The organism is Flavobacterium sp. NRK F10, assembly GCF_024054235.1.
GTDB classification, from domain to species: domain Bacteria; phylum Bacteroidota; class Bacteroidia; order Flavobacteriales; family Flavobacteriaceae; genus Flavobacterium; species Flavobacterium sediminis.
The window spans coordinates 948,374-1,063,716 of record NZ_JAMXLC010000001.1 but is presented as its reverse complement, the minus strand read 5'-3'; the positions used below and the strand labels follow the sequence as shown (position 1 = coordinate 1,063,716).

Annotated in this window: 95 protein-coding genes, 1 tRNA gene, 1 pseudogene and 1 riboswitch (1 of these 98 cut by a window edge); of the genes and pseudogenes, 66 read left to right on the top strand and 31 right to left on the bottom strand. The window is 34.8% G+C overall.

Features of this window, described 5'->3' with window-relative positions; genetic code table 11:
• From thrA to NHF50_RS04925, 6 genes are all read left to right on the top strand, one after another.
• Positions 1-636 carry the end of a bifunctional aspartate kinase/homoserine dehydrogenase I gene (gene thrA / locus NHF50_RS04950; RefSeq protein ID WP_252775246.1) on the top strand. Its footprint begins 1,776 nt before the window's first position, so the window shows 636 of its 2,412 coding nt (coding positions 1,777-2,412); its start codon lies off the left edge, out of view; its stop codon occupies positions 634-636.
• A gap of 5 nt (positions 637-641) precedes the next feature.
• Positions 642-1,823 (top strand): PLP-dependent aspartate aminotransferase family protein, encoded by a 1,182-nt coding sequence (locus NHF50_RS04945; RefSeq protein ID WP_252775245.1) that lies wholly within the window; start codon positions 642-644, stop codon positions 1,821-1,823.
• A gap of 145 nt (positions 1,824-1,968) precedes the next feature.
• Positions 1,969-2,075: riboswitch (SAM riboswitch) on the top strand.
• A gap of 63 nt (positions 2,076-2,138) precedes the next feature.
• Positions 2,139-3,128, top strand: a complete 990-nt coding sequence (locus NHF50_RS04940) for a homocysteine S-methyltransferase family protein (protein ID WP_252775244.1) — start codon at positions 2,139-2,141, stop codon at positions 3,126-3,128.
• Positions 3,128-6,271, top strand: a complete 3,144-nt coding sequence (locus tag NHF50_RS04935) for a vitamin B12 dependent-methionine synthase activation domain-containing protein (protein WP_252775243.1) — start codon at positions 3,128-3,130, stop codon at positions 6,269-6,271. Before NHF50_RS04940 ends, NHF50_RS04935 begins: the two co-directional genes overlap by 1 nt.
• Before the next feature lie 64 nt (positions 6,272-6,335).
• On the top strand, positions 6,336-7,292 hold the full coding sequence (gene metF, locus NHF50_RS04930; protein ID WP_252775242.1) for a methylenetetrahydrofolate reductase [NAD(P)H]: 957 nt from the start codon (positions 6,336-6,338) through the stop codon (positions 7,290-7,292).
• A gap of 75 nt (positions 7,293-7,367) precedes the next feature.
• Positions 7,368-7,757: a tol-pal system YbgF family protein gene (locus NHF50_RS04925; protein ID WP_170108170.1), complete on the top strand. Its 390-nt coding sequence runs from the start codon at positions 7,368-7,370 to the stop codon at positions 7,755-7,757.
• 43 nt (positions 7,758-7,800) lie between these two features.
• On the opposite strand, the gene gldA is transcribed toward NHF50_RS04925, so the two are convergent.
• On the bottom strand, positions 7,801-8,706 hold the full coding sequence (gene gldA / locus NHF50_RS04920) for a gliding motility-associated ABC transporter ATP-binding subunit GldA (RefSeq protein ID WP_109570604.1): 906 nt from the start codon (positions 8,704-8,706) through the stop codon (positions 7,801-7,803).
• Between the two features lie 365 nt (positions 8,707-9,071).
• Between gldA and NHF50_RS04915 the strand changes: the two genes are divergently transcribed.
• The 14 genes from NHF50_RS04915 (at position 9,072) to NHF50_RS04850 (ending at position 24,062) form a co-directional block, all read left to right on the top strand.
• On the top strand, positions 9,072-9,899 hold the full coding sequence (locus tag NHF50_RS04915; RefSeq protein WP_109568611.1) for a prephenate dehydratase: 828 nt from the start codon (positions 9,072-9,074) through the stop codon (positions 9,897-9,899).
• Complete coding sequence (locus NHF50_RS04910; protein ID WP_252775241.1) at positions 9,896-11,068, top strand: pyridoxal phosphate-dependent aminotransferase; 1,173 nt, start codon at positions 9,896-9,898, stop codon at positions 11,066-11,068. The genes NHF50_RS04915 and NHF50_RS04910 overlap by 4 nt, the downstream gene beginning before the upstream one ends.
• Positions 11,069-11,071: 3 nt before the next feature.
• Positions 11,072-11,929, top strand: a complete 858-nt coding sequence (locus NHF50_RS04905; protein WP_252775240.1) for a prephenate dehydrogenase — start codon at positions 11,072-11,074, stop codon at positions 11,927-11,929.
• 5 nt (positions 11,930-11,934) lie between these two features.
• On the top strand, positions 11,935-13,017 hold the full coding sequence (locus tag NHF50_RS04900; RefSeq protein WP_109568608.1) for a bifunctional 3-deoxy-7-phosphoheptulonate synthase/chorismate mutase type II: 1,083 nt from the start codon (positions 11,935-11,937) through the stop codon (positions 13,015-13,017).
• Positions 13,018-13,125: 108 nt separating this feature from the next.
• Entirely contained in the window at positions 13,126-14,778 is a 1,653-nt protein-coding gene (locus NHF50_RS04895; RefSeq protein WP_109568607.1) for a hypothetical protein, read from the top strand.
• Positions 14,779-14,849: 71 nt separating this feature from the next.
• Positions 14,850-15,803 (top strand): ribosome small subunit-dependent GTPase A, encoded by a 954-nt coding sequence (gene rsgA, locus NHF50_RS04890; protein WP_252775239.1) that lies wholly within the window; start codon positions 14,850-14,852, stop codon positions 15,801-15,803.
• A gap of 30 nt (positions 15,804-15,833) precedes the next feature.
• The gene (dtd, locus tag NHF50_RS04885; protein WP_252775238.1) at positions 15,834-16,286 is read left to right on the top strand and encodes a D-aminoacyl-tRNA deacylase; all 453 of its coding nucleotides are present in this window, start codon (positions 15,834-15,836) and stop codon (positions 16,284-16,286) included.
• Between the two features lie 8 nt (positions 16,287-16,294).
• Positions 16,295-18,202, top strand: coding sequence for a transglutaminase family protein (locus NHF50_RS04880; protein ID WP_252775237.1), 1,908 nt, complete (start codon positions 16,295-16,297; stop codon positions 18,200-18,202).
• The gene (locus tag NHF50_RS04875; protein WP_252775236.1) at positions 18,199-20,118 is read left to right on the top strand and encodes a DUF3857 domain-containing protein; all 1,920 of its coding nucleotides are present in this window, start codon (positions 18,199-18,201) and stop codon (positions 20,116-20,118) included. The genes NHF50_RS04880 and NHF50_RS04875 overlap by 4 nt, the downstream gene beginning before the upstream one ends.
• Entirely contained in the window at positions 20,118-20,444 is a 327-nt protein-coding gene (locus NHF50_RS04870; protein ID WP_109568602.1) for a nucleotide pyrophosphohydrolase, read from the top strand. Before NHF50_RS04875 ends, NHF50_RS04870 begins: the two co-directional genes overlap by 1 nt.
• Before the next feature lie 54 nt (positions 20,445-20,498).
• A complete protein-coding gene (gene aroA, locus NHF50_RS04865; protein WP_252775235.1) occupies positions 20,499-21,740 on the top strand; it encodes a 3-phosphoshikimate 1-carboxyvinyltransferase in 1,242 nt (413 codons plus the stop codon).
• Between the two features lie 132 nt (positions 21,741-21,872).
• Positions 21,873-22,922 carry a tRNA preQ1(34) S-adenosylmethionine ribosyltransferase-isomerase QueA gene (queA, locus tag NHF50_RS04860; protein WP_252775234.1) on the top strand — a complete coding sequence of 350 codons (1,050 nt, stop codon included), beginning with the start codon at positions 21,873-21,875 and terminating at the stop codon, positions 22,920-22,922.
• A 56-nt stretch (positions 22,923-22,978) separates the two neighbouring features.
• Entirely contained in the window at positions 22,979-23,611 is a 633-nt protein-coding gene (locus NHF50_RS04855) for a 7-carboxy-7-deazaguanine synthase QueE (protein WP_109568600.1), read from the top strand.
• Between the two features lie 49 nt (positions 23,612-23,660).
• The gene (locus NHF50_RS04850; RefSeq protein ID WP_109568599.1) at positions 23,661-24,062 is read left to right on the top strand and encodes a DUF2059 domain-containing protein; all 402 of its coding nucleotides are present in this window, start codon (positions 23,661-23,663) and stop codon (positions 24,060-24,062) included.
• Positions 24,063-24,117: 55 nt separating this feature from the next.
• Here NHF50_RS04850 and NHF50_RS04845 read toward each other — a convergent pair whose 3' ends face one another.
• Together NHF50_RS04845 and NHF50_RS04840 are read right to left on the bottom strand one after the other, a co-directional pair.
• Positions 24,118-25,008, bottom strand: coding sequence for a T9SS-dependent choice-of-anchor J family protein (locus NHF50_RS04845; protein WP_252775233.1), 891 nt, complete (start codon positions 25,006-25,008; stop codon positions 24,118-24,120).
• Positions 25,009-25,072: 64 nt separating this feature from the next.
• Positions 25,073-25,777, bottom strand: a complete 705-nt coding sequence (locus tag NHF50_RS04840; protein ID WP_109568597.1) for a bifunctional 2-polyprenyl-6-hydroxyphenol methylase/3-demethylubiquinol 3-O-methyltransferase UbiG — start codon at positions 25,775-25,777, stop codon at positions 25,073-25,075.
• A gap of 70 nt (positions 25,778-25,847) precedes the next feature.
• Between NHF50_RS04840 and NHF50_RS04835 the strand changes: the two genes are divergently transcribed.
• On the top strand, positions 25,848-26,345 hold the full coding sequence (locus NHF50_RS04835; RefSeq protein WP_170108169.1) for a YkgJ family cysteine cluster protein: 498 nt from the start codon (positions 25,848-25,850) through the stop codon (positions 26,343-26,345).
• A gap of 36 nt (positions 26,346-26,381) precedes the next feature.
• Here the strand turns inward: NHF50_RS04835 and NHF50_RS04830 are convergent, their stop codons facing one another.
• The 3 genes from NHF50_RS04830 to NHF50_RS04820 all read right to left on the bottom strand — a co-directional run bounded on the left by NHF50_RS04830 (position 26,382) and on the right by NHF50_RS04820 (position 29,446).
• Positions 26,382-27,143 carry an SDR family NAD(P)-dependent oxidoreductase gene (locus tag NHF50_RS04830; protein ID WP_252775232.1) on the bottom strand — a complete coding sequence of 254 codons (762 nt, stop codon included), beginning with the start codon at positions 27,141-27,143 and terminating at the stop codon, positions 26,382-26,384.
• Positions 27,144-27,232: 89 nt separating this feature from the next.
• Entirely contained in the window at positions 27,233-28,177 is a 945-nt protein-coding gene (locus NHF50_RS04825) for an AraC family transcriptional regulator (RefSeq protein WP_252775231.1), read from the bottom strand.
• 42 nt (positions 28,178-28,219) lie between these two features.
• Positions 28,220-29,446 (bottom strand): exo-beta-N-acetylmuramidase NamZ domain-containing protein, encoded by a 1,227-nt coding sequence (locus NHF50_RS04820; protein ID WP_252775230.1) that lies wholly within the window; start codon positions 29,444-29,446, stop codon positions 28,220-28,222.
• Between the two features lie 6 nt (positions 29,447-29,452).
• Between NHF50_RS04820 and NHF50_RS04815 the strand changes: the two genes are divergently transcribed.
• Positions 29,453-30,685 (top strand): ABC transporter permease, encoded by a 1,233-nt coding sequence (locus NHF50_RS04815; RefSeq protein ID WP_252775229.1) that lies wholly within the window; start codon positions 29,453-29,455, stop codon positions 30,683-30,685.
• 385 nt (positions 30,686-31,070) lie between these two features.
• Here NHF50_RS04815 and NHF50_RS04810 read toward each other — a convergent pair whose 3' ends face one another.
• From NHF50_RS04810 to NHF50_RS04800, 3 genes are all read right to left on the bottom strand, one after another.
• Complete coding sequence (locus NHF50_RS04810) at positions 31,071-32,468, bottom strand: glutamate synthase subunit beta (protein ID WP_252775228.1); 1,398 nt, start codon at positions 32,466-32,468, stop codon at positions 31,071-31,073.
• An 11-nt stretch (positions 32,469-32,479) separates the two neighbouring features.
• Positions 32,480-36,961, bottom strand: coding sequence for a glutamate synthase large subunit (gene gltB / locus NHF50_RS04805; protein WP_252775227.1), 4,482 nt, complete (start codon positions 36,959-36,961; stop codon positions 32,480-32,482).
• Between the two features lie 231 nt (positions 36,962-37,192).
• Entirely contained in the window at positions 37,193-38,332 is a 1,140-nt protein-coding gene (locus NHF50_RS04800; RefSeq protein ID WP_109570602.1) for an acyl-CoA dehydrogenase, read from the bottom strand.
• Positions 38,333-38,428: 96 nt separating this feature from the next.
• On the opposite strand from NHF50_RS04800, the gene NHF50_RS04795 reads away from it, so the two are divergent.
• From NHF50_RS04795 to NHF50_RS04750, 10 genes and pseudogenes are all read left to right on the top strand, one after another.
• Positions 38,429-39,496: an anhydro-N-acetylmuramic acid kinase gene (locus NHF50_RS04795; RefSeq protein WP_252775226.1), complete on the top strand. Its 1,068-nt coding sequence runs from the start codon at positions 38,429-38,431 to the stop codon at positions 39,494-39,496.
• Between the two features lie 101 nt (positions 39,497-39,597).
• Entirely contained in the window at positions 39,598-40,824 is a 1,227-nt protein-coding gene (locus NHF50_RS04790) for a Glu/Leu/Phe/Val dehydrogenase dimerization domain-containing protein (RefSeq protein ID WP_252775225.1), read from the top strand.
• A gap of 10 nt (positions 40,825-40,834) precedes the next feature.
• On the top strand, positions 40,835-42,202 hold the full coding sequence (gene nhaD, locus NHF50_RS04785; RefSeq protein ID WP_109568590.1) for a sodium:proton antiporter NhaD: 1,368 nt from the start codon (positions 40,835-40,837) through the stop codon (positions 42,200-42,202).
• 43 nt (positions 42,203-42,245) lie between these two features.
• Positions 42,246-42,953 (top strand): MotA/TolQ/ExbB proton channel family protein, encoded by a 708-nt coding sequence (locus NHF50_RS04780; protein ID WP_109568589.1) that lies wholly within the window; start codon positions 42,246-42,248, stop codon positions 42,951-42,953.
• A gap of 24 nt (positions 42,954-42,977) precedes the next feature.
• Entirely contained in the window at positions 42,978-43,379 is a 402-nt protein-coding gene (locus tag NHF50_RS04775; protein WP_109568588.1) for a biopolymer transporter ExbD, read from the top strand.
• A 35-nt stretch (positions 43,380-43,414) separates the two neighbouring features.
• Positions 43,415-44,218, top strand: a complete 804-nt coding sequence (locus NHF50_RS04770) for an energy transducer TonB (RefSeq protein ID WP_252775224.1) — start codon at positions 43,415-43,417, stop codon at positions 44,216-44,218.
• 184 nt (positions 44,219-44,402) lie between these two features.
• Positions 44,403-45,617 (top strand): folylpolyglutamate synthase/dihydrofolate synthase family protein, encoded by a 1,215-nt coding sequence (locus tag NHF50_RS04765; RefSeq protein ID WP_252775223.1) that lies wholly within the window; start codon positions 44,403-44,405, stop codon positions 45,615-45,617.
• Between the two features lie 95 nt (positions 45,618-45,712).
• A tRNA-Val gene (locus tag NHF50_RS04760) sits at positions 45,713-45,787 on the top strand.
• A gap of 107 nt (positions 45,788-45,894) precedes the next feature.
• Positions 45,895-46,839 (top strand): annotated as a pseudogene (locus NHF50_RS04755) (2-hydroxyacid dehydrogenase); the annotation flags it as partial.
• 450 nt (positions 46,840-47,289) lie between these two features.
• Positions 47,290-47,553: a TM2 domain-containing protein gene (locus tag NHF50_RS04750; protein WP_109568585.1), complete on the top strand. Its 264-nt coding sequence runs from the start codon at positions 47,290-47,292 to the stop codon at positions 47,551-47,553.
• Between the two features lie 53 nt (positions 47,554-47,606).
• On the opposite strand, the gene NHF50_RS04745 is transcribed toward NHF50_RS04750, so the two are convergent.
• On the bottom strand, positions 47,607-49,400 hold the full coding sequence (locus NHF50_RS04745) for a lysophospholipid acyltransferase family protein (RefSeq protein WP_252775222.1): 1,794 nt from the start codon (positions 49,398-49,400) through the stop codon (positions 47,607-47,609).
• 234 nt (positions 49,401-49,634) lie between these two features.
• Between NHF50_RS04745 and NHF50_RS04740 the strand changes: the two genes are divergently transcribed.
• From NHF50_RS04740 to NHF50_RS04730, 3 genes are all read left to right on the top strand, one after another.
• On the top strand, positions 49,635-50,396 hold the full coding sequence (locus NHF50_RS04740; protein WP_109568583.1) for an exodeoxyribonuclease III: 762 nt from the start codon (positions 49,635-49,637) through the stop codon (positions 50,394-50,396).
• Between the two features lie 28 nt (positions 50,397-50,424).
• Positions 50,425-51,390 (top strand): OmpA family protein, encoded by a 966-nt coding sequence (locus NHF50_RS04735; protein ID WP_252775221.1) that lies wholly within the window; start codon positions 50,425-50,427, stop codon positions 51,388-51,390.
• Between the two features lie 102 nt (positions 51,391-51,492).
• Positions 51,493-52,527, top strand: coding sequence for an NADP(H)-dependent aldo-keto reductase (locus tag NHF50_RS04730; RefSeq protein WP_252775220.1), 1,035 nt, complete (start codon positions 51,493-51,495; stop codon positions 52,525-52,527).
• A gap of 60 nt (positions 52,528-52,587) precedes the next feature.
• On the opposite strand, the gene NHF50_RS04725 is transcribed toward NHF50_RS04730, so the two are convergent.
• From NHF50_RS04725 to gldJ, 3 genes are all read right to left on the bottom strand, one after another.
• The gene (locus tag NHF50_RS04725) at positions 52,588-54,582 is read right to left on the bottom strand and encodes a transglycosylase domain-containing protein (RefSeq protein WP_252775219.1); all 1,995 of its coding nucleotides are present in this window, start codon (positions 54,580-54,582) and stop codon (positions 52,588-52,590) included.
• 17 nt (positions 54,583-54,599) lie between these two features.
• Positions 54,600-55,883: a UDP-N-acetylmuramoyl-tripeptide--D-alanyl-D-alanine ligase gene (murF, locus tag NHF50_RS04720; protein ID WP_252775218.1), complete on the bottom strand. Its 1,284-nt coding sequence runs from the start codon at positions 55,881-55,883 to the stop codon at positions 54,600-54,602.
• A gap of 63 nt (positions 55,884-55,946) precedes the next feature.
• Complete coding sequence (gldJ, locus tag NHF50_RS04715; protein WP_109568580.1) at positions 55,947-57,650, bottom strand: gliding motility lipoprotein GldJ; 1,704 nt, start codon at positions 57,648-57,650, stop codon at positions 55,947-55,949.
• A gap of 269 nt (positions 57,651-57,919) precedes the next feature.
• Here gldJ and porU point away from each other — a divergent pair, with 269 nt between their 5' ends.
• From porU to NHF50_RS04670, 9 genes are all read left to right on the top strand, one after another.
• Positions 57,920-61,729 carry a type IX secretion system sortase PorU gene (gene porU / locus NHF50_RS04710; protein WP_308219302.1) on the top strand — a complete coding sequence of 1,270 codons (3,810 nt, stop codon included), beginning with the start codon at positions 57,920-57,922 and terminating at the stop codon, positions 61,727-61,729.
• 38 nt (positions 61,730-61,767) lie between these two features.
• Positions 61,768-62,970 (top strand): type IX secretion system outer membrane channel protein PorV, encoded by a 1,203-nt coding sequence (porV, locus tag NHF50_RS04705; protein WP_109568578.1) that lies wholly within the window; start codon positions 61,768-61,770, stop codon positions 62,968-62,970.
• Between the two features lie 64 nt (positions 62,971-63,034).
• The gene (locus NHF50_RS04700) at positions 63,035-63,517 is read left to right on the top strand and encodes a cytidine deaminase (protein ID WP_252775216.1); all 483 of its coding nucleotides are present in this window, start codon (positions 63,035-63,037) and stop codon (positions 63,515-63,517) included.
• 156 nt (positions 63,518-63,673) lie between these two features.
• Positions 63,674-64,672: a pyruvate dehydrogenase (acetyl-transferring) E1 component subunit alpha gene (pdhA, locus tag NHF50_RS04695; protein WP_109568576.1), complete on the top strand. Its 999-nt coding sequence runs from the start codon at positions 63,674-63,676 to the stop codon at positions 64,670-64,672.
• 5 nt (positions 64,673-64,677) lie between these two features.
• Complete coding sequence (locus NHF50_RS04690; RefSeq protein WP_252775215.1) at positions 64,678-66,303, top strand: pyruvate dehydrogenase complex dihydrolipoamide acetyltransferase; 1,626 nt, start codon at positions 64,678-64,680, stop codon at positions 66,301-66,303.
• An 81-nt stretch (positions 66,304-66,384) separates the two neighbouring features.
• Positions 66,385-67,065 carry an SDR family oxidoreductase gene (locus NHF50_RS04685; protein WP_252775214.1) on the top strand — a complete coding sequence of 227 codons (681 nt, stop codon included), beginning with the start codon at positions 66,385-66,387 and terminating at the stop codon, positions 67,063-67,065.
• A 20-nt stretch (positions 67,066-67,085) separates the two neighbouring features.
• Positions 67,086-67,691: a SprT-like domain-containing protein gene (locus tag NHF50_RS04680; RefSeq protein ID WP_109568574.1), complete on the top strand. Its 606-nt coding sequence runs from the start codon at positions 67,086-67,088 to the stop codon at positions 67,689-67,691.
• Positions 67,692-67,787: 96 nt separating this feature from the next.
• Complete coding sequence (locus NHF50_RS04675; RefSeq protein ID WP_252775213.1) at positions 67,788-68,846, top strand: mannose-1-phosphate guanylyltransferase; 1,059 nt, start codon at positions 67,788-67,790, stop codon at positions 68,844-68,846.
• A complete protein-coding gene (locus tag NHF50_RS04670) occupies positions 68,846-70,234 on the top strand; it encodes a DUF389 domain-containing protein (RefSeq protein WP_252775212.1) in 1,389 nt (462 codons plus the stop codon). The genes NHF50_RS04675 and NHF50_RS04670 overlap by 1 nt, the downstream gene beginning before the upstream one ends.
• A gap of 2 nt (positions 70,235-70,236) precedes the next feature.
• Here NHF50_RS04670 and NHF50_RS04665 read toward each other — a convergent pair whose 3' ends face one another.
• The 3 genes from NHF50_RS04665 to NHF50_RS04655 form a co-directional block, all read right to left on the bottom strand.
• Positions 70,237-71,013, bottom strand: coding sequence for an ABC transporter ATP-binding protein (locus tag NHF50_RS04665; protein WP_109568572.1), 777 nt, complete (start codon positions 71,011-71,013; stop codon positions 70,237-70,239).
• Positions 71,013-71,759, bottom strand: coding sequence for an ABC transporter permease (locus tag NHF50_RS04660; protein WP_109568571.1), 747 nt, complete (start codon positions 71,757-71,759; stop codon positions 71,013-71,015). Before NHF50_RS04660 ends, NHF50_RS04665 begins: the two co-directional genes overlap by 1 nt.
• 109 nt (positions 71,760-71,868) lie before the next feature.
• A complete protein-coding gene (locus NHF50_RS04655) occupies positions 71,869-72,720 on the bottom strand; it encodes a glycosyltransferase family 2 protein (protein WP_109568570.1) in 852 nt (283 codons plus the stop codon).
• A gap of 86 nt (positions 72,721-72,806) precedes the next feature.
• On the opposite strand from NHF50_RS04655, the gene NHF50_RS04650 reads away from it, so the two are divergent.
• Together NHF50_RS04650 and NHF50_RS04645 are read left to right on the top strand one after the other, a co-directional pair.
• The gene (locus NHF50_RS04650) at positions 72,807-73,679 is read left to right on the top strand and encodes a glycosyltransferase family 2 protein (protein WP_252775211.1); all 873 of its coding nucleotides are present in this window, start codon (positions 72,807-72,809) and stop codon (positions 73,677-73,679) included.
• A complete protein-coding gene (locus tag NHF50_RS04645) occupies positions 73,679-75,133 on the top strand; it encodes a lipopolysaccharide biosynthesis protein (protein WP_252775210.1) in 1,455 nt (484 codons plus the stop codon). Before NHF50_RS04650 ends, NHF50_RS04645 begins: the two co-directional genes overlap by 1 nt.
• 6 nt (positions 75,134-75,139) lie before the next feature.
• Here the strand turns inward: NHF50_RS04645 and NHF50_RS04640 are convergent, their stop codons facing one another.
• The 3 genes from NHF50_RS04640 to gcvP form a co-directional block, all read right to left on the bottom strand.
• Positions 75,140-76,198 carry a 3-oxoacyl-ACP synthase III family protein gene (locus NHF50_RS04640; RefSeq protein WP_252775209.1) on the bottom strand — a complete coding sequence of 353 codons (1,059 nt, stop codon included), beginning with the start codon at positions 76,196-76,198 and terminating at the stop codon, positions 75,140-75,142.
• A gap of 135 nt (positions 76,199-76,333) precedes the next feature.
• Positions 76,334-76,705, bottom strand: a complete 372-nt coding sequence (locus NHF50_RS04635; RefSeq protein WP_252775208.1) for a group III truncated hemoglobin — start codon at positions 76,703-76,705, stop codon at positions 76,334-76,336.
• Positions 76,706-76,829: 124 nt separating this feature from the next.
• The gene (gcvP, locus tag NHF50_RS04630; RefSeq protein ID WP_252775207.1) at positions 76,830-79,673 is read right to left on the bottom strand and encodes an aminomethyl-transferring glycine dehydrogenase; all 2,844 of its coding nucleotides are present in this window, start codon (positions 79,671-79,673) and stop codon (positions 76,830-76,832) included.
• Positions 79,674-80,142: 469 nt separating this feature from the next.
• Between gcvP and NHF50_RS04625 the strand changes: the two genes are divergently transcribed.
• The 5 genes from NHF50_RS04625 (at position 80,143) to NHF50_RS04605 (ending at position 83,141) form a co-directional block, all read left to right on the top strand.
• Positions 80,143-80,490, top strand: coding sequence for a hypothetical protein (locus NHF50_RS04625; protein ID WP_146193363.1), 348 nt, complete (start codon positions 80,143-80,145; stop codon positions 80,488-80,490).
• Position 80,491: 1 nt separating this feature from the next.
• The gene (locus NHF50_RS04620) at positions 80,492-81,001 is read left to right on the top strand and encodes a hypothetical protein (protein ID WP_252775206.1); all 510 of its coding nucleotides are present in this window, start codon (positions 80,492-80,494) and stop codon (positions 80,999-81,001) included.
• A gap of 5 nt (positions 81,002-81,006) precedes the next feature.
• On the top strand, positions 81,007-81,798 hold the full coding sequence (locus tag NHF50_RS04615) for a hypothetical protein (protein ID WP_109568563.1): 792 nt from the start codon (positions 81,007-81,009) through the stop codon (positions 81,796-81,798).
• Positions 81,795-82,199, top strand: a complete 405-nt coding sequence (locus NHF50_RS04610) for a thiol-disulfide oxidoreductase DCC family protein (protein WP_109568562.1) — start codon at positions 81,795-81,797, stop codon at positions 82,197-82,199. Before NHF50_RS04615 ends, NHF50_RS04610 begins: the two co-directional genes overlap by 4 nt.
• Before the next feature lie 123 nt (positions 82,200-82,322).
• Entirely contained in the window at positions 82,323-83,141 is an 819-nt protein-coding gene (locus NHF50_RS04605) for a hypothetical protein (protein WP_252775205.1), read from the top strand.
• A 1-nt stretch (position 83,142) separates the two neighbouring features.
• Here NHF50_RS04605 and NHF50_RS04600 read toward each other — a convergent pair whose 3' ends face one another.
• The 7 genes from NHF50_RS04600 to NHF50_RS04570 form a co-directional block, all read right to left on the bottom strand.
• Positions 83,143-83,664 (bottom strand): hypothetical protein, encoded by a 522-nt coding sequence (locus NHF50_RS04600; protein WP_252775204.1) that lies wholly within the window; start codon positions 83,662-83,664, stop codon positions 83,143-83,145.
• Entirely contained in the window at positions 83,657-84,235 is a 579-nt protein-coding gene (locus NHF50_RS04595; RefSeq protein WP_252775203.1) for a hypothetical protein, read from the bottom strand. The genes NHF50_RS04600 and NHF50_RS04595 overlap by 8 nt, the downstream gene beginning before the upstream one ends.
• A gap of 19 nt (positions 84,236-84,254) precedes the next feature.
• Positions 84,255-84,968 (bottom strand): hypothetical protein, encoded by a 714-nt coding sequence (locus NHF50_RS04590; protein WP_109568559.1) that lies wholly within the window; start codon positions 84,966-84,968, stop codon positions 84,255-84,257.
• Positions 84,969-85,123: 155 nt separating this feature from the next.
• Positions 85,124-87,148, bottom strand: coding sequence for a M3 family metallopeptidase (locus NHF50_RS04585; RefSeq protein ID WP_252775202.1), 2,025 nt, complete (start codon positions 87,146-87,148; stop codon positions 85,124-85,126).
• A gap of 154 nt (positions 87,149-87,302) precedes the next feature.
• On the bottom strand, positions 87,303-87,785 hold the full coding sequence (gene purE, locus NHF50_RS04580; protein ID WP_109568557.1) for a 5-(carboxyamino)imidazole ribonucleotide mutase: 483 nt from the start codon (positions 87,783-87,785) through the stop codon (positions 87,303-87,305).
• A 320-nt stretch (positions 87,786-88,105) separates the two neighbouring features.
• A complete protein-coding gene (locus NHF50_RS04575; RefSeq protein ID WP_252775201.1) occupies positions 88,106-89,260 on the bottom strand; it encodes a 5-(carboxyamino)imidazole ribonucleotide synthase in 1,155 nt (384 codons plus the stop codon).
• Between the two features lie 70 nt (positions 89,261-89,330).
• Complete coding sequence (locus tag NHF50_RS04570; protein WP_252775200.1) at positions 89,331-89,876, bottom strand: hypothetical protein; 546 nt, start codon at positions 89,874-89,876, stop codon at positions 89,331-89,333.
• 99 nt (positions 89,877-89,975) lie between these two features.
• Here NHF50_RS04570 and NHF50_RS04565 point away from each other — a divergent pair, with 99 nt between their 5' ends.
• From NHF50_RS04565 to NHF50_RS04555, 3 genes are all read left to right on the top strand, one after another.
• Complete coding sequence (locus NHF50_RS04565; RefSeq protein ID WP_109568554.1) at positions 89,976-91,088, top strand: adenylate kinase; 1,113 nt, start codon at positions 89,976-89,978, stop codon at positions 91,086-91,088.
• A 174-nt stretch (positions 91,089-91,262) separates the two neighbouring features.
• Positions 91,263-92,264, top strand: a complete 1,002-nt coding sequence (obgE, locus tag NHF50_RS04560; RefSeq protein ID WP_109568553.1) for a GTPase ObgE — start codon at positions 91,263-91,265, stop codon at positions 92,262-92,264.
• Between the two features lie 135 nt (positions 92,265-92,399).
• The gene (locus NHF50_RS04555) at positions 92,400-94,547 is read left to right on the top strand and encodes a S46 family peptidase (protein ID WP_252775199.1); all 2,148 of its coding nucleotides are present in this window, start codon (positions 92,400-92,402) and stop codon (positions 94,545-94,547) included.
• 42 nt (positions 94,548-94,589) lie between these two features.
• On the opposite strand, the gene NHF50_RS04550 is transcribed toward NHF50_RS04555, so the two are convergent.
• Both NHF50_RS04550 and NHF50_RS04545 read right to left on the bottom strand, forming a co-directional pair.
• On the bottom strand, positions 94,590-95,741 hold the full coding sequence (locus tag NHF50_RS04550) for a carboxypeptidase-like regulatory domain-containing protein (RefSeq protein ID WP_252775198.1): 1,152 nt from the start codon (positions 95,739-95,741) through the stop codon (positions 94,590-94,592).
• A 1-nt stretch (position 95,742) separates the two neighbouring features.
• A complete protein-coding gene (locus NHF50_RS04545) occupies positions 95,743-102,240 on the bottom strand; it encodes an MG2 domain-containing protein (RefSeq protein ID WP_252775197.1) in 6,498 nt (2,165 codons plus the stop codon).
• A gap of 110 nt (positions 102,241-102,350) precedes the next feature.
• On the opposite strand from NHF50_RS04545, the gene NHF50_RS04540 reads away from it, so the two are divergent.
• Together NHF50_RS04540 and murC are read left to right on the top strand one after the other, a co-directional pair.
• Positions 102,351-103,037 carry a lipopolysaccharide assembly protein LapB gene (locus NHF50_RS04540; RefSeq protein WP_109568550.1) on the top strand — a complete coding sequence of 229 codons (687 nt, stop codon included), beginning with the start codon at positions 102,351-102,353 and terminating at the stop codon, positions 103,035-103,037.
• A gap of 37 nt (positions 103,038-103,074) precedes the next feature.
• Positions 103,075-104,430 carry a UDP-N-acetylmuramate--L-alanine ligase gene (gene murC, locus NHF50_RS04535; protein WP_252775196.1) on the top strand — a complete coding sequence of 452 codons (1,356 nt, stop codon included), beginning with the start codon at positions 103,075-103,077 and terminating at the stop codon, positions 104,428-104,430.
• 584 nt (positions 104,431-105,014) lie between these two features.
• On the opposite strand, the gene NHF50_RS04530 is transcribed toward murC, so the two are convergent.
• On the bottom strand, positions 105,015-105,665 hold the full coding sequence (locus NHF50_RS04530) for a DUF1287 domain-containing protein (protein WP_252775195.1): 651 nt from the start codon (positions 105,663-105,665) through the stop codon (positions 105,015-105,017).
• A gap of 183 nt (positions 105,666-105,848) precedes the next feature.
• On the opposite strand from NHF50_RS04530, the gene radC reads away from it, so the two are divergent.
• The 6 genes from radC to NHF50_RS04500 all read left to right on the top strand — a co-directional run bounded on the left by radC (position 105,849) and on the right by NHF50_RS04500 (position 110,530).
• Entirely contained in the window at positions 105,849-106,532 is a 684-nt protein-coding gene (radC, locus tag NHF50_RS04525) for a DNA repair protein RadC (RefSeq protein WP_109568547.1), read from the top strand.
• A gap of 176 nt (positions 106,533-106,708) precedes the next feature.
• The gene (locus NHF50_RS04520; protein ID WP_109568546.1) at positions 106,709-107,338 is read left to right on the top strand and encodes an ABC transporter ATP-binding protein; all 630 of its coding nucleotides are present in this window, start codon (positions 106,709-106,711) and stop codon (positions 107,336-107,338) included.
• Between the two features lies 1 nt (position 107,339).
• Positions 107,340-108,626 (top strand): FtsX-like permease family protein, encoded by a 1,287-nt coding sequence (locus NHF50_RS04515; RefSeq protein ID WP_252775194.1) that lies wholly within the window; start codon positions 107,340-107,342, stop codon positions 108,624-108,626.
• On the top strand, positions 108,619-109,104 hold the full coding sequence (locus NHF50_RS04510; protein ID WP_109568545.1) for a hypothetical protein: 486 nt from the start codon (positions 108,619-108,621) through the stop codon (positions 109,102-109,104). The genes NHF50_RS04515 and NHF50_RS04510 overlap by 8 nt, the downstream gene beginning before the upstream one ends.
• A 14-nt stretch (positions 109,105-109,118) precedes the next feature.
• Positions 109,119-109,808, top strand: coding sequence for a YjjG family noncanonical pyrimidine nucleotidase (locus NHF50_RS04505; protein WP_252775193.1), 690 nt, complete (start codon positions 109,119-109,121; stop codon positions 109,806-109,808).
• On the top strand, positions 109,805-110,530 hold the full coding sequence (locus NHF50_RS04500) for a hypothetical protein (protein ID WP_252775192.1): 726 nt from the start codon (positions 109,805-109,807) through the stop codon (positions 110,528-110,530). Before NHF50_RS04505 ends, NHF50_RS04500 begins: the two co-directional genes overlap by 4 nt.
• 17 nt (positions 110,531-110,547) lie before the next feature.
• Here the strand turns inward: NHF50_RS04500 and NHF50_RS04495 are convergent, their stop codons facing one another.
• Entirely contained in the window at positions 110,548-111,825 is a 1,278-nt protein-coding gene (locus NHF50_RS04495) for a replication-associated recombination protein A (protein ID WP_252775191.1), read from the bottom strand.
• Positions 111,826-112,071: 246 nt separating this feature from the next.
• Here NHF50_RS04495 and NHF50_RS04490 point away from each other — a divergent pair, with 246 nt between their 5' ends.
• Positions 112,072-112,512: an Hsp20/alpha crystallin family protein gene (locus NHF50_RS04490; RefSeq protein ID WP_109568541.1), complete on the top strand. Its 441-nt coding sequence runs from the start codon at positions 112,072-112,074 to the stop codon at positions 112,510-112,512.
• Positions 112,513-112,607: 95 nt separating this feature from the next.
• Positions 112,608-113,378: a rhomboid family intramembrane serine protease gene (locus NHF50_RS04485; protein ID WP_252775190.1), complete on the top strand. Its 771-nt coding sequence runs from the start codon at positions 112,608-112,610 to the stop codon at positions 113,376-113,378.
• On the opposite strand, the gene NHF50_RS04480 is transcribed toward NHF50_RS04485, so the two are convergent.
• Positions 113,375-113,761, bottom strand: a complete 387-nt coding sequence (locus NHF50_RS04480) for a helix-turn-helix domain-containing protein (protein WP_252775189.1) — start codon at positions 113,759-113,761, stop codon at positions 113,375-113,377. The two genes, NHF50_RS04485 and NHF50_RS04480, sit on opposite strands and share 4 nt — an antisense overlap.
• A 151-nt stretch (positions 113,762-113,912) precedes the next feature.
• On the opposite strand from NHF50_RS04480, the gene NHF50_RS04475 reads away from it, so the two are divergent.
• Both NHF50_RS04475 and NHF50_RS04470 read left to right on the top strand, forming a co-directional pair.
• Positions 113,913-114,593 (top strand): hypothetical protein, encoded by a 681-nt coding sequence (locus tag NHF50_RS04475; RefSeq protein ID WP_252775188.1) that lies wholly within the window; start codon positions 113,913-113,915, stop codon positions 114,591-114,593.
• Between the two features lie 4 nt (positions 114,594-114,597).
• Positions 114,598-115,343: TlpA disulfide reductase family protein (locus NHF50_RS04470; RefSeq protein ID WP_252775187.1), on the top strand; the 746-nt coding region annotated here is incomplete at its 3' end.

The window sequence follows — 115,343 nt, the reverse complement described above, 5'->3', positions numbered from 1 at the left end:
GCCGGATTACCATTAATTGATACCATAAAATTATTGCATCTTTCGGGTGAAAATATCACTAAAATTAGAGGTGTTTTTTCAGGAACTTTAAGCTATTTATTCAATCATTTCTCAGCAGAAGATCGTAACTTTTCAGAAGTATTGCAAGAAGCGATTGATAAAGGTTTTACCGAACCTGATCCGCGTGAAGATTTATGCGGAAATGACGTAGGTCGAAAATTATTGATTTTAGCACGCGAACTGGAATTACAAAATGAGTTCGACGAAATCAAAATTCAAAATTTAATTCCGGAATTTTTACGTGAAGGTTCAGCTCAAGACTTTTTACAACGTTTAAACGAACTGAATCCGGTGTACCAAGAAGTAAAAGAACAACAAGAATCGAATCATGTCTTGCGTTACATCGGTGAATTATCGGGCGATTTACAACAAGAAAAAGGAAATTTAGAAGTGAAATTAGTTTCCGTTCCGGTAAGTTCAGCTTTAGGTTCACTTAAAGGTTCCGATTCTATTTTCGAAATTTATACTGAATCTTACGGAGAGCAACCTATCGTCATTCAAGGAGCCGGAGCCGGAGCTTCGGTAACAGCAAGAGGCGTTTTCGGTGATATTTTAAGACTTTCCGAAAAAAAATAAAACAAATGAACACACAAAACAAACTAGGATTAGAAACACAAATTATTCGCACGCAGGTAGAACGAACAGAATTTCAAGAGCATTCCGTTCCGTTGTACTTAACGTCAAGTTTTATATTTGAAGACGCAGAAGACATGCGCGCTTCATTTGCTGAAGAGAAGGAACGAAATTTATACAGCCGATTTTCAAATCCAAATACTTCTGAATTTGTAGAGAAAATTTGTATTATGGAAGGTGCAGAAGATGGTTTTGCTTTTGCAACCGGAATGGCAGCCGTTTATGGAACGTTGGCTACTTTGTTGAATGCGGGCGATCATATAGTTTCTGTGGGAAGTGTATTTGGTTCAACACACACGTTGTTTACCAAATATTTTCCAAAATGGAATATTCAAACCACGTATTTTGATGTAAATCATGCGGAAGAAGTAACGTCTAAAATTCAAGAAAATACTAAAATTCTTTATGTAGAATCGCCAACTAATCCGGCGGTGGATATTTTGGATTTAGAATATTTAGGCAAAATTGCTAAAAAACACAACTTGATTTTTGTGGTGGACAATTGTTTTGCAACGCCTTATTTACAAAATCCAATACAATTTGGTGCAGATATTGTTATTCATTCGGCTACCAAATTAATCGACGGTCAAGGTCGTGTTTTAGGAGGAATTGCTGTTGGTAGAGCCGATTTGATCAGAGAAATTTATCTGTTTTCAAGAAATACCGGTCCGGCTTTGTCGCCATTTAACGCTTGGGTTTTGTCAAAAAGTTTAGAAACATTACCACTTCGTGTAACCAAACAATCGGAAAATGCGTTAGAAGTTGCACAATTTTTAGAAAAACATCCGAATGTAAAATCGGTAAAATATCCGTTTTTGCCATCGCATCCGCAATATGAGGTTGCTAAAAAGCAAATGAAATTGGGCGGAACTATTGTCGCAATCGAAATTGAAGGTGGAGTAGAAGCCGGAAGAAGATTTTTAGACAGTATCAAATTATGTTCTTTGTCAGCCAATTTGGGAGACACCCGAACAATTGTGACGCATCCAGCTTCAACAACGCATAGCAAACTATCTGTAGAAGAGCGTTTAGCAGTTAGTATTACTGACGGTTTAGTCCGAATTTCCGTTGGATTAGAGACAGTTAGTGATGTAATTGCTGATTTGGATCAGGCTTTAAATCAGGTTTAGGCTATTTTTATTGTAAAAAAGTTTAATTTTTTGAATTAAAACAGAAATATATTCTAAGAAAATGAGTTTGTATTTGTTTTTTTAGAATATGTTTCGAAAATAAAATAATAGTATTACTTTTGCATTGTTCATAAAAATAGTGTTTTTGTTATCACGAAAGCGGGAGGGAATAGACCCAACGAACGCTTAGCAACCCTACTCTTGTAGAAGGTGCTACATTCTATTCTGATGCAAATCGGAAACAGATAACGTTTAGTTTTTTCCTAACTACTGATAACAAACACCAAAAAGAAATAAGAATAAAGTTATCAGGTTATGCCAACCATACAAGACGAATTACAAAAAAGAATTTTAGTGCTAGACGGCGCCATGGGAACCATGTTGCAGCGCTTTAAATTTGAAGAAGAAGATTTTAGAGGCGAACGCTTTAAAGATTTTCCATACCCTTTAAAAGGAAATAACGATTTACTTTCTATAACACAACCAGAAGCTGTAAAATCAGTGCATCGTGCGTATTTTGAAGCGGGTGCTGATATTGTGGAAACCAATACCTTTTCGGGGACAACCATTGGTATGGCTGATTATCACATGGAAGATTTAGTTTACGAACTTAATTTTCAATCGGCTAAAATTGCTCGTGAAGTTGCCGATGAGTTTACAGATAAGCCAAGATTTGTCGCAGGGTCTATTGGTCCTACAAACCGTACGGCTTCGATGTCGCCCGATGTTAATGATCCGGGATTTCGTGCAGTTACTTTTGACGATTTAAAGATTGCTTATCGACAACAAGTTGAAGCGTTGTTAGACGGTGGTGCCGATTTACTTTTGGTGGAAACTATTTTTGATACGTTGAATGCCAAAGCGGCGTTGTTCGCTATTGAAGAAGTAAAAGAAGAACGAAAAATTGATGTCCCTGTTATGGTTTCGGGAACAATTACAGATGCTTCCGGACGAACACTTTCCGGGCAAACAGTAGAAGCATTCTTGATTTCTATTCAACATATCCCTTTGTTAAGTGTTGGCTTCAATTGTGCTTTAGGAGCCGATCAGTTGAAACCGTATTTAAAAAGATTAGGTCAAAATACCAGTCTTAATATTTCGGCACATCCTAATGCAGGTTTACCGAATGCCTTTGGACAATATGACCAAACACCGGAAGAAATGCAGCAATTGATTCGCGATTATTTACAAGAAAATTTAGTAAATATCGTTGGCGGATGCTGCGGAACGACACCCGAGCACATTAAATTGATTGCTGAGGTGGCAAAAGAATTTAAACCAAGAACTACTCAAGTTGAAGCATAATGGCAGAGTCAGACTGTACAAAATATTTAAAACTTTCAGGATTAGAACCGCTAATTGTTACTTCGGAATCTAATTTTATTAATGTTGGGGAACGAACAAACGTTACGGGTTCACGAAAATTTCTTCGATTAATTAAAGAAGAAAAATACGATGAAGCATTGGATATTGCCAGAGCTCAAGTAGAAGGTGGTGCCCAAATCATCGATATCAATATGGATGAAGGAATGTTAGATGGCGTTTACGCTATGACAAAATTCCTGAATTTAATTGCTGCCGAACCCGATATTGCTCGTGTTCCGGTGATGATTGATAGTTCGAAATGGGAAATCATCGAAGCTGGTTTAAAAGTAGTTCAAGGTAAAGGTGTTGTAAATTCAATTTCCTTAAAAGAAGGAGAAGAAAAATTTATTCATCATGCCAAATTAATTCATCGTTATGGTGCGGCTGTAATTGTTATGGCTTTTGACGAAGTAGGTCAAGCCGATACTTATGAAAGACGAATTGAAATTTGTAAACGCTCTTATGATATCTTGGTACAAAAAGTAGGTTTTCCTGCCGAAGATATCATTTTTGATCCCAATATTTTTCCGGTAGCAACCGGAATGGAAGAACATCGTAAAAATGCAATTGATTTTTTCAAAGCAACAAAATGGATTCGTGAAAACTTGCCATGTGCTCATGTTTCGGGCGGTGTAAGTAACGTTTCGTTTTCTTTTCGTGGAAACGATAAAGTTCGCGAAGCCATGCATTCGGTATTTCTATTTCACGCCATTCAACATGGAATGACTATGGGAATCGTAAATCCGGAAATGTTGGAAATCTACGATGAAATTGACAAAGAACTTCTGGAATATGTTGAAGATGTATTGTTGGACAGAAAAGACGATGCAACCGAACGTTTATTGGAGTATGCCGAAAAAATTAAAGGCGATACCAAAGTTTCAGAAAAGGCAATTCAAGGCTCGAGCGAAGCGAACAGGCGTCAGCAATGGAGAAGCGGTACGATTCAGGAACGATTGACGCATTCGTTAGTAAAAGGTGTTGACGAATTCATTGAGCAAGATGTAGAAGAAGCTCGACTTTCGGTTACCAAGCCTATTGAAGTTATCGAAAATCACTTAATGAACGGAATGAATGTAGTGGGTGATTTGTTTGGTTCCGGAAAAATGTTTTTGCCTCAGGTAGTAAAATCGGCTCGAGTGATGAAAAAAGCAGTGGCCTATTTGCTGCCTTATATAAGCCCCCCAACCCCCGAAGGGGGAGTTTCAAATGATAAGGAAAAACAATCATGGGAAACTGCAAACCCTGCTTTATACGAAGTTTTGAAAGAAAAAGCCAAAGAAATGCGGAATAAGCCGACAGAAGCGGAGAAAATGTTATGGAATGTTTTATCGAATAAAGGATTGGATGGCTTTAAATTTAGGAGACAGCATATAATCGGAGAATACATTGTTGATTTTGTATGTTTAGAAAAGCGATTGGTTATAGAAGTAGATGGTTTGGTTCATACTACAGTAGAACAGAAAGAGCACGATCAATTAAGAACGGAATGGCTTGAATCCAAAAGTTTTAAAGTGATAAGATTTACCAATAGACAAGTGTTAAATGATTTGTTTAATACTATTGAATTTATTCGTAAAGAAATAACCGCAAACAGTGTAGCTTCCCCTTCGGGGACGGGAGGGGCTGGTCGTATTTTGATGGCAACTGTAAAAGGCGATGTTCACGATATCGGTAAAAATATTGTTTCGGTAGTTTTGGCGTGTAATAATTTCGAAATTATCGATTTGGGAGTTATGGTTCCGCCCGAAAAAATTATTGAAACAGCAATTAAAGAAAAAGTGGACATCATCGGGTTAAGCGGATTAATTACGCCTTCGTTAGACGAAATGGTGTATTTAGCCAAAGAATTGGATAAACTAAATATCAATATTCCAATGATGATTGGTGGCGCAACGACTTCCCGAGCGCATACAGCTGTAAAAATTGCACCTGAATATAAAGATACGGTGGTTCACGTAAACGATGCATCGCGAGCGGTAACTGTAGCTTCTAATTTGTTGCAAACCGAAACCAAAGGAAATTACGCCAAAAACATTCGTGAAGAATACGATAAGTTGAGAGAAGGTTATTTGAATCGTGGTCGCGAGAAAAATTACTTGTCCATTGAAGAAGCGCGTAAAAATAAATTCAAGGTGGATTGGGAAACGTACCAACCGGTAAAACCAAATAAGATTGGAACACAAACGTTAGAAGTTGCTCTTTCAGAATTGGTTGATTTTATCGATTGGACACCATTTTTTCAATCTTGGGAATTGTACGGAAAATATCCGGCAATTTTAACAGACGAAGTTGTTGGCGAACAAGCCACTTCTTTATTTGCCGATGCTCAAAAAATGTTACAGCAAATTGTTGACGAAAAATGGTTTGTTGCCAAAGCGGTTTTCGGAATTTTTCCAGCCAATACAGTGAATGACGATGATATAGAAGTTCTGACTTTAGATTTGTCACTTCCAGCGGAGTCGAGAAGCGAGAAATTTTTAACGCTTCGTCAACAATCACAAAAAACGGTTGGTGCGCCCAATATTGCTCTTTCCGATTTTATTGCACCAAAAGAAAGTGGAAAACAAGATTACATTGGAACCTTTTGTGTAACTACAGGTTTTGGTGTAGACGAAAAAGCAGCCGAGTTCGAAAAGAATTTAGACGATTACAATTCTATTTTAGTTAAAGCTCTTGCTGATCGTTTGGCGGAAGCTTTCGCTGAATATTTGCATTTAAAAGTTCGAAAAGAATTTTGGGGTTATGCTCAAGAAGAAAATTTCAGTAATAACGAATTAATTAAAGAAAGTTATGTTGGAATTCGTCCGGCTCCCGGTTATCCGGCTTGTCCTGATCATTTGGAAAAACCAACGATTTGGAAACTGTTAGATGTTGAAAATCAAATAGGAGTTACACTAACCGAAAGCATGGCGATGTGGCCGGCAGCTTCAGTTTCGGGCTATTATTTTGCCAATCCGGAAAGTAAATATTTTGGTTTAGGAAAAATTAAAAAGGACCAAGTGGAAGATTACGCCAAAAGAAGAAATATTACCATTGAAGAAGCTCAAAAATGGTTAGCACCAAATATAAGTGATAACTAAAAAATAATTAAAAACTGATTACCCACTTCAGTCACCCCTCTTTGGGAGGGAACGGGGGAAGCTCATGAAAGTAACTGAACATATAAAAAACGCAAACGGAAAGACGTTGTTCTCTTTCGAAATTTTACCGCCTTTAAAAGGGCAAAATATCCAGTCGATATTTGACGGTATCGATCCGTTAATGGAGTTCAATCCTCCTTTTATTGATGTTACCTATCATCGGGAGGAATATGAATATAAAGAACTTCCGAATGGATTGTTGCAGAAAAAAATTGTAAAAAAGCGACCGGGAACCGTTGGCATTTGTGCTGCTATCCAGAATAAGTATCAGGTAGATGCTATTCCGCATATTTTATGCGGTGGATTTACTAAAGAAGATACTGAAAACTTCCTGATCGATTTAGATTTCTTAGGAATTGACAATGTAGTGGCACTTCGCGGAGATGCTGTAAAAAGCGAGATCTATTTTAAGCCTGAAAAAGAAGGACATCGGTATGCTTCTGAACTAGTGGAACAAATAGCTAACTTAAATAAGTCAGTTTATTTAGATGAAGATCTGAAGAATACCACTGCAACTGATTTTTGTATAGGTGTTGCCGGTTATCCGGAAAAACATATGGAAGCACCAAGTATGGATAGTGATATTCATTTCCTGAAACAAAAGATCAAAAACGGAGCTGATTATATCATTACCCAAATGTTTTTTGACAACCAGAAGTTTTTTGACTTTGCAAGTAAATGCAGAGCCGAAGGCATAACAGTACCTATTATTCCGGGATTAAAGCCTATTGCTACCAAAAAGCAATTGAACCTTATTCCGCATCGTTTTAAGGTGGATCTGCCCGATTGTTTGATTATGGAAGTAGTAAAGGCTAAAGATGATGAGGGCGTAAAACAAATAGGAATAGAGTGGTGTATTGAACAAAGCAAACAATTGATTGCAGCAGGAACACCGGTTTTACATTATTATTCTATGGGGAAAGCCGAAAATATTAAAAGAATAGCTTCAGCAGTCTTCTAAAATTTACTGTTTTTTTATTGAAGTTAGATAATTTTTTTCGTACCTTTAAAGGGATAATTCTAAATGATCCTACCTATGAAAAAGATTATCTTACTTCTATTCGTTGTATTTTCTTTACAATTTAGTTTTGCAAATCTTAATGATGCAGTTTTAAAACAAGCAAGAGATTATTACAAAAACGGAAATTACGAAAAAGCTTTAGAATTGTATAAAAGCTATAGTAAAGACGCTGATTTCTCAGATAAAAAAGATATTTATCTGGAAATGGCTAATTGTTATTATAAATTAGACGATACAAAAAAAGCAATAAAATGCCTGAAAACTGCTATTGCTAAATATGGATTAACAGAAGATGTATTTATTTACAGTGATCTTATTGATCCGGAATTTTCTAAATACGCTTTAGCTAAGGTATACGATGATTTAGATAAGTTGCAGCAAGAGTATATTGCAGCAAATAACTAAATCAATGTTGTTTTTTAGGTTGAAGAGGCATCCGGAATTTAATTTATTTTTTTCCGGATGTTTTTTCTCTGAAAATTTGTTCCAGATTTTTATTCTTAAGAGACAATTGTAAGATCTTAAAACCGTTTTGCTGAGCAAAATCAAATACGTTACCACGCATATCGCTGGTCGCTTCAAAAGTTAACTCCCAAACAGTATCCGATAAAGGTTTTTTGCGGATTAAAAAATCAAAAACCAATTGTTCAGCAGAAATAGCCAGATCAAACTCTACTTCTATAACTTGTTGCTGTGTTTGTTCTTTTACTAAAGAATTCAAGGTTTTGTCTTCAACTAAATTTCCTTTATTGATGATAATGATACGGTCGCAAATAGCTTCAACCTCTTGCATGATGTGTGTAGAAAGAAAAACCGTTTTATCTTTTCCGATGTTTTTAATCAATTCGCGAATCTCAACTAATTGATTCGGATCCAAACCTGTAGTAGGTTCGTCTAAAATCAAAACTTCCGGATCGTGTAATAAAGCACAGGCTAAACCTACACGCTGGCGATATCCTTTGGAAAGTTGGCCAATTTTTTTATGACTTTCAGGAGTTAGTCCGGTTAAGGCAATTACCTCGTCAATTCGTGATTTGTTTACCTTGTAAACGTCAGCATTAAAAGCCAAATATTCCCTGATATATAAATCCAGATACAACGGATTGTGTTCCGGTAAATAACCTACTGATTTCTGAACATCTTTAGCCTGAGTAATCACGTCAAAGCCATTTACTTCGGCTTTACCGCTATCTGCCGTTAAATAAGTAGTTAAAATTTTCATCAAAGTTGATTTTCCGGCTCCATTCGGTCCTAAAAAACCAACGATCTCTCCTTTTTTGACTGAAAAACTTATTGCATCAAGGGCTTTTTGTTCACCATAAGTTTTAGAAATATTCTCAACTACTATTGACATACGTGATCTTTCTTGTTTTAAACTGTAAAGATATTTAAAATTTTGTCGTAAAGATAAACAAAAACCCAAACCGGAACGAATCACATTATACAATGAATTTGTATTGAACAAAATTTAAAACTAAAACGATTTCGTAAAAAAATATTAAAAAATGTTTGGTGTTTAACAATTTTCATTAAATTAGCTGCATCAAACAAGACAAAATGTTGAATAATTTCTTTACATATTTTAACAGCTTTTATTATTTCTTTTTCTGGAGAGAAAAGGGATTGTTGTTATGTTATGTAAAAAAATGAACAGGTTAGTAAAAACATAAAAAAATATACAACAATCCCGGAGAGTTTCTTCGGGATTTTTTTTGATATATGGAAAACAAGATAGCAATACAGGGAATCAAAGGTTCTTTTCATCATCAGGTGGTTTTGGAATATTACAAGCAGGATTTGGCTATTGATGAATGTTTATCTTTTGAGGATTTAGTTGGGAGTTTGCTGAAAGAGAAAAGTACGCAGGCAGTTATGGCTATTGAAAATTCAATTGCCGGGTCGATCATTCCTAATTATGCTTTAATTGATAAGTATGATCTTCAGGTTATAGGCGAATATCATATTCCTATTCAGCAGAACCTGCTGGCTTTGTACGGGCAAGATTTAGAAGATATAAGAGAGGTGCATTCACACCCAATGGCGCTATTACAGTGTATGGATTTTTTACAGAAATATCCGCATATTAAATTAGTAGAAGATAAAGATACAGCCGAAACGGCACAAAGGATATCTAATCAAAAAATAACCGGAATTGCTGCGATAGGAAGTGAAGTGGCTGCTGAAATGTATCAGTTGGAAATACTGGCGCCTTCAATTCAAACGATAAAAAATAATATGACGCGTTTTGTGATCCTGTCTAAACAGAAAGTAGAAATTCCGCAAGCTGATATTAGTAAAGCATCTTTGAAATTTGAACTGGATCATAAAAGAGGAAGTCTGGCTGCCATATTGAACGTAATGAGTGATTGCAAGCTGAATTTAACAAAAATACAGTCAATGCCTATTATTGAGACACCTTTTAAGTATTCTTTTTTTGTGGATGTGACTTTTGAAGTATATAAAGACTATGAAAAGGCCAAATCAATTATTAAGATCATGGCTGAAAAATTTAAAATTTTAGGAGAATATAAAAATAACCCGATATGATAACTACAGCAAATAGATTGCAAACGGTACAGGAATACTACTTTTCCCGTAAGCTAAAAGAGGTCGCTCAGATGCTACAGGAAGGTAAACCTGTTATCAATTTAGGAATCGGGAGTCCGGATCTGGCTCCTGATGCATCTATCGTAGATGCAATAGTAGAGAGTATGACACATGAAAAGGCGCATCAGTATCAGAGTTATCAAGGCTTGCCGGAATTACGTCAGGGAATGAAAGCTTTTTATCAGAAATGGTATGAAGTAGCATTAGATCCGTCAACGGAGATTCTGCCGTTAATGGGCTCAAAAGAAGGGATTATGCATATTTCTATGGCTTTTTTAAATCCGGGAGATGAGGTTCTAGTACCTAATCCGGGATATCCGACCTATGCTTCGGTAACGCATTTAGTGGAAGCAAAATCTGTTTTTTACGATTTGTTACCAGAGAATAATTGGGAACCTGATTTTGAACGTTTAGAAAGATCAGATCTTTCAAAAGTAAAATTGATGTGGATTGGTTATCCGCACATGCCAACGGGTGCTAAAGGTAGTAAAGCACTTTTTGAGAAATTGGTCGCTTTTGCCCGAAAGCATCATATTATTTTGGTGAACGACAACCCTTATAGTTTTGTGTTAAACGACAGCCCGCAATCAATTTTAAGTGTTCCGGGAGCCAAAGAAGTGGCATTAGAATTAAATTCGTTGAGTAAAACCTTTAATATGGCCGGTTGGCGAATAGGAATGGTTTGTGGTAATGCAAAATTTATTGAAGCCATTCTGAAAGTAAAAAGCAATATGGATAGCGGAATGTTTTATGGGATTCAAAAAGGAGCCGTTGTCGCATTGGCATTGCCGGATAAATGGTTCATACAATTGAATAAGATTTATGAGAACCGGCGAAAATTAGTTTTCAAACTGGCAGATAAATTAGGATGTACCTATGATAAAAAAGCTGTAGGAATGTTTGTTTGGGCAAAACTGCCGGAAGGGCAGGATTCTGAAGTTTTTATAGATAAGGTATTGCATGAGAAGAACATTTTTATTACTCCGGGAACAATATTCGGAAGCAATGGTTCGGGGTTCATTCGTTTTTCTTTGTGTTCTAATGAACAGCAACTTGAAGAAGCTATCGACAGAATAAAATTATCATTAGATCTTAAAATAGCATTATAGTAGATGAAAATATATGTTATAGGAATCGGGTTGATTGGAGGATCGTTAGCCAAAGATTTTAAAAAACAGTTGGATAATGTAACGGTTTTTGGTGTTGATTTGAATGAAGCTCATCTGAATACAGCTTTGGAATTAGGAGTTGTAGATCAAAAAGCAACACTAAAAGACGTGGTGCATGCTGATTGTGTGATTGTTTCGGTTCCGGTAGATGTAAGTGCTGTTATATTGGAACAAGTTTTGGACCTGGTTAAAGGAGATACCTTGGTTTTTGATGTAGGTTCTACTAAATATACTATTTGTGAAAAAGTCAAGAACCATCCTAACAGGCGTAACTTTTTAGCAGCACACCCTATTGCCGGAACAGAGTTCTCTGGACCAGAAGCAGCATTGGAAGGGTTGTTTGAAGGTAAAACCAATATTATTTGTGAAGTCGAAAAAACAGCATTTAAGTTGCAAGAACGAGCTTTGGACATGTTCAAGAAAATAGGGATGCGTATCCGATACATGGATCCGGTGGCACATGACAAGCACATCGCTTATGTTTCACATTTGTCGCATATCAGTTCCTTTATGTTAGGGAAAACGGTGATTGAAAAAGAACAGAATGAACGCGATATTTTTGATTTGGCAGGAAGTGGATTTGAAAGTACCGTTCGTTTAGCGAAAAGTTCGCCTGCCATGTGGACGCCTATTTTTAAACAAAATAAACAATTTGTTTTAGAATCCTTAAAAGAGTACATAGATAATTTAAGTAATTTCAAAGCTTTGTTAGAGGATGATTCTTTTGAGAAAGTTTATGACGAAATGCAAAATACCAATAGAATAAAAGAAATATTAAACGGAATAAGTATTAAAAAATAAGAGTTATGGAAAATAAAAAAGAAATGAGAACCTGGTTAGACGAATTCAAATTAGATCATCCGTTAGTGATCGCCGGACCATGTAGTGCTGAAACAGAAGATCAGGTGTTAAAAATTGCACATGAATTGAAAGACTCAGATGTTTCAGTTTTCAGAGCCGGAATATGGAAACCGAGAACGCGTCCGGGTGGATTTGAAGGTGTTGGGGCTATCGGATTAAAGTGGTTGCAAAAAGCAAAAGCAGAAACCGGACTTTTAATGGCGACTGAAGTAGCAACGGCAGCTCACGTTCAGTTAGCACTGGAGCATGATATTGATGTGTTGTGGATTGGTGCTCGTACAACGGTAAACCCATTTGCCGTTCAGGAAGTTGCAGATGCTTTGCGCGGAACCGATAAAATTGTATTGGTAAAGAATCCGGTAAATCCTGATTTAGCCTTATGGATTGGTGGATTAGAACGTTTGTATAATGCTGATATTAAAAAGTTGGGTGTAATTCACCGTGGTTTTTCAACATACGAAAAAACAAAATACCGCAACAATCCGGAATGGCAGATTGCCATTGAATTGCAAAATCGTTTTCCTGATTTGCCGTTAATCTGTGATCCTTCACATATTACAGGAAAAAGAGATATGATTCAGGATGTTTCACAACAAGCGTTAGATCTGAATTTCGACGGATTGATTATTGAAACACATATTGATCCCGATAACGCATGGAGTGATGCTGCTCAGCAAGTGACACCAACTGCTTTAAAACAAATTTTTAAAGATTTAAAAGTTCGTAAGGAAACCGACGAAGCAGACGATTACAATTCAAGATTAGCTAAATTAAGAGCCCAAATCGACGAGTATGACGAAAAAATATTAGAAATTTTGGGAGGGCGAATGAAAATTGCAGATCAGATCGGTGGACTGAAAAAGGAAAAGAATGTGGCTATTTTGCAAAATAAACGTTGGAATGAAGTTTTAGGGAAAATGATCTTAGATGGAGAAAATAAAGGTTTAAGCGAAGAATTCGTATTGCGAATATTTAAGGCAATTCATCAGGAAAGTATTAATCATCAAGAAAAAGTTTATAAAAAATAAAGATTTCGTAATAAATGATTTTCAATGAAAAACGATGAAAAAAACGCTCTTAATAATTTGTTAAATATATCCATTTTTTTGTAATATCGCGGCTTAAAAATTTATAAGATGAGAAAAATCTACCAGTTTTTACTGCTGCTTATTTTGACTGTTCCTGCGATAGGTCAAAATAAAATTGACAAAATTAACCTTACGTACGGTGAAGAATTACCGGATGACGGGAAAAAAATTGTTAAGATTGTTGGTGAAACAGCCAATAAAATTTACGCATTAGCTATTAAAGGAAAAGATCAATTCTTTATTAAAACCTTTGATTCGGCATCGATGAAAATCCTTTCTTCTAATGAGATTGTTATTCCTACAATGTCTGATAAAGATGTAGATTTTGAAGAGATCTTCATGTTAAATGGGAAGTTATATGTTATTGGAAGTGTTTACAATAGAAAAGAGAAGATCTTTAATTTAACAGCGACACAAGTTTCTGAAAAAGGGATATTAGATAAAAATTCAACTGTTTTATTTGATGCAGAAGTTGCAAAAAAATCAAAAAGGGGAGATTTTTATTTTAAATTATCTCCGGATGACAGTACCTTGTTAATTATGCACACTTCAGAATTCCCTAAAGAAGATGCAATAAAATATGACGTTAAGCTCTTTGATGAAAATTTAAAAATGCTTTTCTCTAATGTAGAAAAAGTAAACTTTGATGACTCTAAAAAAGATTATGAGTTTACTATTTCTGATTTTGAAGTGAATTTTCAAAATGATGCCTTTTTAGTAATTAATGAGAGTTACAGAGATTCAAAAAAGAAAGAGCAAATAGAAAAATTTGAAATACATACTTTTAAGGCACAGGATAACTATGCTAAAGAAGTAGTGAAAATAGATATTAAAGACAAAGAAATTATAAACTGTTCTTTACTATCTACCAATAAAAATACATTAAAAGTTGTTGGTTTTTATTCAAGCGTTAGAGATAACGGAAAGGCAAATAAAGAGTTGAAAGGAGTTTATAACGGAACGATCAACCTGGCTACAAATCAAGTAGAAAGTGTGAAATTTAATGAGTTTGATTATGAAACTAAAGTAAAATTGATCGGAGAGCGAAGAGCAAAGAAAGGAAAAGATGTAAAACCATTATACAATATTACTACGATAATAGAGAAAAACGATGGTGGCTTAATTGTTCTTTCTGAATACCAGTTAGTAGTGGTTGGAAGATCTTCAGGAATAGGACCTTTGGCACTTACTCCTATAACATATACTAAAAATGAGATTATCGTAACATCTTTAAAGCCGGATGGTTCTCTTGACTGGAGTAATGTAATACCGAAAGAACAACAAGCTTCTGTTAGTGTAATGTCAATAGGATTAGGAGTTAGTAGTTCTAGTGGTTCGTTTACAGTTGGGGGCTCTATTCAGATCCCGATTGCACAAATGGGTAAAGGTCCGGAATATTTAGGAGCAATTCCTATTTATAAAAATGGTGTTCTGAATGTTTTGATCAATGATAATGTAAAAAACAAAGGTATTACAGATATTGAAGAGATTAAATCATTAGGAAATTATAACAAAGCTGTTCCGGCTCTATTTGTTTTTGATGACAACGGAAATATTTCCCGTAAAGATCCTGAAGAAGTAATTAAAAACGAATTAGTTTTAAGACCAGGAGTGTATTACAGAAAATCAGCTAAAGAATTCATTGTTTACTCATCCAGAAAGAAAAAAGATAAGTTAGGAAGAATGATTCTTGAAGACTAAAAGTAAAAAGGAGAAGTAATTATAAACTTCTCCTTTTTTATAAATTCAAAATTCAATAGTATATTTGTTTCATGACAGGAACCGTGTATAAATCTACTGGTAGTTGGTATGTAGTAAAAACCGAAGAGGGAGAGACGTATAATTGCCGTATAAAAGGGAAATTCAGAATTAAAGGTATTAAAAGTACCAATCCTATTGCGGTAGGAGACAGGGTAGATTTTGATGCGGATACTTCAGCAGATGAAGTTTCCGGAGTGATTCATCATATCCATGACCGAAAAAATTACATTATCCGTAAATCGGTTAATCTTTCCAAACAGACTCACATCATAGCATCAAATATTGATATTGCTTTTTTACTGGTTACCATAAACAATCCTGTAACTACAACCAGTTTTATAGATCGTTTTCTAGTAGCTGCCGAAGCTTACGGAATTGAAACGGTCCTTGTTTTTAATAAGATTGATACGCTGGATGAAACAGCGTTAGAGGAACAACTTTATTTGCAGGCTGTTTATTCAGATATCGGATACCAATGTTTGCGAGTTTCAGCAAGAGAAGGAAAAGGAATAACAGAATTAAAGGAATTAATGAAAGGAAGGGTGTCTATGTTTTCAGGACACTCAGGTGTGGGGAAATCTACATTAGTTAATGCAATAGAACCTGAGTTGAACTTAAAAACGGCTGAAATATCAGAACAACACCAACAAGGGCAGCATACCACAACATTTGCTGAAATGTATGATTTGAGTTTCGGAGCTAAAATTATTGATACACCCGGAATTCGCGGTTTTGGAATGGTAGATATGGAACCGGAAGAAATAGGAGATTATTTTCCGGAGTTCTTTGCCTTAAAAGAACATTGTAAGTTCAACAATTGCCTGCATAAAGAAGAACCTAAATGCGCGGTGAAAGAAGCTTTAGAAAAAGACGAAATTGCATGGTCTCGTTACCAAAGCTATTTACAAATATTAGAAGGAGATGATGAAACATATCGCAATGATATTTATGGGAATGAAAAATAATAATACAAACGCAAACGTTCTGAATAAAAAATGAGAGTAGTCATTCAAAGAACCTTAGAAGCATCTGTAACAATAGAAGGGGAGCAAGTAGCCAAGATCAATAAAGGCTTACTGGTTCTGGTAGGAATAGAGGATTCGGATAATCAGGAAGACATAGACTGGCTGGCGTCAAAAATAGTGAACTTAAGGATATTTGCAGATGAAAACGGAGTGATGAATAATTCCGTTAAAGATGCTGAAGGTGATCTTATCATTGTGAGCCAGTTTACTTTGCATGCATTAACAAAAAAGGGGAATCGCCCGAGTTATAGTAAAGCAGCCAAACCGGATTTTGCGATCCCGATGTATGAAGAATTTGTAGCAAAGGTGACGAAAGAATTGGGCAAGGAAGTACAAACCGGTCGTTTCGGTGCTGATATGAAAGTTGCTTTAGTGAATGACGGTCCGGTCACTATTTTAATGGATAGTAAAAACAGAGAGTAAATTTAACCATGAAAAAATATTTAAGATTACTACTTTTTTTATGCTACTCAGCAATAGCATTTTCTCAAGAAAGTTTTATAGCATTTTACCCTAAAGATGTATATGAAAAAGCAAATGCAGTAATCAAAGACTACAAACTCAATCTGGAAATTACAGATTATAATAAGTTTAAATTAAATAAGTACAGAGTCATTACAGTATTTAATAAACAAGGACTAAATTGCTTGGATACTTACGAGTTCTTTAGTAAGTCAACAGTTGTCAGAGATGTTGAAATTACCGTTTTTAATGCTTTGGGTAAAGAAATAAAAAAAATCCGTAAAAAAGATTTTGAAGAGAATTCAGTGAGTCAAGGATCTGTAATAACGGATAACAGGGTGCTTTATTTTGACTATGTACCCACGGAATATCCTTTTACAATAGTTTATAAAAGTGAAATAGTTTCCGATAATACCGCTTTCTTACCTTCGTGGATGCCAATAAGTGATTATAACATGAGTTTAATACATTCTGAGTTTGAAATAAAATACAACAAAGAATTGAATCTGAACTACAAAATATTAGATCCTGAAACCAAAATAACAGATCATTCAATAAAAGTAGAAGACGAACAAGAGCTGTTGAGATTTAGTTTGGATAGTGTTAACGCAGTTCAGAAAGAGCGATATGCACCAAGCATGTATAAAGTTTTTCCCAAAGTGATGATTGGTTTGGAAGAATTTGAACTGGAAGGAATAAAAGGAACGGCTAAAAGCTGGGAAGAATTCGGGAATTGGATGTATACCTATTTATTGGCAGATACGGAAGAAATTCCGGAAGAGACAATTCAGAAAATTGCAAATCTGATTAAAGACGAAAAAGACAATTTAAAGAAAGCGAAGATCATTTACAACTATGTCCAGAATAACACTCGTTATGTAAGTATTCAATTAGGAATAGGAGGCTGGAAACCGATGAAAGCTGCTGAGGTTGATAAATTAGGATATGGTGATTGTAAAGCATTGACAAATTATACTAGAAGTTTATTAAAAGCATTTGATATTCCGTCATATTATACGATTGTTTACGGCGATCGGGCGAAAAGAGATTTAGTTGAAGACTTTGTGTCTGTTCAAGGAAACCATGTGATTCTCGGAATACCAGACAAAGAGAATATAATATGGCTGGAATGTACAAGTCAGGATATTCCGTTTGGCTTTCAAGGAAATTTTACAGATGACAGAAAAGTTTTGATTGTTGATAAGGACAAATCAAAGATTGTAAGAACTAAAACATACGAAGCCGAAACAAACAGGCAGATAACTACCGGGTCTTATAAAATAACAGAAAGCGGAACTATGACTTCAAAGATCACCATAGAATCTTCGGGGTTAGATTATTTAGTGTATAGAGAGCTTTATACTGCTCCTGAAAGAGATAAAAAAGACCATTACTTAAATACGTATAGCTATCTTAAAAACCTGAATATTCAATCATTAAATCTGATAAATGATAAGGAGGCCGTTCTTTTTAAAGAAGAGATAGCTATGGAGTCTGTGAATTATGTCGAAAAATACGGTAACGATTTGATATTTCACTATAATGCATTTAACAGAATGCAGAAAAACTCCCGAAAGGATCCCGACCGCTTATTACCATTTGAGATAGAAAGAGGTTACTATGAAGAAGACCGTATCGATATTCTTTTACCTGAAGGTTATACAATAAGTGAATTGCCATCAGAGATCAGTATTCATTCTGAGTTCGGAGAATACGATTTAAGCTTTCAGTTAAAGTCTGAAAATACAGTAAGTTATATCAGAAAACTGACCCTTAAGAAAGGGATGTATCAAAATGATCGGTTTGATGAATACCAAAAATTTATAGGAAAGATTATAAAAGGAGACAACATAAAGATTCTAATTAATAAAAAATGATAAAATATCTATTCATTCTAATCGGATTAATGGGCTATTCTCAGGATTACGAGCTAGGAGAAGTTACCGTTGAAGAATTAAGCCGGAAAAATCACCTTACAGATTCTACCGCATCGGCATCTTATATGTTTAAAAAAGGATTGACAGAGTTTATCCTATATCGGGAAGGAAATTGGGAAATAGTAACAAAAGTAGAGGTTAAGATAAAAATTTATAAAAAAGAAGGTCTGGACTTTGCTAATCAGGAAATTCTTTATTTTTCAGGACATAACAGTGAAAGGATAAATATCACGGAAGCTAACACTTATAATTTAGTAGATGGCAAAGTTGTAAAGACTAAAGTTAGGTCAGATAGTGAATTTAAAGAAGAGATTAACGATAGATGGAGTAAAAAAAAGTTGGCTTTTCCGGATGTTAAAGTAGGCTCAATCATAGAATATAGTTATAAGATCACCTCACCTTATATAAGCAATTTTGATGATTGGTATTTTCAATATGATATTCCGGTCGATTTTGTAGAGTATATGGTTTACATTCCGGAGTTCTTTAGTTACAGAACGTTAATGACAGGATATGAAAATATTGCATTAGAAGAAAAGACGGTTAGGTCGACAGATTTTAATAAGCTAAAGCATACATATACAGGAAAAAATATTCCGGCAATAAAAGAAGAAAAATTCGTTAGAAATATTGATAATTATACGTCAAAGATCAGTTTTGAGTTGGCCAGAATCAGTTACCCGAATCAGGCACCGAAAGAAGTGGCAACAACCTGGAAGTCTGTTGTAAAAACTATTTACGATGAAATCAGGTTCGGAAAAGAGATCAAACAGAAAAGATATTTTGAAGAAGATTTAGAAGCCATAATAAAAGGCTTGAGTGAAGATGAAAAATTAGAAGCAATATTTAAGTTTGTTCAAAATAGAATGAACTGGAATGAAAAGAACGGATACCTTGTAGACAACGGAGTCAAAAAAGCATATAAAGAAAAAATAGGAAATGTAGCAGATATTAATTTAATGTTAGTAGCCATGCTTCAGTATGCAGGATTTGATGCTAATCCGGTACTTTTAAGTACCAGAAGTAACGGAATTGCATTATTTCCCAGTAGATTTGCTTTTAACTATGTCATTGCAGGAGTTCAAAAGGGAGATGAGGTGATTCTACTGGATGCTACCAATAAAAACACGGAACAAAACATCATCCCGATCAAAGCAATTAACTGGTTCGGAAGACTCATAAGAGCAAACGGAACGATGGAAGATATCGTTTTAGAAAGTAATATGAGGTCAATTCAGGCGAGTACCCTCATGGTAGAGATGGACGAAGAAGGAACCATAAAAGGAAAATACAGAGAACAATTAACAAATTATGAAGCATTTGTTTTTGCCGAAAGATTTGCGGATAAAGCTGAAGATGTAGTTCGGAAAAATACCGAAAATGAGTATGATAATATCGAAATATCTGAATTTGAAGTTAATGATGACAAACCAAAGAATGTAATTGTTAATTTTGAATTAGAAAGTTCAAACCTCGTAGATCAAATAGGAAATAAAATGTATTTATCACCTATGATGTTCCTGAAAATGGATGAAAACCCATTTAAGGATAGTGAAAGAAAATTTCCGATAGAGGTCAATTACCCATTTAAGGAAAATTATAATATAGTGATTAAGTTACCGGAAGGATTTGAAATAGAATATTTGCCGGAGGCCGTAAGTTATGTGACTGAAGGGGGAGAAATTTTATTTACCTATCAAATAGCAAACCCAACCCCCAATAGTATCCAAATGGTATCAACATTAGAATTCAGGTCTTCTATTGTTCCGGTACATAATTACCAGTCTTTGAAAACATTTTTTGATGAATTGTTAAAAAAGACCGATGAGAAAATAGTTTTAAAACAAAAAATATAATGGATATAAAAAACGCACAGCAAGAAGTTGATAATTGGATCAAAGAACATGGTGTACGCTATTTTAATGAATTGACCAATATGGCTCAATTAACAGAAGAAGTAGGAGAAGTAGCCCGTATCATTGCTCGTCGTTATGGAGAGCAAAGCGAAAAAGAAAGTGATAAAAATAAAGATTTAGGAGAAGAACTGGCAGATGTTGTTTTTGTGGTATTGTGTTTAGCTAATCAAACCGGAGTAGATTTACAAGCGGCTTTTGATAAAAAAATGGATGTAAAAACCAAACGCGATCACGATCGTCATCACAATAACGAAAAACTGAAATAGTTTTCAGTTTAAACCTATTAGTTTGTTATTCCGTAGGAATCTCATAAAAGAACAATGAATTTACATTTAGAAAAGGCAAAGGTCAATAATCAAAAGTCAGAAGTCAGAATAACGGGTTCTAAATCCGAAACGAATCGTTTGTTATTGCTGCAAGCGTCGTATCCGCACTTGACTATTGATAATGTTTCCAATTCAGATGATTCAGAAGTAATGCAAAAAGCTTTAAAAGGATTGTCTGAAAAAGAGAGAACTGTTGATGTCCACCACGCAGGAACTGCCATGCGTTTTTTAACAGCTTTTTTTGCAGTCCAAGATGGAAAAGAAGTACTATTGACCGGCTCTTCCCGAATGAAAGAACGCCCGATTAAAATTCTGGTCGAAGCTTTACGACAATTAGGCGCCGAAATCTCATACGAAGAAAAGGAAGGCTATCCGCCAATTAAAATAAAAGGAAGAAAATTGAGCGAATCACAAGTTGCACTTCCGGCAAATGTAAGCAGTCAGTATATTTCTGCATTGCTACTTATTGCATCTAAATTAGAAAATGGACTTGAGCTGACTTTAGAAGGAGAGATTACTTCGATTCCCTATATTAAAATGACTTTGGCTCTTTTAGACGAGATCGGTGTAAAAACTTCTTTTAAAAACAATACAATTTCGGTTGGTCATGCTGAGCTTGTCAAAGCATCCCGACTAACCGTAGAATCCGATTGGAGTTCAGCCTCTTACTGGTATTCTATAGTGGCATTGTCAGAGATCGGAACCCGGATTACCTTGTCCAGTTACAAGAAGAACAGTTTACAAGGAGATTCAGCTTTGGCTCAGATCTATGAAGATTTTGGAGTGCAAACTGTTTTCAGTGAAAATCACTCGATCGTACTTGAAAAAGTAAAAAACGATCAACAAGCAAAGGTTAGTTATCAACTTAATAATTGTCCGGACATTGCCCAAACCATAGCCGTTACTTGTTTCGGTTTAGGAGTAGCTTGTGATTTGTATGGATTGCATACCTTGAAAATTAAAGAAACGGATCGTTTGGAGGCGTTAAATGCTGAGCTAAGTAAATTAGGAGCGGAGATATCCGTTACAAATGAATCGTTACATTTAAAAACAACAACGGAGATTAATAAAAATATAGCTATAAAGACTTATCAGGATCATAGAATGGCTATGGCTTTTGCGCCTTTAGCACTTAAGGTTCCGCTTATCATTGAAGAAGCAGAAGTGGTAAGCAAATCCTATCCCGACTTTTGGAGCGATTTGAAAGCTGTAGGGTTTCAAATGGATAGAATATAACAATTAAGCTGTTTTTCAAAAATAAATCTTAATTTACTTGACAACCCCTACTTTGCAGTAGTATATTTGCAACCGTTTTGGATTTTAGCCTAATAAGCTGAATTCTAATTTTCTAATTTCTAAAATTTAAGCATGAAATTATCTAATTTTAATTTTAATTTACCAGCTGAATTATTAGCTGAATTCCCGTCAGAGAACAGAGATGAGTCCCGTTTGATGGTTGTACACAGAAAAACAGGGGAAATTGAACATAAAATGTTCAAAGATATCATTGATTATTTTGATGATGGTGATGTTATGGTTTTAAACAATACAAAAGTATTTCCGGCTCGTTTATATGGAAACAAAGAAAAAACAGGAGCTCGTATAGAAGTATTTTTGTTGAGAGAGCTAAATGCAGAACAACGTTTGTGGGATGTTTTAGTAGATCCGGCTCGTAAAATTAGAATTGGGAATAAATTATATTTCGGGGATGACGATTCTCTTGTAGCAGAAGTTATCGATAATACAACGTCAAGAGGTAGAACCTTACGTTTTTTATATGACGGTTCTTATGAAGAATTCCGCCAAAAACTAATTGATCTGGGAGAAACTCCGATTCCTAAATATATTAACAGAGATGTTACTCCGGAAGATGCGGATCGTTACCAGACAATTTATGCAAAAGAAGAAGGAGCTGTAGCAGCACCGACTGCCGGGTTGCATTTTTCTAAACATCTAATGAAACGTTTAGAGATCAAAGGAATTAATTTTGCTGAAATTACACTACATGTCGGCTTAGGAACTTTTAATCCGGTTGAAGTGGAAGACTTGTCAAAACACAAAATGGACTCTGAAGAGATGTTCATTTCACAAGTAGCCTGTGATGTTGTAAATTCAGCAAAAGCAGCAAAAAAGAAAGTTTGTTGTATCGGAACAACTTCTATGCGTGCTATGGAAAGCTCTGTTTCATCAATGAAAACATTAAATCCTTATGTAGGATGGACCAATAAATTTATCTATCCTCCTTACGATTTTAGTATAGCAGATTGTATGGTAACCAATTTCCATACACCAAAATCTACTTTGTTAATGATGATCTCAGCTTTTTGCGGACATGATTTGATGAAAAAAGCATACGAAGAAGCGATTAAAGAAAAATACCGTTTCTATTCTTACGGAGATGCAATGCTAATCATATAATAAAGAGTCCCGACATAAGTTGGGATTTTTTATCCTCTTAAGTTAAAAAAATAAAAATGCTCAGTAAAGAAATTCAGTTAGCAGTAGATAAAGGAGAAATGCTTCCCTTAATGGAAGAGTTCTATACCATTCAGGGAGAAGGATTTCATACCGGAAGAGCGGCCTATTTCATAAGGATAGGTGGCTGTGACGTAGGTTGTCATTGGTGTGATGTTAAAGAAAGCTGGAATGCAGATCTGCATCCGCCCACAACAACGGATGATATTGTGAAGAATGCTAAAGAACTTGCGGAAACGGTAGTCGTAACAGGAGGAGAACCTTTGACTTGGGATATGTCCGTTTTAACAGCAAAGTTAAAAGCAGAAGGATTACGAGTACATATTGAAACTTCCGGTGCTTATCCGGTTACGGGAGAATGGGATTGGTTTTGTTTGTCACCCAAAAAAACAAAGTTGCCCGTTCAGCAAGCCTATGAATGTGCGCATGAATTAAAAATGATCGTACACAATAAACATGATTTTCAATTTGCTGAAGAACAAGCCGCAAAAGTAAATCCGAATGCTATTTTGTTCTTACAGCCGGAATGGAGCCGAAAAGAAGAAATGACTCCGCTTATTATAGATTACGTAATGCAGCATCCGAAATGGAGAATTTCTTTACAAACTCATAAATATTTGAATATTCCATAGTGAAATTCTACGTGTTTTCTATATTTGTATAAATTATAAATCATAAAAAATGAAAAAAGTTATTTTAGTTGCTTTCTTAGTATTGTCTGGGGCAGTGACATTTGCTCAAGATGGTTTTAAAGCAGATGTGTTAAAAGTAATTGAAAAATCAGGAGCTGCAGGACCAATGGCTGCCGCAAAAGAGCAAATCATGGCTAGTATTCCTGAAGCTAATAAAGAAGCATTCTCTAAAGATTTTGATGCTACTTTACCATCATTATACGAAAAAATGGCAAAAGTATATATGGAAACATATACCCACGATGACATTAAAGCAATGTTGAAATTTTATGAAACTCCTGTTGGAAAGAAAATGGCTGAAAAAGCAGGCGAATTATATAAAAAGAATATGGCTGCCGGTCAGGAATGGGGAATGGAATTACAGGGATTAATGATGAAATATATGCAATAATCTGCTGATTTTTTAAGTTATAAAAGCCCCGTACTACGGGGCTTTTTTTATTTTACTAATATTTGAGAATCTTTGTTTGACTTTTTTCGGATTCGGTATATACATTTAGCAGATACATACCGGATTGTAAGTCGGTAATATCGATATGGATAGCCATAGCATTTGTATTCTGACTTGAAACAATTCGTCCATTAATATCTATAAGCTCAAACTTTTCGATTGAAGATGAGCTACTTTCAAGTTGAATGAAATTTGTTGCTGGGTTAGGGTAGACTTTAAAATTCTGAGTGAAAAAGTTTTCAGTAGAAAGTGGACGGTCTACAGAAAAAGAATCTACACCGATATAATCTGAATTAGTTCCGCTTGGTCCGCCGTCAGTTACATAATATCTAAACGCAATTTTGCAATCAGTTGCACTGCTCAATCCGCTAATAGTAGCAGTATATAAGGTCCAGGTACTCGGATAACCACTTGTCGTTAAGGAAGGGTTGATATCAATAAGAGTAGTGGTAAAACTTCCTACATCAGTTGGTCCCCCGGACGGGATGGTTGTGCTGTTTCCGGTAGTACTTAAAAGTATTTGTAACCTGTCGGGATAAGCAGGAGAACTCACTGTTCTGGTATAAAAAGAAATAATATCGCCATTTTGTAATGACAATGTAGGCGTGATTAGCCAATTACTGATATCGCCAGTGCCAACACTGTTATAGTTACAGGCAACATAAGAGTCCGCTGCTCCTGAATAAGAATCAAAAGGACCGCTATTGCCTATATTGTTTCCCTGAAACCAGTTTGGATTCGTACCGGTTGTTGAACTCTGATTAGTTTGTGTCCACCCGCTTAATGTGGTAATATCGTCAAAACCTTCAGATATTAGATTCGTTTGGGCATTAAGAGCGGTTAACCCGCTTGTTAATAATAAAGAAAGGAGTAGAATTTTTTTCATAAAATTTGATTTATAATTAGACAATGTTATAAATATATGAAAAAAAATAATTTAAAATGTTGTTTTAGTGTATCTTGGCTAAATAATCATAATGTTCGCCTTCTAAAACCAGTTCGCATTGCGATCCATTTGCGTGAACAGCATTTTGTAATGTGTTATAGTCAATATACATCCAGTTAAAAGAGTCTTCTTTTTCTCCCTTATATTGGATATCAAAAATGACTTCGCCATAATAATCCACATCAGTGGGTATCCATTTTCCTCCGTCCTCATCTTCGTCAAACATATAGATAATGTCTGATGAGTCAACTAAAATTTGGCCTCCTTTATTCAAAAGCGATTTCAGTTTTTGAAGGAACTTTGAAATGTTCTTTAATTTTCCGCACATTCCCGCACCATTCATAAGTAAAAGGATGGTGTCGAATTTTTCGTTTTCTAATGTCATTACATCCTGAACTTTGGCTTTTTTCAATCCGCGCAATTGGCAAGCTTTAATAGCATTGGGAGAAATGTCAATTGATGTTACATCAAGTTTTCGTTCGTTTTGTAAATACAAGCTATGACTTCCGGCACCACAGCCTACATCGAGTATTCTGCCATTTGCCATTTGCAATGCTTTTTGTTCTATTCGGGGCATTTCATCATAATTTCTGAAAAGATAAGCCACGCTCATTTCGTCAGCTTCACTTATTGAGGTTTCTGTGATTAAATCTTCAGGCTCGTTCTGAGTTTGATAATCCAAAATGGCTTTTCCGAATAGATCTTTCATTGTATATAAGTAATGTTTTTATTTGTTAGTACGAAATGAGTAATTTTGTATTCTTAAAAAGTAAACTAAATTGACACATCCGCAAATCGATATATTGCCGAAACTTGCCAAAGATAAGCATAACGAAAGCAAAAAGTATTTTGACAAGCTAAAAAAGAAACCACCTAAGAATTTAGATTATGTGATGCAAGATCTACATGAAGCTGAATTCAAACGGACGGATTGTTTAGAGTGTGCAAATTGTTGCAAAACAACAGGACCTTTGTTTACTGCGGCTGATATTGAGCGAATAGCAAAATTCTTGAAATTGAAACCGCAACAATTCATTGAACAGTACCTTCGGATAGATGAAGATAATGATTATGTATTGCAATCATTACCATGTACTTTTTTAGATCATGATAATAAATGCTTTATTTATGACGTGCGCCCGAAAGCCTGTAGAGAATTTCCGCATACCGACAGAAAAAAGTTTTATCAGATAGCAAACCTGACATTAAAAAATGTTGCCATTTGCCCTGCAGCTTATAATATAGTGGAAGAAATGAAAAAGAAATTACCGATGTAAACAAAAACGGCTTGATTTCTCAAGCCGTTTCTGTTTTTAAAGCATCATTCCACCCGATGCTTCAATACGCTGTCCGTTTATCCAGTGCGCTTCTTCACTGCATAAAAAGGCAACTATTCCACCGATATCATCCGGAAGGCCAACGCGTCCCAATGCTGTGATACTTGCAATTTGATCATTGATCTCTTTGTTATCGCGAATCCTTCCGCCACCGAAATCAGTTGCAATAGCACCTGGTGCCACAACATTAGCACTAATTCCTTTTGGTCCTAACTCTTTGGCAAGATATCGGGTTAAAACCTCAATAGCACCTTTCATTGAACCGTAAGCGGAAGATCCGGAAAATGAAAATCTGGCAAGACCTGAAGAAATAGTGATGATCCGACCTCCTTTATTTATATAAGGAAGTGCTTTCTGGGTTAAAAAGAATACCCCTTTATAGTGAATGTTAAACATTGCATCCAGTTGTTCTTCTGTAGTTTCTGAAAACGGAGCATAAAGAGCAGTTCCGGCATTATTGATTAGAAAATCAAAATTAGGGCTTCCGGTACTTTCTTGTAGATGTTGAGTTATTTTTTGAATAAAGGAATCAAACATTTCTGTTTTTTCCACATTTAACGGGAAAGCAATGGCTTTTTGTCCGATAGCCTGGATTTCTGCAACAACTTTTCCGGCTTCAGTTTGGTTACTATTATAGGTGATAATAACATCAATTCCGTTTTTAGCCAGATTAATAGCCATATTACGACCTAAACCACGGCTTCCGCCTGTAACTAATGCGATTTTTTGTGTTTTCATATTTTTGTTTTTTTTGTTAATACAAAATTATGATAACGATGAAAGGACAGGTTTGCGTGTTTCAAACAGTTTGTTGCAAAAATCAAATATTAAGTCTGTGACCGAAAAGTTAAAGGAGTCATTTCAGTATGTTTTTTGAAGAAATTGGAAAAATGCGCTGTTTCCTCAAAGCCTAGACAATAAGCAATCTCAGAAACATTCCAATTCGTCTGCTTAAGCAGTATTTTTGCTTCTTGAATTAGTCGACCGCTAATAATATCAGTAGTTGTTTTTCCGATATTTTCTTTTAACACCTTATTTAAGTGATTAACATGAACAGCTAACCTTTCGGCAAAGTCTTTAGCGGTTCGTAAAGTTAATTTCTGACTTGTGGATTCAATAGGAAATTGCCGTTCTAAAAGTTCAATGAATAACGAAATTACCCTTTCAGAAGCATTTTGGGTAACAGTTAAAGAGCTGGTAGGTTGTAATTTTTGCCCGTAATGAATTAATTCAAGAAGGTAATTGCGTAGTAAATCATATTTAAAGGTGTAATCAGAAGCTATTTCTTGTTTCATCTTTTGAAATATAATTGCGATTTCATCTGCGATTTCATCTGTAATTTCAAAAACAGGAATCCCTCCTGACTGAAAAAGCGGTAAGTCATCTAAAACGACTCCGCTTTTATTTTTAATCATAAACTCTTCAGTAAAAACACAAAACATACCTGATTGTTCTGCATCTTGAGGAATCCAGTGATAAGGGATTTTTGGGGTAGCAAATAAAAGAGCATTTTCTTGTATGTTGATCACCTTGTCAGCATATTCAGCTTTGTTTTTACCTCTGATCAGACTTATTTTATAATAAGTTCTGCGATTATAAGGCATTACTTTCTGTTGCTGTACATCTTTAAGCGTTTCAAAAATATCGAAAATATTAAAATGACCGATTTCTTTAGATATATCCTGTGGCAGGATCTCATGCAGTTCTTTACCTGTAAACTCTACAGCTTCCTTGTAAAATTGTTCCAGAGATGTGCGTGTAATATTTTTCATTTCTAAAAGGTCTTAATGGTGAAAAATACAGGTTTTATCTTTTTATGAATAGATCAAATATTTTTTTCGGATATTCTTAAAGTTTTCCAAGCCTGGTTGCCAAGAATCTCTGATTTGTTTTTCAGTTAATCCTGCTTCGATTTGTTGCTGTAATTTAGGGGTTCCTGCCAGTTTGGTAAAAAAGGAATTGAAGAATTTAGTCTTATCAGTAGTTTGATGGTATGCTTTTAATAACCATTTTAATTCTAATTGTGTTACTTTTTCAATAGCGGTTAAATCTTCACCATAACAAACTTTACCATTATATAAAGGATCTTTTGCGCCTTCATTAGGTTTTGGTGTAAAAGTAAAATCAGTTTTAGGTAAATAAGGAGAACCATAAATTTGAAACTGGATATCAGTACCACGACCAACACTCACATTAGTTCCTTCAAAGAAACATAAGCTGGCATATAAGTTGATAGATTGATCATTGGGTAAGTTAGGAGAAGGCTTTACAGGCAAACTGTAAGACATGGTTCTTTTGTAATTTTTACAAGGGATAACAGTTAAGTCACAGTGAATGCCGTTTTTCAACCACTTTTCACCGTTAATCATTTTAGCGTATTCACCTATGGTCATTCCGTGTAAAACCGGAATTTTGTGCATTCCCACAAAACTTGTATATTCAGGTTCTAATATTGGACCGTCTACTATAGATCCGTTAGGGTTGGGTCTGTCAAGAACCAGTAAAGGAATGTTTTGTTCGGCACAAGCCTCCATTACATAATGTAATGTAGAAATATAAGTGTAAAAACGAGCTCCTACATCCTGTATGTCAAAGATCACAACTTCAATTCCGTCAAGTTGCTCCGGTTTAGGTTTTTTGTTACTCCCATATAAAGAAATAATAGGCAATCCGGTTTTTATGTCTTTTCCGTCTTTTACAACTTCTCCGGCATCGGCGGTACCTCTGAAACCATGTTCGGGAGCAAATATTCGTTTGATGTTAAAATTTCGTTGAAGCAGATAATCGACCAAATGTATTCTTCTAAAAGGGACAGTACTGGTTGCATTAGCTACAACTGCTATTTTTTTCCCCTTTATAATAGGTAAGTAAGAAAAATTTTCAGAACCTAAAACAAGTCCGTCGGTAATAATCTCAGTTGCTTCTGTTGCAATTATAGTATCATTTATAGTCGGGTTGACCTGAGCATTATTCTTACCACAAGAAACAATTAGTAAACCAAAAAATAAAAATGTATTTTTGAACATTAATTTCGGAATCATATCAAGTTGAATTTAGAATATTTTATAGCAAAACGCTTAGTTAAGGATAAAGCATATAAAAGTAACGTTTCTTCTCCAATTATAAAAATTGCGATAGCGGCTATTGCATTAGGCATTATCATGATGATAGTTGCAGTAGCGACCAGTATAGGCCTGCAAAAAAAGATTCGGGAAAAAGTATCGGCTTTTAACGGACATGTCATTATTTCTAATTTTGATAATAATCAATCTCAGGCAAATATTGTTCCGATTTCTACGAAACAGGATTTTTATCCCCATTTCAATTCAGTTTCCGGGATAAAGCATATCCAGGCAGTTGCTAATAAAACCGGTTTAATAAGAACAGAAGAGACTGTTGAGGGGATTGTCTTTAAAGGTGTAGGAGAAGATTATGATTGGAGCGCTGTAAAAGAATATCTGGTACAGGGAACTTTACCTAAGATAACAGCTAAGTTTACTGATGATATTGTGATTTCTCAATATTTGGCCAATAGATTGAATTTAAAATTAAATGATATATGCCGAACCTATTTTATAAAAGAAGGAGGTAAAGGATATAATCTGCGAAGTTTTAAAATTGTAGGGATTTTTAATTCAGGGTTTCAGGAATTTGATGCCAATTATATTATAGGGGATATAAAACACGTTCAGAAAATTAATAAATGGGGATCAGATGAAGTAGGAGCTTTCGAAGTTTTTATAGATGATTTCGACCAGATTGAACAAAAAGGAAAAGAAATATACAAAGCCATTCCGTCAAATTATGATAGTGAAACTATAGCTGAAAAATATTATAGTATGTTTGAGTGGCTAAAACTTTTTGACTTTAATACTATAGTAATTCTCATTGTGATGATTACGGTTGCAACTATTAATATGATGGTAGCATTATTAGTGCTTATTTTAGAACGAACACAAATGATCGGGATATTAAAAGCATTGGGAGCGACCAATTGGAGTATTCGGAAAATATTTTTATACAATGCGGCTCATCTTATTATAAAAGGATTGCTTTGGGGTAATGCAATAGCCCTAACACTTTTAATGTTGCAGAAATATTTTAAAATAATTAGCCTTAATCCCGAAAGTTATTATGTTCGGGTTGCTCCGGTTGATATAAATTTTCTTTATATAGGCTTGTTAAATTTAGGGACAATAGTCATTTGTTTGCTGGTTTTGTTGATTCCTTCTTATATGATAACAAAAATTTCTCCTGTAAAAGCTATAAAATTCGATTAAGCTCACATTTTAATTGGTTAGAGATATTTCTTATTTAGCACTTCCTTTTTGTTATAGATTAACAAGGGTTAAAAAAAGTTTTTTTTGTAAGTTATTGTATTTCAGTGGTAGTAAAAAAAACTTTGAAAAAAAGGCATAAAAAAGTTTGCGAGAATGGAAAAAGCTACTACTTTTGCACCCGCAAATCAGCCGAGATATGTTTTTAAATACGCAGATGGTACTGCAATCCTGTGGGAGAGTATGTCGCCGCCTTTCTTTAAGAGGATCATATAAAATATGATCCTCTTTTTTTTTACCCTATTTTTGAGAAATGGAGTTTACACATAATAGGGTATCTCTTTTAAAAAAAGAAAAGGAAATGAAAAGGAGAATCTAATTAATCTTTTTATTGATTAAAATCGTTTGTATGAATGTATTTGGCGAGGTTTCTGCCGTCAGCAATAGCATTTACGACTAAGGAAGCACCGATTCTGGCATCACCGATAGTGAAATATTTAGGATTTGAGGTGTTGTAGTTTTGGCTGTTGAATCGTTGTTTATGCCAAGTTACAGAACTCCCTGAAATAGCAACTGAACCCGTAAAACCTATCGCTACTAATAGTAAATCACAGGGTAGTGTGCGGCTAGTGTTGGAAATGATTTCTTTGGTTCTGTTGCCGTTTTGATCTATTCCAATCTTTACTTCACTAATTGTGATAGATATGATGGTGTTGGTTTCATCAGTATTAAACTGTGTAGCGTAGTTTTTAAAGATACGCTGACTGCCTTCTTCATGAGAGGTTGAGTCTTTATATTGTAGAGCATCCATAGGCCAAGGTGTGCTTTCAGAGCGCTCTTTAGGAGGTTTTTCATGATAATCTAGTTCAGTTACCGATAAGGCACCTTCACGATTAGCTGTTCCGATGCAATCAGAACCTGTATCACCGCCACCTATTACTATAACATGTTTGCCGTTAGCATTGATCTTTTTTTTGCTAATTTCGTCTGAGATAAATTTATTAGTTTCTGTCAGATAATCCATTGCATAATAAGCATTAGTAAATGTGTCAAGAGGGATATCGTATTGACGCTCTTTTTGAGATCCGATTGCTAAGATGATTTTATCATATTTTTGTTCTAATTCTTCCGAAGAGATATTTTTACCTATTTCAGTTTGAGTATAAAATTGAATTCCCACTTCTTTTAAGAGTTCAATTCTTCTTTTGATAACAGATTTATTTAGTTTAAAGTCGGGAATCCCGTAGCGTAATAAACCACCCGGCTCTTTGTCTTTTTCATAAACAGAGACGGTATACCCATAAGAGTTTAAATAATAGGCAGCTGCCAAACCAGCAGGACCAGAGCCAATGATAGCAATTTTGATTCCGTTTCGTTCTTTAGGTTTTTCAATAGTAATCCAGTTGTTTTCAAATGCTTTTTCGATAATCGTTTTTTCAATTTCTTCAATAGTAACAGCGTCACTATTGATTCCCAAAACACAGCCTTGCTCACAAGGTGCCGGACAAATTCTTCCGGTAAACTCAGGAAAAGGATTGGTTTTTGATAATATTTGGTAGGCATCTTTCCAACGACCTTCAAAAGCAGCTTTGTTAAAGTCGGAAATGTTATTATCTAAAGGACATTTGTAATGACAAAAAGGAACTCCACAATCCATACAGCGGGCAGATTGTTCCTGTTCTTTTTGTGTGTCAAAAGGCAATGTGAATTCTGAAAAATGCTTTATTCTTTCAGCTACTTTTTGTTTTTCAGGTAATTCTCTTTTATATTTTAAAAATCCGTCCATTTCAGTTTTTATTAGTATTCTGCTACTTTAGCCTCAGTTGATTTGATGATTTTTTTGTATTCGCCCGGAATCAATTTGAGGAAATAATGCTTGGAAACATTCCAGTCCGTTATAATTTCTTTTCCTAAAGTACTATTAGTTAATTTAATGTGTTCCTGAATTTTATCAAAGAGGAATTCATATTCATTTGAAGATATTTCGTCGATTTCAAGCATTTCGAAGTTTATCATAGCTTCTAAATTCTTTTGTGTTTTGAACAAATAGGCAATACCGCCACTCATTCCTGCCCCGAAATTTTTTCCAATGGTTCCTAATATAAGTACTTTTCCACCGGTCATATATTCGCAACCATGTGCTCCTACACCTTCAACAACAACATCAGCACCTGAATTCCTAACGGCAAAACGTTCTCCTGCTCTTCCGTTAATGAAAACATTTCCTGAAGTAGCTCCATAAAGGGCTACGTTACCAACGATAGAATTCTCTCTCGAGGAGAAAGTTGCTTCTTTTGCTTTTTTAGCAACTAACTGCCCTCCTGAAAGGCCTTTTCCAAAATAATCATTGGCTTGTCCAATTAAATTCAAAAACAGGTTAGAATGTGCAAAAGCACCAAAACTTTGCCCGGCCGATCCTATAAAGTTTAATTTAATGAAGGGTAACTTTTCAAGATTTTCCTTTTCATATTTTACCATGTAATGTGATAAAGTAGTTCCGACACTTCTGTCTAAATTGAAAATAGTATAATTTTTCTCGATAAAGTTTTCTCCTTTAAAGCGAGGATAAATATCATCAACAATTCGTTGATTTAAACTTCCCTCTAAATTAAAAGCCTGGCAACTGAAAACATGGTTAGGTATGTTATAGGTATTATAAGCTTTGTATAAAAGAGAATCTAAATTGAGAGTTTTGGTTTTCCATATAGAGTTGTTAGTGGTATCTGCTTTTAAAACATCTACTTGACCTACCATTTCATTAATGGTTCTAAAGCCCAGTGAAGCCATGATTTCACGAAGTTCGATAGCAATATGAGTAAAATAATTAATTACGTATTCCGGTTTTCCTTTGAATAATTCGCGTAATGTTTTGTTTTGAGTAGCCACACCAACAGGACAAGTATTTGTATGGCATTTGCGCATCATGATACAACCTTGTGTGATTAATGCAGCTGTAGAAATACTCCATTCTTCTGCTCCTAATAAAGTAGCAATAGCAATATCTTTTGCTGTACGTAATTGTCCGTCGGTTTGCAGAACTACCCGATCGCGCAAGCCATTCATAACTAAAGTTTGATTGGCCTCTGCCAGACCTAATTCCCAAGGTAAGCCCGCATGTTGAATGGAGCTGATCGGAGAAGCTCCGGTTCCGCCATCGTAGCCTGAAATCATAATGGCTTCAGCTTTAGCTTTCACTACTCCGGCAGCAATAGTTCCTACTCCGGCTTTAGAAACTAATTTTACATTGATTCGGGCAGAAGGATTAGCGGATTTCAAATCATAGATTAGTTGGGCCAGATCTTCAATAGAATAGATGTCATGATGTGGCGGTGGTGAAATCAGACTTACTCCGGGTGTAGCATGACGAACCCGTCCGATCCATTCGTCTACTTTATAGCCCGGAAGTTGTCCTCCTTCACCGGGTTTTGCGCCTTGAGCAACTTTAATTTGTATCTCATTGGCTTCAGTTAAATATTCAATTGTAACACCGAATCTTCCGGAAGCTACTTGTTTAACTGCCGAACGCATTTCGGTTTTTTCGTAGCGAATGGGATCTTCACCTCCTTCACCTGAATTGGATTTTCCGCCAATTCTATTCATGGCAATGGCTAAGGAAGTATGAGCTTCCCAGGATAATGAACCAAAGGACATCGCTCCGGTAGAAAATCGTTTTAAAATAGAAGTTACCGGTTCGACTTCTTCTAAAGGGATACTAATTCGTTTTCTGAATTTTAATAGATTGCGAAGTGAGATCTTTTCACTTGAATTGACTAATTCTGCAAACTTTTTATATTGCTGGTAATCATTTTTCCAAGCTGATTGTTGTAATAGATGAATAACTTCCGGTGAAAGTAAATGTTTTTCACCTTCTTTGTTCCATTGGAAGAAACCGCCTGTCGTTAAATAATGTTCGGTGTAGTCGTAAGCATAGTAATGTTTTTGTAAAATTTCTTTAGCAATATCATCAAAGTTTAAACCTTCAATACGAGAAACAGTTCCTGTAAAAGCATATTGAATGACTTCATTATGAATGCCGACAGCTTCAAATATTTGAGCACCATGATAGGATTGTAGCGTTGAAATTCCCATTTTAGAGAAAATCTTTAATAATCCGTCATTGATTGATTTGGTGAAATTTTTATAGTAATGGGCTTTTTTGTCTTCTTTTTGATATTTTTCGCAATACGCATCTATCGAAGCAAAAGCCATATACGGATTCACTACATTGGCTCCGTAACCAATTAAAGTGGCAAAGTGATGTGAATTTAAAACATCACCCGCTTCAACAGCAATACCGGTTCTTACACGTAATTTTTTACGGGTTAAATGATGATGAATGGTTCCTACAGCTAATAAGGATGGAATAGGAGCCCATTTGTCATTTGAATTTCTATCGGAAATAATTAAAATATTAATTCCTTCATCTAACAAGGCTTTGTCTGCTTCTTTGCAAATTTTTCGAAGCGCTTCACGCAATCTTCCCGGTTTTCCATCGGCTTCAAAGATGGCGTTTATCTGTTTACTTCTAAAGTTGGTATGGTCAATTTGTCGAACAGCTTCCAGTTGGTCATTGGTTGCCACCGGATGTTCAAAGGTGATTTGTTTACAATGTGCCGGTGTTGTCGATAAAATATTGAACGAACGACCAATACTTGTATTCAGAGACATCATGATGCGTTCGCGAAGCGGATCGATAGGCGGATTGCTGACTTGCGCAAAATGTTGTTTGAAATAATTGCTTAAATGTTGTGGCTTGCCGGAAAGAATAGCCAAAGGCGAATCGAATCCCATAGAACCAATAGGTTCTTTACCAGAAGTGATTGTTTCCACTAAATGGCGATCAATATCTTCTTCGCTAAAACCAAACATTTTTTGTTTTATAAATAAATCTTCCGGCTTTTCAATTGTATATGTCGTATTTCGTTTCGGAAGTTGTTCAACACTAATTTCATTATTAGAAATCCAGGTTTTATAGGGTTTTTGGTTAACAATTTCCGCTTTTACTTCGTCATCTTCAATAAAACGCTCTTTGTTTAAGTCAATTAAGAATATTTTTCCGGGCTCTAAACGACCTTTGCGTTCAATGTTTTCTTCTTCAATAGGTAAAGCACCGGCTTCCGATGATAAAATAATTCGTCCGTCTTTGGTAAAGCAAAATCGCGACGGACGTAAACCGTTTCGGTCTAAAGTGGCACCTACAAAATCACCATTGGTAAAACACAAGGAAGCCGGACCATCCCATGGTTCAATCAATGAAGCGTGATATTGGTAAAAATTGCGTTTGCCTTCGTCCATATTCTTATCTTCCTGCCATGCTTCCGGAATTAACATCATCATGCTATACGGCATACTTCTTCCGGCCTGATACAGTAATTCCAACATGTTGTCCAGATTAGCAGAATCTGAATTTTTATGATTTACTACCGGATTTAAAGTGGCAATGTCTTTTGGCGAAAAATGAGAAGACTCGATATGGTTTTGGAACGATTGCATCCAGTTTACATTTCCTTGAATAGTATTGATCTCTCCATTATGTGCTAAAAAGCGGAAGGGTTGAGCCAAATGCCATTTCGGGAATGTGTTGGTTGAAAACCGAGAGTGGATTAATATAACTTTGGATTTGTATAGCGGATTGGTAACATCCAAAAAATATTCTTTAACCTGAAAAGTGGTTAGCTGTCCTTTGTATACAATCGTTTTTGACGAAAAAGAGGCAATATAAAAACTTTCGTCCGTCAGATTGAATTTTAAATGAATGCTCTTGGTTATTTCTTTTCTTAGAACATATAAACGGCGTTCAAACTCACGTGAATCATTAGAATATTCGGTGTGAGAAACAAAAAGTTGCTCTATAGCCGGTTCTGTTTGTTTAGGGGCATTTCCTAGGGATTGATTATTAACGGGAACTTTTCGGTAACCTAATACATCAAAATCCCTGTTTTCCAGAATGGAGTTAATAGTTTCACGACATAAGGCTCGCAGTTTTTTATCTTTCGGAAAAAAAATCATGCCTACGCCATAATGTCCTTTTTTAGGTAATTCTATACCGATTTTTATCAATTCATTTCTGAAAAATTCGTCAGGAACTTGGGTTAAAATTCCGGCGCCATCTCCCGAACAAGAATCAATACCTGTACCACCTCTGTGTTCCATGTTTTCCAGCATGGTAATTCCATCGGCAACCAGTTGGTGATTAGCATCACCTTTTACCTGAGCGATAAATCCTATCCCGCAGGAGTCATGCTCAAAAGAACTTCTATATAAACCTTGATCTTTCATTCATTTTTGCTTTTTTCATTCATGAAAAGTTTCATGAGATTCCGTTTTTCATATTGAACGGAACTATTAAAGTATGAAAAAAACAGCAAATAAGGATAAGTTCTGAGAAGAATTAGTAAAAAAATAACAAAGTGTTGTTAAAAGTAAAATGTTGTTAAAAAAATAGTATAAAAAATGTAAAATAAAAAAAGAGCGCAATTGCGCTCTTTTTACGGGTTATTTCTTTTTAATTTATTTTGCAATACCTCTCGAAATTACAATTTTCTGAATTTCAGAAGTTCCTTCATAGATCTGAGTGATTTTTGCATCACGCATCATGCGTTCTACATGGTACTCACGAACATAACCATTTCCGCCATGGATCTGAACGGCTTCCGTAGTTACATCCATTGCAGTAGTAGAAGCATATAATTTCGCCATAGCTCCTGATAAAGAAATATCCTGACCGCAATCTTTTTCATAAGCAGCTTTGAAGCATAACATTCTAGCAGCAGTGATATGTGTAGCCATATCTGCTAATTTGAAAGCGATAGCTTGATGTTGAATGATTGGTTTTCCGAAAGATTTTCTTTCTTGAGCATATTTTAAGGCTAATTCATAAGCTCCTGAAGCAATACCTAAAGCTTGAGAAGCAATACCGATACGACCTCCATTCAATACTCCCATAGCAAAATTGAATCCGAAACCGTCTTCACCGATTCTATTCTCTTTCGGAACTTTTACGTCAGTAAACATCAAAGAGTGAGTGTCAGAACCGCGAATTCCCATTTTATTTTCTTTCGGTCCGATTTCAAAACCTTCCCATCCTTTTTCAACGATGAAAGCATTAATTCCTTTATGTCCTTTTTCAGGATGTGTATGGGCAATTACAACATAAGTTGAAGCATTGCCACCATTTGTGATCCAGTTTTTAGTACCGTTTAACAAATAGTAGTCACCCATGTCTTTTGCAGTTGTCTTTTGAGATGTAGCATCAGATCCTGCTTCAGGTTCAGATAAACAGAATGCTCCGATTACATCACCTTGAGCCAGAGGGACTAAGTATTTTTGCTTTTGTTCTTCGTTACAATATTTTTCTAACCCGGCACAAACCAATGAATTGTTTACAGACATAATAACAGCAGCAGAAGCGTCTATTTTTGCGATCTCTTCCATTGCCAGGACATAAGAAACACTATCTAATCCGGCACCGCCATATTTAGGGTCAACCATCATACCTAAGAATCCTAATTCTGCCATTTTCTTTACTTGTTCGTGAGGAAAGATTGAATGTTCGTCACGTTCAATAACTCCCGGTAAAAGTTCTGTTTGAGCAAAATCACGAGCAGCTTGTTGAATCATCAATTGCTCTTCGGTTAATTGTAAATCCATATTATTTGAATAAGTTGTTTGATTATTTTGTAAATAAAGTTCCCAAATGTAATTATAAAATACCATATTTTCAATAACTATTTGTATTTTTAGCCCATGCATGCGGATCGTTATTTTGTGTTAGGAGTTATGTCCGGAACTTCTCTTGACGGAGTTGACATTGCTTATGTTAAGCTGTTTAAAACAGAGGGGATTTGGTCTTATTCGATTGTAAAAGCAGAGACTTTTTCATACACTGATGAATGGGTTCAGGAACTTACTGACGCGATTCATTTTTCTGAAGAAGACCTGAATAGTCTGAACGAAAGATATACGTTTTTATTAGCAGATTATATACGGAAGTTTATAGATAAATATGCTATACAAAATTTGGATGCAGTATGTTCTCACGGACATACTATCTTGCATCAGCCTGATAAAGGATTTACTCTTCAGATCGGAAATCTTCCGGTTATTTCTGAAATTTTAAATCAAACTGTTGTTTGTGATTTCAGAGTTCAAGATGTAGAATTAAAGGGACAAGGAGCACCTTTAGTACCGATAGGAGATAAGATTCTGTTTTCCGATTATGATTACTGTTTGAATTTAGGAGGTTTTTCCAATATATCATTTGATGATAACGGAAAGAGAATAGCGTATGACATTTCGCCGGTAAATACAGTATTGAATTTTTATGCGGAAAAGTTGGGTTTTCCGTATGATGACAGAGGGAATCTTGCTCAAAAAGGGACGTTAAATAAAGAATTGCTAAAGGAATTGAACGCTTTAGAATTTTATGAGCAATCTTATCCTAAGTCACTGGGGAAGGAGTTTGTAAATCAGTTTGTATTTCCGCTACTTGAAAGTTATGATATAAATGCTGAAGATGTTCTTAAAACTTTTACAGAACATATTGCTTTTCAAATCGCTGATAATGTTAAAGAAAATAGTAACGTTTTAGTAACAGGAGGTGGTGCTTACAATTCTTTTTTAATACGAAATTTGCAAAAAAATAAACCTGACGTAAAGTGGGTTGTTCCGGAGGATAGTCTTGTTCAGTTTAAAGAGGCCTTGCTTTTTGCTCTTTTAGGGGTTTTAAGGCTGAGAAATGAAGTTAATGTTTTGGCTTCAGTAACAGGGGCTTTGCACGACCATTCGTCCGGTAAAATCTGGTTGCCGAAATAAGAATTTTTTAAAAATGAAGGGTTTTAAAAATCATTGACAGATTTCAGAAAAGCAAATTTTCTTTGCTTATATTTGTCAAACTTTAAAACATAACCATAAAAATGAAAGAATTATTAACAAAATTCGAAAATAAAGAACCAGAAATTATATTTAATTGGAAAGATCCGGAAACAGAAGCGGAAGGTTGGACGGTGATTAATTCATTACGTGGCGGAGCTGCCGGAGGGGGTACTCGTATGCGTAAAGGTTTGGATATGAATGAAGTGCTTTCGTTAGCAAAAACAATGGAAGTAAAGTTTACAGTTTCAGGACCTGCTATCGGCGGAGCAAAGTCAGGAATTAATTTTGACCCGAACGATCCGAGAAAAGAAGGAGTGCTTAAAAGATGGTATAAAGCAGTGTCCCCGTTGTTGAAGAATTATTACGGAACCGGAGGTGATTTGAATGTTGATGAGATCCATGAAGTAATTCCTATGACTGAAGATTGTGGGGTTTGGCATCCGCAAGAAGGTGTTTTTAACGGGCATTTTAAACCAACAGAGGCTGATAAAATTAACAGAATCGGTCAATTGCGTCAAGGTGTGATAAAAGTTTTAGAGAATCCTAATTTTTCACCGGACGTTAACCGAAAATATACAGTAGCCGATATGATTACCGGTTATGGAGTAGCTGAAGCTGTTCGCCACTATTATTCCGTTTTCGGAGGAGATGTGAAAGGAAAGAAAGCAATCGTACAAGGTTTTGGTAATGTAGGTTCTGCTGCTGCATTTTATTTAGCAGATATGGGGGCTAAAGTTATCGGGATCATTGATAGAAATGGAGGTGTATTAAAAGAGGAAGGCTTTACATTTGAAGAAATTAAGACTATGTTCTTAGGTAAAAACGGAAACCAATTAGTGGCAGACAATATGATTTCTTTTGAAGAGATCAATACTAAGATCTGGTCGGCAGGAGCCCAAATTTTTGCACCATGTGCTGCATCAAGATTGGTGACTAAAGAGCAAGTAGACCAGATGATCGCTTCCGGTTTAGAAGTGATTTCAAGCGGAGCAAATGTTCCTTTTGCGGATAAAGAAATTTTCTTCGGTCCTATTATGGAAGAAACGGATACAAAAGTGAGTTTAATTCCGGATTTCATTGCAAACTGTGGTATGGCAAGAGTTTTTGCTTATTTTATGGAGCGCAAAGTACAAATGACCGATGAAGCTATATTTGCTGACACATCGAATACAATTAAAGCAGCAATTCAAAAAGTCTATGAAGCTAGTTCCGATAAAAAGAATATCAGTGCCAGAGCTTTTGAAATTGCTTTAAAACAATTAATATAAATAAAATTTAATGGAAACAGTATTAGTAGTAGTTTTTGTCCTGGGTTATCTGGGAATTGCATTAGAACACACTTTTAAGATAGATAAATTAATTCCCGCTTTGGGGATGATGGCTATTTTATGGGCCTTAATTGCTGTAAACCACATGGAAGTTTTTGAGATCATTCCCGGGGTTGGTAAAGAGCCACATGAATTAGAAGGAACATTGCTACACCATTTAGGAAAAACTGCAGAAATCTTATTCTTTTTAATGGGGGCAATGACTATTGTAGAGATCGTTGACTATTTTGATGGTTTTTCTACCATAAAAGGGTTTATTAAAACTAAAAGTAAAGTAAGGCTACTTTGGTTGTTTACAACTTTAGGATTTGTTTTATCTGCTATTATTGATAATCTTACGGCGACTATTGTATTAATCACTATTTTACAAAAAATTGTAAACGATAAAGAATTGCGTTTGTGGTTTGCAGGTTTAATTGTTATTGCGGCAAATGCAGGTGGAGCATGGTCTCCTATAGGGGATGTTACAACCACAATGCTTTGGATCGCGAATAAAGTTTCTGCTGCATCTTTGATTGAACATGTATTAATTCCTTCAATTTTATGTTATGTTGTTCCAACATTTATTGCTTCAAGAATGAAGATTTTTAAAGGAAAGGTAGTTGATGATAGCGAAGTTGAAGAAACACAAACTGAAAATAAATATGGCCCTTTAATGTTCTATTTAGGATTAGGAGCAATTTTGTTCGTGCCTATTTTTAAAACAATTACTCATTTGCCTCCTTATGTCGGAATGATGCTGTCTTTAGCTGTTGTAGCTGCATTAGCAGAATATTTGAGCAATACTAAATTTAGTTTAGGGCATGCAACTGCAGGAGAGGGAGCTGTTCATCATAGTCCGGTTCATAGATCGCTATCAAAAATAGAGATGCCTAGTATTTTATTTTTCTTAGGGATTTTGATGGCAGTAGCAGCCTTAGAGTCTCTTGGAATGTTGTTTGATTTTGCCGGAGTTTTAGAAGCAAATGTTCCGAATTTAGGAACAGAGCATCATTCTACTAAAATTTCAGATCTAGTGGTGCTTTTATTAGGTGCCGGCTCGGCAGTAATTGATAATGTTCCGTTAGTGGCTGCAAGTATTGGTATGTTCCAAATCGGAATGGATGAACCGGCTTGGCACTTTATTGCGTATGCAGCGGGTACAGGTGGAAGTATGTTGATTATAGGTTCTGCAGCTGGTGTTGTAGCTATGGGTATGGAGAAAATTAATTTCGTTTGGTACTTGAAAAAAATCGGTTGGCTAGCCTTAGTCGGATTTTTAGCAGGTTCAATAGGATTCTTCATTATCAGAGATTTGATCCTAAATGCAGTGTCGTAACAATTTTTAGCTTTAATTTTCGTTAGAATAAAAAAATAAAAGTATGAGTATTTTTCTTCAAGCAGATAGCTTAGCTGTTGCAAATGAAATGTTAACCGACGATCAACAGCCGGTAGAAAAAACATTGTCTATTTGGGAATTAATTACAAACGGAGGTATTGGCGGACAAGCCATTATGCTGGTATTGTTTATTCTGTTGTTTTTTGCAATTTACCTGTATTTTGAACGCCTTATGGCAATTAATAAAGCAAGTAAAATTGATTCGAATTTTATGAACAACATCAAGAGTAATATTATGGCAGGTAAAATTGATGCCGCCAAAATGCTATGTGCCCAAACGAACTCTCCGGTTGCGCGATTAATTGAAAAAGGAATTTCCCGAATCGGGAAACCGCTTGAAGATATCAATACAGCTATTGAGAATGCAGGCGCTCTGGAACTGTATAAGCTAGAGAAAAATACCAGTATGTTAGCTACAATTTCAGGAGCCGGACCTATGATCGGTTTCTTGGGAACCGTTTTAGGTATGATTCTTGCTTTTCATAAAATGGCAAGTGGTGGCGGACAAATTGAGGTTGGCGCTTTAGCGGAAGGTATTTATACCGCTATGACCACTACTGTAGTGGGACTTATTGTAGGGATTGTGGCTTATATAGGGTACAATCACTTAGTGGTTCGTACCAATAAAGTAGTGAATCAGATGGAGGCTAATGCAGTTGAGTTCTTAGACCTGTTAAATGAGCCGATATAAAATTAAGCAGCAAAATCAAGACACATGAAGATCGGAAAAAATAAAAATAAAGTATCCACAGAATTCAATATGTCATCCATGACTGATATTGTGTTCTTGCTACTCATATTTTTCATGCTGACTTCAACTATGGTGACTACCAATGCATTAGATTTGGTGTTGCCAAAAGGAAAAGGGAAGACAGATAGCAACAAAAGTATTACCGTAAACATTACAAATGATTTACAGTTTTATATAGATAAAGCGGAAGTGCCTAAAAACGATATTGAAGGACGTCTATTGGAAATGCTTCCCGCTGAAAATGAAGAAAACAGAGCTATTGTTCTTAGAGCAGAAAAGAAGGTTCCTTATGAGGATATTATTTATGTGATGGATATTGCTAATCGGAACCATATTAAAATGGTTGCTGCAGTAGATCCTAAATAAGTTATAGTTTTCAACGGATTTTAAAGTATATTAGAATGAAATTTTTAGAAACAGAAGAAGAGAAAAAATCCTTTGTCATCACAAGTGCAATTTTTGTGATGCTTTTTCTGTTGATTACATTTTTAGGGTTGTCCTATATGGATCCACCTCCTGAGAATGGTATTGCTATCAATTTCGGAACCAGTGATGTGGGGCAAGGAGAAATTCAACCTACAGAACCGATAAAAAGCGCGCCTCAGCCTTCGGTAAGTCAACCGGTAACTTCTCAGAATGATGAGGTGTTAACCCAAGATGAAGATTCACCGGTCACAGTGATTCCGACGAAAAATGATACGAAACCAAAAACCGAAACTCCGAAAGAAACGCCAAAACCAAAGGTAGAAACGCCTAAGCCTTCTAAAGAAGCTACTAATGCTTTAGATGCTTTGTTGAATGGTCCTAAATCTGATGGGCAAACAACCGGAGGACATGGAAATGACGGACTTCCGGGAGATAAAGGAGATCCGAACGGAAGTATTTATGCGAATAGTTTTTATGGGAACGGTTCGGGTAATGGTTCCGGAAACGGAACGGGTTGGGGATTAGCCGGACGAAAATTAGCTGGGAACAGTAAAAAAGTTCAGGATTGTAATGAAGAAGGCAGAGTTGTAGTGAAAGTCTGGGTAAACCGTAACGGAACGGTTATAAAAGCCGAACGAACTCAAGGAACTACTAATACCAATCCTTGCTTAGTGAATCCTGCTTTAGAAACGGCTAAAAGTTTTAAATGGCAACCTGACGCCAAAGCACCTGAGACACAAATAGGGTTTGTAGTAATTAACTTTAAATTAGGGGAATAGTAAACTGAAAATAAATTAAAAAGTCATCTTATAGTTACTATAAGATGGCTTTTGTGTTTAGACTATATCTTTTTAGCAAAAATAGGAGAACAATTATAGTAGAACTTGCCGTAACTTTGTAGTCCCAAAGAAAAAACGTAACTTTGGTAATTACGATTTTTTAACCCTAAAAGTTTCGCTCCAAATGAATTATACAGAAACTACCGAATGGTTATTCCAGCAGTTGCCTATGTTTCAAAGCAAAGGCGCTACTGCCTATAAAGCAGATTTAAAAGGCATTCATTTACTTTGTAATCATCTCAATAGTCCTCAAAAATATTTTAAGTCAATTCATATAGCCGGAACTAACGGCAAAGGATCTACTTCGTCAATGTTGGCCTCCATTTTTCAAGAAGCCGGTTTTAAAGTCGGACTTTATACGTCGCCCCATTTAAAAGATTATAGAGAGCGTATTAAAATAAACGGGAAAAAGATCGGTAAAGATTATGTGACTAATTTTGTTGCTGAGAATAAGGAGTTTTTTGAACAATACAAGCCTAGTTTTTTTGAAATGACCACTGCTTTGGCTTTTGATTACTTTGCACATGAAAAAGTAGATGTAGCAATAATTGAAGCCGGTTTAGGAGGAAGGTTAGATTCAACGAATCATATAGATCCGTTATTGGCAATTATTACCAATATAGGAATGGATCATAAGCAATATTTAGGAGATACATTAGCACAGATCGCTTATGAGAAAGCCGGAATAATTAAAAGTCGCATCCCTGTAGTTATTGGTGAATATACTTCGGAAACAAAACCGATCTTTGAACAAAGAGCCGAAGAAAAATTAGCTGAACTTCATTACGCACAGGATAAGCATTTTCCTCATTACGATTCTGATTTAAAAGGAAATTATCAGGAAAAAAATATCAGAACGGTTTTAACGGCAATTTCGATCTTGCAAAAATATTTTACAATAGCGAAACAAGATATTGTGAATGGATTGAAGCATGTTATTCATAATACCGGATTGCAGGGAAGATGGCAGGAATTACATAAAAAACCTTTGGTGGTTTGTGATGTTGCGCATAATGTTGATGGGCTTCGTTATGTAATAGATCAAATCAAAGAACAGACCTATAAAAAATTACATATTGTCCTAGGTTTTGTAAAAGACAAAGATCTGAATGAGATCTTGCCTTTATTTCCAGTTGATGCGCACTATTATTTTGTTTGCCCGAATATCGAAAGAGGGCTCGATGCCGAAGAATTAAAGCTAGAAGCGAATAAAATAGGACTTAAAGGTGAAAAATTTAATTCTGTTGCAGAAGGCTATGAAAAAGCATTAGCGCTTGCAAATGAGAAAGATATGATTTTTGTAGGCGGAAGCACATTTGTAGTTGCAGAAATTTTATAATTTTTTTACAAAAAAGACTTGTAAATATAAATAATGAGTGTATATTTGCACTCGCAATACAGAACTGATAACAACAGTAAGGTAAAGCACCGAAAGGGCGATTAGCTCAGCTGGTTCAGAGCACCTCGTTTACACCGAGGGGGTCGGGGGTTCGAATCCCTCATCGCCCACAAGATTTAAATCCCGCATTTAGCGGGATTTTTTGTTTCTAAAACCTTCCTTTATCATTATAAGTTTTCAATATCTTTGTTATACATATTTATTAAACAAGATAAGATTGGAAACTAAAGATATTAAAATACTACACATCGATTCTAATAACCCTATATTATGGAATCAATTAGAAGCATTGGGTTTTCAAAATGAAGCCGATTATACTTCATCTAAAGAAGAAATAGAAGCTAAGATTGAAAATTATCACGGAATTGTTATTCGCAGTCGATTTAAAATCGATAAAACTTTTTTAGATAGAGCCAGGAATCTTAAGTTTATTGCTCGTGTCGGGGCTGGTCTGGAAAGTATAGACATTGATTATGCAGAAGCCAAAGGAATCCATTTAATTGCTGCTCCTGAAGGGAATAGGAATGCGGTGGGGGAACATGCTTTAGGGATGTTGTTATCTTTGTTCAATAATCTGAATAAAGCAAATAATGAAGTAAAATCAGGACATTGGAATCGAGAGGCTAACCGAGGACATGAATTAGACGGAAAAACGGTCGGAATTATTGGCTATGGTAATATGGGAAAATCGTTTGCCAAGAAATTAAGAGGTTTTGATGTTGAGGTTTTATGCTATGATATTTTAGAAGGTGTAGGAGATGCTAATGCAAAGCAGGTTTTGTTTGAAGAATTTCAACAAAAAGCAGATATTGTCAGTTTGCATACGCCGTGGACACCTTTAACAGATAAAATGGTGAATAAAGCTTTTATTGAGGGTTTTGCAAAACCATTTTGGCTGATTAATACAGCACGTGGTAAAAGTGTAGTGACGGAGGACTTGGTGGAAGCTCTGCAAAACCAAAAAATTTTAGGAGCAGGATTGGATGTGCTGGAATACGAAAAACTTTCATTCGAAACATTATTTGAAGAAGAAAAACCGAAAGCATTTCAGTGCCTATTAGAAGCTGAAAACGTTTTGTTGACACCACATATTGCCGGTTGGACCTTTGAAAGTCACGAAAAGTTAGCACAAACTATTGTAGATAAAATTAAGCTATTTTATGGCTTGAAAGAAGATGTCGAGGTTCAGCTTAAGAAAGTGACAGGAATCGGCGGTTTTTTCTTTAAAAGTAAGAATCCGAAAGATTTAAAAGATTGGTATGCAAAACATCTTGGTTTCTTAAGTGATCAATACGGGAGTACCTTTTGGTGGAAGAATGATAAAGGAGAAGATTGTTTAACCCAATGGAGTCCTTTTGATGATGAAACGAAATATTTTGATCCGTCTGAAAAAGATTTTATGATTAACCTGAGAGTTGATAATTTGGAGTTTTTATTATTGCAATTGGATCAAGCAGGGATTTCTCAAGTTGGACAAACGGAAGAATACGATTATGGGAAGTTTGCCTGGATCTTAGATCCGGAAGGAAACAAAATTGAACTTTGGGAGCCAAAAGATGATAAATTAAAATAAAAAAACTATTTTAGCATTGTAATAAAACTAAAACAAATTATGGAAACATTTAATGAAACGAATCAGCCTCAGCAGGAAAATAAAAAATTAGTTGCTGGGATCTGTGCAATCCTAATCGGAAGTTTAGGAATTCATAAATTCATTTTAGGGTATACTAAAGAAGGGATTATCCAACTTATCATTTCTTTTGTAAGTTGTGGTATTTTAGGAATTATTCCTTTTATAGAAGGGATTATATACCTTACGAAATCAGACGAAGAATTTTATCAAACATATCAGGTAGGAAAAAGGCCTTGGTTCTAAAATAAAAAAGTCTGCAATTTGCAGACTTTTTTATTTTATATAAGATTCTCTTTTTATCCTTTTTCTTTTCGTTCTAATTCAGCTTGGAATTCTTCCATAACCGGTTTAACTGTACTTTCCGGTAAATCAGAGATTTTTATATACATTAAACCATCAACAGAATTGTTGAACAATGGATCTACATTAAAAGCAACTACACGAGCATTTTGTTTAATGTATTTTTTTATCAATACTGGCAAACGTAAATTTCCCGGTTCAACTTCATCGATGATCTTGTCAAATTTATTTAGATCTGATTCTGTTTCATTAAATACAAAATCCTTATCGGCATCTTTTAATTTTACCTTGTATTCCTTTTTAGGTCTTACATATTGTGCAATATAAGGATCATAGTAATGCGATTTCATGAATTCAATCATCAACGATTTTGAGAAATCAGAAAACTGATTGCTGATACTAACACCACCTATTAAATATTTGTGTTCCGGGAATCGCAGGGTAGTATGAACGATTCCTTTCCACAACAAAAATAAAGGCATTGGTTTTTGCTGGTATTCTTTACAAATGAAAGCACGTCCCATTTCGATAGACTTACTCATCATGTCATACAATTCCGGTTCAAAACGGAATAGTTCGTGAAGATAGAACCCGTCAATTCCGTATTTGGTATAAATGTCAGTTCCTAATCCCATTCGGTAAGCACCGGCAATTTGTTGCGTTTCATCATCCCACAAAAACATGTGGTGGTAGTATTTGTCGTATTGGTCTAAGTCTATAGATTCGTTCGTTCCTTCGCCAACTTCCCTAAAGGTGATCTCGCGTAAACGACCTATTTCATGTAAGATGTTCGGGATCTTATCGGCAGTAACTAAAAATACTTCGTAATTTTTACTTTGTAACAAACGGTAATCAGCACCTTTTAAAAATGCTATTTCCTCTAAAATCTGCTCTTGATTAGCCGGCTTAGCAATTTGTTTAGGCGTTTTTTGAATTTTTAATGAAGGTGTATTGATTAATTTTTGATCGCTTTCAAAAACATTGGAAAGCATGTATGTTTTTCTTCTTAAAAAATCACCGTAATCTTCAATAGATTCGTGTTCATTTTGCTCAGCAACTGTTATGGGTTTACCGATACGGACTTTTATGATTCTGTTTTTCTGAGTCAACAGTTCGCTAGGTAACTTGGCTGTTCTAAGGGTATCATTCAGGTTCGCTAAAAAGTAAAAAAGTTTACTGTTTTTAGCGTGAAAATAGATAGGAACCACTGGGACATTCGCTTTTTTGATAATTTTGATTGCGCTTTCTTCCCAGGGTTTGTCAACGACAAGTTTGCCATCTTTATAAGTAGAAACTTCGCCTGCCGGAAACATCCCCAAAGGTTTTCCTTCAGACAAATGACGTAAGGTTTCCTTTATTCCTGCAACACTCGATTTGGCATCTTTATGATTTTCAAAAGGATTTACAGGCATTATATAAGGCTTCATGGGCTCAATTCTATGCAATAGAAAATTAGCAATGATTTTAAAATCAGGCTCTTTTTCCAGCATGAGTTTTAAAAGCAAGATCCCGTCAATTCCGCCCAAAGGGTGGTTTGAAATCGTTATATAAGCTCCGTCTTTCGGTAGTCGTTTAAAGTCTTCTTCCGGAATTTCAAATTTAATTTGAAACTCATTTAAAATAGCATTCAAAAATTCAAGGTCTTTTAAATGCTTATTGCGGTCATAGATTTTATTGAGAGTAGAAATTTTAAGGACCTTCATCAGTAACCATCCTGAAAATGTACCTAAAAAACCATATTTATCAGCATTAATCGCTTTGGCTACTTCTTTGGCTGTAACTAATCCCATTTAATTGTTGTTTGAACGAAAAACAAAGATAGCAATTCTCCTTAATATTTTAAGTTTTTGCTTGACAGAGCCTAAAATATATTTCACAAAAATTGTTACTGTGTTGATTTTTAAGGCATTGTGTTTTATGCTTAAAATGTTATAATTTTGCTTTCAGATTAGATGTAAAAATGTCCTTTAAAATTTTCGTTAAGTCTGAATTTTTATGTAGGTTTGAACGAAAACTAAAGAAAAATGAAGATCATTTCCTATAATGTTAACGGGATAAGAGCAGCTATAAACAAAGGCTTTTTAGAGTGGTTGCAGCAGGCGAGTCCGGATGTGATTTGTTTGCAGGAAATAAAGGCTACTGAAGATCAGGTGCCTAAATTTGATATTGAACTTGCCGGTTATCCTTACCAATATTATTTTTCAGCCAAAAAGAAAGGTTATAGTGGTGTTGCTATTTTAAGTAAAACAAAACCTGATAACGTTGTTTATGGTACTGGGATTGATTATATGGATGATGAAGGCAGAAATTTACGAGCTGATTTTGGTGATATTTCTGTTATGAGCCTGTATTTGCCTTCCGGAACTAATATCGATCGTCTGGATCACAAGTTCCAATATATGGACGATTTTCAATTGTATGTCGATAAATTAAAGAAAGAGATTCCCAACCTGGTAATCTGTGGAGATTATAATATTTGTCACGAAGCAATTGACATACATGATCCGGTTCGGAATGCTAAAGTTTCCGGGTTTTTGCCGGAAGAGAGAGCTTGGCTGGATGCTTTCATGAAAAGTGGTTTTATTGACACTTTTCGCTTCTTTAATAAAGAACCGCACAATTATAGTTGGTGGAGTTACAGAGCTAAAGCCAGGGTTAATAATAAAGGCTGGAGAATCGATTATTGTCTGGCAACAGATCCGTTAAAGGATAAATTAAAAAGAGCATTGATCTTACCGGAAGCTCATCATTCTGACCATTGTCCGGTATTAGTTGAAATTGAATAAAAATCACAGGAGTATAAAATTTAGTAATATGATAAGAAAAATGATCTTAGCCGCAGTAGTTTTAAGTTTAACTACTTCGTGCGTATCCAAAAAAATCTACCAGGATCTTGAAAGTAAATACGCTAATCTAAAGAAAGAGCGCAATGCTCTGGCTGATGAGAATGAAGATCTTAAATCAAATAACAACAAACTGGATCTTGAAAAAACTGCTTTACAATCCGAATTGGATAAAGTAAAAGCAGAACGTGATAAGTTGGCATCAGATTATGCGGCGACCAAAAAGAATCTGGATAATTTAAAATCATCTTATTCGGCATTAGAGAAGAACAGCAATGATGCTTTGGAAAGCAATATGAAGAAGAACAGAGAATTGTTAGCCGAACTTGAAGCCAAAGAAAAAGCATTAAATGCAGAACAGGAGCGTTTAGATAAACTAAAATCAGATTTGGAAGCTTCTTCAAATCGTTTAGCGGAGTTAGAAAAGATGATGGCTGAAAAAGAAGCAGCTATGGCTAAATTGAAAGAATCTTTGTCAAAAGCATTGAATGCTTTCGAAGGAAAAGGTTTGACAGTTGAGCACAGAAACGGAAAAGTATACGTTTCGATGGAAAATAAATTACTGTTTGAATCAGGAAGCTGGACCGTTGGAACAGAAGGTAGAAGAGCAGTAAAAGCATTAGGAGAAGTTTTAGCACAAAACCCGGATATTTCGGTTTTAATTGAAGGTCACACGGACAATGATAAGATTCTCGGAACCATTGGCGGTGGAGTAGAGAACAACTGGGATCTGTCAACTAAAAGAGCAACTGCTATAGTAAATATCCTTTCGGAAAATAAAGGTATAGATAAAAAGAACCTTACGGCTGCTGGTAGAGGAGAATATGCTCCTTTAGCATCTAATGAAACTGTTGAAGGAAAAGCTAAAAACAGACGTATTGAAATTATTTTGACTCCGAAGTTAGATGAAATATCAAAACTGATGAACGAGATCTAAGATTTCTTAAGTCTTCGTTAAAAAGGTCTAAAACGATTTGTGTTTAGACCTTTTTTGTTTTTGAAAGTTCGTAAATTTGGACAAATCTTAATAAAAATTGAAATGAAATATATAAATCTGCCTAGAACAGACATCAAAGTGAGTACAGTTTGTATGGGGACAATGACCTTTGGAGAACAAAATACGGAACAAGAAGCACACGAACAATTAAGTTATATTACCGATCAAGGGGTTAACTTTATTGATACGGCCGAAATGTATCCTATAGCAGCCCGAAAAGAAACTTTGGGAAGTACAGAACGCTATATCGGTTCTTGGTTGAAAAAAACAGGGAAAAGAGATCAGTTGGTTATTGCTACTAAAATAGCCGGGCCTAATCGAGGGATGGAATACATTCGTCAGCCATTGTCTTTTTCGAAAAAAAGTATTCATGAAGCGGTTGAAAACAGTTTGAAGAATTTACAAACCGATTACATCGATCTTTACCAAATGCACTGGCCGGAGCGTGTGATGAATATGTTCGGAAAACGTGGAGTTTCTGATATTGATCACCAATGGGAAGATAGTGTTTTAGATGTTTTAACTACTTTTGACGGTTTGATTAAAGAAGGGAAAATTCGCCATATAGGGGTTTCTAATGAAAATCCTTGGGGGGTAATGCGTTATTTGATGGAAAGTGAAAAACACGGTTTGCCTAGAATTGCTACAATTCAAAATCCATATTCATTGCTAAATCGTTTGTTTGAAGTCGGACTTTCAGAGATAGCACTTCGTGAAGAAGTTGGTTTATTAGCGTATTCGCCGTTAGGTTTCGGCTTTTTATCCGGAAAACACTTAAACGGCGTTGATTCGAAATCACGAATAGGTCTGTTTCCGCAATTTACTCGCTATACAAATGACAATTGCTACAAAGCAACTGCAATGTATCAGGAAATCGCTCAAAAACACAAGCTGTCTTTGGCTCAAATGGCTATTGCTTTTGTGAAAGAACAAGCATTTGTAACATCAACTATTATCGGAGCAACAACTATGGAACAATTAAAAGAGAATAGGAGCGCTTTTGATATTGTGTTGAATGAAGAAATTATTGCTGAAATTAATGCTGTTCAGGATTTAATTCCGAATCCTGCGCCTTAAATTTATTTCTGAAAACAGAAAAGAAGAGGAGAATTATTGTAAAAGTGATTTTCCTCTTTTTTATTGCGGGAGATCTAAAATAAGCAGATCCGTAGAAATACTGTCAGGAATTATGCTATCCTGAATAGCAATTTTCAGGTACTTTTTAGCCGGACCTTTTATTGAAAAAGAAGGTTTAATCAATGTGTCATTTGGTGTAATCAAACCTCTTTTTAGCATTACGCTCTCTATAAATTTATTTCTGTCAGAAACTTGTTTTTTTAGATTTCCGTAAGCATCAAATTGCCAGATGAATTTTTTAGGTTTGGGAACAATCGAAGTGAGAAATAAAGATTCTTCTAAACTAAGATCTTTAGCTGATTTGTCAAAGTAAAATTGTGAAGCCTCCTGAACGCCATATACACCGGGTCCCCATTCAATAATATTAAAATAGATTTCTAATATTCGTTCTTTTTTGACATTGGTATTGTTTTCTAAGAGATAAACTAAAATGACTTCCTCTAATTTTCTCGTGATGGTTTTTTCTTTGGTCAAGAAAATATTTTTGACCAATTGCATGCTGATCGTACTGGCACCTCTTGAAAATTGTTTTGTGTGAATATTCTTTAGTATGGATTGTTTAAAAGCATCCGGCTCAAATCCTTTATGCTGAAAGAAGAACGGATCTTCAGATGTGATAACACTTTTTTGTAAATAGGGAGAAATTTCATGTAGCGGAATGAAGTTAGGATCATTTGGGCTAATGAATATTTTTTGTTGAGGAATGCCATTTTCGATGGGCTGATAGGTGAAATCGCTATTCAATTTTAGTAAATCGGCATTGCCAAAGCGAGTAACTTTCAGTTTATCATTAGTCAACGTGCTTTCAAATAAAATGTCATCCGGTTTTGAAGTTGTATAAGCAAATAGGAAGTGGTAGTCAAAATTCCCTTCAATTTGTAGATCTTCTATCTGTGAAAACAATCCTCTCGGAAGCGAATTGATAAAGTCCTGTGCTTTTATTTTGGGAATAGTAATTGATGCTGTAATTGTCGTGTCTTGTTCTTTTTGTATTTTCAGATACGGGTTGATCTTTATCTTCTCAACTTCAACTACGGAACTACTGTCAATTGTAACGGATCGTTCTTCAATCAAGGTGTGGTACGAAACAGAAGAGTTTGAGATAGTAATATCTTTCGGAGCAATTTTTTTGTGATGGACCAATAAGTTTTCTATAGAAGTCTTGCCCTCTATGTGAAAGACATTGCGGTGTAATTCCATTTTATAAATCTCGAAAATTGCCTTTCTGAATTCTGTTTTTAACCCGAATTTTTCTTTGATGAACGGAATTTTGATGATGGAATCATTTTTTGCTGAAAGTTGGATTGTAGCCTTTCTTTTTCTGGTATTGGCTTTGCCATTTAAGATCCAATGCTGTTCTGAATTTTCAGTTTTTATATGAGTCTCGAAATTGAAAGTTTGGTTTGTGAATTGAATTTCAGGAATTGTTGCCTGTACAAAATTTCGATTTTCCTGAACTTTAAACTTGAGATTGTGAGCTTTCATATTCTCCGGAAGAAAATTGAGAAGAGAGGATGTGATTCGTTCTACCAGATCGGCATAGTCTATCTTTTCGTGTTTTGCATCTGAGTCCTCATCTCTTTTTTTTAGAAAAGCTTCGTAGTTAGTTCCTTTTTTGTTTTTTAGTAAGGCTAAAGAAGTGTTTTCAAGTGTAAGGGAATGAACTTGTATAGCTCCTTTTAATAAGGGGAGAAAGTTAATTTTTATTTTTAAAGAGCTTGTTGTGAAAAGTGTGTCTTTTTGAATTGGAACCAGCGCAATCTCTTGAAGTTCAACTTCCGTAAAACCTGAAAAGCGAGCTTCTTTTACGGTTAATTCGCAATCATAATCCCTTTTTAGTTTCAGTTTGGCTTTTTGGATGGCTTGTTCTAAAAAAGTATTTCGAAATGAAAGGATGAACAAGTATAATGTTACTAATACTACAAAAGTGATGAGAATTGATCTTCTTCTGTTTAAAAGAATCAATCTTCTGTACCATTTCATTTTGAATTTCATAAGTGGGACTATTGAGGCTAAATAAAATCTAAAACTCGTTCTAATTTCATTCCTCTGGAACCTTTTATCAAAAGAAGTTGGTTTGAAAAAGAAAGCTTCTGTAAATATTGAGATAAGTCTTCAAAACCTTTAAAAAAATAAAAGTGTTCAGAATTGATTTTATGCTTAAAGAATTCTTCACCCACAAAGAAAAAATGAATGTTTTGCTGTTCTTTGCAGAAGTTTATGATTTTTTGGTGTTCTTCAAAACTTTCAGACCCCAATTCAAACATATCCCCTAAGATAGCTGTCTTATTGTTTTCTTCCAGTTGAAAAAAATTAGTCAGAGCGGCCTGCATGCTACTTGGATTAGCATTGTAAGCGTCTAAAACAATCTTGTTACTATTTTTTTCAATGATCTGCGAGCGATTATTGTCAGGTGTATAGGTTTCGATAGCTTCTTTAATTTCTGAAGTAGAAATGTTAAAATATGTTCCAATTGCAATTGCAGCACAAATATTTGTAGCGTTATAGATACCAATCAGATTAGATTGGATTATGGTGTCGTTAAACGTGACTTTAGCAAATGGATCGGCTTCAATGGCTTCAAAAAAGACATTTGCGTGAGTTAACTGATTTGAAAAAGTAAAATTGTTGAGTGTTTTGCTTTTTTCTTCCTGAATGCTGTCATCCAAATTGATTAGAGCAATCTTTTGATTGGCTTTTAAATAATCGAAAAGTTCACTTTTCCCTTTGATGACACCTTCAACTCCGCCAAATCCTTCTAAATGTGCCTTTCCGAAATTTGTGATATAGCCTAAATCCGGTTGCGCTATAGAACATAGAAATTCAATTTCTTTTTGATGGTTTGCACCCATTTCTATTATTCCTATTTCAGTTTTTTTTGTCAGGCGAAGCAATGTTAAAGGAACACCTATGTGATTGTTCAGATTTCCTATGGTAGCTATAGTATTGAATTTTTTAGACAATACTGCGTTGAATAATTCTTTAGTTGTAGTCTTTCCGTTGCTACCGGTAAGTCCTATAATTTTAGTGTCTAAATAAAACCGATGAAATTTTGCTAATTCTTGAAGCGTTTTCAGACTATTTTCAACAAGAATAGTTCTTTGGTCTATGTAGTACTCTTTGTTGTCTATAATAACGTAAGAAGCACCATTTTTTAGGGCTTCTGTAGCAAAAGAATTGGCATCAAAATTTTCTCCCTTTAAAGCGATAAAAAGCGTGTTTTTTTTAATAGAGCGAGTATCGGTGCTTACCCCGTCAGTAGTAAGGAATATTTGGTGGATTTCTTCTATTTTCATAAAGCGAATATAACTAAAAAAGCCCTTTCATTTGAAAGGGCTTTTGTATAAAGTATATGAAAATTAAAATTTAGGATTTCCTCTAGGTGTTTTTTTGTTAGATTTTGGTCCAACTTTAGACATTGCACATCTGAAACCGATGTAGTCAGTTGCCATATCCTGAGGGAAATATCTTCTTGAAGCAGGGTCTAACCAATATGCTCTGTCTCTCCAAGAACCACCTTTGTAAACTCTTACGTTGTCATCAACTAAAGTCGTACGTTTTCCTTCCATCATGTTAGTTTTGTCGTACTTTTTAATCATTGTACCAGCGCTGTCTACTTGGATTTCGTGTTTAGGGGATTCATACATTCTGTATTTGTCATCGCCTTCGCTTTCTTCGTCTTCAGATACTCCGAAGTCAAAATATCTTGTTGAAGCTCTATCACCGTCTCTGTAGTTTCTGTTGTCAGAAGTAGAGAATTGAGTTCTTAAATAAGTTTCATTATCATCAACAGGAACTTGAGCAATTTGTCCCGGTAAGTTTCTGGCAATGATTTTACCGTTACTTAAAGTATCATAGGTAATTTCGTCTGTTGTTACTACTTCAGTAGTTCCGTCTTCACCGATTTTGTTTTTCATGTACACATTACCTCTGTAGTAGTTGAAGTCATTTGCTTCATCATCAACTGTAGGTCTGTAGACATCAGCAACCCATTCTGCAACGTTTCCGGCCATATCATATAAACCAAAATCATTAGGAGGATAGCTTTTTACTTTATTTGTGATATCGGCACCGTCATCAGACCAACCTGCAACTCCGCCGTAATCACCTTTACCTTGTTTGAAGTTAGCCAATTGGTCACCTCTGTATTGTCTTTTTCCTGAACGAGTATATTGACCGCTCCAAGGATATTTCTTTTGTCCTTTGTAAAGGTTGTATTCTCTGTTGCCTACAAGTGCAATTGCAGCATATTCCCACTCGGCTTCTGTTGGAAGTCTGTATTCAGGTAATATAAGTCCTGAACTTCTTTGAGCATAAACATTTTTTGCAGTGTCTGCAACTTGTTTTCTACCTCCGTTCATTTCTTTTTTCAATACGATATCTTCATTACCTCCGAAAGCTTTGGTCGGAGCAGCTAAATAAGTTTCAGTGCTGAAAGTAGATTCTGCAGAAACGTCTTTGATTTTAGCGTCTTTTTTCAAATAACCGTTTTGTTCTAAAATGTTCTCGTTTACACGATCCGTTCTCCATTTGCTGAATTCCACAGCTTGGATCCAATTAACACCTACAACAGGGTACTCAGCATAAGCCGGGTGTCTTAAGTAGTTGTTAGTCATGGTTTCGTTGTAACCTAAACGGTTTCTCCATACTAAAGTATCAGGTAAAGCGCCTGAATAAATGTTTTTGTAATTTTCTTCTGCCGGAGGGAAAACTGTTTTTAACCAGAATAAGTATTCTGTATACATTAAATTAGTTACCTCAGTTTCATCCATGAAGAAAGACTGAACATGTTGTTGAGACGGAGTATTGTTCCAGTCATGCATAGGGTCGTCTTCCACTTTACCCATAGTAAATGTACCACCTTCTACCGGAACCATTCCTGGAGGAGTTTCTTGTTTTTTGTACTTAGTGTTGTACTGAAATCCGCCGTTTTTGTCATTAATCTTCCAACCTGTAGCTCTAGAGCCACCCTTTGTACCAGAGTTTTTACTACAGCTAGCCAAACCTAAAGCTATTGACAATGCAACTAGCAATTTTAAAGTCTTCATACTCTTAATTTTCATACTTTAGTAGGTAATAATTTTAGTGACGCAAGATAATAATTATGTATTAAAATGCAACACGTTTTTGAAAAAAAACTAAAAAAATTAAAATTTTGTTAAAACTATAATAAGCATAACGCTTTATCTTAAATTTTATTGTAATTGTTAGTTTAAAATAAAATATTTTTTTCTCTTTGTAATATATAAGGGTAATTTACGTTGTACACTTGATGAAAAAAATAGCTTTTTTATTCGTTTTTTTTGTTTTAACCGTTAGATCGCAAAGTAATTTGACGGTAAATTTAGATTGGGATGGCTATCATACTTATACAAATAATGAGTATGTATTTAAATATCCGGTTTTCAAAGACAAATCATTTAGCTTATCCTTAACTGATAAAACCATTTCTTCGGTTACGGTTTTTGATGTCGGAGGAAGGGTGAATGGTAATTCTTTGATTATTAATTCTTTAGTTGTAGAGAATGTGTCGGAGAATGAGTTGGCTGATCTGGATAAAACAAAACTGCCTCTAACTGTAAATGCAAAACTTGAAAGTTCGTCTGTTCGTGATGCTTTTAAGGGAGTGTTTACTTTTTCTCCTGTATTTAAAGAAAACGGACAATATAAAAGGGTAAAATCAATCAGTTTTACTTACACATTATCAACTTCTTCTGAAAGAGCTTTGAATTATTCTGCAGTTCAGATGTCTAACTCTGTGCTTGCCACTGGCAATTGGTATAGGTTTTATGTTGAGAAATCAGGGGTCTATCGAATTGATAAAAGTTTTTTACAGAGTTTAGGGTTTGATACTAATGTAGACCCTCATAATATTAAGATTTTTGGAAACGGAGGAAGAATGATCCCGTTGCAAAACGCATCAGATTATCTGGCTGACCTGGAAGAAAATGCTATTCAGTTCGTTGGTGAAAATGATGGAGTTTTTAATGATAATGATTACATTTTATTTTATGCCGAAGGAGTTGATGTATGGAATGATGAAAGTCTCACTAGTGTAAATCTTTATGCTGATAAATCTTATTACTATGTAACAAGTAGTGGTGGAACCGGAAAAAGAATCCAGCAAGCAGTTGAACCGTCAGGAACGCCTACAATGCAGTTTACGACATTTCATAATACTAAGATATATGAAAAAGATCTGGTCAACCCTGGGAAAATAGGAAGAAGATGGTTTGGCGAGGATTTTAAACTGACAAATAGCCAGACATTTGACTTTAATTTTCCTAATTTGGTCACAACAGAACCTTTAGAGCTTAAAATAAATCTGGCTTCACAATCTTATGGGAGTTCGTCTTTTGAAGTTAAAGCTAATGGACAAAGTTTAGGTAATGTAGGCTTTTTGTCTTTGCAGTCCGGTAGTGGAATTCAAGGGTATGAAAATGTGTTCAACGGCTCGTTTAATAGTTCTTCTTCCGCTATTGCAATTAATTTAACATATAATAATGGTGGAGTTCCTTCTTCTGATGGCTTTTTAGATTATATAAGAATAAAAGGAGTTTGTGGATTGCAGGGATATGGGCAGCAATTTTCATTTTTTAATGAAGATGAATCTTCTAATATAGGGGTTGGGGCGTATGTCTTGGCTAATGCTTCCGGAGTATCTCAAGTTTGGGATGTGACGGATATCTTTAATGTGGAATCGTATACGAATAATGGTCAAAATAGTTTTTCATTTAAAGTAAATCTTGGTAATGAAAAAAAATATATTGCGGTGGTCGGAGCTGATTTTTATTCACCTTTAAAAGAGACAAACAGCACTGTAAATAATCAGAATCTTAAAGGAGATGTCTTTAAGAATTCACAAGGTGTTTTTGAGGATATTGACTACTTGATTATAACTCCCGGTTTTTTAGCTGTTCAGGCAGAAACTTTGGCAAATTTTCATCGTTCCAATTCTGGGTTGGTAGTAAAGGTTGTTCGACTTGAACATATTTATCAAGAGTTTGGTTCGGGAAAACAAGATATCGGTGCGATCCGGAATTTTATACGTTATGTATATGATAATGCTTCATCGGCTGCAAATAGGGTTAAATATGTGAATTTATTCGGGGATGCATCTTATGATTATAAAGATAGAATTAGTAATAATAACAATATTGTTCCGGTTTTTCATGGTTTTAATCCGAATACCTCTGAGGTAAATAACAGTTCTAATTTTTCTTTGTACAGTTCGTTTATGTCTGATGATTTTTATGGATTGATGGATAACGGAGAAGGGCAAATGTTATCAGGATATGATGGAATTGATATAGCAGTGGGAAGAATGCTTGTTTCAAGTGTTGCTCAAGCTCAGGAAATGGTTACTAAGCTTATAAAGTATTACCGTATAGATTCTTATGGTCGCTGGCGAAATAATTATGTGATCTATTCGGATGATGCGGATGATCAGACAGATGCAGGTTTACAGTTTGACTTGGATCAATTAGCAGATGATCTGGTGGCAGAAAAACCATTCGTAAATGTGAAAAAGATCCATACAGACGCATATATTCAGGAAGTGGCTGCCGGAGGAGAGCGTTATCCTGATGCTAAAGAGGATTTTTTAAATGCTTTTGATGTGGGAGCCTTGGTTTTTAATTATTACGGACATGGAAATGAGGAGTATTTGGCAAGGGAACGTTTGTTTGAAAAGTTAGACGCTCAAAATTTGAAGAACGAATATAGATTTCCTTTGTTTATAACAATAACCTGTGAGTTTACTCGTTTTGATGATCCGGGGAAACCTACAGGAGGAGAGTATATGTTCTGGAATTCAGAAGGAGGAGCGATAGCATTGATCGCAACGACAAGGCAAATTGGGGTGACCACCGGATTGATAATGAATAATATCTTTAATGAAGAATTATATGCTTATGGCTCTTATGATTATCCTACAATAGGGGAGGCTTTGCGGTTGACAAAACTTCAGACGGGGTCTTCTAACAGGCGAGTAGTTTTTTGTGTGGGAGATCCGGCATTACAATTGGCAATTCCTAAACCAAGAGTGGTCTTAACTGAAGTAAATGATATTCCTGTTGCACAGGCTTTGCCGCCGTTCAGGGCTTTGGATTTGATGAAAGTAGAGGGAGAAGTGGTTGATTTGAATAATGCCCTGATTGCTGATTATAACGGAGATGTAGCAATACAGATCTTTGATAAAGATATTGATAGAAGTACTTTGGGTAATGACGGAACTACAGATAGTAATGGTTTGATAATAATGGACTTTACTACTTTAGGAGAAACGATCTTTAGAGGGAATGCTTCTGTGGTAAATGGCAAATTTGAAATTAGTTTTGTTGTTCCGCAGGATATAAGAATCCCTTTGGGAAATGGTAAAATTAGTTTTTATGCTAAAAGTGAATCACCTGCTCTTCGGGATGAAACAGGTTATGATCTGTCAATTCAAGTTGGAGGAGTAAATGAAAATGCAGGTGCAGATACAACTCCGCCGACCGTTGCTCTCTATATGAATGATGAAAGCTTTGTCTCCGGAGAAATAACAAACTGTTCACCGGTTTTAATTGCCTACCTTGAAGATGAACATGGTATTAATACAGCTAGCGGTATAGGTCACGATATTGTGGCGATCTTAGACGGAGATGAAGAAAATCCGTATATTTTGAATGATTACTACGAAACTGAATTAGATGATTTTACCAAAGGGAAAGTACGTTTTCCGTTTCGAGACCTGGAGTCCGGTCTGCATACCATTCTTTTTAAAGCTTGGGATGTGTACAATAATTTAATTACCATGGAGATTCAGTTTAATGCAGTTTGTTCAAATGACGGATTGCAAATACAAAGAGTGCTGAACTATCCGAATCCGTTTGTGAGTTATACAGAGTTCTGGTTCACTCATAACATGCCGTTTGAACCTTTGGATGTTCAGGTGCAAATTTTAACAATTACCGGAAAGTTGGTAAAAACGATTAATCAGCAAGTGGTAACTGACGGTTTTTTATGTAGAGATATTACTTGGGACGGGAGAGATGATTTCGGAGATAAGATAGGAAAAGGAGTCTATGTTTATAAGCTCACAGTAAAATCAACAACTACCGGAGTGAAAAAGGAAAAATATGAGAAACTTGTAATCCTATAATAAAATAGTATATTTGTCAACCTTAATAAATTGTTATAATGAAAAAAATTGCAGTATTATTAACTTTATTCATAGCAACACATATAGTCCAGGCGCAGGAACGTGTTATCACAACAGGTGTCCCCTTTTTGTTAATTGCAGCTGATGCCCGATCAGCAGGTATGGGAGACATGGGTGTAGCAACTTCTGCTGATGCTTATTCACAGCAATATAACCCCGCAAAATATGCTTTCTCTTTGCAAAAGCAAGGGTTTTCATTGAGTTATACACCATACTTGAGTAGTATTGCCAATGATATTTCGTTAGGACAGTTAACATATTACAATAGAATTAATGAGCAGAGTGCTTTTGCAGGATCGCTTCGTTATTTCGGTTTGGGAGATATACAGCTTACAAATAGCAATGGAGAGGCTTTAAATACAGTGAGCCCTAATGAATTTGCTTTAGACGGGTCTTATTCCTTGAAGCTAAGTGATCGTTTTTCCATGTCGGTAGCAGGTCGTTACATTCGTTCAAATCTGAAAATTGCGGATGCGGGAACTGATTCGTCTCCGGCATCAAGTTTTGCGGTAGATATTGCAGGATATTATCAGTCAGAAGAGGTTGCATATAATGATTTCAACGGTAGATGGAGAGCTGGTTTTAATTTCCAGAATATGGGTCCGAAAATCAATTATAACAACGATAATCTCGACGAAAACGCCAATTTTTTACCGGCAAATATGCGTTTAGGAGCTGGTTTTGATTTTATCTTTGACGATTACAATAAAGTGAGTGTAACAGGAGAAATTACAAAGTTATTAGTGCCTACACCTCCGGCAGATGTAGAACCGGTTGATTCGAATGAAGACGGTACTATTGATGCTTCTGAGATAGCTGATGCTAATGCGGCTTACCAACAAGCGGTGGCTGATTATCGTTCGCAAGGTTGGGTAAGTGGAATTGCTAAGTCTTTCGGAGATGCACCGGGTGGTTTTTCAGAAGAGTTGAGAGAGGTTACCTGGGCTTTGGGTGCTGAATATTGGTATCAGGATTCATTTGCTTTGAGAACCGGTTATTTTCACGAAAGCGAACAAAAAGGAGCCAGAAAGTATTTTACTTTAGGAGCAGGCTTCAAATATAATATAGTTAAAATTGATGTGTCGTACTTGTTTTCAGCATCGAAAGTTAGAAACCCTCTGGAGAATACTTTGAGATTTTCGTTAACTTTCAATTTCGGTGATTCGTACGATGAATTATAATAATAAGAACTAATTAAATTCAAATCCAAATTCTAAACAGAGTTTGGATTTTTTTTCCTCGATTATGAAACAAATTTCAATTACATCTGATTTTACGGTTTTCACTTCTATTGATGAATTGGAAGCATTAGACCGAGAGCTAATGGAAAAAGCTCATGAGGTAAGAAAACTTGCGTATGCACCCTATTCTAAGTTTCAGGTTGGTGTTGCGTTGCTTTTGGATAACGGAAAAGTGGTAACAGGAGCTAATCAGGAAAATGCGGCTTATCCGTCAGGATTGTGTGCGGAAAGAGTAGCTGTTTTTTATGCCGGAGCTAATTACCCTGATGCGGTGATACAAAAGATCTTTATCTCAGCTTCGCCACAAGATAAAGAACTGGCAGATCCAATACCGCCCTGTGGTGCCTGTCGTCAATCAATAGCCGAGTATGAGGTCAAACAAAGTGCCGGAATTGAAATTTTCTTTATGGGAGCAATAGGGGAAATATATAAATCTGATTCGTTAAAGAATTTATTGCCATTACTTTTCGATAAAAAATACCTATAACGATTTCGTTAATAAAAATATCATTTTATAAATAAAAAACGTTAATTTCCTTGAAATTAATTTTTTCAATATTTTTTGAAGTGCTATTTTTGCTATTGCTAAAATTTCTACTTTGGGAATTTTGGATTTACATTTTAAATTAACAAACAAATCAAAATGAAACCGATAACTAAAGAAGTTTACCTTAAGTGGTATGAAGATATGCAGTTCTGGAGAAAGTTTGAAGACAAACTGGCTGCGTTATATATCCAACAAAAAGTAAGAGGATTTCTTCACTTGTATAATGGTCAGGAAGCTGTTTTAGCTGGGGCTTTACATGCGATGGATTTATCAAAAGATAAAATTATTACAGCTTACCGTAATCACGTTCAGCCAATAGGAATGGGAGTTGACCCGAAAAGAGTTATGGCAGAACTTTTAGGAAAAGGTACAGGAACTTCTCAAGGTTTAGGCGGTTCAATGCACATTTTTTCTAAAGAACACGGTTTTTACGGAGGACACGGGATTGTAGGAGGGCAAATTCCGCTAGGAGCAGGAATTGCTTTCGGGGATAAATACTTCAATACAGGAGGTGTAACGCTGACTTACTTCGGAGATGGAGCTGCTCGCCAAGGTTCGCTTCATGAAACATTCAATATGGCAATGAACTGGAAATTACCGGTAGTGTTCATTTGTGAGAACAATGGATACGCAATGGGAACTTCTGTGGAAAGAACTGCTAATCATACAGATGTATGGAAATTAGGTTTAGGGTATGAGATGCCATGCGGACCGGTAGACGGAATGAACCCTATTAAAGTGGCAGAAGCAATGTATGAAGCTATCGAAAGAGCACGTCGCGGAGACGGACCTACTTTCCTTGAAATGAAAACATATCGTTATCGCGGACATTCAATGTCAGATGCTCAACACTACAGAACAAAAGAAGAAGTTGAGGAATACAAAAAAATCGACCCGATCACACAAGTCTTAGAAGTTATTAAAGAAAAAGATTTTGCGACAGAAGCAGAAATCGAGGCTATCGATGAAAGGGTAAAGAATTTAGTAGCAGAATGTGAAAAATTTGCAGAAGATTCACCATATCCGGAACTGAATGTAATGTATGATGTGGTGTACGAACAAGAGAATTATCCATTTTTACCTCATAAATTATAAGCAATATGGCAACAGTAATTACAATGCCTCGTTTAAGCGATACCATGACAGAAGGTACTGTGGCAACATGGCTTAAAAAAGTTGGAGATAAAGTAAAAGAAGGAGATATTTTAGCGGAAATTGAAACGGATAAAGCGACAATGGAATTTGAATCGTTTAATGCCGGAACGCTATTGCATATCGGAATAAATGAGGGAGAAACGGCTCCTGTAGATTCACTTTTGGCCATCATCGGAGACGAAGGAGAAGATATCAGTGCTTTGATTAGTCAGGGTGCAGGTGCGGCTCCTAAAACAGAAGAAACTGCGACTCCGGAAGTTAAAGAAGAAACTAAAGCTTCGGCAGAAGTTGCAATACCGGAAGGGGTAAAAGTTGTAACGATGCCTCGTCTAAGTGATACGATGACAACCGGAACAGTAGCTACTTGGTTGAAAAAAGTAGGAGATGCCGTAAAAGAAGGAGATATTCTGGCGGAAATCGAAACTGATAAAGCAACAATGGAGTTTGAGTCATTTAATGCAGGAACATTGTTGTATATAGGTGTTAAGGAAGGAGAAACAGCTCCTGTAGATAGCATTTTGGCTATTTTAGGACCTGCCGGTACTGATGTTTCTGGTGTTGTGGCAAACTTTAAAGCAGGAGGTGCTTCCGAAGAAACAACTAAAGAAGAATCTAAGGTAGAGAATACTGCTGTTGCTACAGCAACAACTAATAGTTCTTCTGCAGCTGCTCATTCAAATAACGGGGGGCGAATTTTCGCTTCTCCATTGGCTAAGAAGATTGCTGAGGAGAAGGGAATAGATCTGAATCAGGTAAAAGGGACCGGTGAAAACGGGAGAATCGTTAAAAGCGATGTGGAGAACTTTACGCCTTCTGCTGCGCCTGTTCAGGCAGTAGCTGAAGCAACTCAGGCAGTAGCTTCTGTTAAACCTTTTGTTCCGGCGGGTGAAGAATTCCGTGAAGAAATTAAAAATTCTCAAATGCGTAAAACAATTGCGCGTCGTTTGGGAGAATCCAAATTTACAGCACCGCATTATTATTTAACTATCGAATTAGATATGGATAATGCAATGGCTTCACGTGCCATGATCAATACATTACCGGATACCAAGGTGTCATTTAACGATATGGTGGTTAAAGCTTGTGCAATGGCATTGAAGAAACATCCACAGGTAAATTCACAATGGAGAGAGGATGCAATGGTGCTGAATCATCATGTACACGTAGGAGTAGCAGTTGCCGTTGAAGACGGTTTAGTGGTTCCGGTATTGAAATTTACAGATCAGATGAACCTATCACAAATCGGAGCTGCTGTAAAAGATATGGCAGGAAGAGCTAAAGCGAAAAAAATACAACCGACAGAGATGGAAGGTAGTACTTTTACAATCTCTAATTTAGGAATGTTCGGAATTCAGTCTTTTACGTCTATCATAAATCAACCGAACTCGGCAATTATGTCAGTAGGGGCAATTGTAGAAAAACCTGTAGTTAAAAACGGGCAAATTGTAGTAGGGCATACCATGACCATTACATTAGCTTGTGATCACAGAACAGTTGACGGGGCTACCGGTGCACAATTCCTTCAGACATTTAAGTCTTATATGGAGAATCCAGTTACTATGTTAGCTTAAAAGAATATTAAAAATACTTTCAATCCCAAGATTTTCTTGGGATTTTTTTATTTTTTACCTTTACCCAAAACAAGAATCTGAATGAAAAATATAATTATCACGGGAACCTCTCGTGGCATAGGTTATGAATTAGCATTGTTATTTGCCGAATCCGGGCATCAGGTCCTGGCAATATCCAGAAAAGCACCGAAACTTTTAATGGAGAACCCTAATATTACGTGTCTGACAATTGATATTGCTAAATCAGAGGAGTTGGTAAAAGTTGAAGATTTTGTAGAAAAGGCTTGGGATAAAAAGATTGATGTTTTGATTCATAATGCGGGAAGCTTGATCAATAAGCCTTTTGAAAATCTTACGGCTTTGGATTTTCAAAATGTTTATGCTGTAAATGTCTTTGCAGTGGCAGAATTAACAAGGATTTGTGTTCCGTTTATGCTGAATGAAAGCCATGTGGTTACGATCAGTTCGATGGGAGGGGTACAAGGAAGTATGAAGTTTCCCGGATTAGCAGCTTATAGTTCCAGTAAAGGAGCCGTGATTACACTTTCTGAGCTTTTGGCTGAAGAATATAAAGAAAAAGGTATAGCCTTTAATGTATTGGCTTTGGGAGCAGTCAATACAGAAATGTTGCAAGAAGCTTTTCCGGGCTATGAAGCGCCGCTATCCGCTCAGGAAATGGCAGATTATATTTTCAATTTTGCCTTAACAGGGAATAAATATTTTAACGGAAAAGTTTTGCAGGTGAGTTCCACTACTCCGTAATGTAAAGAGTGATCTGAAAAATGGTTGAAATTTTAGTAAAATATTTACCGGAGCATGCTGTTCATCCTTGTTTTGAACTTATAAAGATGAATCATGTACATCTGAAGATCGTTAATGATCGGGTAACACGGCATGGTGATTATCGTAAAGATACTAACGGATACCATTTGATTACAGTAAATGCAAGCTTGAATAAATATCGTTTTCTGATTACTTTAGTCCATGAAATTGCGCATCTGGTAGCTTTTGAGAAATACGGTAGGATGATAAAACCCCATGGGAATGAATGGAAATATACGTTTCAGCAACTAATGGTTCCCTTTATTCGTCCGGAAGTTTTTCCAAACCAGTTGTTACCGCTTCTGGCTCGTCACTTCAGAAATCCGAAAGCCAGTAGCGATACCGATGCAACTTTAAGCTTGGCTTTGAAGCAATTTGATGAAAAGGAAGAGAACGGAAAGATTTATGTGTTTGAATTGCCTTATGGTGCTCATTTCAGGATTCATAACGGAAAAGTTTTTAAAAAAATAGCGCTACGGGTAAAACGTTATGAATGTATTGAGTTAAAGACAGGTAGAGTTTACCTTTTTCAGCCCAATGCAGAAGTTGAACAACTTAGCTTTTAATGCTAAAAAATTGTAAAGATTAAACAGCATATTCTTAAATTACCTCTTATTTGAAAAAATCTTAGTATTTTTGAACCTTAGCAGATATGTGTTTCTATGAATAAAAATTATTATGCTATAATAATGGCCGGGGGAGTTGGCTCTCGTTTTTGGCCGGTTAGTACAACAGAGTTTCCTAAACAATTTCATGATATGTTAGGAACAGGAGTTACGTTGTTGCAAAAAACCTTTTCCCGGTTGAGCAAAGTTATTCCTGTTGATAATATTCTCGTTTTAACGAATGAAAAATATAATGACTTAGTTCTTAAGCAGCTACCTGATTTGAAACCGGAGCAGGTTGTTTTGGAGCCCATTATGCGAAATACGGCGCCTTGTATCTTGTATGCTTCGTTAAAAATTAAAAAACAGAATCCTGACGCAGTTATGATTGTAGCACCTTCGGACCACTGGATAGAAGATGAAGATGCTTTTGCGAAAGATGTCGAACAGGCTTTCCAGTTTTGTGAAAAGCATGATTCGCTAGTGACATTAGGGATCAAGCCGACATTTCCGAATACTGGTTTTGGTTACATTGAATATAATAAAGAAGATAAACACGCTGTAAAAAAGGTTGTTCAGTTTCGGGAAAAACCGGATTATGATACTGCAAAAAAATTTTTAGAAAGCGGAAACTTTCTGTGGAATGCCGGAATTTTTATTTGGAGCGTGCAATCTATAGAGAATGTCTTTAAAAAATTCAAGCCAACAATGTACCAGTTGTTTTATAGTGGGTACGACTTTTATCAAACAGTAGATGAAAAACAGTTTATAAAAGACAATTATATTTCAGCAGAAAATATATCTATAGATTATGCAGTCTTAGAACGAGCTAAGAATGTATATGTATTGGCTGCTAATTTTGACTGGAACGATCTGGGGACTTGGGGTTCACTTCATGAAAAATTAGTTAAAGATTCTAATAATAATGCCATTGTAAATGCAACAGTAGTATTAGAGAATTCTTCAAATAATATTATTCGTGCCGAAGGCAAAAAACTCGTGGTGATAGATGGATTAGATGATTACATCATTGTAGATAAGGATGATGTACTATTGATCTACCCGAAATGCAAAGAGCAGGATATTAAGCAAATAGTGTCTAAAATTAATGGCTAATGGAAAACCAAAATCAAGAGCAAAGTTCAGTTTCTTCATTGTTGAGCAGCTTTAAAGAGTTAATCCGGGAGATTTTCGATATCTCTAAAGATACCGACAGAAGAGCAACAATAGAAGATATTAGAGCCGGTATTGACATGAGGGGGCAGAATGCCTGGGTTTTGATCTTTTCCATTTTAATAGCTTCAACAGGGTTAAATACCAGCTCAACAGCAGTTGTAATCGGTGCCATGTTAATTTCTCCCTTGATGGGACCTATTTTGGGAATGGGGTTGGCATTAGGAATCAATGATATTGAATTGTTGCGCAAATCATTGAAAAACTTCGGAGTTATGGTTGTCCTGAGTCTTTCAACCTCTTTTTTGTTTTTCAGTGTGCCATTATTTCAAAATGAAACCCCTGAATTAATAGCCAGAACTTCTCCTAATGTGTTGGATATTATTATTGCTCTTTCCGGAGGATTGGCACTATTAGTAGCGTTAAGCAGAAGAAATAAATCTACAAATACAATAGCCGGTGTAGCAATTGCTACAGCCTTGATGCCTCCATTATGTACGGCAGGATTTGGTTTGGCAACGGGAAAATGGGATTTTTTCGGAGGAGCTCTTTTCTTATTTTCGATCAATACAATTTTTATTGCAACAGCAACCTATTTAGTGGTTAAATCTTTGCGTTTTCCACTTAAAGAATATGCAGACAAACAGCGTAAGAAGCAAATTTCTCAGCTTTTAACGGTAATCGCTCTGGCTATTTTTGTGCCAAGTGTTTATTTCTTTTATAAATTATATAAGAAGTCTGATTTTGAGAGAAAAGTGGAAACCGTGCTTTTAGCAATGAAAGATGATAAAGGGATCGGGGTTTTTGATATTCAGACCAGCTATAAAGACAATACCGTTAGTTTTGCAGTGATCGGAGAAAGTCTGGAAAATACGGAGATCAAAAAGATTCAGGATAAAATAACATCTTTGGGGTATCCCGGCGTACAGGTTAAAGTTTTACAGGATTTGGAAAGCAAGAAAACACTGTCGCGTTTAAATGAAATTGAGAATTCTTATTTAACAACACAACAATTGCTGATGAAAAAAGAGGAGCAATTGTTAGAAAAGGATAAAGAAATTTTTAGTTTAAAATCTCGGTTAAACAACGGATCTACTATCTCTTTTGTGGATGTAGCAGAAGAATTGAAGAGTTTGAACGAGAATATTCAGGAAGTCTCTTACTATAATATACTACATACTAATTTTAAGGCGGTTGATACGGTTCCTAATTTTATTGTAAAATGGGATAAGGAAATTCAAAGTTCTGTAAAAGAAAAAGAAACGGATCGATTTACTAAATGGCTGCAGACCAAGTTAAAAAGTAAAAAAGTAGTAGTGAGATCAGAGTAAAATTATTTGCTTTCTGAATCTTCTTCGAGATACATTCTCCTTACTTTCTTAAACAATTCTGAAGAGTATACAAAGTCTGTTACCGCTTCGTTATCGGTTTTAAAGATCTCTTTGTTACTGCCTTCCCATTCCAGAAGTCCGTTTTTCAGGAATATGATCTTTTCACCAATTTCCATTACTGAGTTCATGTCATGGGTATTGATTACCGTAGTAATGTTGTATTCCTTAGTAATTTCCTGAATCAGATTGTCGATAACAATAGCCGTTTTAGGGTCAAGTCCTGAGTTAGGCTCATCGCAGAACAGATATTTAGGATTATTTACAATAGCTCTGGCTATTGCGACGCGTTTTTGCATTCCACCTGAAATCTCAGACGGCATTTTATGATGTGCATCTATCAGATTTACTCTTTCAATAACAAAATCAACACGTTCTTTTATCTCTTTCGGTGTTTTATTAGAAAACATTTTTAATGGAAAACCAACGTTTTCTTCTACGGTCATACTGTCGAACAAAGCGCTTCCTTGAAAAACCATTCCCATTTCGGTTCTGAGATCCTGTTTTTCGTCTTTTGACATTTCCGAATAAATCCTTCCGTCAAATGAAATCGTTCCGTTCTCAGGAGTATGTATGCCTAAAAGAGACTTTAAAAATACAGTTTTTCCAGATCCGCTCTGACCAATGACTAAACTGGTTTGACCTGCTTCAAAAAGGGTTGAAATTCCTTTTAAAACTTTTTGTGTGCCAAATGTTTTTTCTAAATTTTTGACTTCTATCATTAGCTTAATAACATTTGGGTTAAAATATAATTCATCAAAATAATAACAACCGATGTCCAGACGAAAGATACAGTACTGGCTTTACCTACTTCTAAAGCTCCGCCTTTCATGTAAAAACCATGGAAAGAAGGTATTGTGGCAAGAATGAATGCAAAGACTACTGTTTTGATAAAAGCGTAAGCGATGTGAAACGGAATAAAATCTTCCTGTAAACCGGTAATGAATTCGTTACTGGAAGCAAACCCTCCGTATACAGTAGCCATCCATCCGCCTAAATTCCCTAAGAACATAGCAATCCCGATCACAAACGGATACAAAAGCAGAGCTATAATTTTCGGGAAAACCAAATAGTTCAAAGAATTAACTCCCATTACTTCCAATGCGTCTATCTGTTCCGTTACTCTCATGGTTCCGATACTCGAAGTTATGAAAGAGCCCATTTTACCAGCCATGATGATGGAAACAAAAGTAGGCGCAAATTCTAAAATAACAGATTGTCTTGTTGCAAACCCGATCAGATATTTGGGGATTAAAGGATTAGTAAGGTTCAATGCCGTTTGAATTGCAACAACTCCACCAACGAAAAACGAAATAAAACAAACAATTCCTAATGAATCGATCACTAAGTCGTTTACCTCTTTTAAAATTAACTGTTTCATTACGTTCCATTTAGTATGACGACTAAATATTTCTTTGAGCATAATGAAATATTTTCCTATTTGAGATAAAATTCGAATTACAAACATATATTCTGAAAATATTGGCTAAAGTACTAAATTAATGTGGCAATACAGCAATTTGAAAATTTGAAAATGATAAAATCTTGTTTTTCAATGTTCCTTATGATCTGATCTGTTAATGCAACAACTTTTCTTTCATTTTCTTCCAACGATATTGTCTGATAAATTTAGCTTGTTCTTGGTTGACTAATAATGGCTTTTTATCTTTTTTAGCTTTCCAAAACCCGTTGAGGTAATCTATAAAAAGGAATGGTTTTCCTTTTCGTAAAGCTAATTTCAACGATGCAATTGCTGTAATTATAAAACCATAACCTAAAGAATAAAAAGCTTCGCCTTGTTTGTAGCGGGAGGATTTGTTATAATTAGCACCGGTGGGTTTTAAATGTTTGACGTGCAGGCTTTCGTCTGTTGTAACTTGCCAACCGTAAAATTTACAAAGTAGTTCATCTACAGTGTCCCAACCCATAGCGGGTTTTAGTCCGCCAATTTGTTCGAAGCATGCTTTGCGATAGGCTTTAAAAGCACCACGGATATGATCTTTATCAGTTAAGTTCTCTAAAATCCATTCTCCGTTTTTTTCTATATAAGCAAAACCGCCAACCATTCCTAATCTTGGGTCAGATTGAAAGTGCTTAACAATCATTTCAAAGTAGTTCTCGGGAAAAATCAAGTCGGCATCAGCTTTTACAATGAAATCATAATCGGTATCCAGCGTTTCCAAACCTTTGTTAAAAGCTAAAATAACTTTACTTCCCGGTAAATGTAATGCTTCAGAAGAATTATTGATCAAAGATAGCCAAGAGTATTTCTCGGAAAATTGATCTATGATGTCTTCTGTGTTATCCGTAGAATTGTCATTGACAACTACCACTTTGCTCGGTAAAACGGTTTGGTTTGCCAAAGATTCTAGTGTTAATCCAATCAGATTAGCTTCATTATGAGCCGGGATGACAATGTAAAACTTCATAGAAAATGGTAATTCAAAACAAAAATAAGCAATTAAGAGGTTACAGCAGAAATATCTTTATTTTTGTAGAGAAAATAAAGTTTTGCATGGATATAAAGGTTGCTGTTATTTTAGTTACATATAATGGAGAAAGATGGCTTGAAAAATGCCTGAAATCTCTGCAAAACTCTATTTTTAAGGTTCAGGTTATTGCAATAGACAACGCTTCAACAGACAACTCTATTTCTATTTTAAAGGAATTTGATTTTGTAGAACTAATTCAGTCAAAAGAAAATTTAGGTTTTGGTAAGGCTAATAATATTGGGATACATAAAGCAATAGAAGCTGGTTTTGAGTATCTTTTTTTACTAAATCAAGATACTTGGATTTATCCGCAAACTATTCAGAATTTAGTTCTGATAGCGGATGGTAATCCAGATTATGGAATTGTAAGTCCAGTGCATTTTTCGGCAGATGAAAAGGCTTTAGATGCTAATTTTGAAATGTATTGGAATAGGAAAACTAGAGCTGTTTCTCAGGTTGTCGATGAAGTACCATTTATAAATGCTGCGGCTTGGCTGTTACCTAAACGAGTAATCGAAAAAGTAGGGTATTTTGAACCGATGTTCAGTCATTATGGAGAGGATAGGAATTATTCAGACAGGGTACACTATCACGGTTTTAAAACCATAGTGGTTAAAAATTCAGAAATTTGTCATGACAGGATAATTTCGAGAAGTTTTCAAAAAGATATCAAGCAATCTAAATATAAAATGTTGGCTGAAGTTTTAGATGTTAATCAGTCATGGTTAAAAGCATATTTTTCAGCTTTTCGTTCTGCTATTGGTTTGCCTAAATATTTCTCTAAATTCTATAGTTTGGAGCAAACTCTTTCGATGGCAGTTCAATTAGTGGGATATTATGTTTTGCTGAAATTACATTTTTTAACCATTTTTAAAGCAAGAAAAAGTTATCGTTAATGCAAGACGTACAATCACATAAACAGGCATTTTGGTTTACTTTGATTAATTATTTAGGGATTGCTATCGGAGTGATTTCTACGGTTTTTGTATATCCTAACGATAAAGATTTTTTAGGTAAAGTTGGTTTTGTAGATAGTATTGCGCAAATGTTGTATCCGATTCTGGTATTTGGCGGAGCACAAGCTCTGATTCACTTCTATCCGAATCTTTCCGATAATAATAAACGCCAGCTTTTTAAATACGGAATTTTTACGATTTCGGGAATTGGTATTGGAGTATTGTTGCTATTATTGTTAGGACAATTTCTCATTGACTGGGATCGTTACCGGTATTTATTTTTTGCCTTTCCGTTAGCTGTTGTGTTGGCGTTTGTTGAATTGTTTAAACGGCAGGCAGCCAATTTGCAGAAAATTGCAGTTCCGACATTTTATGAGAAGATAATCCCGAAAATAGCCCTTCCGGTAGTTTTTGTATTGGTTTTACTCGGTTGGATGACAGAAAGTATAGCCATCACAACATTTATAGCCTTTTACTTTTTGCTCTTATTGTTGTTGAGTCAATATCTCTTTCGCTTTTTTTCAATCAGAGGAGAAGGGAGTTTCCAGGAACTCTTTACAGAAATTCCTAAGAAAGAATATTTAAGCTATTGTTTCTATACTTTTATTGGAAGCTTCGGTTCTTTTTTAGCTTTTAGAGTAGATGGTTTTATGATTCCGTTATTTTGCGAGTTTGAAGACAACGGGACTTATAGGATCGCTGTGAATTTGGCTTCGGCTTTGGCAATTCCTGCCACAGGATTATTTACAATATGTGCTCCTCAGGTTTCAGCTTTAATTAAAAATGAAGATTGGAATACATTGCAGATGAAATATGTGGAAACAGCTAAAGTATTGTTTTTTATAGGGGCGATTGTTTTAGGCTGTGTTTTTTTGGGAATTGAATCGTTTTTTGAATTCTTGCCTACGGGACAAAAATTAATGGCTTCGGTTCCTATTATCTATGTTTTAGGAAGTAATGTGTTGTTTAATATGGCAACCGGCTTTAATTCGGAAATTATTTCGTATTCCAAATACTATCGCTTCAATATTGTTTCTGTTTTAATTTTAGTGATTTTGAATATTTCATTGAATTGGTATTTCTTAACACAAACCGAAATCAGAATTTTAGGTGTGGCCATCGCTTCTTTTATTGCCATGGCACTTTTTAATATAGCTAAATTGATTTTTATCTATAAAAAATTTGGCATACTTCCGTTTGATAAAAGTTATGCCAAATTAATTTTAGTGTTGAATATTACATTTTTCGGAATTTATGCAATGCCGAAATTCGAAAACTTGTGGGTGGAAGTAGCTGTGAAAGTGACATTTTTTTTAGTAGTCACTTTAAGCTTAGTACTTCAAATGCAATTGATCCCGGCGATAAATTTCTGGTTTAATAAATTTAGAAAATAATCCGGATTACATCTGGTATACAAAAGCATTGATGTTCATTCCGGCTCCTACTGAGGCAAACATAATAATATCACCTTTGTTAAGTTCATGTTTTTCCAGCTTGTTTTTGACCAATAGATCGTATAACGTCGGAATTGTTGCTACACTGGAATTTCCAAGTTTATGAATACTCATAGGCATCACTCCGTCTGGTGGTGTTTGCTTGTATAAACGGAAGAATCGTTGAATAATAGCTTCATCCATTTTTTCATTGGCTTGGTGAATCAATATTTTTTTGACTTTCTCTATAGGAACCCCGCTTTTATCTAAACATGCTGCCATAGCTTTCGGTACATTGCTTAATGAGAATTCATAAATTTTTCGACCATGCATTTTAATGTAGCGAACATCTGGATCCAGTTGTTTGTCATAAGAATTGCCAAAGAATAAATAGTAAGCCTCATCATAGGTAAAAGTGGCTGATTCATGTGCTAAGACTCCACCTTCTTCTTCCGTTGCTTCAATAATAGTAGCTCCTGCACCGTCTGAATAGATCATAGAATCCCTGTCGTGCATGTCTACAACACGTGATAGTGTTTCAGCACCGATCACTAAACATTTTTTTGCCATTCCGGCTTTGATAAAAGCCTGAGCCTGAATAACCCCTTCAACCCAACCCGGACATCCGAATAAAATATCATAGGCTACACATTTAGGGTTCTTAATTTTTAAACTGTGTTTTACTCGTGAGGCTAAACTGGGTAGAATATCAGATTGAATAGCACCTTTTTTTACGTCGCCGAAATTGTGAGCCAGAATAATATAATCTAATGTTTCCGGGTCAATTTTAGCATCATCAATAGCCCGTTGTGCTGCAATTGCAGCGATGTCAGACGACAATAGATCATCAGTGACATATCTTCGTTCTTCAATTCCGGTTATCTCTAAAAATTTTTGAGCAATAATTTCATTAGGTTGCGGAAATTGTGTTCCGTCTTCATTTAAAAAATTGTGTCGAGCAAAGTCTAAGTTGGTTACTTTTTCAGTAGGAACATAAGAACCTGATCCTGTTATTTTGATATTCATTTTTTATTCAATTTTAGAACAAGCCAAGTTAGTTATTTAATATGTATATAGGCTTTTTAAGGTGAAATATTTTGACATAATTGTCAAATTATTAAGATAAAATCATTTTTTTAGCATTTTGATAAAAAAAGTAAGTTAAGTAAATTTTATTTGCATCACTGTCGCCATACTTTGTGACATTGTTTTCATTTGTTCGGCTTTTGGTCCTGAAAAATATTCGTCTAAAGTAGTAAAAAGATGCTTGAGCCATGTTTTGTAATGCTCTCCGGAAAATGGACTTTGGCCGTGTACCTTTTTGTGTATTTCAATCATGTTTTTAAAATAGCCACCTCTTAAAAAGAGAGCTTGTTCCCAAAAAGTGGCTAATGTCTCAAAGTGCTCCGGCAGTTGTTGGCTAACCGTTGTGGTTTCTGTAAAAAAATGTTTGATAGTATCATCAACTAAGAGCTTGTTATAAAATTTTTCCATGATTAGTAACAAATCTTCTCGGGTCTCAATATCTTTCATTTTAATTTATTTTTTCAAAAGTAATTAACAACTAGGGATTAAAAATTGATTTTTGTCATAAAAAAAGGTTTTAGGCGTTTGCCTAAAACCTTTTACAGTGTTTATTTAGTTTTATATAATATTATTACATATATGCTTCAATCGGAGCACAAGAACAAATTAAGTTTCTGTCGCCATAAGCATCATCAACACGTCTTACCGTTGGCCAGAATTTGTTTTCAGCAATATAGTCTAACGGGTAAGCAGCTTGCTCTCTTGTATAAGGCATGTTCCAGTCGTTAGCTGTTAGCATAGCTAAAGTGTGAGGTGCATTTTTCAATACATTATTAGTATCTTCTTTACTCGCTGTTTCAATTTCTTTACGAATAGAGATCATTGCATCGCAAAAACGATCTAATTCCCCTAAATCTTCTGATTCCGTCGGTTCAACCATTAAAGTTCCGGCAACCGGGAATGAAACAGTCGGAGCATGGAATCCGTAATCCATTAAACGTTTAGCGATATCTGTCACTTCAATTCCTTTTTCTTTGAATGCTCTACAATCTAAGATCATCTCGTGAGCAGCTCTTCCCATTTCTCCGGAATATAGAACAGGATAGTGTTCCGTTAAACGCGCTTTCATATAGTTAGCGTTTAAGATAGCATATTTTGTGGCTTCTGTTAAACCTTCGGCCCCCATCATGCTAATATATCCATAAGAGATCAGACAAACTAAAGCAGATCCGTAAGGTGCAGCAGAAATGGCAGAAATAGCATGTTCTCCGCCTACTTTTATAATAGGATTGGTAGGTAAGAAATCGACTAATTTTTCGTTAACACAAATCGGACCAACACCAGGTCCACCACCACCGTGAGGGATAGCAAACGTTTTGTGTAAGTTTAAGTGGCAAACATCAGCACCAATTGTAGCCGGATTGGTTAATCCAACCTGAGCATTCATATTCGCACCGTCCATATAAACAAGACCTCCATTTTCGTGAATGATGTTAGTGATTTGTCGGATAGCACTTTCGTAAACACCATGTGTAGATGGATAAGTAACCATCAAACACGCTAGTTTATCTTTGTTTGCAATAGCTTTTTCTCTTAAATCTTCTACGTCAATATTTCCTTCAGGAGTTGTTTTGGTTACTATGATATTCATCCCGGCCATAGCAGCAGAAGCAGGATTGGTGCCGTGAGCAGAAGCAGGAATTAAACAAACTGTTCTGTGATGGTCACCTCTTGACTGATGATACGCTCTAATCGTCATTAGACCCGCATATTCACCTTGAGCACCAGAGTTCGGTTGTAAAGTAGTTCCCTTGAAACCGGTAATTACATTCAGTTGATCCTCCAGTTTTTTCAGCATAATTTGATACCCTTCTGTTTGCTCAGCCGGAGCAAAAGGGTGAATGCTGTTCCAGTTTGGCATAGAAAGCGGTAACATTTCAGAGGCCGCATTTAACTTCATGGTACATGAACCTAATGAAATCATTGAGTGATTTAAAGATAAATCTTTGCGTTCTAATTTTTTAATATAACGCATTAATTGCGTTTCCGAGTGATGGTTGTTGAATACCTCGTGTGGTAAGAATGTTGAGGTTCTCATCAATTGGCTCGGGATATGTTCGGTAGAAGCTAATTCGTTAACAGTGAATATTTCTTTGCCTAAGGCTTCTGCAAAAATGAAAATAATCTCATTAATGTCTTTTAAAGAAGTTGTTTCATTGAAAGCTATAGCGATAGTTTCGTTGTCAATGTAGTAGAAGTTTACTTCTTTGTCTTCCGCAACGGTTTTTACTTTGTTAGCATCTGCTTTTACAACAATGGTGTCAAAATAAGCCGTATTTGTCTGGTAAACACCTAATTGATTCAAAGCTTCTGCGGTAGTAACTGCGGCAGCATGCGTTTTGTTTGCAATATATTGTAATCCTTTAGGTCCGTGATACACAGCATACATTCCTGCCATAACCGCTAATAATACCTGAGCAGTACAGATATTAGATGTCGCTTTTTCACGTTTAATATGTTGCTCACGGGTTTGCAAAGCCATACGTAGTGCTCGGTTTCCGTTAGCGTCAACAGTAACCCCGATGATACGTCCCGGCATAGAACGTTTGTATTCTTCTTTAGTTGCAAAGTAAGCGGCATGAGGACCGCCGTAGCCCATTGGGATACCGAAACGTTGCGTAGTTCCTACAACGACATCAGCACCTATTTCTCCCGGAGGAGTTAATTTTACAAGGGATAAGATATCAGCAGCAACAGCAACTTTTATATCGTTTTCTTTGGCTTTGGCAATAAAACCTGCATAGTCATAAACCTGACCGAATTTTCCGGGATATTGTAAAACAGCGCCAAAGAAATCATTCGTAAATTCAAAAGTTTCATGATCTCCTACAACTATTTCAATACCGATAGGAGTGGAACGTGTTTGAAGAACGGAAAGTGTCTGTGGTAAAATTTCTTCAGAAACGAAGAATTTATTCACATTATTTTTCTTTTGATCGCGGGTTCTTACGTCAAAAAGCAAGGCCATTGCTTCAGCAGCGGCTGTACCTTCGTCTAGAAGTGACGCATTAGCAATCTCCATTCCGGTAAGTTCAATGATCGTAGTCTGGAAATTCAAAAGAGCTTCTAAACGGCCTTGTGCAATTTCTGCCTGATAAGGCGTGTAAGCAGTATACCATCCCGGGTTTTCGAAAATGTTTCTTTGGATAGGAGCCGGTACAATTGTAGGGTGGTATCCTAAACCGATATAAGATTTGAAAACTTTATTTTTTTGACCTAATTCTAAAATATGATTTGCATACTCATATTCAGTCATCGCCGGGTCTAATTGAAGAGGAGATTTTAGTTTAATGTCATCAGGTAAAGTTTCGTAGATCAATTGGTCTAACGAATCTACACCAATCGTGTCCAACATTTGATTTAGGTCAGCTTCTCTCGGACCTAAGTGTCTCAAAGCAAATGCATCTGTTCTCATTAATCAATAATGTGTATTTGAAATTTGTGTTGTTTAAAAAGTAAGCAAATGTAATTATTAATCTTGTAATATTTAGTTTTTAAAAATTGATTTTTTGTGATTTTTTCAACTAAACGATGTTCTTATTAACACATTTGTTATTTTTTTAAAATATCTCTAAGTAGTAAGGATACTTTTAAAGAGTACAATGATATTTTTCAGTATTTTTTGTTTCAATAATGGAAAATACTCCGGTTCAACTTTATTTCGATTCTTTTATTGCTTTTGGATGTTATCGTTCTAATATTGAATTTGTTACCCCGTAGTTTCGACTGATTTTTAAAATCAGGTATTTGTACTATTATTTGGATTCTTATGAAGTGCTAGTTTTATGACTGTAATATTACAATTAATAAAAATGGAGCCAGAAACCATCTTAAACGGGGCAAAACCTGAAAAGCCATAAGAGTAGGGAACAAAGTAAAAAATTATGTCAAAATTATCAAAATCAGAGTTAGCAGCAATTGACCTAATGATTGCGCAACTAGAGGAAGAAGGAGCGCCAAGTTTTAAATCATTTATTTCATCGGTAGTGCATGCCGTGACTGATGTAGCGTCGGCAGCAACAAATGTTGCAACAAGCGCAGCTCATGCTGTTTCCGATGTAGCAACGGCTGCTTGTCCGGCTGTACAAGTAGCAGCGCAGGTGTGTCCTGCAGTAGCAGCTGCCGGAGCTGAGATCACTGAAAAAAGTGCATTAAATTCTATTAAAGAAAGCGGATTGGAATCAGTGTTAACATTGGAGCAATTGAAAGCAATAAGACAAAAGAATTCGTAATATGTTATTCTTATTACTAGTAGCAATGCTTGCCATATTTACTGTGGTAAGCATTCTTTATCAAATAAAGGGGCTACAAAAGGCGATACAAAAATGGGATAAATTCGGGTTGCTGCCTAATTATTGCTTTTTTGCACCTAATCCGTTATTGAATGATTACAGAATAGTTTTTAAAAGGATAAATTCGGAACAAGAAGAATGGGAAGAGGTACCTATTTATATGGAGTTTAAAATTGTTAGAATATTTTGGAACCCTTTTAAATATTATAACAAAGGACTAATAGATTCGTGTCATTTTCTGATCGATGAATTTAACGTTTTGGAGAATAAAAAAGGGATACAGTTCTCTGTTTTTTACCTAAATATTTTAACGCTCATATCTAATTTTCTTAAGGAGGAAAGAAATTATAAAAATGAAAGTATTGTGAGATTCAGTATCGTTTCTTCAAAGGGAATAAAAGATATTGCAATCGATCATGTGATGTTTGCATCTTATAATCAAATAATTTAAGAACAATGGAGATAAATTTAACCGTAAATACAGCATATACTATTAGTGTGTATATCCTTTTAGTTTCAACTTTTGTTTCAACTTTAGAACTTTCAAGTATTCCCGCACTCTATCTGGATTTTGTTTATCCTTCAATAAAAGTTAAGAATAAATATTCAAGATGGAGGGTTTTTAACTATGTTTTACTAAGTTTAGTTTTGCTTGCTTTTTTGTTTTTCTCTTTCGGGGAAATAAAATATTTTAAAATAACTTTTTTGCTGATTACAGGCGGAGTCTTTTATTTGTATAAAGTAAGGACGGTCAGTAAAGACGGGGCAGACCAAATGAGATTACTGGCCTTACTTTCTTTTTCTCTTTGTTTTCTGGTAGAAAATGAGAAAGGAATGCTTTTGTCAGTTGTCTTTGTCGGAGCTCAGGTTTTAATTGCGTATGCTACTTCCGGAATAGCAAAACTTTTGTCACCCAGTTGGAGAAAAGGAAATCTACTTTCAGGAATTTTGAGTACGTATTCTTATGGAATACCCGGGATTTCTTTATTTTTAAAGAAGCATCCTGTAATAGAGAAGTTAGCATCTCATTCCGCAATCATAACAATGATTTTGGTTCCGGTATGTTTCTTTATTCCTCAACCCGAATTCATCTATATCTCATTGTGTTGTATCTTTCTTTTTCATTTCAGTACGGCAGTATTAATGGGATTAAATGATTTTTTATTGACATTTCCTTTGACTTATCCGGGAGTGTTGATCCTTCATGGAATTGTACATGGATATTTAACAGTAGGACAATTATTATGAACCAGAAAGTTGTTTTTTTTGACGGAATATGTGCTATGTGTAATTATTTGGTTCTGTTTGTTTTAGAAAAAGATAAAAACAAGCAGACAAAATTTATTTCATTACAATCTCAAAGTGCAAAAGAGTTATTGGATAAGTATAAGGTTCAGTATAATGTTGAAGAATTGACAACGATATTTTATCTAAAAAATGAAACTGTTTATACGCATTCAGATGCTATTTTGGAATTGTTGATCGATATTAAATATTATAAAACAGTTGCAAAAATTTTTAAAAAGATTCCAGTTTCTTTGAGAAACGGAATTTATTCACTTATTGCAGATAAAAGATATTTCTGGTTCGGAAAAACAGAAGCTTGTCAATTATTAACAAAAGAAGAAAGAAGCAGAATAATTGAATGATTGGCTGTATTATAAAAGTACGTTTGTATAATGTAAACAGAGAAAAAAGCAGATGAATGACTGTTTGTAATTACTTTTTTAGCTAAATTATGTTCTTATTCACACATTTGTTATTTTTGCCGAATGCGTTTTTTACAGAAAGTACTCGATTTTTATATTGAAAGCAGTATTCATGTTGCTTTAGCGGTTTATGCCTTGATAAGGGTTACTTTTTTGAAATTGCACCTGCCTTATGACGAAGCTGTGGCTTATTTTGGTTTTTACGGAACTATTGTAGGGTATAATTTTATTAAATATGACGAATTAGCCAGAGTACGTCGGGTTCCTTTGACCAATCGGTTTAAAGCGATCATCGGTTTAAGTTTTTTGTGCTTTTGTGCAACACTCTGCTATTTTTGGCAATTACAGTCCATAACAAAGTGGATAGGAATTGGTTCTTTGCTTTTAACGGTTTTATATACTATTCCTTTTTTTCCGAACAAGTCCAATATGCGAAATTGGAGCGGAATAAAAATCTATTTAGTAGCGATCGCATGGGTAGCCGTTACAGTTTGGCTTCCGGTGATCAATGCGCATTATTCTATAGACCTGATTGTAGTTTTAAAAAGCCTACAGCGCTTCATTTTGGTTTTTGTGCTGATGTTGATCTTTGAGATTGTCGATCTGCAATTTGACGAGTTGTATTTAAAAACCATTCCACAGCAAATAGGAGAGAAAAGAACAAAATGGCTGGCTTATGGTTTATTGTTTCTTTTTGTTTTACTCGACTTTTTCAAACCTTATGTGTCAAAGCAGCAGTTTTTTGTAAATACTTTTTTTGCTTTGGTCTTAGGGATCTTTACTTTTTATGCTAATTCCAGAAGAAATAAATATTTTACGAGCCTCTGGGCTGAAAGTTTACCGATTTTTTGGTTGGTGATGTTGTTGGTTTTTGAAAGGTAGATTATATTATAATTTCAAAATGGTTGTTGCACTTATTGATTGCGGGAATTACATTTTTCCAACAGTAATTTTTGTTTTCACCTAATTCAAATTCGCCAAAAACAAAAATGTGTAATTTATCAATTCCTAATATTTTTAATTGATTAATAATTTTTTTGAAAAGCTCAATTTTAGTTAGTTGATCTTCATTTTTTAATAAAAGTAAATGAGAATAATCGATTGGTATTTTTATGCGAAGTTCAATAAAATCCTCATAAATAATAAATCGAAATTCTTCTTGAACTAATTCATATTTAATTTCAGGAATTAACAAGCTTATCCGTTCTCTTAAAAAAACTTTTTCAGTTACTCCATTTATAGAAATTGTTTTGTCGAATAAAATAGAACTACTATCATAAACCATTTCAATATTTAAATGTAGTTTTTGAGATAAATCGTTAGCTAAAGTTTTAAAATCTGAAATATTTAATTCATGTTTGCAAGTAATTCCAAGATGTTGATAGGTTTCTTTGAGGTTATTCATTTAATATTGGTGTCCAGTTTAATGTTGCTTCTATTTCTTTTCTAAAAAAAGTACTAATTTCAATAGGAGTTCTTCTTATATATTCTTCTGCTATTACACTTTTATTTCCTTTTAATTCTTTTAAATATTCGATTCTTCTTTCAGATTCGATTTGACGAATTATATCACCTTTATCATTTTTAATATTCCAATTTTCTCCTAAATTTGTCCAAATCACAGCGTCAAAATCAGTTTTTTTTATCCAATTTTTAATTTCTTCTTTAAAAAGGAATTTTGAAGAAAAAGTATCTTTATTTTTATCATAACTTCCAATACTATTTCTTCCAGAACCTTCCCTAACTGCTAAATTTAAAATTGCTTCTTCCAAATTGTGATAATTTGATAAAGTAAATAAAACAGGAACTTTTGTGCCGTTTTCTGTTATAACTAAAGTTAATCTACCGTCTTTCGAAATTCTTGCAAATTCAATAGGCAAAATTGGACCATCTTTTTGCCAACCAAAAGTTTTGTTATATGCTAATTCTTTGGGTTGCCAAATTAAGGAACCCCAACCAAGGATTGCTATTTTCATTTTAATTGTTTCTTTAATTTTACCAAAATTCTGACGGATCAGACCATTCGTTACCACCACCACCATCATTGTAAGAGTCTTCGATTGTGTATCTTTCAGAATTATTCTCGTTATTGAATTTTTCTTCAATTTCAGTATTTTTAATTTCAATCTCAAAATCTAAATTTTCTAAATATTCTTTAACGATTGAGGTTATTTCTAATTCACTTTTATTCAATTTATAATCAACTAGATAATCATATAATGTGAATAGTTTGTCATTTATTATTACGTTAAAAGATTTGATTAATTTATTATCATGTTTTACAATTGTACTATCCTCATATCCATATTTTTCTCCAACATTAAAATATTTTAATTCAATAAAAGGTGTTTCTTTAGTTAGTATTGCCATGATTTCAAATAGTTCTTGAGAATTAAATTTTTTAAAAAAAATTGTAGAAATCAGATAAATTGAAATTTCTTTATAATCTTGATATGTTTTTGGGAGTTTTGGAAACTCATTAAATGGATCATATCTTTTCTTTTCACCTAAGTGAATTTTAATTCGGAGTGCTATTTTCTTGTTTGTTAAAAAGATATCCTCCCAAGAATTTGTATGATTGTTAAATTTTCTATATTCATGTTTTACCCAATTATATTTGTCTTTATCTAAATAGTTTTTTAATGTATATTGCCTTTCGTTTGTGTAATCTATTGGTTTTGCAAAATCTACTTGATATTTAGGTTTCATATTTTTGAGTTTGAAAGTAATTAGTATTGCTTTTTTAAAGTATATTAACTAAACTTTTATATTTTAGAAATAAGGAATTGTTTTTCCTAAAAATAACGAAAAAAGGATTACCAATATTTCATCGGTAATCCTTTTTGTTTCATTTTATTAACAATCTAAACCAATCCCGCTCTTTTTAACAAAGCTTCCGGTGTCGGTTCATGACCACGGAATTTTTTATACAACTCCATCGGGTGTTCGGTTCCTCCTTTAGAAAGAACGTACTCTTTGAATTTCGCAGCCACTTCTTTGTTGAAGATGCCTTTTTCTTCAAAGTAAGCAAAAGCATCAGCATCTAAAACTTCTGCCCATTTGTAACTATAATAACCGGAAGAATAGCCGCCTTGAAAAATATGTGAAAAGGAAGTACTCATGCAGTTTTCAGCTACATCCGGATACAGTTTAGTACTTTCAAATGCTTTTAATTCAAATTTTTTGACATCCTCTATAGGTTGAGGTTTTCCGTGATAAGCCATGTCAAGCAAACCAAAGCTCAGTTGGCGAACCGTAGCCAATCCTTCTAAAAAGTTGGCACTTTCTTTAATTTTATCTACATATTCCTGCGGAATAATTTCTCCGGTTTCATAATGTGTAGCAAATAATGCCAGAGCTTCCGGTTGGTAACACCAGTTTTCCATGATTTGACTCGGCAATTCTACAAAATCCCAATACACAGAAGTTCCTGACAAACTCGGATAAGTAGTATTTGCTAACATACCATGCAAACCATGTCCGAATTCGTGAAACAAAGTAGTAACTTCATTAAAAGTTAACAAAGATGGTTTGGTTTTAGTGGGTGGTGTAAAATTACATACATTGGAAATATGCGGACGCTCGTTGATTCCGTTTTTGATAAATTGTGATTTAAAGGAAGTCATCCAGGCACCGTTTCGCTTTCCTTTTCTAGGGAAAAAATCAGCATAAAAAAGCGCAACAAGATTGCCTTCAAAGTCTACAACTTCGTATGTTTTTACATCTTCGTGATATTTGTCGATGTCAAATATCTCTTTAAATGTAATTCCGTATAATTTTTCAGCAACGGTAAAGGCACCTTGTAAAACATTTTCTAATTTGAAATACGGTTTTAATTTTTCATCATCTAAATTGAATTTTTTCTGTTTCAATTTTTCCGAATAATAAGCACCATCCCATTTTTCCAGATGCTCAATTCCGTCTGATTCTTTTGCAAAAGCAGTAAGTTCGGCAAATTCCTTTTCAGCAGCTGGTTTGGCTTTTTCTAAAAGATCATTTAAAAACGATTGAACTTTTTCCGGACTTTGAGCCATTCGTTCTTCCAGAACAAAATGAGCATGAGAAGCATAACCTAATAAGTTGGCGCGCTCGTGACGCAAACGAACGATATCTTTAACGTTTTGCTGATTGTCAAATTCGTTATTTTGAAATGCTTTTTTCCCGTAAGCAATAGAAATTTCTTTTCGTAATTCTCTATTATCAACATAGGTTACAAAAGGCAAATAACTTGGAAAATCCAAAGTAAAGATCCAACCTTCAACATTTTTACTTTTGGCTAAGTCGGCTGCGGCTTCTTTAGCACCTTCCGGTAAACCTTGTAAATCGGCTTCATTCGTAACATGTAACTGGTAATTGTTGGTCTCTGCCAAAACGTTTTCGCCAAAAGTCAATTTAAGTTTAGCTAATTGTGTATCGATCTCGCGAAGCTTTTTCTTCTGCTCTTCATTCAATAAAGCGCCGTTGCGAACAAAACCTTTGTATTTTTTGTCCAATAACGTTTGCTGTTCCACAGTAAGAGACAGATTGTCTTTTGTATCATAAATTGCTTTGACTCTTTTGAACAGATATTCATTTAAAGTGATATCATTGCTGAATTCAGTCAGCCAAGGCGATACTTCTTGAGCGATTTTTTGCATTTCATCAGAAGTTTCTGCTGAATTTAAGTTGAAAAAGATGCTGGATAAACGATCTAATTCTTGTCCGGCAAAATCTAAAGCAGCAATTGTATTATCAAAATCAGGCGCTTTTGTATCGTGAATTATGCAATCGATTTCCTGCTTTGCCTTTGCTATGCAAGCTTCGAACGCCGGTTTGTAATCAGACAGTTGAATTTGGCTGAAAGGAGCCGAATTATATTTAGTGTTAAATTTTTCCAAAAAAGTGTTCATAATTTTGTTTTTATCGATAAAGTGTATAGATTTGCCGACGAAATGCTACAACGAATGCATTAATTAATCAGAAAGAGTAGAATTTTTTTTATAGTTGTCACTTAATTGTGGATGGAAATACCCCGATCTTTTCGGGGTATTCTATTTTTATATCCTAAGCTTTCAAGTCGGCTGCGGCTTTTAAAACAGCTTGTTTTAAACTTTCTTTATAGGCAACGATCTTGTCTAATATAGTTTTATCACTGCTTCCTATGATCTGAGCGGCTAAAATACCGGCATTCTTTGCCCCGTTCAGTGCTACAGTCGCCACAGGAACACCGCCCGGCATTTGCAGAATGGATAGGACAGAATCCCAACCGTCAATAGAATTGCTCGATTTTACCGGAACACCGATAACCGGAAGCGGACTCATAGAAGCCACCATCCCCGGTAAATGTGCGGCACCTCCGGCACCGGCAATAATGACAGAAATTCCTCTGTTGTGCGCATTTGAACTGAAATCTACTAATTTTTCAGGCGTACGGTGTGCAGAAACAATATCTACTTCTACCTCAATTCCGAATTCTTTTATGATGTTGATGGCGTCTTGCATTACCGGCATATCTGAAATGCTGCCCATTACTACTGCTACTTTCATTTAATTAAGTCGTAATTTAATTATTTATAGTTGTTGTTTTTTACGTTTAGAAAATAAAAATACAATTATCCAATGAATTAAATAATCTATGATAAAATAAAAATGGTTGATTCCTTTTATTTCATCATTATCTAACCATTCTGTTTTTTGAAAAGCAAAAGGAAACCCTATGTTGATGCTAACTTTATTCGGTGAAATCAATAGGTAAAATCCTTCAATAAAATATCTAAAGCAAGTAATTAAGCAGAAAAAAATAAAAGAATAAATGCTAATTCTAAAAAATGATTTTATTTTTTTCAAATCTTCAAATTAACACATTATTAAATTGAAATCACTTTAATACTATTCTTCACTTCTTCAGCAACTCGTCTGGCTTCTGTCATATCTTCATTTACAATCGTTACATGTCCCATTTTCCGGAAAGGGCGTGTTTCTCTTTTGCCGTAAATGTGTGGTGTAACGCCATCGATAGCCATTATCTTTTCAATGTTTTCATAAACGACTTGACCGCTATAGCCTTCTTCACCTACTAAGTTAACCATAATTCCGGCAACTTTACTATCGGTATTTCCTAAAGGTAAGTCTAAAATAGCACGGATGTGGTTTTCAAATTGAGAAGTATAGCTAGCTTCAATAGAGTAATGTCCCGAATTATGTGGTCTTGGAGCCACTTCGTTCACCAAGATTTCATCGTTGTCTGTTTGGAACATTTCAACAGCTAATAAGCCCACATGGTTAAATGCTTCCGAAACTTTTAAAGCAATTGCCCGGGCTTTTTTAGCGACAGCTTCGTCGATACGAGCCGGACAAATAACATACTCTACCTGATTTGCTTCCGGATGAAATTCCATTTCAACAACCGGATACGTTTTGATTTCGCCTGAAGTACTTCGGGCAACAATAACCGCCAATTCGTTCTTAAAAGGAACCATGTCTTCTGCCAAACATTCTACATCGGGTAAGTTTATTAAGTCCATAGCCGAACGGCAAATTTGCACACCATTACCGTCATATCCGCCTTGTGCACTTTTCCAGACAAAAGGAAAATCCAGTTCGTCCTTATTCAAAGCTTGGTGTAAATCATCAAGTCCCACAAAACGTTGGTGTTTTGAAGTAGGGATATTGTGTTTTACGTAAAAATCTTTTTGTTTGCCTTTGTTTTGTATCAGACGTAATGTTTGAGGTGACGGGTAAACCGGTAAGCCTTCTTCTTCCAATTTTTCCAAAGCTTCAAGGTTTACGTTTTCGATTTCAATGGTTAAGAGATCCACCATTTTTCCTAATTGGTAAACCGTATCGTAATCAATTAAACTTCCTTTGTAAAAAGCATTGCATCCGAATCGGGAAGGAGCTTCGGCACTTGGGTCTAAAACCACGGTCTGTATATCAAATTTTCGGGTTTCGGTCAGGAGCATTTTTCCCAATTGGCCTCCTCCTAAAATTCCTAATTTAAAGTCTGATGAAAAGTAATTCATTTGTTTTGCGTTGTTTGCCTGCAAAGATACTCAGACAATTACGAATTCACAATGATGCGCCTGTAATTTGTTATCGGTTCAGTTTCTTTAAAAGATTGCGTGCGACACTTTGGTAAGCTGCTGAATGATCGGGGAAATCCTGCGCTAAGATCAGTTTTAAATCGTCGGCGATCCAAGGGTACTTTTTACTTAGCACAAATAAAGCTTTCATAGCATAGACTTTAGCAGCTACTTTTTCATTTTGGATCAAGCGATCTAAAAGAACCTCAATGATGTTGTGTTCCTGTTCAGTACTCAGTGAAATACCATTTTTACGATGATTGCTTTTTACTAGAAAAAAGCAAATCTTGGTAGCTGGTCGTATAGCGGAATCGTTTTGTAGAAGCGGCAGAGTTTCACAGAAAGCATCAATGTATGGGACAAAGAGCTTTAATTTTTTCTCGCATACGAATTCTAACCCCCAAAAGGCTTTAACGTGATTTTCATTTGAAGAGGAAAAAGCAATAGCGGTTAATTCGTTAATTTTTTCTTTGCGAATAACGTAATTACAAATACTCATTCTACTTTTTCGGTGAGCCGTACTTTCTGTTAATTTTTCTTCCAGTTCCGTTTTCATACTGTAAATATATCTAATTTGCAAAAAAGTTCAACACTTTAAACCTATATCTTGAATACTTCCTTAAATTTGTGGTTTATTGCAAAAAAAATAAGAGAAGTGATTCAACTACACGATAAAACTTTTGAGCCTTTTATATCAGCGCAAGAGTTAGACTATGCTATTCAAAATGTAGCCAAACAGATTGAAGATGATTTTTTTGATGATGTTCCGGTATTCATCGGAGTCTTAAACGGATCTTTTATGTTTTTTTCCGATTTGTTGAAACATTATTCACGCCCGTGTGAAGTAAGTTTTATCAAGTTGGCATCTTACGAAGGAACACAATCCACTAACGATGTAAAGCAACTTATTGGTCTTAATCAGAACCTGAAAGGGAGAAGTGTTATTGTGGTTGAGGATATTGTAGATACCGGAAATACAGTAGTAGAACTAAAAAAAATGTTCAAAGCACAAGAAGTAAAGCACTTCAAGATTGCAACACTTTTCTTTAAACCGGAAGCCTATACAAAAGATATCAAACTGGATTATGTAGGAATTCGCATTCCAAACAAGTTTATTGTAGGCTTTGGTTTAGATTACGACGGATTAGGAAGAAATTTAAAACAAGTATATCAACTTTCAAATACAAACAACACAATGATTAATATAGTATTGTTCGGTAAACCGGGAGCAGGAAAAGGAACTCAGGCAGAATTTTTAAAAGAAAAATACAACTTAGTGCACTTGTCAACCGGAGATATTTTCCGTTACAACATAAAAAATAATACCGAACTAGGTCAGCTAGCAAAATCGTATATGGATAAAGGCGATTTAGTTCCGGATGAAGTAACTATAAAAATGCTTCAGGATGAAGTAGAGAAAAATCCGAATGCTAAAGGCTTCTTATTTGATGGTTTTCCAAGAACTATTGCACAAGCTGATGCTTTAGATACATTTTTACAAACTAAAAACTGGGAAGTAACGGCAACCGTTGCTCTTGAAGCAGATGATGAAATTCTGGTGCAACGTTTGTTAGAAAGAGGAAAAACATCAGGAAGACCAGACGATCAGGACGAGGAAAAAATCCGCAATCGCTACCAAGAATACAATGAAAAAACAGCACCATTAATTGATTATTATAAAGCACAGCATAAATTTCATTCTGTAGACGGAATAGGATCTATTGCCGAAGTTACGGAACGCTTATCAGCTGTTATTGATAAATTATAAATGATTTTTCAGATCATTTTCAAAAAGCTTCCTTTTAAGGAAGCTTTTTTTATAAAAAACAGTATGTAAAAAGTTGATGAGAAAATCGGCTAATAAATATTACCTTTGCAAAAATGTTTAACAGAAGACGAAGTTAAATTTCTAACTTCCAACTTCTAACTTCTAAATTCAGTTATGACCGAAGGGAATTTTGTAGATTACGTAAAAATATATGTAGCATCGGGAAAAGGAGGGAAAGGTTCAACTCACTTGCATCGAGAAAAATTTATTGATAAAGGAGGACCCGACGGAGGTGACGGAGGTCGTGGCGGACATGTTATACTAAAGGGGAATAAGAACCTTTGGACATTATACCATTTGAAATTTACGAAGCATGTGAAAGCCGGTCACGGAGGCGACGGAGGGAGTAGCAGAAGTACCGGTGCCGATGGTGAAGATAAGATCATAGAAGTGCCTTTAGGAACTGTGGTAAAAGACAAAGAAACAGATGAAGTGCTGTTTGAAATTACCGAAGACGGTGAAGAAAAGATCCTAGCTCGCGGAGGAAAAGGAGGGTTAGGGAACTGGCATTTCAGAAGTGCAACCAATCAAACTCCTCGTTATGCTCAACCCGGACTTTCGGGGGAAGAACTGGATATAATTCTGGAATTAAAAGTTTTGGCTGATGTAGGTTTGGTCGGTTTTCCTAATGCAGGGAAATCAACGTTGCTTTCAGTGTTAACAGCAGCGAAGCCTAAGATCGCTGATTATCCGTTTACAACTTTAAAACCGAATCTGGGAATTGTGGCTTATCGTGATTTCCAATCGTTTGTTATTGCCGATATTCCGGGAATTATTGAAGGGGCTGCTGAAGGAAAAGGCTTAGGTCATTATTTTCTGCGTCATATTGAGCGCAATTCGACTTTGTTGTTCTTAATTCCGGCAGATGCTGATGATATTAAAAAGGAATATGAAATTCTTCTGGATGAACTTCGTCGTTATAATCCTGAAATGCTGGATAAAGACCGTTTGATTGTTGTTTCAAAATCAGACATGCTCGACGAAGAGTTAAAAGCTGAGATGAAAGAGGAACTTGATGTAGCTTTTAGAGGTCTCAATTATATGTTCATTTCTTCGGTAGCACAACAGGGACTTCAGGAATTGAAAGATAAATTATGGAAAATGCTTAATGCTTAAAAAACAAAAACAACCTTAGGGTTGTTTTTTTATGTCTGTTAAAAATAACCTAAAAAAGGGAGCGATTGAAGGTTGATTTTTATAAAATTCTTAAAAATATTTTATCTTAGCCGGAAAATCAACAACTAAATTAATATGAAAAAATTTGCTTTATCATTAGTAGTAACAATGCTTTTAGCACCTGCTACTATTTTTGCAGATGAAGGAATGTGGTTTTTGATGTTCATTGAACGATTAAACCACCGCGATATGCAAAAAATGGGCTTACAGCTAACAACTGACGAAATTTATAGTATCAATCACCATAGTTTGAAAGATGCCATTGTTCAGTTTAACGGAGGTTGTACGGCTGAAATTATCTCAAAAGACGGATTAGTGTTAACCAATCACCATTGTGGTTATGAGTCTATAGCAGAGCTTTCTACTCCTGAATCTAACTATTTAAGAGACGGTTACTGGGCGGCAGACAGATCACAGGAATTGAAACCTAAAAGTTTATATGTTCGCTTTTTTGTCCGAATGGATGATGTGACCAAAAGAATCTTATCAAAAGTAAATCCGCAAATGACAGAAGCAGAGCGGGAAGCAGCGATTAACAAAGAAACAGCATTGATCCAGAAAGAGAATAGCGAAGGCGGGAAATATACAGTTTCCGTAAAGTCATTCTTTCAGGGAAATGAGTTTTATTACTTTGTGTACCAAGACTATAAAGACGTACGTTTTGTAGGAACACCACCGGAAAGTATCGGGAAATTTGGAGGAGATACAGATAACTGGGAATGGCCTCGTCATACCGGAGATTTTTCCATGTTCAGAGTATATGCAGATTCAGAAGGAAATCCTGCTGAATATTCACCGGAAAATGTGCCTTTAAAAGCGAAATACCATTTACCGATCAATTTGAATGGTGTAAAAGAGGGTGATTTTGCAATGATCTTAGGTTATCCGGGAAGAACTAACCGTTGGATGCCATCAGGAGGAATTGAGCAAAATGTAAAATATGCGTATCCGGCTTGGGTAGAAGGTTCTAAAACCGGTATGGATGCTATGAAAAAATATATGGATCAGAGTGATGCTATTCGTTTGATGTATGCTTCAAAATATGCACGCGTAGCAAACTATTGGAAGAATCGTCAAGGAATGATAGATGCTTTAACAGCACATAGAACGGCACAGATCAAAGCCGAAAATGAGAAAACTTTTAATAAGTGGGCAAGTAAAAAGGCTAATAAAGCTAAATATGGCACTGTTATAAAAGATATCAATGCCTATTACAAACTGACCAATGAAAAAGCACGTCATGATAATTACTTGATGACTATGTTCAGAACCAGTTCGTTTGCCATTATTTCCAGAACTTTGGGGAGAAGACTGAAAAATTATGCAAGTGCTGATGAGGATGTCAGAAAATTGATGAAACCGGCATTAGAAGAAGAAATCAAAGGTTTTTATAAAGAAATCTATCTTCCGGCAGAAAAAGAGATCCTGACCCGACAATTGACATTGTATACAAATAAAGCGGGATACATTTTGTCTCCGTTAGTAGTTGATGTGGCAAAAAGAGCAAAAGGTGATTTTGCGCCTTATGTGCATAATTTATTTGAATTATCACTTTTCGGAAAAGAGGAATATTTGCTGAAATTTTTAGAGATGCCAGATCTGAAAACATTAGAGAATGATGATCTGTATAGTTTTTCTGAAGCGATGCTTGGACATTATTATAAGAAAACAGAAGAAGTAGAGCAGGCAGAAGAAAAATTTTCAAAAGCATACCGTTTATTGGTGGAAGGTTTGAGAGAATCTAAATTAAGCACGATCTTATATCCGGATGCGAATTCCACATTGCGTTTAACATACGGAAAAGTAAGAGCATTGCCGGAAGATAAAAGAAATGATGCTAAAGACAACTTCTATACAACGATGAAAGGAATGGTAGCTAAGTATAAACCGAATGATCCGGAATTTGATTTGCCTAAAAAAGTTTTAGAGATGTTTGAACGAAAAGAGTTCGGACGTTATGCTGATCCTAATGGCTATATGCCGGTGAATTTCTTAACGGATAATGATATTACCGGAGGAAATTCAGGTTCACCGGTATTAAACGGAAAAGGAGAATTGATAGGTTTAGCATTTGACGGAAATATTGAAGCTATGGCAGGAGATGTGATTTTTGATACGGAATTGCAAAGAACCATTAATGTAGATATCCGTTATGTATTATGGCTTATTGATGAGTTTTCCGGAGCGAAACATATTGTAGATGAAATGACGATTGTTGAATAAAATCATTTTATATTTTAAAAAAGTCCCGATTCGGGACTTTTTTTATGGGTTAAAATCAAGAGGAATCAGATCTCCGACTTTTTTCCAGCCCATGTATCCATAGACGAGTAGGTTAAGTGGGTTATAGTAATTGCCATTTGAAAAAACTTCAACTTTTTCATTTTCAACTTTTAAATAGGAAACTTGATAAAAGTTGTCGGTCATATATTTTGAATCCGGACTTGCCTTGGTATAAGTAATCAGTACATAATTTTCAAAATCTAAGAACTGCCTGTCTTCGGAATCTTTTACAAAATCAGTTTTACTCAATGCCTTCCCAATTATAGTAATCTCTTTTTTGGGTAGATCTTTGAAAAAATGATAGTTTCCGGTTTTTTTTGCTTCTTCTTTCATTTTTTTTAAAGTGTTCGCATCAGGATATTTTGGATTGTCTTTAATAATGTATTGGCTGATGAGAAAGCCTTCTTCTTTTATTTTGTTTTCATGGGCAGATTTTAGGAAATGATTTAGCGAACCATAATAGGCTTCTAATCTGTTTTTCGTAACTTTTTTAGGTTTTAATTTGTACTTTTCAACGATATCTTCAAAAAAGGAATATCCAAGATAGAAGGTAAAACCTTGTTGGTCTTTAGGGTTGATGAGGTTGAATTCAATTAAATCATAATTGATTAAATACCCTGTGGCTTTATTCAATACAAGTAACGGTTTATTAGTGTTAGCAATTAGCCTGTAACCTGTAGAATCCGATATTTCAGTGAAATAAAGTTCTTCTTCATTTAGTATTTCTGCATTTTGAGCCAATGTACTTTGTCCTAAGAAGCTTGTTTTGAAAATTTTATAACGCCTGTGCCAATCCTTGTCCTGTTTTTGTTTGACAACCACTACTTCATTTAACGTGTTGCTTTTTTCTCTCAATAATATTGTTTTCGAAAAATCACTGCTATCACTCAGATCTAATTTGACATTAATCGTGTAATAGCCCAGATAGCTCACAACAATTTCCTTTGTTTCCCGGGATAGCTGTAGACTGAAATCACCATCTATATCCGTAGTCGTTCCTATACTTGAATTCGGTATATATATAGAAGTGCCGGAAAGAGGTTCTTTTGTTCTGGCATCAATGACTTTTCCGGAAAAAGTTATTTGGGAAAAGCTGATGATGGGGATTAAGAAGACAAAGAGATATTTAAACATATTAGTGGGTTTTAATAATGCAACTTTTTGAATGTGAAGAAAATTCAGGAGCATACATACTTTGCAGAGTTGCAATTCCGTCAGTGAATGTTCCTTTATTATTTATTCTGACATCATATTCTAAGACGTAAGTTCCTTTTTCGATTTCATCAAAGAAGAAGTGTGTGGCAGTATCTCTTGTACTTCTGTAAAAGTAAAGTCCGTCTTTATATTCATAATCAGAGAGTACATCAACTGGTTCAAAACAGGATGCTCGTGAATCTTTTAAATGAACGAATTCTAAGTTTTCCTTACATTTTATTATTAGGCGAACAGTTATTAAATCGCCTACATTAAGATTTTCTTCGTTTATTTCAATTAGTTGATCACCTTCAGGTGTTTTGGTCTTTTTGTATAATTTTTTTGAAAGGCTTAAAGCTGAAGTGTTGTCAGATGTTACATTTTCTAAATTTTCAAAATACTGCCAATAGACGCCTCCGAATCCAGGAACATCAGATCTGTTGTCAACTGTTATTTTTCCCATATCAGGAGTGATTTCTTCTTTTATCCAATGAAGTTTAATATAGCCTGTTTCTTTTTGTTTTTCACTTTCCGAAAGTTTTTTAGAAGCAATTTTTGAATCGCCTATAGAGAATTTTACATTGTCTTTTGCTGCACTCCAATTTTTTCCGTAGTTGAGTAAAGCGTAAATAGCTTCAGAGGTTGATTTTGTAGTAGCCCAATGATTAGATTGTTTTTTGCTTAGTAACCATGCTTTTAGTTCTTCAACTGTTTTTTCATCTCGATCTATTTCTGCGAAAGCTTCAATTAATAAAGCTTGAGTTTCTATCGGAGACTGATACCAGTAATAACCATAATTGTTTTCAATCCAATACATTCCTTTTTCATTATCTTTTGAAACAGTTTCTTTTAAATGAGTAATTATTTTTTTTGCCCATTCTTTTTTACCCATTCTCTGCAGAGAGAGTGCTATCAGACCTTTTTCATATAAAGAATATTCTAACCAATCTTTTTTGAAAGTTTCAAATTGTTCATTGAAGATTTCTTGTGACTTAACAGATAAAGGGTGCTCTTCTAAAAAGAAACTTCTTGCATACCAGAAGTGGAAGTTTAAATGAATAGCTGAGATTTTTTTCCCTTTTGTGTGTTTTTCAATCGTTTTTTTGTCTAAAAATGAAATAGCCTTAGTTGCTATAACAGAAAATCTATTCTTCTCTTCGGGATACATTTTAGATAAATGACCTAATCCGGAAAGTATGTGTTGGGTGATGAAAACGTTTTCTTTTCCGCCATCAAACCATGAAAATGCACCATTTGATTTTTGTTTGTCTTCTAATTTTTGGAAAGTACGATCTAAAGATTCTGCTAAAGTGGTTAAATCCATTAACGTAGCTAAACGTTTATTTTGTTCTTCTTCACTTTCAGTATCGAGTAGCCATGGTGTTTCATTTAGAATAATAGATTTTAGTTCTTCATTCCAATTCAATTTGGAAGTAACTTTTTGATTTTTCCAGGTTTCAAAGACTTGCGCTATTTTTTCATTACCCGAAATAATTTTATGCGCAATAAAATTAGCATAATATCTGGCAAAAGTTTGTTCGGCACATTCATGCTCATATTCTATTAAATAAGGAAGTGATTGTAAAACAAACCAAATAGGGTTTGAGGAATATTCTAAAGTTATTTTTTGATTTTGAAGTGTTGTTGAGGAGCCGTTTAACAGATTATCAAATACAAGCTCTTTTTTAGATTTTGACTTTATCCAAATCGGTCTGCTTTCTGTTAGTAAAATTCTATTGCTTACTACAGGAATGATATTTTCTTCTCCGTCAGAAAAGTTACCTGACTTTGCAACAATTTTATATTGTAAGCCACTACTGTTTTTCGGAATAGTGATGATCCAATTTACAGGAACACTTTCTTTGGGTTTACAGTTGAAGTTTCTGATTTTATTAGCATTAAAAGCAATTGAGTCGATAGGGTTATTGTTTTCGACATCAAAAAGCATAAGCATGGCAACACCTGATTTCGTTTCATTAGTCAGGTTAACTACTTTTGCTGAAACGGAAATAGTATCAGTCTCTCTTACAAATCGAGGCATGTTAGTTTGAATCATAATGTCTTTTTGCGAGATGATCGAAGATTCAAAGTAACCAGTATCATAATTTTTATTATGAGCAAATAAACGCAACTTCCATTGTGTCAGTGATTCAGGAGTAGTAAAGTTGAATGAAATTTTTCCGTTTTTGTCGGTTTTTAATTGTGGATAAAAAAACGCAGTTTCGTTAAAATTAGTTCTGGTTTTTACCTGAGTAAGGTTTTGTAGTGCATCTTTTGTAGTAACAATTATTACACCGTTTGAGCCTAGTTCGCCATACAAAACTGAGCCTTGAGCTCCTTTTAATACCTGTATTTCGTTTATATTTTCAGTGCTCATGTTTTGAAGTTCATTTGCAGTAGTGATTTTGCCGTCAATCACAATTAATGCTTCATTGTTTCCGGTTATGGAACGATTGCCGTTTATAACAATACGAGTTGAATTTTTATCATTAGATGCAGTATTAATTTGTAAACCGGATATTTTTCCAATTAGCGCTTGAACAGCGTTAATGTTTCCTGCTTGTGTGATTTCTTCTGATTTTATAATTTGGTAAGAAGAAGTGATTTCATCTGCTTTCCGTTTTATACCCAAAGCACCTACAACTTCAACAGCTTCTAGGTGCATTGACTTCAAAATGATATTATAGCTATCTTTGTTTTCAATGACAATTTCTTCTTTCATTCCAACATAAGAAACTTCTAGATATTCTCCTGGTTTAGCTATTATGGAATAGTTGCCGTCAAAATCAGTTGTTGTGCCTATTGTCGTTCCTTTTACTATTACATTTGCTCCGGCTATTGGTCCTAATTCATCTGAAACAACACCACTAACGATTTTAGACCCTCTTGGTATTTCCGAAAATCGTTGCAATTCTTTTTGGTACTTTATGGTATTTAATTTTCTTGTATTGAAATCAAAACCAAACCATTTGAGGTCAAGAGGGTTTAAATCTTCATAGATGAACTTTCGGTTATAGCTTATGAAATTTTTAAAGCGAATGATTTCTTTGTCCTGATTGGTGTAGAAATAAGGAAAGGACAGGTAAAAACCATTGTTTGTGAAAAATATTTTTTCCCAGTCTGTTGTAGTGAATTGGTCTAATGAACCATCATACATTGAAGCTAAAACTTCCGCCTCGCTTTTAGAGTCAAGTATTTTAAAGGACCAATTTTCGTTACTCCCTGGTTCAATTTTATTTCTAAAACTTTCAATTTCTATGTTTAACGAACGTTCTGTTTTTATGGGGTCAATTCTGAGAGTTTCTTCGTGAGTCAGGTTCTCCCAAATTGAAGAGAATTGAAAATGATAACCAAGAGTGGTTGTTTGTCCCTTTTTAAAACGAATAATTTTTTTACCATTTATCAATTGATCTGTCTGAGTGTTAAAACTTGTAGATTGACCTTTAAAAAAACGAGTAGTTATCCATAAGTCGGGTATTTCAGAGAAAAGTTCAATTTCTATAAAATCGCTGTTTGGTTTTGAAATATCAGTATAGCTAAAGAGTTTTTCATTTAAACTCGGTTTTGTTTTAGAATCTAATGTAAATGATCTTTCGCTTTTTATTTCATTTCCTTTAGTATCTTTCGCTTTAGTAAGAACCTTATATTTTCCGTTTTCAAGTTCTTTTAGAAAAGATAGGTCTAATGTAGTTGTTACAGCTGTGTTTAAATCAATAGTTTTAATTAAAACAGGTGTCGAATCGTAATCAGATTTGTCATAAGGTTCATAGGGGAATAGTTGCTCAAAATCTTCCCTGCTTAAAGTTTGTATCTCAGGGATTTGGAAAGTTCTCTGCTTTCTAAAAGATTTTGCTTCAATTTTATAGATTTCTGCTTTAACTTTTGTAGGAACAGGATAATCATTTTGTGTTGTTGCCTTAATAGAGGCTGTAAGCCTTTTTTCTTTATAGAGTATATTGTCGGTGTTTATTTTTAAATCCAACATGTATTTACTCACTTCAACAGACTGTGATGCACTTCGTGTTTCTCCGTTAGTATCTGTAATATCGGCATTAATAGCATAACTGAAAGAGATAATGCTGTCTTTAGAGATATCGTCTTGAATTGCAGGAAAAATGATTGAAAAATCCCCTTTTTCATCGGTTTCAGTTTCTGCTACGATGTGATTTCTTTCATAAGGGAAATATCTGTCTAAAGCAGAAATTCTTTTAGAGATACTATATTTTACTTTAGCATGAGATAAGTTATTTCCGGCTAATGCTTTTGCATTTCCTTTGATTTTTAATGTGTCACCAATAGTGTAGTTCTCTTTTATTTTGTCAAAGGTAACTTCAAAAGTCGGTCTTTTGTATTCTTCAACCTTAAACTGTACACTGCTTCTCCAATCATCAAAGTCTACATTGTCCCAGAACAAATGTTCGTCTTCTTTTGGATCATAATATTTAGAGTCTTTTTCATAATTATCAGGTTCATCTACGTAAATTTCAAATTCTCCGGTTAAAACATTCTTCGGGATTTCAAATTCTCCGGTAAAAGAACCAAATTCATTGGTTTGTAGTTCGTAGGTCTGCAATTCTTTGCCTTTTGAATCTTCAATATATACTTTTACTGTTACATAAGGGACAACACTTTTTTTGAAGTTCATGTTTTGAACAAGGACACCTTTAAAATATATTTTCTGTCCTGGTCTGTAAATGGCTCTGTCTGTAAAAATCTGAGCTTTTGCTTCAAAAATAATATCTTCATTGTCATAAATGTAAATAAAGCTTCTTTTGTAATTGTGAAAAATAGAATCAGAATCTTTTGTGATTAAAATTTTGTTGTTATATGATTGATCTCTAATATATTGTTGTTTTTGGAAGTGTCCTTTTCCGTTACTATTTGTTTTAGATCTTTGGTCATCATTAATAAGCAGGACATTCTCAATAGGCTTGCCGGTTTTCCGATTTAAAACATAGATGTTGTCATTTTCCTGATCTTCATCTTCAACAATATAGAAATCTGTTACAGTAATCTGACTATAAGCAAAAGCTTTATTTTTAGTGATACTGTCATTTTGAACTTCAAAGAAGATTAAATAATTACCGGCTTCCAATTTTTCTAATATAATTTCGGTAGAATGTTCAAAATAATCAAAAGGATTAGGTAATTGTCGGGTAAATGAATTGACAGGTTTGTGATTTTCAACATAATTCACAATGATAGAATCGTTTATAGGCGAAAGCAGGTATTCATAGGTATCGAAATCTTTGTTAAATGACAAAGGGAATCTGTAATAACTTACTTTTACAGAATCTACATTTTTAAACCAAACTAAAGCTCTGTTGCTCTGATTAGGGTAGATTGTTTTTTGTAATTCAATTTTAAGTGTTTTGTCTATGATAAGATGCTTTGTTCTTTCAGCTTTTGCTAAGATATTAGGATGAACTCTGGTGCTTAATATAGAATCTAATATTTTCAGAGCTGTTTTTTGGTATTGAACTTCTCTTTTTTGTGAACCAATGTAAATTAAGTTTTCTGCTTGGTCTAATCTTATTTGTTGTTTCAGTATTATGTTTTTGGTGCTTTCTTTTAAGACCAAAAGTTCTTTTGGAAATTTAGTTTCAGACTGGTTAATTATTGCGAAATAGTTGATACGGCTGTAATAAGAATTGTCTAGTTTATCATTATTTCTTGAAAGATAGAATGCTTCATAATCCTGAATACATTGAAGAACTTTTTTTAAGCCAAAATTACTAATAGAATCAAGATTTGAAGTAATGAATTTTTCGGGTTGTATTAAAGATAATTCTTTTAAATTAGCTTGGAACGATGACGTTTTAAACTCCCAAAGATTAATATCGGATTTTAAATGTTCTAAATATTTTTCATGGAAAAAATCATATAAATTATGTTCTTTACCGTCAATAGTAGAAGGAATATCAAAAATAGCTTTCCAATCGGAAAGCGATGCTTTATATAACTCCTCTTTATGATTAAATATGGCTTCAAAATTACTGTTGATTTCATTTTCAAAATCTTCTGAATTCCAAAGTAAAAAATCTTTTGAGTGATTTAATTCTATTTTTGAACGTTCTTCGATTTTATAGTGGTTTGCCTGTTTGTATTCTTTTAAAATTGTAGCTAAAATGTAATGCAGAACAGCTTGAGAAACAGGAGAACTCTTTTTAAGTTCTTTTTTTAAGTTGCTAACGATTTCTTCTTGAGCAGCTTCATTTGTAATCATCTCAAACTTTGATTGATAGAAAATACATTTGATAACTTCTTTTTCGTCTTTTTTTCTTGATGCTTTTCTGTAAATCTTTTGCACTTCTTTTTGTGCAGAAGTTATTTTTCCGTCTATTTCAAGTTGGTACACTTTTTCCCATTCCTTATTGAAGTTCTGAGCAATTAAAAGAGTTGAAAAAAACAAAAAGCTTAGCGTATAAATATATTTCATAATAATCCTTTATGTATATAGAGGGGAAAAATTTTAAAAAGGTTGGAAAGTAAATTTATAAAATTTATCTGTAGTTTTTAATTGAAATCAATTCTTTACCTTTGAACCTGATGAAAAAACTTTGTTTCTGGCTATTATTTTCTACAATTAGTTTTGCCCAATCTGACTTTGAATTGGGGAAACAATATTTTGCTGAAAAAAAGTGGGAATTGGCACGAAATAATTTTGAAAAATACTTAGAGCAAGACCCGGAGAACTCTGAAGTTGTTGAATATCTGGGGGATATTTTCGGACATCAAAAGAAATGGGATGCCGCTATTGAAAAATACAAAATGCTCCGAGATAAATTTCCGGGAAATGCTGATTATTGGTACAAATATGGCGGCGCCTTAGGCATGAAAGCAAAAGAAAGTTCCAAATGGAAAGCGCTTGGGATGATTGATGATGTGGAAGAAGCTTTCTTAAAAGCAGCTAGTCTTGATAAAAGTCATATTGATGCCCGCTGGGCACTGGTAACTTTGTATATAGAATTGCCCGGAATAGTAGGCGGAAGTGAAAAAAAAGCGCAGTACTATGCTAACGAGTTGATGGGGCTTTCAAAAGTGGACGGTTATTTAGCAAAAGGCTACATAGATGTGTATTTTAAACGTTATGAAAAAGCCGAAAAAAATTATAGCAACGCCCATAAGATCGGACATTCAAAAACTACTTTTGAAAAGTTATATGACTTATATTTGAACAAGCTTAAAAATGCCGAAAAAGCCAAACAATTAAAAAAAGAATTTTATAAAACATAAAGTTATGGATTTCTAACTTTTAACTTCTAACTTTGAAATGAGAGTACACTTCATAGCCATTGGCGGAGCAGCCATGCACAACTTAGCCTTAGCCTTACATGAAAAAGGATATCAAGTAACCGGAAGCGATGATGCTATCTTTGAACCGTCAAAATCACGTTTAGATAGAAAAGGCTTGTTGCCAAAAGAATTAGGTTGGTTTCCGGAAAGGATCACAACCGATTTAGATGCGGTTATTTTAGGAATGCATGCTAAAAAAGACAATGCTGAATTATTGCGTGCACAAGAGTTTGGCGTGAAAATATATTCGTATCCTGAATTCTTATACGAACAGTCAAAAGATAAAACCCGTGTGGTTATAGGAGGGTCGCATGGAAAAACAACCATTACTTCCATGATTTTACATGTGATGAATTATCATGATATTGCCGTTGATTATATGGTTGGAGCGCAATTAGAAGGTTTTGATACGATGGTGCATTTAACCGAGGAAAATGAATTTATCGTTTTGGAAGGCGATGAATATTTAACGTCACCTATCGATTTGCGTCCGAAGTTTCATTTGTACCAGCCTAATATTGCTTTGATCTCCGGTATTGCCTGGGATCATATTAATGTATTCCCGACGTTTGAAAATTATGTAGAACAATTCCGGATTTTTACCAATGGGATTACTAAAGGCGGGATTTTAGTTTATAATGAAGAAGATGCGGTTGTAAAACAAGTAGCGGAAGAATGTGAAAACCAAATCCGAAAAATTCCGTATCAAACACCGGAATACACTGTTGAAGGAGGAGTGACTTATTTGGAAACACCGGACGGTTTTATGCCGATTGAGGTTTTCGGGGCACACAATCTGAACAATTTAGCAGGAGCGAAATGGATTTGCCAGTGTATGGGTGTTGATGAAGCTGAATTTTACGAAGCAATTGCTACTTTTAAAGGAGCAAGCAAACGTTTAGAGAAAATTGCAGAAAGCACTAATAAAGTAGCATATAAAGATTTTGCACATTCACCAAGCAAAGTGTCAGCGACGACAAAAGCAGTAAAAAATCAATATCCTGACAGAAAGTTAGTGGCTTGTTTAGAATTGCATACATATAGTAGTTTAAATGCCGAATTCTTAAAACAATATCAAGGCGCTTTAGATGCTGCTGATGTTGCAGTGGTTTTCTATTCACCTGATGCTGTTAAAATTAAGCAATTGGAAGAAGTAACGTATGAACAAATTGCCAATTCTTTTGAGCGCAAGGACTTGGTTATTTATACCAATCCAGTGGAATTTAAAGATTTTTTATTCAGTCAAAATTTAGATAACTCCGCTTTATTACTAATGAGTTCCGGTAATTACGGCGGATTGAATTTTGACGAAGTGAAGCAATTAATTAGTTAGTGTGTCAATTTGAAAATTTGATAATGAATAAAAAAATCCGAATTAAATTCGGATTTTTTTGTTTAAAATAATGTTATTTAATATTAATTTGATTTTGTAAAAACTCCATTAATGATTCTGTTTTTTGTAAGTCTTCATTAGAAGAATTAATTTTTAGTTTTCCAAATTTTGGATCTAATATAAATTCGAATGATATTTGGTTTAAGTTTTCTGAATTTACTTTTATAACTTTATTTATAAATTTGAAAGGAATAATATTGAAATAGGGTTCGGGTTCATTTCTACTATTAGAGGATTCAGTTAAAGTTGAAGAATAGATTATGAAATATTTTTTTCTAAGTCTAAGTATATTATTGGTTTTCCAGAATATTTTGGTTGTTATACCAAAGAATCTTATATGTATTAAAATTTAATGAAGAGGCTTTACCTGTTTTTACTATATTTATACCTCCTTGTTTCATGACTAACTAAATAAATCATTACAATTAGAACTAAAATAGAGATAATAATCATAATCTTTTTTGAAAATAAAATCAAATATAACTTTTTCCACTTAATAATTTTCAAATTTTCAAATCAACACATTATTTCCCATAACGATAATGCCCGACAATTTTCCAATTGAAAAGGCAATCTTCCAAGACTTGTCCACTTCCTATGTTGTGGACAATTTTATTTCGTTTTCTATCATTTGATTTAATATGCGTTACAATCCCAATATGTGGAATCCCATCGCCGGAAAGCCGCCATGTTACAATGTCGCCAATGGTATAATCACCAGCGTTCTGAGAAATGGGTAGACTTCTTCCTTTTCGTTTAAAAAAAGTTTCCAGATTAGGAACTCTGCGATGATCTATATTTTTATCGGTAGTTTTTAATCCCCAGATTTTCGGGTATAAGGAAAAGTTAGCTTTCATGTCTTCATGTACCTCTTTTTGCAGATCAATGCCTAATTTTCGATATGTCCGAATTACTACATCACTACAAACCCCTGTTTTAGCAGACACGTCACCATTTGGATAAGTAATAGAAACATAAGCTGGAGTATATACTACTTCAGGATCTATAATTGAAATAGCAGCATTAGAAAGTTTCTGGTAGAAATCAATTTGATTTGAATCTTGAAAAAAATTATCTTTCCTGATTTCTTTAGTGTCTTTTAAAACCCAATATTTAGTTTCTTCTTTACAATTAAAAAGAAGAAAGGATAAAAAAAAGGCGCTGATAATTTTCATAAGACTCATTTTAATTTTAAAACGGACTAATCATACTTTTAGTATTTATCGGCTATTCATGCCTGTTTTCAAACTTTATGATGATTCTAGAATGCTGAATTTTAAAAAAATGGTTGTTGCTTTTATGGTTTTATATTGACAAATTTTCATACATTTGTTTTTATAAATGCCAAATAAAATAGTATGTATACGCCAATTAATCAGTGGGCAGAGGACGATCGCCCACGCGAAAAGTTTTTACTTAAAGGTAAATCTTCTTTGTCCGACTCAGAGCTCTTAGCAATACTCATAGGGTCGGGTTCCCGTAGCGAAAGCGCTGTTCAGTTATGCCAACGCATTTTAGCGTCTTCACAAAATAATCTCAATCTTTTAGGGAAATTATCGATACAACAACTGACCCATTTTAAAGGAATAGGGGAGGCTAAAGCAATTGCTATTGCAGCTGCATTGGAATTAGGGCGAAGAAGACGAGAGGAAGAACTCGTTCAGCTAAAAAAAGTAACGTCCAGTAAAGCTGTTTTTGATGTAATGCATTCAATAATAGGTGAATTGCATCATGAAGAATTCTGGGTCTTATACCTGAATAATTCTAATAAAATAATCTATAAGTCACAAATCAGCAAAGGAGGACTCATAGGAACAGTTGTTGATATTCGTATACTGTTTAAGTTAGCATTAGAGCATAATGCCACTTCAGTCATTTTAGTACATAATCACCCTTCAGGAAAGCTGTCGGCAAGTGAAGCAGATGTTCAGATAACGAAAAAAATTAAATCAGCCGGAGAAAATTTAGACATTAGAGTATTGGATCATATTATCATTACCGAACGCTCTTATCTAAGCTTTGTTGACAATGGAATATTTTAGAAAAGATTAAGAAGTAGATTTGGAGCAATTCCTTATCTTGCAGACTAATTGAAAATAAGTTGAATAATTCTATCTCAAATTTAATTGTTCTTAGATAGGGCATTCTTAACCTTCGCTTTGAACAGATAAATAAATTTATGATTGGAATTTAAATTATAATTGAACATTAAGTTTTTATGATTAGCACTAAAGGAATAACTTTTTCTTATGCGGATGATCAACTGTTTCACATGCCGGATCTGCATTGTGATGCAGGAAATACTATTTTGATAACCGGTGATTCCGGAAAAGGAAAAACAACATATTTGCATATTTTGGCAGGTTTGTTAAAACCGAAGACCGGAGAAATTTTAGTTGATAAAACTGATATTGTTTCTCTATCAGAAGCAAAAGGAGATAAGTTCAGAGGAAAGCATATAGGTTTAGTATTGCAGAAATCGATCTTTATTGCGGCTTTTACCGTTTTAGAAAATTTAGAAATGGCAAGTTGGCTGGCAACCGGTAAGAAAAATACGGAAAGAGCTAAAAGGTTATTAGAGCAATTAGACATAACCGATCAGTCACATAAATTACCAAACCAATTAAGTATAGGGCAACAGCAACGTGTTTCTATTGCCCGTGCTTTGATGAATGAACCTAAAGTGCTTTTAGCAGATGAACCAACGTCAAGTCTGGATGACAAAAATGCAGAAAAAGTAATAAAGTTATTAACTGATTTGTCTAAAGAGTACAAAGCGGCCTTGGTAATTGTTACGCACGACACACGAATAAAAGAGAAGTTTATTAATAAAATAACGATGGTGTAAGATGATCACAAAATTAGCTTGGCGAAATATCTGGTTTAAACCGTTAAACACTATTTTGAGTATTATTTTGTTAACTTCAAGTGTAGCTATTATTACGGTGTTGATTTTATTGGAAAAACAATTTGAAGAAAAGTTTAATAGTAATATTGACGGAATTGATTTAGTAATGGGTGCCCAAGGAAGTCCGTTGCAATTAATTTTATCGTCAGTATATCAGGTAGATGCTCCTACCGGAAATATAAGCTTTGACTCCGCAAAGATATGGATGCAAAACCCTATGGTAAAGAGAGCCATTCCGTTGGCTTTCGGGGATAATTATAAAGGATTTAAAATAGTAGGGACAACTTCTGAATATTTGGAAAAATACGGAGCAGTAATTTCTGAAGGAAAGGTATTTGAGAAGAATTTTGAAGTGGTGGTAGGTAGCGAAGCTGCTCAAAAATTAAATTTAGGTATAGGAGATGAGTTTTTCGGGACACACGGTAGTGAAGAAGAAGGTGAAGTGCATGAACATTATGCTTACAAAGTGGTGGGAATTGCGTCAGCAACAGGTAGAGTAGTAGATAATTTAATTATTTCTAATATTCCCAGTGTATGGCAAATGCACGGAACTCATGAAGAAGAAGCCCATAGACATGAAGAAAATCTTGCGCATGGTGAAGCGGGTCATATTCATGAAGAAGGAGACGAACATGAACACCATATCGATGAGGAAAGTGATATGACAATTGACGAACCCGGAATGGAAATCACTTCAGTTTTATTGCAAATGCGAAACCCTATGGCAAAACTAACCTGGCAGCGAATCATTCCGCAAAATACCAAAATGCAGGCTGCATCTCCGGCAATTGAGATCAATCGCCTGTTTACATTGTTTGGCGTGGGAATAGATGCGCTTCGTTATTTAGCCTATGGAATAATGCTTATCTCCGGAATATCGATTTTTATAGCTCTTTTTAATACTTTAAAAGAGCGTAAAAATGAATTTGCTTTGTTGCGTGTTAACGGTGCTGGGAGAAGACAATTACTAAAACTGGTTTTAATAGAAAGCTTATTGCTTTGTGTCTTAGGGTTTATTTTTGGTACGATTTTGGGAAGAATTGGTTTGATGTTGATCTCAAGATCATCAGAAAGTGATTTTAAATTGAGTTTTAATCCGTATGAGTTTATCTGGGATAAAGAAGGCTGGTTATTAGTACTGACTTTATTAGTAGGCGTTATAGCAGCATTGATCCCGGCGATAAAAGCTTATACACTAAACATATCAAAAACATTAGCATATGCGTAATTTATATAAAATAGGAGTGGCCTTAGTAGTGGCGATTGCTATGTTCAGCTTTACCGATAAAAAAGAAAGTTTCAAAAAGGATCATTCGGAAAACATAGTTTTAACGGATACTTTGACCTGGAAATTATTAGGACAGATTGATTATGTAAAAAAACCGGATAAAACATATGGAGAAGTAATGTTTCCGGTGATTAATCCTAAATTAAGAGCTATGCAGGGAAAACCTGTTGTTATAAGCGGCTTTATTATTCCGATAGATAATAAGAATTATGCTATTAGTAAAAATGTATTTGCATCTTGTTTCTTCTGTGGAAAATCCGGTCCGGAAACCATAATGGGAATCAAATTTAAAGACGGTCTCCCTAAGTTAAAAACAGACCAATACGTAACTTTAAAAGGAATTTTTCGTTACAATGATAGCGATGTGGAAGATTGGATCTACCATGTTGAAAATGCAGTTATTGTAGAAGGAAACTAAAGAGCAAAAAATAAATGACTTTCTATCATAAAAAACACCTTTTCTTTGATTTAGATCATACTTTGTGGGATTTCGACAGAAATTCGGCAGCAGCTTTTGACGTTATTTTCAAAGAACACGGTTTTGATTTCAGTACGGAAGAATTCTTAAAGCATTATGTGCCCAGAAATCAGTATTATTGGAAACTGTATCAGGTAAATAAGGTTTCGCATGAAGATTTACGTTACTATCGTTTAAAAGATGTTTTTGATGTTTTGGGAGTTGATGTTTCAAGAGAAATAATCCATCAGCTTTCCGAAGATTACATTAGCCATTTACCGAATAGTAATCATTTGTTTGACGGAGCGATAGAAGTCTTAGAATACCTTCAGCCTCATTATAATCTTCATATCATTACAAATGGTTTTCATTTTGTACAAGATAAAAAATTAAGAAATGCAAATATTGAACATTTCTTTCAGACAGTTACCAACTCTGAAATGGCCGGAGAAAAAAAACCGCATCCGATAATTTTTGAGCACGCATTAAGTTTGGCTAATGCCGACAAACAAGAAAGTATTATGATAGGAGATAGTTTGGAAGCCGATGTTGAAGGTGCTATAAATTTCGGGATGGATGCTATTTTCTTTAATGCTGAAAAAATAGCGACAAGCCAACCCGTTTACCAAATTAATCATCTGTTGGAATTAAAAAATATATTATGATAAAAAAGAGTTTTACAGCTATAGTCTTATTGTTAACTTTATTCGGTTGGGCACAGGAAAAATACCAATATGTAATTGTTCCGGCGAAATTTGAATTTTTAAAGGAAGCGAATCAATATGGATTAAATACGCTGACAAAATCTTTCTTTGAGACAGAAGGTTTTACGGTGTTCTATGATACAGACGAATTACCGATTGATATCGCAAACAACAGGTGTAAAGTTCTGTATGCAGAAGCAGTGGAGCAAAACAAACTGTTTACAACTAATGTGCTCTTTGAAATAAAAGATTGTCAAGGGAAAGTTTTGTATGAAAGTTTTAGAGGAAGTAGCCGGGAAAAATCATATGAAGTGGCTTATAAAGAAGCTTTCAGAGCTACTTTGAGCTCTATGAAAGGGCAATTGAACCTGACGAATAATTTTATTATTAATGTTGCTGCTGAGAATAAACCTTTAGTAGTTGAGGCTAAACCGGATAAAAAAGAAGTGCAAAAACAGGTAGATCCCAATCAGTTATTTGCATTGCCAATTGAAAATGGTTATAGGTTAGTAGATAGTGTCCCGAACGTGATCTATACTATACAGCAAACTTCTGTAGAGAATGTATTTATTGCACAAAAAGGTGAGATCAACGGTGTTTTTCAAAAGAAAATCAACGGGTGGTATTTTGACTATTATCAAAACGGAAATTTGGTTTCAGAAAGAATTAGTGTGAAGTTTTAGCCTTTTGTAATAAAGCTTTAATAACCATATTTATCTTTCCATCTATTCTTTAAAAATTGACGTAATTCACGCTCGCGAGCATTTTCCCCGGGCTCATAAAATTTTGTCTCTGAAATTTCAGTAGGTAAAAATTCTTGCTCAGCAAAATTGTTAGGATAATCGTGTGCATACTTATATTCATCGCCGTAACCTAACTCCTTCATTAACTTAGTAGGAGCATTTCTTAAATGTAGAGGAATCGGCAAGTCTCCTGTTTGTTTAACGAACTGTTGGGCTTTGCCTATGGCCATATAACTGGCATTGCTTTTTGCCGAACTTGCTAAGTAAATAGCACATTGACTCAGAATGATCCTGCTTTCGGGATAGCCAATTGTCGTTACAGCCTGAAAAGTATTATTCGCCATAATTAAAGCTGTCGGATTAGCATTGCCAATGTCTTCACTGGCTAAGATGAGCATTCGACGAGCAATAAATTTAACATCCTCACCTCCCTCAATCATACGGGCTAACCAGTATACGGCACCATTCGGGTCACTGCCACGAATCGATTTAATAAAAGCAGAGATAATATCGTAATGCTGCTCTCCGGTTTTGTCGTACATGACCGTATTTTTCTGAACCAATTGCATGACCTTATCGTTGGTAATTTCAATGGTATCTCCTTCACTGGCATTAATTACTAATTCAAAGATGTTCAATAATTTCCTGCCGTCTCCTCCTGAAAGCCGAAGCAAAGCTTCAGTTTCTATAAGTTGAATGTCTTTTGTTTTCAGAATTTCGTCTGTTTCAAGGGCTCTGTGTAAAAGAGCTTCTAAATCATCTTTGGTAAACGGATTTAAGACATAAACCTGACATCTCGACAGTAGCGCGGGGATTACTTCAAAACTTGGATTTTCAGTAGTAGCACCTATCAAAGTGACCCAACCCTTTTCAACAGCAGCCAGTAAAGAATCTTGTTGGGATTTACTGAATCTATGGATTTCATCAATAAACAGAATAGGGTTTTTACTGGTAAATAAACCGCCGCTTTGTTTTGCTTTTTCAATGACTTCTCTCACTTCTTTTACACCGGAGTGGATGGCGCTTAATTGGTAGAAAGGACGTTTGCTTTCCTGAGCCATGATCTGAGCTAATGTTGTTTTTCCGGTTCCCGGAGGCCCCCATAAAATTAAGCTGGGAATAATCCCCTTGTTAATTTGATGGGTCAACGAGCCTTGTTCTCCAACGAGGTGTAATTGGCTGATATATTCAGATAAATGTTGCGGACGTATGCGTTCTGCTAATGGTGCTTCCATAGTGTAAAATTACGATTTTCTATTCTATTTTCCAGTTGGAGGAAAGCAAACTTTTATTCTATAATATGACATTTTTTCAGAAAAAATGATTTGGTTTATTTTTTGTTGTAATCTTGCTGGAAATAAATGAATTATACAGGCTATTATAGATCTTTTTTAAATTAGTTTTTGTATTCTAATTGAAAAATACAATTGGAGATGCCGAAAACCAATAAAGTAGAGTAGGCTAATTAAAAACTTTAAATTATGTCATTAATAAAATGGAAAAATAATGATTTTTTTCCTGCTTTTGAAGGATTGTTCGGAGATTTCTTTAATGATGATTTTTATAAAAAAGGACTCCAATTGGGAACTACAGTTCCGGCTGTAAATGTGAAAGAAACGGATAATGGATATCAATTAGATGTCGCAGTTCCGGGGGTAAAAAAAGAAGATATTAAAGTGAATTTAGACAATGGTATTTTAACTATTTCTTCTGAATCAGAACATGAAGATGAAAGTAAGGAAGGAGAAAAAGTAACGCGTAAAGAATACAGCTACAGTTCTTTTTCCAGAAGTTTTTCTTTACCGGATAATGCTAATGAAGGTGAAATTGATGCTGAATACAAAGACGGGGTTTTGAAAATTAATATTCTGAAAACTGCCCCTAATCACGTTGAAAAAACACGATTGATTGAAGTGAAGTAATTTTTTTGTAATTTAAAATTGAAACCTGAAAGGTTTTTTAAGCCTTTCAGGTTTTTATATATAAGACAAGGGATCTTTTCAAAACCTGAAATAGAATGAAACGTATTGTGAGAGAACATCAATTCAAATTTACGGCTTCGGTAATCTTGTTGCCGTTAGTTTTTGTATTTGTAATGTGGTTGGTTTTTTGGGTGGAAATGAAATTTAACGTTAATTTCCATCATTACGGGATTTACCCCAGAGAGTGGTTCGGACTAAAAGGAGTGTTGTTAAGTCCGTTTCTACATTCCGATTTTCAACATATCACAAATAATTCTTTAGCCCTTTTGGTTTTGTTAGCCATGCTTCAGTATTTTTATAAAGCACAAACAGTAGCGGTTCTTTTTTTAGGGATTCTTTTTTCCGGATTCGGAACGTGGCTTTTAGGCCGTCCCAGTTATCATATAGGTGCCAGTGGGTTGATCTATGTTTTGGTAAGTTTTATCTTTTTTAAAGGTATATTTACTAAATATTATAGACTTATGGCGGTTTCTTTTGTGGTAGTATTGCTCTACGGAGGAATGGTTTGGTATATGTTTCCGGAAGTAGATCAGTCTGTTTCCTGGGAAGGGCATTTAAGTGGGTTTCTAACGGGTTTGTCTATGGCGCTTTTGATTAAAACACCTCAATTCGGAAAACCAATGCATTACGAATGGGAACATCCTGATTTTAATCCGGAGAAAGATAAATTCATGCGAAATTTTGATGAAAATGGCAATTTTAATCCGCCGCCAAAAATTGTGTTAGCAGAGGAAGAAGATTCGCTAAAAAATTATTTTTCGTCTTCTATTAAGGTAATTTATGAGTTTTTGGGGAGGAAAAATTAGTTTTTTTTATTAGTTAGAAATTCAATGACCGTATTTTTTTCTTCTATGATTTTAAGATACAACTCTTCTTTTTCTTTTAGAAGTTTTTCATAAAGCTGTTCTATTTTTGTGAGATGTTTCTGGTCATAATTTATAGTCTCAATATAGCCACTTTGATTGCTTGGTTTATGGAAATAATAATATTTATTTTCATTTGGGAATAAATCGGTAATATTGAGTTCTAAGGCTTCTGCTAATACAGGAATCTTATTCCATTCCAGAAAGGTCTTATTATTCTCTAATCTGCAATACTTAGTTTGTGATATACCAAGTATATCTGCCATTTTTTCTTGTGAAAGCCCTTTAGATTCCCTTGCTTTTCTAATTTTTGTCCCGATTTCCATATTTTTGATAGTATAAATTATATTTCGTAAAAGTACTTAATTCATTTATGAATTAAAAATATTCAAATGTGAATAAGAGGGAATAACTTTTTTCTTATAAATTTAAGTTTAACAATTAAAAACTTATTATTATGAAGAAAATTGGTTATTTATGTTTTTTGTTTTACTTTTATTTTCATGTTCGGAGGAAAATATTTATAACGAAAGTACGAATGGTAGTAACGCTGTTAATCCTTTTGGAACGAATAACAGTAGTTTCTATCAGAAAGGAGCGTCTGTTTTGACTGAGGAGTATTTGATGATTCAGAAAACAAGTGATTATTTAGATTTTAAAAGTAAAGTTGAGAGTTTCTCTTCTAAATTTCCGGGAGATATTAAATTAGTTTTTGCTGATAAAGAAGAAATGATGAATTGGATTAGTCAGAATTTGAATTTGACATTATTTAATAATCTCGAAGCTGTAAGCAATGAATTTGATGAATTATCAGAATCGTATAAAGTCATTGTATCTAACAATTTAAGTTTTTTTAATGAAGTTGGGATGTTAAATGATAATGAAGTTAAGGATTTGTTTTCGAATGGGATAGATAGCTTTGATGCAAGTAAATTGCCACCTGGTGGGCCTTGTGAAAATAATTGTATAAATGCCGCAGTAGAATGTTCTAATAGTGTTAACGCTTTATACGAGAGTCAAATGTTAGCGGCTAATATGTGTTATCAATCAGGACAGTTATTGCTTGGGGCAGTTATTGCTGCAATGGCAACAGTTAATCAACATAATGGGCAACATAATTGTGCCGTCTCTTTTAATGCTTGTATTGAGGCGTGTTAAAAAAATGAAAGATAAATTTTTGTATATAATTTTTTTTAATTCAATAGTAGTGTTTGGTCAAACAAACATTACTATTGGAGTGAAAGCGCCCGAAATAGAAGTCACAGATTGGATCTACAATATACCAAATGATAAAAGTGTAGATAATAGGTTTGTTGTTTTAGATTTTTGGGCTACTTGGTGCGGACATTGTATAGATGAATTCAGTTTTTTAGATAGCTTAAAAAGTGAAGCTATTTCAAAAGATGTTCTTTTTTTGTCTATAACTGATGAAAGACCTGAAAAAATTAAGAAGGTAATTAATCGGTTAACTATAGATGTTAAAACATCTATAGTTACTGATACTAATGGAGTAACACAAGAAAGGTATGGTAATGGGCAAAAAATAACAATTTTACCTTTAGTTGTACTAATAGATAATAAAGGGATTATAAAATGGAAAGGCTCTAAGTTAGACAAGCAAACATATTATGATTTTTTGTTAGATGATTTACCAGTTATTCAAAAGAGAAATGATATCTATTTACCAGATAATTCTTTTGGTTATTTGCAAAGCGATTCGCTAGTAAATTTTCTTAAGATAGATTCCTCTAAAGCAAATTCTTTTAAAACTGAAAAATATAAAAGAAAAGGAACGGCGAATGCAAAATTTATAGCTTTTAATTGTGACTTGAAAAGATGTTTAGTTTCGTTATTAGATTATGACCCTAAATTTATTGAGGTTTCTGAGTCTATAGAAGGTTTGTATGA

Excerpts from the sequence above, each read along its gene's own strand:
- NHF50_RS04675 (WP_252775213.1), top strand. The coding sequence starts at position 67,788 with ATGAATAAAAATTATTATGCTATAATAATGGCCGGGGGAGTTGGCTCT.
- NHF50_RS04550 (WP_252775198.1), bottom strand. The coding sequence starts at position 95,741 with ATGTTTAAATATCTCTTTGTCTTCTTAATCCCCATCATCAGCTTTTCC.
- NHF50_RS04510 (WP_109568545.1), top strand. The coding sequence starts at position 108,619 with ATGCGTAATTTATATAAAATAGGAGTGGCCTTAGTAGTGGCGATTGCT.
- NHF50_RS04585 (WP_252775202.1), bottom strand. The coding sequence starts at position 87,148 with ATGAACACTTTTTTGGAAAAATTTAACACTAAATATAATTCGGCTCCT.
- NHF50_RS04690 (WP_252775215.1), top strand. The coding sequence starts at position 64,678 with ATGGCAACAGTAATTACAATGCCTCGTTTAAGCGATACCATGACAGAA.
- dtd (WP_252775238.1), top strand. The coding sequence starts at position 15,834 with ATGAGAGTAGTCATTCAAAGAACCTTAGAAGCATCTGTAACAATAGAA.
- queA (WP_252775234.1), top strand. The coding sequence starts at position 21,873 with ATGAAATTATCTAATTTTAATTTTAATTTACCAGCTGAATTATTAGCT.
- gltB (WP_252775227.1), bottom strand. The coding sequence starts at position 36,961 with ATGAAAGATCAAGGTTTATATAGAAGTTCTTTTGAGCATGACTCCTGC.
- NHF50_RS04645 (WP_252775210.1), top strand. The coding sequence starts at position 73,679 with ATGCAAGACGTACAATCACATAAACAGGCATTTTGGTTTACTTTGATT.
- NHF50_RS04745 (WP_252775222.1), bottom strand. The coding sequence starts at position 49,400 with ATGGGATTAGTTACAGCCAAAGAAGTAGCCAAAGCGATTAATGCTGAT.
- NHF50_RS04635 (WP_252775208.1), bottom strand. The coding sequence starts at position 76,705 with ATGAAAGATATTGAGACCCGAGAAGATTTGTTACTAATCATGGAAAAA.
- radC (WP_109568547.1), top strand. The coding sequence starts at position 105,849 with ATGTATACGCCAATTAATCAGTGGGCAGAGGACGATCGCCCACGCGAA.
- NHF50_RS04840 (WP_109568597.1), bottom strand. The coding sequence starts at position 25,777 with ATGAAAGATCTATTCGGAAAAGCCATTTTGGATTATCAAACTCAGAAC.
- NHF50_RS04615 (WP_109568563.1), top strand. The coding sequence starts at position 81,007 with ATGGAGATAAATTTAACCGTAAATACAGCATATACTATTAGTGTGTAT.
- NHF50_RS04600 (WP_252775204.1), bottom strand. The coding sequence starts at position 83,664 with ATGAATAACCTCAAAGAAACCTATCAACATCTTGGAATTACTTGCAAA.
- NHF50_RS04520 (WP_109568546.1), top strand. The coding sequence starts at position 106,709 with ATGATTAGCACTAAAGGAATAACTTTTTCTTATGCGGATGATCAACTG.
- NHF50_RS04595 (WP_252775203.1), bottom strand. The coding sequence starts at position 84,235 with ATGAAAATAGCAATCCTTGGTTGGGGTTCCTTAATTTGGCAACCCAAA.
- NHF50_RS04650 (WP_252775211.1), top strand. The coding sequence starts at position 72,807 with ATGGATATAAAGGTTGCTGTTATTTTAGTTACATATAATGGAGAAAGA.
- NHF50_RS04825 (WP_252775231.1), bottom strand. The coding sequence starts at position 28,177 with ATGAAAAATATTACACGCACATCTCTGGAACAATTTTACAAGGAAGCT.
- NHF50_RS04665 (WP_109568572.1), bottom strand. The coding sequence starts at position 71,013 with ATGATAGAAGTCAAAAATTTAGAAAAAACATTTGGCACACAAAAAGTT.
- NHF50_RS04855 (WP_109568600.1), top strand. The coding sequence starts at position 22,979 with ATGCTCAGTAAAGAAATTCAGTTAGCAGTAGATAAAGGAGAAATGCTT.
- NHF50_RS04700 (WP_252775216.1), top strand. The coding sequence starts at position 63,035 with ATGAAACAAATTTCAATTACATCTGATTTTACGGTTTTCACTTCTATT.
- NHF50_RS04505 (WP_252775193.1), top strand. The coding sequence starts at position 109,119 with ATGACTTTCTATCATAAAAAACACCTTTTCTTTGATTTAGATCATACT.
- NHF50_RS04945 (WP_252775245.1), top strand. The coding sequence starts at position 642 with ATGAACACACAAAACAAACTAGGATTAGAAACACAAATTATTCGCACG.
- rsgA (WP_252775239.1), top strand. The coding sequence starts at position 14,850 with ATGACAGGAACCGTGTATAAATCTACTGGTAGTTGGTATGTAGTAAAA.
- aroA (WP_252775235.1), top strand. The coding sequence starts at position 20,499 with ATGAATTTACATTTAGAAAAGGCAAAGGTCAATAATCAAAAGTCAGAA.
- NHF50_RS04575 (WP_252775201.1), bottom strand. The coding sequence starts at position 89,260 with ATGAATTACTTTTCATCAGACTTTAAATTAGGAATTTTAGGAGGAGGC.
- NHF50_RS04915 (WP_109568611.1), top strand. The coding sequence starts at position 9,072 with ATGGAAAACAAGATAGCAATACAGGGAATCAAAGGTTCTTTTCATCAT.
- NHF50_RS04655 (WP_109568570.1), bottom strand. The coding sequence starts at position 72,720 with ATGAAGTTTTACATTGTCATCCCGGCTCATAATGAAGCTAATCTGATT.
- NHF50_RS04775 (WP_109568588.1), top strand. The coding sequence starts at position 42,978 with ATGAAGATCGGAAAAAATAAAAATAAAGTATCCACAGAATTCAATATG.
- murC (WP_252775196.1), top strand. The coding sequence starts at position 103,075 with ATGAGAGTACACTTCATAGCCATTGGCGGAGCAGCCATGCACAACTTA.
- NHF50_RS04750 (WP_109568585.1), top strand. The coding sequence starts at position 47,290 with ATGGAAACATTTAATGAAACGAATCAGCCTCAGCAGGAAAATAAAAAA.
- NHF50_RS04590 (WP_109568559.1), bottom strand. The coding sequence starts at position 84,968 with ATGAAACCTAAATATCAAGTAGATTTTGCAAAACCAATAGATTACACA.
- NHF50_RS04790 (WP_252775225.1), top strand. The coding sequence starts at position 39,598 with ATGAAAGAATTATTAACAAAATTCGAAAATAAAGAACCAGAAATTATA.
- NHF50_RS04800 (WP_109570602.1), bottom strand. The coding sequence starts at position 38,332 with ATGGATTTACAATTAACCGAAGAGCAATTGATGATTCAACAAGCTGCT.
- NHF50_RS04735 (WP_252775221.1), top strand. The coding sequence starts at position 50,425 with ATGATAAGAAAAATGATCTTAGCCGCAGTAGTTTTAAGTTTAACTACT.
- NHF50_RS04845 (WP_252775233.1), bottom strand. The coding sequence starts at position 25,008 with ATGAAAAAAATTCTACTCCTTTCTTTATTATTAACAAGCGGGTTAACC.
- purE (WP_109568557.1), bottom strand. The coding sequence starts at position 87,785 with ATGAAAGTAGCAGTAGTAATGGGCAGCATTTCAGATATGCCGGTAATG.
- NHF50_RS04910 (WP_252775241.1), top strand. The coding sequence starts at position 9,896 with ATGATAACTACAGCAAATAGATTGCAAACGGTACAGGAATACTACTTT.
- NHF50_RS04570 (WP_252775200.1), bottom strand. The coding sequence starts at position 89,876 with ATGAAAACGGAACTGGAAGAAAAATTAACAGAAAGTACGGCTCACCGA.
- NHF50_RS04905 (WP_252775240.1), top strand. The coding sequence starts at position 11,072 with ATGAAAATATATGTTATAGGAATCGGGTTGATTGGAGGATCGTTAGCC.
- nhaD (WP_109568590.1), top strand. The coding sequence starts at position 40,835 with ATGGAAACAGTATTAGTAGTAGTTTTTGTCCTGGGTTATCTGGGAATT.
- NHF50_RS04495 (WP_252775191.1), bottom strand. The coding sequence starts at position 111,825 with ATGGAAGCACCATTAGCAGAACGCATACGTCCGCAACATTTATCTGAA.
- pdhA (WP_109568576.1), top strand. The coding sequence starts at position 63,674 with ATGAAACCGATAACTAAAGAAGTTTACCTTAAGTGGTATGAAGATATG.
- porV (WP_109568578.1), top strand. The coding sequence starts at position 61,768 with ATGAAAAAAATTGCAGTATTATTAACTTTATTCATAGCAACACATATA.
- gcvP (WP_252775207.1), bottom strand. The coding sequence starts at position 79,673 with ATGAGAACAGATGCATTTGCTTTGAGACACTTAGGTCCGAGAGAAGCT.
- NHF50_RS04500 (WP_252775192.1), top strand. The coding sequence starts at position 109,805 with ATGATAAAAAAGAGTTTTACAGCTATAGTCTTATTGTTAACTTTATTC.
- obgE (WP_109568553.1), top strand. The coding sequence starts at position 91,263 with ATGACCGAAGGGAATTTTGTAGATTACGTAAAAATATATGTAGCATCG.
- NHF50_RS04850 (WP_109568599.1), top strand. The coding sequence starts at position 23,661 with ATGAAAAAAGTTATTTTAGTTGCTTTCTTAGTATTGTCTGGGGCAGTG.
- NHF50_RS04765 (WP_252775223.1), top strand. The coding sequence starts at position 44,403 with ATGAATTATACAGAAACTACCGAATGGTTATTCCAGCAGTTGCCTATG.
- NHF50_RS04730 (WP_252775220.1), top strand. The coding sequence starts at position 51,493 with ATGAAATATATAAATCTGCCTAGAACAGACATCAAAGTGAGTACAGTT.
- NHF50_RS04640 (WP_252775209.1), bottom strand. The coding sequence starts at position 76,198 with ATGAATATCAAAATAACAGGATCAGGTTCTTATGTTCCTACTGAAAAA.
- NHF50_RS04925 (WP_170108170.1), top strand. The coding sequence starts at position 7,368 with ATGAAAAAGATTATCTTACTTCTATTCGTTGTATTTTCTTTACAATTT.
- metF (WP_252775242.1), top strand. The coding sequence starts at position 6,336 with ATGAAAGTAACTGAACATATAAAAAACGCAAACGGAAAGACGTTGTTC.
- NHF50_RS04680 (WP_109568574.1), top strand. The coding sequence starts at position 67,086 with ATGGTTGAAATTTTAGTAAAATATTTACCGGAGCATGCTGTTCATCCT.
- gldA (WP_109570604.1), bottom strand. The coding sequence starts at position 8,706 with ATGTCAATAGTAGTTGAGAATATTTCTAAAACTTATGGTGAACAAAAA.
- NHF50_RS04685 (WP_252775214.1), top strand. The coding sequence starts at position 66,385 with ATGAAAAATATAATTATCACGGGAACCTCTCGTGGCATAGGTTATGAA.
- NHF50_RS04555 (WP_252775199.1), top strand. The coding sequence starts at position 92,400 with ATGAAAAAATTTGCTTTATCATTAGTAGTAACAATGCTTTTAGCACCT.
- NHF50_RS04935 (WP_252775243.1), top strand. The coding sequence starts at position 3,128 with ATGGCAGAGTCAGACTGTACAAAATATTTAAAACTTTCAGGATTAGAA.
- NHF50_RS04530 (WP_252775195.1), bottom strand. The coding sequence starts at position 105,665 with ATGAAAATTATCAGCGCCTTTTTTTTATCCTTTCTTCTTTTTAATTGT.
- gldJ (WP_109568580.1), bottom strand. The coding sequence starts at position 57,650 with ATGAAAATTAAGAGTATGAAGACTTTAAAATTGCTAGTTGCATTGTCA.
- NHF50_RS04830 (WP_252775232.1), bottom strand. The coding sequence starts at position 27,143 with ATGAAAACACAAAAAATCGCATTAGTTACAGGCGGAAGCCGTGGTTTA.
- NHF50_RS04820 (WP_252775230.1), bottom strand. The coding sequence starts at position 29,446 with ATGATTCCGAAATTAATGTTCAAAAATACATTTTTATTTTTTGGTTTA.
- NHF50_RS04490 (WP_109568541.1), top strand. The coding sequence starts at position 112,072 with ATGTCATTAATAAAATGGAAAAATAATGATTTTTTTCCTGCTTTTGAA.
- NHF50_RS04515 (WP_252775194.1), top strand. The coding sequence starts at position 107,340 with ATGATCACAAAATTAGCTTGGCGAAATATCTGGTTTAAACCGTTAAAC.
- NHF50_RS04895 (WP_109568607.1), top strand. The coding sequence starts at position 13,126 with ATGAGAAAAATCTACCAGTTTTTACTGCTGCTTATTTTGACTGTTCCT.
- NHF50_RS04810 (WP_252775228.1), bottom strand. The coding sequence starts at position 32,468 with ATGGACGGATTTTTAAAATATAAAAGAGAATTACCTGAAAAACAAAAA.
- NHF50_RS04940 (WP_252775244.1), top strand. The coding sequence starts at position 2,139 with ATGCCAACCATACAAGACGAATTACAAAAAAGAATTTTAGTGCTAGAC.
- NHF50_RS04485 (WP_252775190.1), top strand. The coding sequence starts at position 112,608 with ATGAAACGTATTGTGAGAGAACATCAATTCAAATTTACGGCTTCGGTA.
- NHF50_RS04780 (WP_109568589.1), top strand. The coding sequence starts at position 42,246 with ATGAGTATTTTTCTTCAAGCAGATAGCTTAGCTGTTGCAAATGAAATG.
- NHF50_RS04480 (WP_252775189.1), bottom strand. The coding sequence starts at position 113,761 with ATGGAAATCGGGACAAAAATTAGAAAAGCAAGGGAATCTAAAGGGCTT.
- NHF50_RS04875 (WP_252775236.1), top strand. The coding sequence starts at position 18,199 with ATGATAAAATATCTATTCATTCTAATCGGATTAATGGGCTATTCTCAG.
- NHF50_RS04670 (WP_252775212.1), top strand. The coding sequence starts at position 68,846 with ATGGAAAACCAAAATCAAGAGCAAAGTTCAGTTTCTTCATTGTTGAGC.
- NHF50_RS04900 (WP_109568608.1), top strand. The coding sequence starts at position 11,935 with ATGGAAAATAAAAAAGAAATGAGAACCTGGTTAGACGAATTCAAATTA.
- NHF50_RS04605 (WP_252775205.1), top strand. The coding sequence starts at position 82,323 with ATGCGTTTTTTACAGAAAGTACTCGATTTTTATATTGAAAGCAGTATT.
- NHF50_RS04795 (WP_252775226.1), top strand. The coding sequence starts at position 38,429 with ATGCATGCGGATCGTTATTTTGTGTTAGGAGTTATGTCCGGAACTTCT.
- NHF50_RS04660 (WP_109568571.1), bottom strand. The coding sequence starts at position 71,759 with ATGTTTGTAATTCGAATTTTATCTCAAATAGGAAAATATTTCATTATG.
- NHF50_RS04625 (WP_146193363.1), top strand. The coding sequence starts at position 80,143 with ATGTCAAAATTATCAAAATCAGAGTTAGCAGCAATTGACCTAATGATT.
- NHF50_RS04870 (WP_109568602.1), top strand. The coding sequence starts at position 20,118 with ATGGATATAAAAAACGCACAGCAAGAAGTTGATAATTGGATCAAAGAA.
- NHF50_RS04740 (WP_109568583.1), top strand. The coding sequence starts at position 49,635 with ATGAAGATCATTTCCTATAATGTTAACGGGATAAGAGCAGCTATAAAC.
- NHF50_RS04620 (WP_252775206.1), top strand. The coding sequence starts at position 80,492 with ATGTTATTCTTATTACTAGTAGCAATGCTTGCCATATTTACTGTGGTA.
- NHF50_RS04545 (WP_252775197.1), bottom strand. The coding sequence starts at position 102,240 with ATGAAATATATTTATACGCTAAGCTTTTTGTTTTTTTCAACTCTTTTA.
- NHF50_RS04880 (WP_252775237.1), top strand. The coding sequence starts at position 16,295 with ATGAAAAAATATTTAAGATTACTACTTTTTTTATGCTACTCAGCAATA.
- NHF50_RS04725 (WP_252775219.1), bottom strand. The coding sequence starts at position 54,582 with ATGAAATTCAAAATGAAATGGTACAGAAGATTGATTCTTTTAAACAGA.
- NHF50_RS04540 (WP_109568550.1), top strand. The coding sequence starts at position 102,351 with ATGAAAAAACTTTGTTTCTGGCTATTATTTTCTACAATTAGTTTTGCC.
- NHF50_RS04475 (WP_252775188.1), top strand. The coding sequence starts at position 113,913 with ATGTTTTTTGTTTTACTTTTATTTTCATGTTCGGAGGAAAATATTTAT.
- NHF50_RS04610 (WP_109568562.1), top strand. The coding sequence starts at position 81,795 with ATGAACCAGAAAGTTGTTTTTTTTGACGGAATATGTGCTATGTGTAAT.
- murF (WP_252775218.1), bottom strand. The coding sequence starts at position 55,883 with ATGAAAATAGAAGAAATCCACCAAATATTCCTTACTACTGACGGGGTA.
- NHF50_RS04770 (WP_252775224.1), top strand. The coding sequence starts at position 43,415 with ATGAAATTTTTAGAAACAGAAGAAGAGAAAAAATCCTTTGTCATCACA.